This is a genomic window from Streptomyces sp. XH2 (assembly GCF_049725035.1).
In the GTDB taxonomy this organism is placed as follows: domain Bacteria; phylum Actinomycetota; class Actinomycetes; order Streptomycetales; family Streptomycetaceae; genus Streptomyces; species Streptomyces roseoverticillatus.
This window is the reverse complement of the sequence record NZ_JBMMMZ010000010.1, coordinates 1-102,444: the sequence shown is the minus strand read 5'-3', so window position 1 is coordinate 102,444 and position 102,444 is coordinate 1. Positions and strand designations below refer to the sequence as shown.

76 protein-coding genes and 3 pseudogenes are annotated in these 102,444 nt (G+C 72.9%); 31 read left to right on the top strand and 48 right to left on the bottom strand.

The genetic code is table 11. The features are described from left to right. Positions 1-221: 221 nt before the first annotated feature. Positions 222-1,724 carry an amino acid permease gene (locus tag ACOTKD_RS21275; RefSeq protein WP_424890575.1) on the top strand — a complete coding sequence of 501 codons (1,503 nt, stop codon included), beginning with the start codon at positions 222-224 and terminating at the stop codon, positions 1,722-1,724. A gap of 93 nt (positions 1,725-1,817) precedes the next feature. On the opposite strand, the gene ACOTKD_RS21270 is transcribed toward ACOTKD_RS21275, so the two are convergent. Next, on the bottom strand, positions 1,818-2,192 hold the full coding sequence (locus ACOTKD_RS21270) for an NTP pyrophosphohydrolase (protein ID WP_424890574.1): 375 nt from the start codon (positions 2,190-2,192) through the stop codon (positions 1,818-1,820). Between the two features lie 142 nt (positions 2,193-2,334). Between ACOTKD_RS21270 and ACOTKD_RS21265 the strand changes: the two genes are divergently transcribed. Then, complete coding sequence (locus ACOTKD_RS21265; RefSeq protein ID WP_424890573.1) at positions 2,335-3,420, top strand: hypothetical protein; 1,086 nt, start codon at positions 2,335-2,337, stop codon at positions 3,418-3,420. 392 nt (positions 3,421-3,812) lie between these two features. Here the strand turns inward: ACOTKD_RS21265 and ACOTKD_RS21260 are convergent, their stop codons facing one another. Then, positions 3,813-4,145, bottom strand: coding sequence for a hypothetical protein (locus ACOTKD_RS21260; RefSeq protein ID WP_424890572.1), 333 nt, complete (start codon positions 4,143-4,145; stop codon positions 3,813-3,815). Between the two features lie 98 nt (positions 4,146-4,243). Further along, entirely contained in the window at positions 4,244-14,011 is a 9,768-nt protein-coding gene (locus ACOTKD_RS21255; protein WP_424890571.1) for a DNRLRE domain-containing protein, read from the bottom strand. Positions 14,012-14,498: 487 nt separating this feature from the next. On the opposite strand from ACOTKD_RS21255, the gene ACOTKD_RS21250 reads away from it, so the two are divergent. Continuing rightward, complete coding sequence (locus ACOTKD_RS21250; protein ID WP_424890570.1) at positions 14,499-16,568, top strand: tachylectin-related carbohydrate-binding protein; 2,070 nt, start codon at positions 14,499-14,501, stop codon at positions 16,566-16,568. 49 nt (positions 16,569-16,617) lie between these two features. On the opposite strand, the gene ACOTKD_RS21245 is transcribed toward ACOTKD_RS21250, so the two are convergent. The 5 genes from ACOTKD_RS21245 to ACOTKD_RS21225 all read right to left on the bottom strand — a co-directional run bounded on the left by ACOTKD_RS21245 (position 16,618) and on the right by ACOTKD_RS21225 (position 22,412). Continuing rightward, positions 16,618-17,148: a hypothetical protein gene (locus tag ACOTKD_RS21245; protein ID WP_424890569.1), complete on the bottom strand. Its 531-nt coding sequence runs from the start codon at positions 17,146-17,148 to the stop codon at positions 16,618-16,620. 97 nt (positions 17,149-17,245) lie between these two features. Then, positions 17,246-18,322 carry a C40 family peptidase gene (locus tag ACOTKD_RS21240; protein WP_424890568.1) on the bottom strand — a complete coding sequence of 359 codons (1,077 nt, stop codon included), beginning with the start codon at positions 18,320-18,322 and terminating at the stop codon, positions 17,246-17,248. 20 nt (positions 18,323-18,342) lie between these two features. Beyond that, on the bottom strand, positions 18,343-18,825 hold the full coding sequence (locus ACOTKD_RS21235) for a poly-gamma-glutamate biosynthesis protein PgsC/CapC (protein WP_030365939.1): 483 nt from the start codon (positions 18,823-18,825) through the stop codon (positions 18,343-18,345). After that, complete coding sequence (gene pgsB / locus ACOTKD_RS21230) at positions 18,822-20,171, bottom strand: poly-gamma-glutamate synthase PgsB (RefSeq protein ID WP_424890567.1); 1,350 nt, start codon at positions 20,169-20,171, stop codon at positions 18,822-18,824. The genes ACOTKD_RS21235 and pgsB overlap by 4 nt, the downstream gene beginning before the upstream one ends. 3 nt (positions 20,172-20,174) lie before the next feature. Then, the gene (locus ACOTKD_RS21225; protein WP_424890566.1) at positions 20,175-22,412 is read right to left on the bottom strand and encodes a HAMP domain-containing protein; all 2,238 of its coding nucleotides are present in this window, start codon (positions 22,410-22,412) and stop codon (positions 20,175-20,177) included. Between the two features lie 231 nt (positions 22,413-22,643). Between ACOTKD_RS21225 and ACOTKD_RS21220 the strand changes: the two genes are divergently transcribed. Beyond that, positions 22,644-23,669, top strand: a complete 1,026-nt coding sequence (locus tag ACOTKD_RS21220) for a hypothetical protein (protein ID WP_424890565.1) — start codon at positions 22,644-22,646, stop codon at positions 23,667-23,669. Between the two features lie 351 nt (positions 23,670-24,020). After that, positions 24,021-26,891 carry an NACHT domain-containing protein gene (locus ACOTKD_RS21215; protein ID WP_424890564.1) on the top strand — a complete coding sequence of 957 codons (2,871 nt, stop codon included), beginning with the start codon at positions 24,021-24,023 and terminating at the stop codon, positions 26,889-26,891. A gap of 22 nt (positions 26,892-26,913) precedes the next feature. Here ACOTKD_RS21215 and ACOTKD_RS21210 read toward each other — a convergent pair whose 3' ends face one another. Both ACOTKD_RS21210 and ACOTKD_RS21205 read right to left on the bottom strand, forming a co-directional pair. Further along, positions 26,914-27,519: a disulfide bond formation protein DsbA gene (locus ACOTKD_RS21210; protein ID WP_424890563.1), complete on the bottom strand. Its 606-nt coding sequence runs from the start codon at positions 27,517-27,519 to the stop codon at positions 26,914-26,916. A 131-nt stretch (positions 27,520-27,650) separates the two neighbouring features. Next, positions 27,651-27,833, bottom strand: a complete 183-nt coding sequence (locus ACOTKD_RS21205; protein ID WP_424890562.1) for a hypothetical protein — start codon at positions 27,831-27,833, stop codon at positions 27,651-27,653. Between the two features lie 136 nt (positions 27,834-27,969). On the opposite strand from ACOTKD_RS21205, the pseudogene ACOTKD_RS21200 reads away from it, so the two are divergent. Beyond that, a pseudogene (locus tag ACOTKD_RS21200) lies at positions 27,970-28,798 on the top strand (Scr1 family TA system antitoxin-like transcriptional regulator). Beyond that, positions 28,788-28,997, top strand: coding sequence for a DUF397 domain-containing protein (locus tag ACOTKD_RS21195; RefSeq protein ID WP_424890561.1), 210 nt, complete (start codon positions 28,788-28,790; stop codon positions 28,995-28,997). Before ACOTKD_RS21200 ends, ACOTKD_RS21195 begins: the two are co-directional and overlap by 11 nt. A gap of 58 nt (positions 28,998-29,055) precedes the next feature. On the opposite strand, the gene ACOTKD_RS21190 is transcribed toward ACOTKD_RS21195, so the two are convergent. The 5 genes from ACOTKD_RS21190 to ACOTKD_RS21170 all read right to left on the bottom strand — a co-directional run bounded on the left by ACOTKD_RS21190 (position 29,056) and on the right by ACOTKD_RS21170 (position 36,369). Continuing rightward, positions 29,056-31,185 carry a 3-hydroxyacyl-CoA dehydrogenase NAD-binding domain-containing protein gene (locus ACOTKD_RS21190; RefSeq protein ID WP_424890560.1) on the bottom strand — a complete coding sequence of 710 codons (2,130 nt, stop codon included), beginning with the start codon at positions 31,183-31,185 and terminating at the stop codon, positions 29,056-29,058. Beyond that, on the bottom strand, positions 31,182-32,402 hold the full coding sequence (locus ACOTKD_RS21185; RefSeq protein ID WP_424890559.1) for a thiolase family protein: 1,221 nt from the start codon (positions 32,400-32,402) through the stop codon (positions 31,182-31,184). Before ACOTKD_RS21185 ends, ACOTKD_RS21190 begins: the two co-directional genes overlap by 4 nt. Before the next feature lie 400 nt (positions 32,403-32,802). Then, the gene (locus ACOTKD_RS21180; RefSeq protein WP_424890558.1) at positions 32,803-34,080 is read right to left on the bottom strand and encodes an HRDC domain-containing protein; all 1,278 of its coding nucleotides are present in this window, start codon (positions 34,078-34,080) and stop codon (positions 32,803-32,805) included. Positions 34,081-34,240: 160 nt separating this feature from the next. Further along, the gene (locus ACOTKD_RS21175) at positions 34,241-34,903 is read right to left on the bottom strand and encodes a response regulator transcription factor (protein ID WP_030369345.1); all 663 of its coding nucleotides are present in this window, start codon (positions 34,901-34,903) and stop codon (positions 34,241-34,243) included. A gap of 752 nt (positions 34,904-35,655) precedes the next feature. Further along, a complete protein-coding gene (locus ACOTKD_RS21170; protein ID WP_424890557.1) occupies positions 35,656-36,369 on the bottom strand; it encodes a DUF3000 domain-containing protein in 714 nt (237 codons plus the stop codon). Between the two features lie 90 nt (positions 36,370-36,459). Here ACOTKD_RS21170 and hemE point away from each other — a divergent pair, with 90 nt between their 5' ends. Then, a complete protein-coding gene (gene hemE / locus ACOTKD_RS21165) occupies positions 36,460-37,524 on the top strand; it encodes a uroporphyrinogen decarboxylase (RefSeq protein ID WP_424890556.1) in 1,065 nt (354 codons plus the stop codon). Positions 37,525-37,533: 9 nt separating this feature from the next. Here the strand turns inward: hemE and ACOTKD_RS21160 are convergent, their stop codons facing one another. The 3 genes and pseudogenes from ACOTKD_RS21160 to ACOTKD_RS21150 form a co-directional block, all read right to left on the bottom strand. Next, entirely contained in the window at positions 37,534-38,142 is a 609-nt protein-coding gene (locus ACOTKD_RS21160) for a nucleoside deaminase (RefSeq protein WP_424890555.1), read from the bottom strand. 79 nt (positions 38,143-38,221) lie between these two features. Further along, positions 38,222-38,560 (bottom strand): annotated as a pseudogene (locus tag ACOTKD_RS21155) (alkene reductase); the annotation flags it as partial. 165 nt (positions 38,561-38,725) lie between these two features. Further along, positions 38,726-39,616: a nitroreductase/quinone reductase family protein gene (locus ACOTKD_RS21150; RefSeq protein ID WP_424890554.1), complete on the bottom strand. Its 891-nt coding sequence runs from the start codon at positions 39,614-39,616 to the stop codon at positions 38,726-38,728. A 385-nt stretch (positions 39,617-40,001) separates the two neighbouring features. On the opposite strand from ACOTKD_RS21150, the gene ACOTKD_RS21145 reads away from it, so the two are divergent. Further along, entirely contained in the window at positions 40,002-40,361 is a 360-nt protein-coding gene (locus ACOTKD_RS21145) for a hypothetical protein (RefSeq protein ID WP_424890553.1), read from the top strand. A 130-nt stretch (positions 40,362-40,491) separates the two neighbouring features. Here the strand turns inward: ACOTKD_RS21145 and ACOTKD_RS21140 are convergent, their stop codons facing one another. From ACOTKD_RS21140 to ACOTKD_RS21120, 5 genes are all read right to left on the bottom strand, one after another. Further along, complete coding sequence (locus tag ACOTKD_RS21140) at positions 40,492-41,883, bottom strand: FAD-dependent oxidoreductase (RefSeq protein WP_424890552.1); 1,392 nt, start codon at positions 41,881-41,883, stop codon at positions 40,492-40,494. Between the two features lie 46 nt (positions 41,884-41,929). After that, the gene (gene pcaG, locus ACOTKD_RS21135) at positions 41,930-42,469 is read right to left on the bottom strand and encodes a protocatechuate 3,4-dioxygenase subunit alpha (RefSeq protein ID WP_424890551.1); all 540 of its coding nucleotides are present in this window, start codon (positions 42,467-42,469) and stop codon (positions 41,930-41,932) included. Continuing rightward, positions 42,469-43,209 carry a protocatechuate 3,4-dioxygenase subunit beta gene (gene pcaH, locus ACOTKD_RS21130; RefSeq protein WP_424890550.1) on the bottom strand — a complete coding sequence of 247 codons (741 nt, stop codon included), beginning with the start codon at positions 43,207-43,209 and terminating at the stop codon, positions 42,469-42,471. Before pcaH ends, pcaG begins: the two co-directional genes overlap by 1 nt. 54 nt (positions 43,210-43,263) lie before the next feature. Further along, positions 43,264-44,454 (bottom strand): 4-hydroxybenzoate 3-monooxygenase, encoded by a 1,191-nt coding sequence (locus tag ACOTKD_RS21125; protein WP_424890549.1) that lies wholly within the window; start codon positions 44,452-44,454, stop codon positions 43,264-43,266. A gap of 73 nt (positions 44,455-44,527) precedes the next feature. Next, positions 44,528-45,721, bottom strand: a complete 1,194-nt coding sequence (locus ACOTKD_RS21120) for a thiolase family protein (RefSeq protein WP_424890548.1) — start codon at positions 45,719-45,721, stop codon at positions 44,528-44,530. 196 nt (positions 45,722-45,917) lie between these two features. Here ACOTKD_RS21120 and hemG point away from each other — a divergent pair, with 196 nt between their 5' ends. Both hemG and hemQ read left to right on the top strand, forming a co-directional pair. Beyond that, entirely contained in the window at positions 45,918-47,366 is a 1,449-nt protein-coding gene (gene hemG / locus ACOTKD_RS21115; RefSeq protein WP_424890547.1) for a protoporphyrinogen oxidase, read from the top strand. A 5-nt stretch (positions 47,367-47,371) separates the two neighbouring features. Continuing rightward, on the top strand, positions 47,372-48,085 hold the full coding sequence (gene hemQ, locus ACOTKD_RS21110) for a hydrogen peroxide-dependent heme synthase (protein ID WP_058042342.1): 714 nt from the start codon (positions 47,372-47,374) through the stop codon (positions 48,083-48,085). Positions 48,086-48,444: 359 nt separating this feature from the next. Here hemQ and ACOTKD_RS21105 read toward each other — a convergent pair whose 3' ends face one another. After that, positions 48,445-50,034 carry an alpha/beta hydrolase gene (locus tag ACOTKD_RS21105; RefSeq protein WP_424890546.1) on the bottom strand — a complete coding sequence of 530 codons (1,590 nt, stop codon included), beginning with the start codon at positions 50,032-50,034 and terminating at the stop codon, positions 48,445-48,447. 254 nt (positions 50,035-50,288) lie between these two features. Here ACOTKD_RS21105 and ACOTKD_RS21100 point away from each other — a divergent pair, with 254 nt between their 5' ends. The 4 genes from ACOTKD_RS21100 (at position 50,289) to ACOTKD_RS21085 (ending at position 55,989) form a co-directional block, all read left to right on the top strand. Continuing rightward, positions 50,289-50,990 (top strand): nuclease-related domain-containing protein, encoded by a 702-nt coding sequence (locus tag ACOTKD_RS21100; protein WP_424890545.1) that lies wholly within the window; start codon positions 50,289-50,291, stop codon positions 50,988-50,990. 715 nt (positions 50,991-51,705) lie between these two features. Next, positions 51,706-52,905 carry an EfeM/EfeO family lipoprotein gene (locus ACOTKD_RS21095; protein WP_424890544.1) on the top strand — a complete coding sequence of 400 codons (1,200 nt, stop codon included), beginning with the start codon at positions 51,706-51,708 and terminating at the stop codon, positions 52,903-52,905. Further along, positions 52,902-54,122 (top strand): iron uptake transporter deferrochelatase/peroxidase subunit, encoded by a 1,221-nt coding sequence (gene efeB / locus ACOTKD_RS21090; protein WP_424890543.1) that lies wholly within the window; start codon positions 52,902-52,904, stop codon positions 54,120-54,122. Before ACOTKD_RS21095 ends, efeB begins: the two co-directional genes overlap by 4 nt. A gap of 19 nt (positions 54,123-54,141) precedes the next feature. Continuing rightward, entirely contained in the window at positions 54,142-55,989 is a 1,848-nt protein-coding gene (locus ACOTKD_RS21085) for a phospholipase C (protein ID WP_424890542.1), read from the top strand. Between the two features lie 186 nt (positions 55,990-56,175). Here ACOTKD_RS21085 and ACOTKD_RS21080 read toward each other — a convergent pair whose 3' ends face one another. Next, positions 56,176-56,586, bottom strand: a complete 411-nt coding sequence (locus ACOTKD_RS21080; protein WP_424890541.1) for a BlaI/MecI/CopY family transcriptional regulator — start codon at positions 56,584-56,586, stop codon at positions 56,176-56,178. A 109-nt stretch (positions 56,587-56,695) separates the two neighbouring features. On the opposite strand from ACOTKD_RS21080, the gene ACOTKD_RS21075 reads away from it, so the two are divergent. Continuing rightward, positions 56,696-58,801 carry a transglycosylase domain-containing protein gene (locus ACOTKD_RS21075; protein ID WP_424890540.1) on the top strand — a complete coding sequence of 702 codons (2,106 nt, stop codon included), beginning with the start codon at positions 56,696-56,698 and terminating at the stop codon, positions 58,799-58,801. A gap of 34 nt (positions 58,802-58,835) precedes the next feature. Here ACOTKD_RS21075 and ACOTKD_RS21070 read toward each other — a convergent pair whose 3' ends face one another. From ACOTKD_RS21070 to ACOTKD_RS21050, 5 genes and pseudogenes are all read right to left on the bottom strand, one after another. After that, positions 58,836-60,107: a hypothetical protein gene (locus ACOTKD_RS21070; protein ID WP_424890539.1), complete on the bottom strand. Its 1,272-nt coding sequence runs from the start codon at positions 60,105-60,107 to the stop codon at positions 58,836-58,838. Positions 60,108-60,191: 84 nt separating this feature from the next. Beyond that, positions 60,192-61,040: an ArsR/SmtB family transcription factor gene (locus ACOTKD_RS21065; protein WP_424890538.1), complete on the bottom strand. Its 849-nt coding sequence runs from the start codon at positions 61,038-61,040 to the stop codon at positions 60,192-60,194. A gap of 50 nt (positions 61,041-61,090) precedes the next feature. Then, positions 61,091-61,318 (bottom strand): annotated as a pseudogene (gene ilvN, locus ACOTKD_RS21060) (acetolactate synthase small subunit); the annotation flags it as partial. Between the two features lie 9 nt (positions 61,319-61,327). Continuing rightward, positions 61,328-63,145 carry an acetolactate synthase large subunit gene (locus tag ACOTKD_RS21055; protein ID WP_424890537.1) on the bottom strand — a complete coding sequence of 606 codons (1,818 nt, stop codon included), beginning with the start codon at positions 63,143-63,145 and terminating at the stop codon, positions 61,328-61,330. 347 nt (positions 63,146-63,492) lie between these two features. Further along, a complete protein-coding gene (locus tag ACOTKD_RS21050; RefSeq protein ID WP_424890536.1) occupies positions 63,493-64,524 on the bottom strand; it encodes a hypothetical protein in 1,032 nt (343 codons plus the stop codon). A 322-nt stretch (positions 64,525-64,846) separates the two neighbouring features. Between ACOTKD_RS21050 and ACOTKD_RS21045 the strand changes: the two genes are divergently transcribed. Together ACOTKD_RS21045 and ACOTKD_RS21040 are read left to right on the top strand one after the other, a co-directional pair. Next, a complete protein-coding gene (locus ACOTKD_RS21045; protein WP_424890535.1) occupies positions 64,847-66,442 on the top strand; it encodes an MFS transporter in 1,596 nt (531 codons plus the stop codon). Beyond that, on the top strand, positions 66,442-69,036 hold the full coding sequence (locus tag ACOTKD_RS21040) for an AMP-binding protein (RefSeq protein WP_424890534.1): 2,595 nt from the start codon (positions 66,442-66,444) through the stop codon (positions 69,034-69,036). Before ACOTKD_RS21045 ends, ACOTKD_RS21040 begins: the two co-directional genes overlap by 1 nt. A 112-nt stretch (positions 69,037-69,148) precedes the next feature. Here the strand turns inward: ACOTKD_RS21040 and ACOTKD_RS21035 are convergent, their stop codons facing one another. Further along, a complete protein-coding gene (locus ACOTKD_RS21035) occupies positions 69,149-69,859 on the bottom strand; it encodes a peptidyl-tRNA hydrolase (protein WP_424890533.1) in 711 nt (236 codons plus the stop codon). Between the two features lie 47 nt (positions 69,860-69,906). Between ACOTKD_RS21035 and ACOTKD_RS21030 the strand changes: the two genes are divergently transcribed. From ACOTKD_RS21030 to ACOTKD_RS21020, 3 genes are read left to right on the top strand one after another with little or no spacing between them, the layout of a single operon-like run. Continuing rightward, positions 69,907-70,851, top strand: a complete 945-nt coding sequence (locus ACOTKD_RS21030; protein ID WP_424890532.1) for an ABC transporter ATP-binding protein — start codon at positions 69,907-69,909, stop codon at positions 70,849-70,851. Further along, positions 70,848-71,516 carry an ABC transporter gene (locus tag ACOTKD_RS21025; RefSeq protein WP_424890531.1) on the top strand — a complete coding sequence of 223 codons (669 nt, stop codon included), beginning with the start codon at positions 70,848-70,850 and terminating at the stop codon, positions 71,514-71,516. Before ACOTKD_RS21030 ends, ACOTKD_RS21025 begins: the two co-directional genes overlap by 4 nt. 14 nt (positions 71,517-71,530) lie before the next feature. Further along, positions 71,531-71,671 (top strand): hypothetical protein, encoded by a 141-nt coding sequence (locus ACOTKD_RS21020; protein WP_189383256.1) that lies wholly within the window; start codon positions 71,531-71,533, stop codon positions 71,669-71,671. Between the two features lie 22 nt (positions 71,672-71,693). Here ACOTKD_RS21020 and ACOTKD_RS21015 read toward each other — a convergent pair whose 3' ends face one another. From ACOTKD_RS21015 to zapE, 3 genes are all read right to left on the bottom strand, one after another. Then, positions 71,694-72,524 carry a polysaccharide deacetylase family protein gene (locus tag ACOTKD_RS21015; protein ID WP_424890766.1) on the bottom strand — a complete coding sequence of 277 codons (831 nt, stop codon included), beginning with the start codon at positions 72,522-72,524 and terminating at the stop codon, positions 71,694-71,696. A gap of 116 nt (positions 72,525-72,640) precedes the next feature. Next, on the bottom strand, positions 72,641-72,937 hold the full coding sequence (locus ACOTKD_RS21010; RefSeq protein WP_424890530.1) for a hypothetical protein: 297 nt from the start codon (positions 72,935-72,937) through the stop codon (positions 72,641-72,643). A 291-nt stretch (positions 72,938-73,228) separates the two neighbouring features. Then, positions 73,229-74,299 (bottom strand): cell division protein ZapE, encoded by a 1,071-nt coding sequence (gene zapE, locus ACOTKD_RS21005; RefSeq protein WP_424890765.1) that lies wholly within the window; start codon positions 74,297-74,299, stop codon positions 73,229-73,231. Between the two features lie 149 nt (positions 74,300-74,448). On the opposite strand from zapE, the gene ACOTKD_RS21000 reads away from it, so the two are divergent. Together ACOTKD_RS21000 and ACOTKD_RS20995 are read left to right on the top strand one after the other, a co-directional pair. Beyond that, entirely contained in the window at positions 74,449-75,267 is an 819-nt protein-coding gene (locus ACOTKD_RS21000; RefSeq protein WP_424890529.1) for a pyrimidine reductase family protein, read from the top strand. Positions 75,268-75,431: 164 nt separating this feature from the next. Next, complete coding sequence (locus tag ACOTKD_RS20995; RefSeq protein WP_424890528.1) at positions 75,432-75,932, top strand: indole-3-glycerol phosphate synthase; 501 nt, start codon at positions 75,432-75,434, stop codon at positions 75,930-75,932. Between the two features lie 24 nt (positions 75,933-75,956). Here ACOTKD_RS20995 and ACOTKD_RS20990 read toward each other — a convergent pair whose 3' ends face one another. Next, complete coding sequence (locus tag ACOTKD_RS20990; protein WP_424890527.1) at positions 75,957-76,637, bottom strand: ABC transporter ATP-binding protein; 681 nt, start codon at positions 76,635-76,637, stop codon at positions 75,957-75,959. Further along, positions 76,634-77,698, bottom strand: a complete 1,065-nt coding sequence (locus ACOTKD_RS20985; protein ID WP_424890526.1) for an ABC transporter permease — start codon at positions 77,696-77,698, stop codon at positions 76,634-76,636. The genes ACOTKD_RS20990 and ACOTKD_RS20985 overlap by 4 nt, the downstream gene beginning before the upstream one ends. A gap of 272 nt (positions 77,699-77,970) precedes the next feature. Here ACOTKD_RS20985 and ACOTKD_RS20980 point away from each other — a divergent pair, with 272 nt between their 5' ends. The 4 genes from ACOTKD_RS20980 to msrB all read left to right on the top strand — a co-directional run bounded on the left by ACOTKD_RS20980 (position 77,971) and on the right by msrB (position 81,820). After that, positions 77,971-79,236, top strand: coding sequence for a sensor histidine kinase (locus ACOTKD_RS20980; RefSeq protein ID WP_424890764.1), 1,266 nt, complete (start codon positions 77,971-77,973; stop codon positions 79,234-79,236). After that, on the top strand, positions 79,233-79,904 hold the full coding sequence (locus ACOTKD_RS20975; RefSeq protein ID WP_424890525.1) for a response regulator: 672 nt from the start codon (positions 79,233-79,235) through the stop codon (positions 79,902-79,904). The genes ACOTKD_RS20980 and ACOTKD_RS20975 overlap by 4 nt, the downstream gene beginning before the upstream one ends. Before the next feature lie 80 nt (positions 79,905-79,984). After that, complete coding sequence (gene murC / locus ACOTKD_RS20970; protein ID WP_424890524.1) at positions 79,985-81,379, top strand: UDP-N-acetylmuramate--L-alanine ligase; 1,395 nt, start codon at positions 79,985-79,987, stop codon at positions 81,377-81,379. A gap of 33 nt (positions 81,380-81,412) precedes the next feature. Continuing rightward, positions 81,413-81,820, top strand: a complete 408-nt coding sequence (gene msrB / locus ACOTKD_RS20965) for a peptide-methionine (R)-S-oxide reductase MsrB (RefSeq protein WP_424890523.1) — start codon at positions 81,413-81,415, stop codon at positions 81,818-81,820. Between the two features lie 24 nt (positions 81,821-81,844). On the opposite strand, the gene ACOTKD_RS20960 is transcribed toward msrB, so the two are convergent. The 4 genes from ACOTKD_RS20960 to lpdA all read right to left on the bottom strand — a co-directional run bounded on the left by ACOTKD_RS20960 (position 81,845) and on the right by lpdA (position 86,465). Next, entirely contained in the window at positions 81,845-82,138 is a 294-nt protein-coding gene (locus tag ACOTKD_RS20960) for a hypothetical protein (protein WP_424890522.1), read from the bottom strand. Between the two features lie 79 nt (positions 82,139-82,217). Further along, positions 82,218-83,978 carry a malto-oligosyltrehalose trehalohydrolase gene (treZ, locus tag ACOTKD_RS20955; RefSeq protein ID WP_424890521.1) on the bottom strand — a complete coding sequence of 587 codons (1,761 nt, stop codon included), beginning with the start codon at positions 83,976-83,978 and terminating at the stop codon, positions 82,218-82,220. 53 nt (positions 83,979-84,031) lie between these two features. Next, the gene (locus tag ACOTKD_RS20950; protein ID WP_424890520.1) at positions 84,032-84,964 is read right to left on the bottom strand and encodes a GNAT family N-acetyltransferase; all 933 of its coding nucleotides are present in this window, start codon (positions 84,962-84,964) and stop codon (positions 84,032-84,034) included. A gap of 70 nt (positions 84,965-85,034) precedes the next feature. Then, positions 85,035-86,465 (bottom strand): dihydrolipoyl dehydrogenase, encoded by a 1,431-nt coding sequence (lpdA, locus tag ACOTKD_RS20945; RefSeq protein ID WP_424890519.1) that lies wholly within the window; start codon positions 86,463-86,465, stop codon positions 85,035-85,037. Positions 86,466-86,559: 94 nt separating this feature from the next. Here lpdA and ACOTKD_RS20940 point away from each other — a divergent pair, with 94 nt between their 5' ends. Beyond that, complete coding sequence (locus ACOTKD_RS20940; RefSeq protein ID WP_424890518.1) at positions 86,560-87,447, top strand: LysR family transcriptional regulator; 888 nt, start codon at positions 86,560-86,562, stop codon at positions 87,445-87,447. Positions 87,448-87,549: 102 nt separating this feature from the next. Here ACOTKD_RS20940 and treY read toward each other — a convergent pair whose 3' ends face one another. Both treY and glgX read right to left on the bottom strand, forming a co-directional pair. Next, a complete protein-coding gene (gene treY / locus ACOTKD_RS20935) occupies positions 87,550-89,997 on the bottom strand; it encodes a malto-oligosyltrehalose synthase (RefSeq protein WP_424890517.1) in 2,448 nt (815 codons plus the stop codon). Positions 89,998-90,254: 257 nt separating this feature from the next. Then, positions 90,255-92,381, bottom strand: a complete 2,127-nt coding sequence (gene glgX, locus ACOTKD_RS20930; RefSeq protein WP_424890516.1) for a glycogen debranching protein GlgX — start codon at positions 92,379-92,381, stop codon at positions 90,255-90,257. A gap of 438 nt (positions 92,382-92,819) precedes the next feature. On the opposite strand from glgX, the gene ACOTKD_RS20925 reads away from it, so the two are divergent. Together ACOTKD_RS20925 and ACOTKD_RS20920 are read left to right on the top strand one after the other, a co-directional pair. Continuing rightward, positions 92,820-94,058, top strand: a complete 1,239-nt coding sequence (locus tag ACOTKD_RS20925; RefSeq protein WP_424890515.1) for an SAV2148 family HEPN domain-containing protein — start codon at positions 92,820-92,822, stop codon at positions 94,056-94,058. 103 nt (positions 94,059-94,161) lie between these two features. Continuing rightward, the gene (locus ACOTKD_RS20920) at positions 94,162-94,893 is read left to right on the top strand and encodes a 3'-5' exonuclease (protein ID WP_424890514.1); all 732 of its coding nucleotides are present in this window, start codon (positions 94,162-94,164) and stop codon (positions 94,891-94,893) included. A gap of 311 nt (positions 94,894-95,204) precedes the next feature. Here ACOTKD_RS20920 and ACOTKD_RS20915 read toward each other — a convergent pair whose 3' ends face one another. Further along, the gene (locus ACOTKD_RS20915) at positions 95,205-96,014 is read right to left on the bottom strand and encodes a phosphotransferase (protein WP_424890763.1); all 810 of its coding nucleotides are present in this window, start codon (positions 96,012-96,014) and stop codon (positions 95,205-95,207) included. Between the two features lie 449 nt (positions 96,015-96,463). On the opposite strand from ACOTKD_RS20915, the gene ACOTKD_RS20910 reads away from it, so the two are divergent. After that, positions 96,464-97,693 carry a S8 family serine peptidase gene (locus ACOTKD_RS20910; RefSeq protein ID WP_424890513.1) on the top strand — a complete coding sequence of 410 codons (1,230 nt, stop codon included), beginning with the start codon at positions 96,464-96,466 and terminating at the stop codon, positions 97,691-97,693. Positions 97,694-97,805: 112 nt separating this feature from the next. On the opposite strand, the gene ACOTKD_RS20905 is transcribed toward ACOTKD_RS20910, so the two are convergent. The 5 genes from ACOTKD_RS20905 to ACOTKD_RS20885 form a co-directional block, all read right to left on the bottom strand. Next, positions 97,806-98,591 (bottom strand): sirohydrochlorin chelatase, encoded by a 786-nt coding sequence (locus tag ACOTKD_RS20905; protein ID WP_424890512.1) that lies wholly within the window; start codon positions 98,589-98,591, stop codon positions 97,806-97,808. Then, the gene (locus tag ACOTKD_RS20900) at positions 98,588-99,490 is read right to left on the bottom strand and encodes an ABC transporter permease (protein ID WP_424890511.1); all 903 of its coding nucleotides are present in this window, start codon (positions 99,488-99,490) and stop codon (positions 98,588-98,590) included. Before ACOTKD_RS20900 ends, ACOTKD_RS20905 begins: the two co-directional genes overlap by 4 nt. Beyond that, on the bottom strand, positions 99,477-100,280 hold the full coding sequence (locus ACOTKD_RS20895) for an ABC transporter ATP-binding protein (RefSeq protein ID WP_424890510.1): 804 nt from the start codon (positions 100,278-100,280) through the stop codon (positions 99,477-99,479). Before ACOTKD_RS20895 ends, ACOTKD_RS20900 begins: the two co-directional genes overlap by 14 nt. A 43-nt stretch (positions 100,281-100,323) precedes the next feature. Beyond that, positions 100,324-101,439: an aliphatic sulfonate ABC transporter substrate-binding protein gene (locus tag ACOTKD_RS20890; protein ID WP_424890509.1), complete on the bottom strand. Its 1,116-nt coding sequence runs from the start codon at positions 101,437-101,439 to the stop codon at positions 100,324-100,326. 175 nt (positions 101,440-101,614) lie between these two features. Continuing rightward, positions 101,615-102,444, bottom strand: an 830-nt coding sequence (locus ACOTKD_RS20885; RefSeq protein WP_424890508.1) for an elongation factor 1-alpha C-terminal domain-related protein, incomplete at its 5' end; no start/stop codon positions are given.

Sequence of the window (102,444 nt, the reverse complement as noted above, 5' to 3'; positions counted from 1 at the left end):
TTCGGGGGGGCGGACTGCGCCCCCCCCCCGGCCGGGGGGCCCCACCTAGCGGGGGGGGCCCGCCGGTCCGTCTGCATATGGACCGGCGCGTCCCATCGGGTGAATCCTGTTGGGGGTGGCCGGTCAGGCCCCTGTCCGGCCCGGATCATCGCGGACACTCGCTCAGTTCATGGTGAGCACGCGAGCAGTGTCGAGCAGGTCGAGCAGGTGGAGGTGGGCCGATGAGCACGAGCGACAAGCAACCTCTCGAAGAGCGCCGCGGCAGGCGCGGGATCTTCCGTACCAAATCGGTGGAGCAGTCCATCCGGGACACCGAGGAGCCCGAGCACGCGCTCAAGAAGTCCCTCACCGCCTTCGACCTCACCGTCTTCGGCGTCGGCGTCGTCATCGGCACCGGCATCTTCGTCCTCACCGGCAAGGTCGCCAAGGAGAACGCCGGCCCGGCGGTCTCGCTGGCCTTCGTCCTCGCCGGCGTCGTCTGCGGGCTCGCCGCGCTGTGCTACGCCGAGTTCGCCTCCACCGTGCCGGTGGCCGGCTCCGCGTACACCTTCTCGTACGCCTCCCTCGGCGAGCTGCCCGCCTGGATCATCGGCTGGGACCTGATCCTGGAGCTGGCGCTCGGCTGCGCCGTCGTCGCCGTCGGCTGGTCCGGCTACATCCAGTCGCTGCTGGACAACGCGGGCTGGCACCTGCCCGTCGCCCTGCAGGGCACGCACGAGGGCCGCTTCGGCTTCGACCTCCTCGCCTGCATCCTCGTCCTGGTGCTGACGGCGATCCTCGTCCTCGGCATGAAGCTGTCCTCGCGCGTGACGGCCGTCGTGGTCGCCGTCAAGGTCACCGTCGTCCTCATCGTCATCATCGTCGGGGCGTTCTTCATCACCAGCTCCAACTACGAGCCGTTCATCCCGAAGTCCCAGGGCACCACGGCCGGCAGCGACATCAAGGCACCGCTCATCCAGCTGATGTTCGGCTTCTCCCCGTCGAACTTCGGCGTCATGGGCATCTTCTCGGCCGCGGCCGTGGTCTTCTTCGCCTTCATCGGCTTCGACATCGTCGCCACCGCCGCCGAGGAGACCCGCAACCCGCAGCGCGACGTGCCGCGCGGCATCCTCGGCTCCCTCGCCATCTGCACCCTGCTCTACGTGGCCGTGTCCGTCGTCGTCACCGGCATGCAGAAGTACAGCGAGCTGTCCACGGACGCCCCGCTCGCCGACGCCTTCAAGGCCACCGGGCACCCGTTCTGGGCCGGGCTCATCAGCTTCGGCGCCGCCGTCGGCCTCACGACCGTCTGCATGATCCTGCTGCTCGGCCAGAGCCGGGTGTTCTTCGCGATGAGCCGCGACGGGCTGCTGCCCCGGATCTTCTCCCGGGTGCACCCGAAGTTCGGCACGCCCTATCGCTCCACGATCCTGCTGGGCGTGGTCGTCGCCGTCCTCGCGGGCTTCACCTCGATCGACGTCCTCGCCGAACTCGTCAACATTGGCACGCTCTTCGCGTTCGTCGTCGTGGCCCTGGGCGTCATCATCCTCCGCCGCACCCGGCCCGACCTGCCGCGCGCCTTCCGCACCCCGCTGGTGCCGCTGGTGCCCGTCCTGTCGGTGATCGCCTCGCTGTGGCTGATGCTCAACCTGACCGCGGAGACGTGGCTGCGGTTCGCGGCGTGGATGGTCCTCGGCTTCGTCCTGTACTTCGTGTACGGGAAGCAGCACAGCCGGGTCCCGTAGGCCCGCCGGGTCCCGTAGCCCCACCGGTCCCGTAGTCCCGCCGGTCCGGTCCCGTAGTCCCGCCGGGGCCCGTGAGCGGACGGCGGCGAGCTCTCAGGCCTGCACCGCGCTCGGCCCGGTCACCTCCGCGCCGAGCGCGGTCACGCGCGCCCGCAGCTCACGGTCGGCCGTGACGACCACGCAGCGCCGGCCCGGCGCCCGGCCCGCCACCACCGCGACGATCGCGTCGTCACCGCTGCCGGACGCCTCCTCGACCCGTACGCCCGGCACCGGCGCGACCCCGCGCGCCGCGCCCTCGACCACCAGGACGACCTCCGGCGCGTCCGCGAACAGGGCGGGAGCGCCGGCCGCCGCGTACGCCGCGAGGCGGTCCCGCAGCCGCTCGGCCGCGCCGAACCGGTCCCGCCACCAGCCGTCCGGCACCGAGCCGACCACGTTCGCGGAGTCCACGACGAGAAGATCACTCATGCGCACAGCCTCGCACGCCCACCGTGGCCGGAGGCCCTGACCGGCCACGATGTTATTGTCGAGGGTCGACAAACGGGCTCCGAGCGCAGTGCGACCGAGGCCGAGTGCGAGAGCCGCATGCGAGAAAGGCTGGCAGCGAGTCATGGCAGTGCGTACGGCCACCCCGGTCACCGGCTGGCTACTGAGGGGGAGCGACGGCCGTCTGACGGCCTACGCACCGGCCGAGGGCGGTGTCGTGCGCTGGACCGAGACCCGGCCCGGCGGCCCCGAATGGACGGGCCCGGAGCTGCTGGCGGTGCCCGGCCTCGAGGCCTGTCTGTCCATAGCGCAGAGCCCGCAGGGCTACGTGTACCTCGTCGGGGTGCGGCAGCGCGAGACCGAGGCGGGCGAGGTCGACACCGACATCGTGTACGCCACGCAGTTCCAGCCCGGCCGCCCGCCGACGAACTGGCGCTCGATCGGCTCGCCCCACGGTCCGGACCGGCAGCGCTCCGCCCAGCTCGGCGTCCCCACGGCCGCCGTCGACTCCGTCGGCCTGCAGGTCTTCGTCCGCAACTCCGGCGGTGGTGTCTGCGGCCGCCGGCAGGACGCCCGCGGCATCTGGGGCCCCTGGACCGACATGAAGGGCAGCCACGTCCTCGACGGCCTGACGGCCGCGGCGACCCCGTCCGGCCGCATCGAACTGCTCGGCCCCGCGAGCGAGTTCGTGCTGCGGTGGCGGCAGGAGCAGCCGGGCGGGCCCCTGCGGCGCGTCCGCAACATCCCCGCCAAGCCGGGCGCGTGCTCGGCAACCGCCGGCGTCACCGGGGACGACCGCGTCACCCACTTCTGGCGGGACGCGGCCGACGGCGAGCTGCAGGCGCTGGCGCCGGAGGCGGCGGGCGCCGAGGCCGACGCCGAGACCGAGCCCTCGATCGCCCCGGTCGGCGGCACGGGCAGCGGCCCCGCCGCCGTCCTCCACGCCGTCCTGGACGGCCACGAGTGCACGGTCCTCGCCCAGCGCGCCGCGTCCGGCCTGCCGGCCGTCGCGGTCTGCCCCAGCGGCGACGAGACGCTGTCGGCGCAGTGGTCGGAGACGGGCGAGGAGTTCGCGGGAGCCCCGGCACTGGCGGTGGACGGAAACGGCCGCGTGACGGTCGCGGTGCTCGGCACGGACGGTCACCTGCGGGTGGCGCGGCAGCAGACCGACAAGCCGGGGCTGGCGCTCGGCGCCTGGCAGCGGGTGTAGCAGCGTCCGGCCACCGCGCGGACGTCATTGCGTTTCAACGCCGAAGGGCCGCTGGGTGGACAGGTAATGTCTGTCCACCCAGCGACCTTTTTGGGGAAGTGAGACAGGCTCGGCATGCTCGGCCCGCCTCATGCCGCCAAGGGCGGAGGATCGCACCAACGCAATGCCCTCGATCCCCTCGGCCGCATGCTGCATACCCTCATCGGAGGTCACCTCTGAGCCGGACGAGGGTGATCCGCTGCTTTGTGCACCCCCGTCCGCTGACGGTGCCATCAAGTACTGCCGTCAGGCTATTGCGATGGGCGTCTATTCGTGGCGTTCCCTGCGGGTGTCGGATTTGTGTTACCTGGAGTCTGGAAACCGATCCAGTCAAACCTGTCGATGCAGGGATTTTATTGTGTCAATGTTGGGGGAGTCCATTCGATTCCGTCGCGCGCCAGTCGATCAATGATCCATTCTCGGCCCATTGGATCGGCCACCCTCCATGCGTGCAGAAAGGGGCGTTCTTGGTACTTGCTGCGTCGGATCATCCTGCGAAACTTGTAACGCCGAAGTGAGGCATCGGGCATATTATGACAAAGGTCTGCAAGCCATGCGATGCAGGCCGTATAGTCATTGTTCGGCCAAAACTCTACGGGCTTCCGCCGCCGTGCCATCGCCCTGATTTCAATCATGGCGATGTTCTTCAAGAACGAACCGGCATCCCAGTCATCCGCGCGCCTCACCAGTTACTCCATCCTTCGCAGGTCCCAGCCGCATGATACGAGTGAAAGGGGTGCGGGTCGCACCCCTTTCACTCACTTCACCGTGTCCGGCTCGCCAATCACTTGCCTGGCCACAGGTGAATGTAAATGCGCGTATTTAGATCGATTTCAGGGTGATCCGGACTCGCTGCGCGTCTGAGCAGCTCGGCCATTCTGTGATTTCCCTCAATCATGTAATTATCTTCTTCGTGGTATCGCAGGAGGTGGAATTCGCCCTCGGTTGGCTGGGTCGTGCTCTTTAGTAGCTGATCGTCTGACATTGAACGCGCCATCCCGGATTTGAGGGGGTCTGACTGCCATTTCCCGGCGGCATCGACGCTGTCATGTCCAATTCCGCGAAGATCGCCGATTGTTGCATTTGGTTCGTAGACGGTATCGGCAGTCTTCGACCCTCTTCCGAAGAGCCTGGAGAAGAATCCCCCTCCGCCACAGGCGTTATGCGCCAGGACCGTAGTGGCTGCGGCCTGGACATAGTACGTATGGATCCCGCTTACCGACAGGTTGAACACCTGCTGGACGGCGGTCCACGCCCGTGTCGCCGTGACCTTGACCCACGTGCCGGCCGACGTGCGGAGCAGCGCTCCCGGCTTGATCTCGCCGGCCTTGGCCCAGGTCTTCTGGTCCTCCAGCCAGAGCGGGTGGCCTTCGGTCGCGGTGATGGTGCCGGTTGCGTCGCCCTTGTCGCCGTCGGTGTCGATCGTCAAGTTGACGAGGTGCTTCTCGCCATTGCCGACGATGACGTCGTCAACTGTCCGAGCTTCCGTCTTTCCCGTAGTCGGATTGGTCGCCAGGACCTTGTCGCCGACCTTGACGTCCTTGATGGGTTTGCTCGTGCCGTCCGCCATCAGGACCGGCGTTTCCGGAGTGAAGCTGTTCGGGACCTTGCAGGTGGCCCCGCCCAGGTCCTCGGCCTTCTCCGCGAGCTTCGCGCCCTTCCCCGCGGTGGTCGCGCCCTTCTCGGAAACGAACGCGGTCTTCGCTACGTGCTCCATCTTCATGCCGGCCCGCGCGGCCTTGGCGCCGCGGACTCCCGCCGTGGCGCCCGGCACGAACATGCTGCCGACCGTCGCGATGGTCCACAGGCACGCCTCCACGTCGCCCTTCGTGGCGCACGCGATCGCGTCGTTGACGCCCGTGACCTCGGCTGCGAATTCCAGCGCCGCCTTCAGGTACGGCGCCGCCGTCTGGGCGAACTCCGAGACCGCGGTGATCGCGGTGTCGACGGCCGAGACCATCTTGGCGCTCACGTCGGCGACGATCTTCGTGACCTCGGTCGCGACCTTGGCCACGTCCTGGACGACCTGCTTGGTCTCCTGGACGATCAGCGCCGGTGCGTGGGCCGCTGCCGCGACGACCATCTTCATGCCCGCGTAGACGGGGCGAAGTGCCTTGGCCAGGACCGGAATGGGGTTGTGCGTGGCGGCGTACTTCTTCGCCGCCCGTGCCGTGTCGCTGATGTAGCGCTTGCTCTCGCGGTAGATCTGGGCCGCGGATTTGTAGATCCGTGCGCCTTGGTTGCGTATGTACCGCGCCCCGGACGAGATCTTGTTACCCAGCCACCGGGCGCCGGACGAGACCTTCCTGGAGACGTAGTTGACGAGTGAGGAGACCTTCTGCTCCACGTAGTGGTAGATCTGCGAGGCCTTCTGCTCTACGTAGTGGTAGATCTGCGAGGCCTTCTGCTCTACGTAGTGGTAGATCTGCGTGGCCGTCTGCGCGACGGCACGGCCGGCGGACGCGATCTTTCGCCCGACCTTCTTCAGGGCGCCCCGGATGCTCCAGTGCCCCGTCGGGTCCGTGTTGTCCACCGGGTCGCCGTCGCCGTAGGTGTAGCCGTTGGCGCGGATGGACGCGGGGGTCGGGTCGAGGTTGTAGCTGTCGCGGGAGGTGAAGGAACCGCCGTCGGCGTCGTACCAGCGGGCGGCCATGCTGACCTGCTGGGTGGACGGGTCGGTCCAGTCGCCCTGGTAACCGAGGGAGACCTGGTCGCCCTGGGTGGCCGTGGTGCGGCCGAAGGGGTCGTAGCCCGTCGACGACGTGAGCTTCTTCGGGTCGGTGTCCTTGGTGTTCAGCGTGCCTACGATGTCGCCGTGGCGGTCGCTCATCGCCAGGCGTGTGGCACCGTCCTGGGTGATGGAGACTAGCTCGCCGTTGAGCCCGCGGCTGTAGACGCCGCGGCCGTCGGTGACGACCTCGTCGTCGAGACCGTCGTAGGTGTGCTGGGTGCCGTCCCGGTCGACCAGGCGGCCGAGAGCGTCGTACTGGTAGGAGATCTCGCCCTGCTTGGCCAGCTGGCCGAAGGCGTCGAAGCGGCTCTCCTCGGTCAGGCCGGATGTCGTGGAGGACTTCCGGGTGCCGCGCGGGGTGTAGGCGTAGGTGGCCTCACCGTTGGTCAGCATCCGGTTGCGCGCGTCGTACGTCGCCTTCCGCTCGCCTGCCTGGATGCGGTTTCCGGCGTCGTCCCACGTATAACCCGTGGTCTTGCCGTCCTTGTCGGTCCAGGAGGTCAGGCGGCCGGCGTCGTCGTAGGCGTACTTCTGCTCACCCGCGTCGGCCGTGCCTGTGGTCTTCTTCGAGATCACCCGGTCGTTGTCGTCGAAGGTGTACTCGAAGGAGGTGAGTGCCGTCCCCCCGGTGGACTTGGTGACGTCGGAGACCTGGCGGCCCAGCGCGTCATAGCCGAAAGTGCGGTTCAGGCCAGGAGAGTCGACGCCTTCCAACGCCCCGGACTTGTCGTACCGGTAGCTGAAGAGCCGCTGCGACTGCGCGTCCTTGACGGACTTCAGCCGGCCGTTCTCGTAGCCGAACACGGCCGTGCCGGCCGCGTCGACCCGGGTGAGCAGACGGCCGTTCTCGTCGTAGCCGAACGCGGCGTCGCCGGAGCCGCCCTTCGCGGAGGTCAGCAGACCACGGTCGTTGTACTCGAAGACGTTCGCCCCCTTGGGGGCACTTGCGGAGGTCATCCGGCCGACCGCGTCGTACTCGTAGACGCGGGAGGGGGTCGAGGTCTCGGCCCCGGATCCGGTTTCCTGCAGCAGCAGACCGCTGGGGTCGAAGGTGCGCTGACGCTCCACCTTGCCGGGCTCGGTGAGCCGGACCGGGTTGCCTTCGGCGTCGTAGGAGGTGGTCCAGGTGCGGTCGGCCGGGGCCGGGTGGTCCTTGGTCTCCGGCTCGATCACCGATTCGGGCAGGCCGAGGGTGTTGAAGGTGTAGCGCGTGGTGTTGCCGCGGCCGTCGGTGAAACGGGTGCGGTTGCCGTTGGCGTCGTAGCCGAAGCTGGTGGTGATCGTCTTGCCGGTGCTCACCGGCTCGACCTGCTGCACCAGCTGGTTCTGCGGGTCGAAGGTGAACCGGGTGCTCTTGCCCTTGGCGTCGGTGGACGTCGAGAGGTTGCCCGCCTGGTCGTAGCGGAAGCTGCGGTTGCGCAGCGGTCGGTCGTCCTTGTCCAGCCAGAGCTGACCGGTCATCCGGCCGGCCTGGTCGTAGTCCTGCCGCACGGTGCGGCCCAGGGCGTCGCTGTTGCGGATGACGCGGCCGGCCATGTCGTAGCCGGTCTGCGTCTTCACACCGGCGGCGTCCTCGGTGCCTGTGAGCTGGCCGAGCGCGTCGTACGTGAAGCGTGAGGTGTCGCCGCTGGGCGCGGTCTGTTCCACGAGCCGGTCGGCGTCGTCGTAGGCGAAGGTGGTGGAGAAGTAGCGGGTCTGGTCGGACTTGCGTTCCACCGCCGTCGCCGTGCGCTTACGACCGAGGCCGTCGTAGGTGTTCTCAGTGCGGGCTCCGGTCGGGTCCGTCACCGAGAGGACCTCGCCCGTGCGGGAGTAGGTGTACGACCACACGGCACCGGCACCTGCCGGAACGTTTTTGCCGGGCTCTGTCACCAGGCCGAGCAGCTTCGAGGCGCGCGGCTCCTCTCTCTGAACCATCCGGCCGAGCTGGTCGTATCGGAAGCGCTGGACGTTGCCGAGGGCGTCCGTGGTTGCGGTGATCCGGCCCACCGCGTCGTACTCGTTGCGGCTCACCGGGGTGATCGGCTCGGACGCGCCGGGCGGGGTGTAGGACGGGGAAGTGCTGACCGTCGGGCGGCCCGCCTTGTCGAAGGTGACGGAGGAGACCCGGCCCTGCGGGTCCTTGCTCTGGGTCGCCTCGTCGAAGGCGTTGTAGCCGGTGGTGGTGGCCGGACGGGCCTTGACGGCCGGAGCGTCGCCCTCGCCGTTCTCCACGTCGGCGGCCGGTTCGGTGACGGTCACCTGACGGCCGAGCTCGTCATAGGTGTAGGTGGTGGTGAACGCCTCCGCGTCCGCGCCCTCGGCGTTGCCCCGGGGCTCGGTCTCCGCGAGCAGCAGACCGCGCTGGTCGCGCTTGAAGGTCGTGGTCAGACGCTCCTTGCCATTGAGAGTGGACTCGCTGAGCTCCCGGCCGGCGGCGTCGTAGGTGTAGTCGACGACCTCGGAGCTGCTGCTGGAGAATCCGACGTTGGAGCTCTTGCCGGTGTGCACGACGCGCGTCACGTTGTCGGCGTCGTCGTATGTGTAGCTGACCTTGCGGTCGAGCCGGCCCGGGTCCGTGGTGATGGTTTGGGTGCGGCCCGAGACGTCGTAGGCGTAGGCGGTGACGGTGGTGCCGTTGCCGGTGGTCTTGCGCGTCAGGTTGCCGAGGGCGTCGTAGACGTTCCGTTCGAGCTCGATGTCGCGGGTGGACCCGTCCGGCTGGCGTACCTCGAGAGCGCGCACGGCTTTGCTGAGACCGTCGTCGTAGTAGCTGAAGGCGCGGATCCGGCCCATGGCGTCGGCATGCCGGGTCAGGCGGCCGGCCATGTCGTAGGCGTAGGAGTCGGTCACCAGGACCTTCTCGTCGGTGTCCTTGGGCGCCTCCTCCGGGTCGCCGCGCCAGTCGCGCACCCGCACCTCGGCCACCTTGTTGCGCGGGGTGTAGGTGTACTCGGTCCGGGTGCCGCTCGGGTCGACCTGCCAGGCGCGGTTGCCCAGCACGTCGTAGCCGAAGCTGGTCTCGGCGCCTTCGGCGTCCGTCACCCGTACCGGGCGGCCGGAGTCGTCGTACTCGGTGCGAGTCTCGCGGGTGGGGTCGCCGCCCGTGGTGTCGGCTACCTCGGAGCGCAGCACCAGGCCGTCCTGGTCGAACTCGACGGTCGTGCGCGCGGTGTGCGTGGCGCCGGTGACCTGGTTTTTGACTCCGGGCTTGGTCGTGCCGACCGTCCGGCCCAGGCCGTCGTAGGTGTAGCTGACGGTCACGCCCTTGGGCTGGGAGTCGCTGATGTCGGTCTCGGTGAGCTTGCGGCCCAGGCGGTCGTAGGTGTACCGGGTGATCAGGCCCGCCGGGTCGGTGGTCTCGGCGAGATCGCCGTTGGCGAAGTAGGTGTACTTGGTCGTCTTGCCCTTGGCGTCGGTCATGGACGCCAGCAGGCCGGCCGGAGCGGTGCCCTCGTTGTTGAAGGCGGGGTCCGATCCGGTGGTGAAGACGCGGGTGGCCTTGCGGCCGTCGGGTGCGGTCTGCTCGGTCAGCTCGCCGCGGACGTCATAGGAGTACGTCGTCCGGTAGGTGTTGTCCTGAGCGCCCGTGGAGCGTGCGTCGCGGGACTCGGTGAGCTTGCCGTTGCGCGGGTCGACCGGGTTCTTCTCGTCGAAGTAGTACGTGTAGTACGTGGTCTGGCAGTCACCGAGGTCGCGGCAGGTCTTGCGGGTCGCGACGTTGCCCTGGTCGTCGTAGGTCATGTCGATCGCATGACCGTTCTCATCCATGACCCGGTTCTGGAAGCCCTTGTCGTCGTAGCCGAAGCTGCGGACGCCCATGGCGTTGACGGCGCCGCCGACGAACTCGGGGTCGGGGTAGTCCAGCGGTGGGTTGCCGTCGCCGACCACACCGCCCTCGAACATGCCGCCTTCGGTGCCGGGGGTCGGGGAGGTCGTGGGCTTGGGCTTCTGGGGCTCCACCGGCTTGTCGCGCAGCGGCGAGACGTAGCGGATGACGCGCCCGGCCAGCGGGTCGTAGTCGTAGAAGTGCCGGCGGTTCTTGGGGTCGGTCACCTGGACGGTGCGGATGAGCTCCTTGCCGTACAGACCGGTGACGGGGACGCCCAGCTGCCACTGGCCGCCGTTGTTGTCCGTCAGCTTGTCGACACGGTCGACGGAGGTGTCGTACGAGACCTCCACGGCCGTGCGGCCGCCGGGTGTCGTCACCTTGGTGAGCTGGTCGGCCTGCTCGCGGGCAGAGTAGAGGGACTGCGCGGCGGCGGTGCCGATCGGCTTGTGGTAGACGGCGACCTCGTCGATGTCGCCCTTGAAGTAGACCGCGCCCTTGGCGGGCGGGGAGGGCCAGTCGTAGGCGTAGCCGGAGCCGATCTCGGCGAACCGCTGGTTGCCGTGGTTGACCGGCGCGTCCAGGGTGCCGTGGCGCTTGCCGTCCAGGAACAGGGTCTGCCGGGCGCCGTCCGAGGACAGCACCACGTGGTGCCACTGGCCGTCGTTGACGGCGGTGCCCGTGGTGATGGGGGAGATGCGGCCGATGCGGAACTGTCCGCGCAGCTTTCCGTCCGCACCGATGTAGAGCACGGGCGCGCTGGTGCCGTCGTTGCTGTCGTTGTGCTTGTCGGAGCGGTAGTTCAGCAGCACGCCGTTGCCGGAGGTGCGGAACCACATGCTGACCGCGAGGTTGCGCTGCAGGTTCAGCAGGTTCTCGGGCAGGTCGACGCGCGAGGAGGTGCCGTTGAAGCCGGCCGTGCTGTCCGAGGTGCCGCTCAGCGGGCCGGAGGCGTCGTGAGTGACGTCGACGTACCGGGCCCGGTCCTTGCCCTGGTTGACGGTGACCTGGCTGACGGCGTCGTCGCCGCCGTCCTCACCGAAGCGCCAGTAGGCGTAGGGGCCGGAGTCCAGAGCCACGCTGCGGTAGTGCGAGCCCTTTCCGTACTCGTACTGGGTACAGGTCTTCTCGGGGGAGCAGACCTTGGCGAGCTTGTCCCCGTCGTACTCGTACGTCCAGGTCAGAGGACTGATGCGCAGCGGATCGGTGCCGACTGCCGTGATGTGCTCACCCGTCCACTGGAAGAACAGGCTTCGCTTGCTGGCCTCGTTGCGGAGCTGGACGAGCTTGCCGTCCGTGTAGGTGAAGGTCTGGGCCAGCCCGCTCGCGTCGGTGACCGTGCCGAGCAGTCCGTCGGCGCGGAAGGTGTAGCGGACGCCGTTCTTGTCGGTGAGCTGCCAGCCACCGTCCTTGACGGTGGTGAAGACGGCGTCACGGCCCATGGGGGCGGCAAAGGAGCCGTCGGGGTTGCGGCCGAAGCGGACCTGCTGGCCGTCGGGGTAAGTGACGACGACGTTGCCGGTTCCGTCGTCGTCCGGCGTGACCTTCATGTCGAGGCGCGAGGCCCAGCCCGCGCCGAAGACGTGGTTCCTGGACGGGTCGAGGCTGTTGTAGGTCCGGGCGATGGTGAGCTCGGGGCCGACGGTGGCCACCGAAGCATCGACTGCCGCGCTGGCAAAGTTGCCGACCTGTGGATCGAAGGGCTTGTCCGAGGATCCGTAGGGCGAGCCCGCCAGGTGCGAGGTGACGACCGGCTGGGGCACCGCGGTCAGCAGGGTGGCGTACGGCAGCTCGGGGCTGACGGCCGCGTTGTCCCTGCTCCAGGGGCGCCACAGATAGGTCTTGGACCAGCGCAGTTTGCCGGCCGGGACGACCCAGCTGCGGTCGGGTGACCAGTCGGAGAAGAAGCAGTCCTTCGGCTTGCCCTCCTTGCCGGCTTCACACACCTCGTATCGGTACTGCAGCGTCTGCCCGGTCTTGTCCATGTCCCGGGCATTGGCCCACAGCTCCGGCGTGAGCGTCTGGGACTGGTAGCCGTTGGCCGGGTGGAAGGCGTCGACGACCGGTGGGATGGCCAGCACGTTGAGGCCGAGGCGAACCGGCGCGATGTTGTAGTCGGTGAAGAATCCCAGACCCTTGCGGATCATCGAGAAGTCGATGAGGTACTCGCCCGGGTCGCCCTTCTGGATCGTCGCGTCGAGGGTGACGCCGGTACCGCGGGGCACGTCCTTGGGGAGCTGGGCCGCGGACACCTCCTTGACCAGCTTGCCGCCCTTGTAGGCGCGGTAACCCAGCTCGTAGGTGCTGGGGGTCCAGGTCTCGGCGCCCAGGTTGGTCACCTTGATCTTGACCTTGCCGTCCTGGCTCCGGCTGACCGGCGGCTCAGGGTTCGCGCGTTCGACGGAGTACTTGGCGTCGTACGGCGAGTGCGTGACGTAGAGGGACGGCGGGTTGGCGCTGTTGGTGCTGGAGAACTTCTTCCAGCTCGCCGTGTCGGACTCCGAGCCGCGCAGGGTCAGGCCGTAGTTGGGGCGGGTGCCGTTGGCCCATTCCTCGACCAGGTCGCGGCCCTTGGAGCCCAGGTCCATGACCTCCCACGCGGCGGGGCAGGCCGAGCTGGACTGGCCCTCGCCGATGAAGCCGTGGGCGAATGAGGAGCCGGCTATCTTCCCGCCGAAGGAGGGGCCGGGGTAGGTGTGGCCCTTGCCGGCCGTCCACGCCTCGGTGACCGGGTGGACGCTCACCTCACGCGGGCGGCAGGAGGCCGACCAGTAGTTGAGGATGTTGAGCGAGGCGCCGAAGATCTTGTGGTTGCGCAGCTTGGAGGCCACGTTCGGGAAGGCGAGGTAGCTCGCGGCCCGGCTGGTGCCGCCGTCGCTGACGGCGCCCACCTTGAGGGTGTCCTCGGAACCCGAGCTCCAGTTGTTGCTGCCGGACTTCTCGACGTACATGCTCGACGAAGCGCCGAGGGGCTCCACCATGGGCGGGTCGACCCGGACGGGGAACGTACGCTCCGGTGCGGAGAGCCAGTCGCCGTCGAGGTCCACGCGCAGGGCCTGCCCGCCGCCGTACCCGACGAGCCGGTAGCCGACCTTGGTGGATATTGCACCGTCGCCGGACTCCGGGTGGACCTTGGAGTCCTCCATGTAGCCGTGCGGGATCCGCACGCGCTGCTTGCCCCCGGCATCCTTGAGGACGACGTCACCGTTGTCCAGCGAGGCCGTGAGGCCCTTGGTCCGCAGCGGGAAGAGCCAGGTGCGCGGTGCGTCCTTGGACCGCAGGACCATGACCTCCTTGAGGCCGCCCGGCCTGGAGATCAGCTCAAGGTCGGCGTCCTTGAGGACGTCGGGGTAGGTGATCGCCGACTTGTTCTTGTCGTCGGTCCGGCCGGCCGAGCGCTGTGCTCCGTCGAGGCCGAAGGCGACTTCGTGGTCGCCGTCCACGACGAGCCGGGCCAGGTCCTCGGCGTCGGCCTGAGCCGCGAGCCGGATGTCGAGGCTGTCGGCGGCGTTGTGCCAGCCTCCCGCCTCACCGTCGCCCGTGCGGACGAGCGTGGAGTCGATGGGCTTCCAGCTGCCGTCGGAAGCACGGTAGTTCAGCCGTTCCTTGGAGAACTGAGTCGTCTGCGAGCCGTCCCGGTTGCTGAAGGTGCGCTCGAACTCCGACCGTTTGCCGGTGATCTCGCTGCTGCTCTTCGGGTCGTAGCCCCTGACCTCCTTGCCCGGGGCGGCCTCGACCTTGGCCTCGTTCCGAGCGGTGACCTCGGGGGCCTTCGGGTGCTCCACGGCGTACTTGCCGTGCAGGGTCTGCGGGCCGCGGGCCTTGACCGGGGTGGATGTGCCGTCGAGGTGGTCGAGGCCCGCCGCGCTACCCCAGCGCTGCCCGTCGGGCCTCTTGGTGTGGCCCTTGACGCCCGGCAGCGAGGGCCCGGACTCCGGCTTGGTCACGGCCTCGGAGGGCGCCGCGGCGGTGAACACCAGCATGGCGGCCGTAACCGCAACGGTTCTGCTCACTCCCGGTCTGGTGGCGAAGAAGCCGCGGTGCCTGAAGGCGCCGCGGCGGCGACGCGCACCGGAGGACCCGGAGCGCCGACTGCCAAGGAACACGGAGAACACACCCCACCCATCGACCTGGAGGTGGCGAGCCTGCATATGGACATGCGTCGCCATATGGGCATAGGTCGCCACAGGGAGCCACAACCATGAGATGGCGGGCATTGAGACGATGTTTTATCTGAGTAAAGATCAGGTATGCAAGAGGTTGGGGCAGTTGGATCGGTGGTGACTACACTCTGAAATCAAGAACAGGTCTTATAGGGCGATTTGCCGCCATCGATGCTCATCGAGCGTAACTATCCCAAAGGTAGGTACATGGGGTGTGATTACATGCATCCCGCCCGGCCGTCCTCCGGCCGGGACCTCGGCCCCGCCCGGGTCTTGTCGCCCCGTCAGAAAGCGTCCCTCGATGCCTTTGAGTCGCCCCCGCCCGTCTGCCGCCCGCATGGCGGCACTGACCCTCGCAGCCGTCACGGCCCTGCCGCTGGGGCTGGTGTGCGCGCCCGCCGCCGTGGCGGACGCGGTGCCGCCCACGCCCGCCGCCGTCTCCCAGGTGACCTGCCGGCCCCAAGCCCAGCTCTACGGTGCGGCCACCGACGGGAAGCTGGAGCTCTTCACCCACGGTGACGCCGCGCAGGGGTCCTTCAACTGGCCCGTGATCGGCAAGCGGATAGGCGACGGCGGGTGGGGCTCACCCCGCATTACCCTCGGTGGCCCCGGCAACTGGATCTACAGCATCAACTCCGACGGCGACTTGTACCGCCACCGCTACGATCCGGCCACCAACAGCTGGGACAAGCCCCGCGGCGAGAAGATTGACAGTGGCTGGGGGAACTTCCTCAATGGTGCCGGCCGCCGCAACCGCGTCACCGTCGACGAACGCGGCAACATCTTCGCCGTCCATGACGACGGCACTCTGCGGATATACCGCTACGACGAGAAGACCGGGGCCCCGGTGCCCGGCAACGGCCGTGTGATCGACACCGGCAACTGGGGCGGGTACAACCTCGTCGTCGCTGCCGGCGACGGGTTGATTTTCGCCCGTCAGGGCAAGGACATGTACCGCTACCGCTACGACGTCGAGCGCCAGCAGTGGCTCGAGCTCAAGGCGCCGGCGTGGATGGGCGGCTGGGAGAATTTCCGGGAGATCCGATCAGGAGGCGGAGGCACCCTCTACGGCCTGTACGCCGACGGCTCGCTCTACTGGTTCCGTTACGACATCAACGCCGGTGCCTGGGTCGACACCAAGGGTCGCAAGGCCGGCTGGAACTTCGAGACGTTCCACGGGATATCCATGTCCACGGACGCCTGCAAGACTCCGGCGCAGCCCCCGAAGCCCTCCATCGCCCCGCGGCCCAACATGCCCGCCGCGATACGGCAGGGCAGTGACAAGCTCATCCAGCAGTTCTACGTCGATGAGCGCGGCTGGCTGATAAACGGCGTCCAGCGCGATCCCAGGGACCTGAGCACCGTGGCCTACAGCACCGTGCCCGGCGCGCGGGACTTCGTCGACCAGCCGGTCGTCATGGAGCAGGCGGACGGTACCCCGATGGCCTTCGCCCTCGGCAAGGACGGCCACGTCTGGATGACGAAACGTCAAGCGGGAGGAATCTGGACCGCTTTGACGGACCTAGGCGGTGACTTCGTCGGCGCGCCCACCGTCACCAGGAACACCCAGGGCATCGTCGCGGCCCACGCCTTCGACCGCGACGGCAAGATGTGGTACCTGAACCAGCAGAGTCCGAACAGCGACAACTTCATCCCGTGGCGCACCCGGGACGCCTACTCCTCCATGCCCGCCGGGTACGAGGAGTCGTCCTTCGCCGGTACGGGCCAGGTCGCCTCGGTGGACGCCACCGCCGACCGACCGTTCGTCCTCGGGCTGGACAAGCAGGGCCGCCTCGGGATGAACCGCGCGGATGCCAAGCGCGAGGGCTGGTGGGTCTGGGGCGCCTCCGACGTGAGCGGCCTCGGTGGCACGCCGGCCGCGGCGCGCGGGGCCGACGGCAAGGTCTTGGCTTTCGCCCGCACCAAGGACGGCGAGATCTGGGCGGCCAAGGAGTCCACTCGTACCGATGCGGACACCAAGCTCCCGCTCAACGGCTTCTTCGGTGACGGAACCGCGCTGTCCGGTGTGAAGACGACGGGTTCACCTGCGGTCGCCATCAATCAGGACAAGTCGCTCGGGGTGGTTGTGCGGGACGAGAAGGGTTACGTCCACTACGCCCGCCAGCTGGGCCCGGACGGCGACTTCAGCCGTTGGAGCCTCGTGGCCTCCAAGCAGGCGGCGACCGACCCCGCGGTGGTGCAGCTCGCCGACGGGCAGTGGGCCGTGTTCTACGTCGACACCGACGGCCTGGAGCGGATGTACTGGCTCTCCGATGCGGACGGCAGCAGTGCCCAGCCCCGCTCCCTGGCCAGAGCGAAACGCAGCACCCCGGCCGACCCGGTGTTCACCGGCGGGGTCGTCGCCAAGTCCCGCGACGGCAAGCCGGTGGTGAAGGAAAGGCGATAGCGGCGGTGGGCGGGAGGCGTGCTTCCCGCCCACGGCTCGCATGGCTTGCTCAATCCTCCAGGATGCGCCAGTGCCCATCGGTGCGCTCCACCGTCACGGTGCTCTTCCTGGCTTCCTTCGGCCCGGAGCTGACCTCGACGCGGGCGACCTTGCCCCCGCCCTCGACCCGGGCCTCGTGGACGTCGATGTCGCCGATCCTGGCCCGTTCCCTGCCGCCGAGCCGGTCACCGACCTGGGCGCGCATGGCCCCGGGGCAGCCGCCGTCGGCCTGAGCCATGGAGGAGACCACCTTGGGGTGCATCAGGTGGCACGCTTCACGCATGTCGTCGTCGGCCAGAGCGTCGATGTACGCCATGACGAGCTTGCGAGCGCCCTTGGCCCCGGGCTCCGCTCCGGGGTCGCTGTCCCAGAAGACCAGGACGCCGACAACGGCGGCGGCCACCAGGGCGGCCGAGGTGCCGATCGTCGTCAGGCGGCGCCTGCGGGTCGACCACAGCCGCGTGCGGGCGCCGCGAGCCGCGCGGCCGATCCGTTCTCCTGCGCTCCGTTCTCCGGACGAGGACTTCACCTGCTGGGGCACGGTCTCACACTTCTCTCGCGAACCACCTGTGAACCGGGCAAGTCTGACACGGAGTTCCGGCAAACGGAATATTTGGGCAGGTATTGCTGATGGGCAGTCAGAGGCGCTTCGCGCTCCGCAGGCCCGCCGCGTAGAAGCCGTTGCCGTCCAGGCGGGCCGTGCCGCCCTTGTCGCCGAAGGTGGGGCCGTTGGCTTCTTCCCGGCTGGAGATGAAGCGGGGCTTGCCGTCGGTGTCGAGGCCCATGTAGATGCCGACGTGGTCGAGCCGTTCGCCGGTGCGCTTGTCGATCTCGAAGAAGACCAGGTCGCCCGGCTGCAGCCGGTCCGTGGCCTCGGGGCGCTTGCCGGTCAGCTCCAGGACGGGCACGCCGGGGGAGAGGCGGGCCATGCCGTCGGCGGTGCGGGGGAGGCCGTCGCCCTTGACGTCCTTGGCCATGAGGGGGTAGCGCGCCCGGTAGCCGAAGACCGTGCGGACGAAGCCCGAGCAGTCCATCGCGCGGAACCGTGCCGCCTCGGGCTGTTCGACGGTGCCGTCGCGGAAGCGGTACGGGATGCCCAGGTAGTCGTAGAAGTCGGACTGTTCGAGGCGCAGGTCGCCGGCGACGGTGCCGTTGGGGTTGAGCGGGCCGAACTGGGCGTCGCCGGAGTACGGGACGCCCTTGGCGTCCTTCTTCTGCGGGGCGCCCTCGATGTACTCCATGGCGAAGGCGAAGATGTCGGGGTCCTTGCTGCCCAGGGAGGTGCTGAACCACTCCTTGAACCAGGCCGCGTTCTCGGCGCCCTCCTTCCACGCCTCGGGCAGCAGGCGCACCCAGCTGTCCGTGGTGACCTTCGCGTCCGTGTACTTCGGCTCGGTGAAGGTACGGCTCGCGCCGGTGAGGACCGCGGTGCGGGCGCCGTCGGTGAAGGTGGCGAGGACGCCGCCGTCCGCCGCGCGCACGACCGTGCGGGCCGGGCTGGCCAGCCGCTCGAAGCGGCGCTCCCCGGAGGCCGGCTTGCTGCCGGACGCGGCCCCGGCGCCGGAGACGGACTGGACCGGCGGCGCGGTCCCGTCCTGCTTCTCGCGCAGCTCCACGGTGAGGTACGCGCTGGTGCCGAGCAGGCCGAGCACGACCAGGGTGTGGAGGGCGTGGCGGCCGGTGACGCGCTTCTTGCGCTTGCGGTCCTTCTTCATGGGGCTGTGCTCCGTAGGGCTCAGGCGGTGGGCATGAAGCCCAGCAGGATGCCGGCGGTCAGGACGACGTAGTTGGCGAGCGAGACCGTGCCGGTGGCCAGCAGGGTCGCGCCGCGCGGCTGGCGCACCAGCTGGTAGGCGATCAGGCCGGGGACGATGAAGCCGAGCGTCTGGTTCGCGTACATCAGCGGGAACTGCTGCTGCAGGATCACGTAGAGCGTCGCCTGCAGCACGACGCCGGTCAGCACGACCGCCGCGAACAGCCGCTTGCCGTAGAGGATCACGTACCGCTGCAGCAGCAGGGTGGCCAGGTACGTCAGGACGGTGATGCCGACGACCATGGCGGCGCGCTGGAGGCTCTCGACGAGGGTGAGGGCCAGCCAGCCGGGGGTGATCATGCCGCCGGGGGAGAGGTTGGTCGTGAGGTAGCAGACCAGGGAGAACAGCAGGCCCAGGGCGATCCCGATGGCGGCGATCTCCGGGGTGAGGACGGCGGGGATCAACGGAAGTCTCCTGTGCGATCCATGTGATCTATATGGCCTATATGGTCTATACGGCTTATATGGCCTGTGTGGCCTATGGGGTCTGTGTGGTCTGTGTGGTCCATGTAGGTCGGGACGTATACCGGGGGCTCCTCCGGATGCCGCGTCCGCGACGGCTCCGGCTCCTCGTCCGCCGGCAGTTCCGCCAGCCGCTCCAGCAGCAGCTCGCCCTGTCCGTGGATGTTGCCGATGGCGATGAGCGAGGCACCGGGGCCCAGCCGGCCGAGGATCTCCCGTTCCAGTTCGGCCGGGTCGCGGCGGTCGCCGCCGAGGTCGACGATGCGCGAGCGCCACTCGGCGGGGATCGCGTCGGCGGCGCTCTTCGTCGGGTGGCCGATGAGGAAGACCGACTCCGGGGCGAGCCGGGGTATGAGCTCGCCCATCTGGCCGTTGCGCTCGACGCGGTCCGGGCGGCAGTTGATGAGGACGTGCAGGGGGCGCTCGATCGCGCCGAGGGTCAGCAGCTGCTCGACGTTCATGAGCGTCGACTCGGGGTCGTTGGCCGCGAAGATGTTGGCGAACCGGAAGGGCATGCCCTCGGGGGTGCGGTAGCGCTCGACGGACAGCACGCCGGGGTCCGGCGGCGCGTCGTACATGCCCTGCAGGGCGGTGGCCCGGTCGATGCCGAGGAGCTCGGCGACGGCGAGCGCGATGGCGACGTTCTCCTTGAACGTGAACCAGCTGAAGCCGCGCAGCTCCGCGTCGGTCACCGTCTCCGGGTCCACGGCGATCAGCCGGCAGTCGCGCTTGGCGGCCTCCTCGCGCAGGATGTGCAGCCGGTCGCGCTCGGCGGTGACGCAGATCCCGCCGTGCGGCATGGAGCGGCTCAGCGAGCGGGCCACGTCGTCCAGGGTGGGGCCCATCTCCGCCAGGTGGTCCTCGCGGACGTTGCACAGCACGCCGATGGTGGAGCGGATCAGCTTGGTCTGGTTGACCTCCTGCAGGGCCGGCATGACGGCCATGCACTCGATGACCAGCGCGTGCGGCCGGTACGCGGCGGCGCGCCGCACGATGCCGATCTGCTCGACGACGTTGGCGATGCCGAACTTGCGGTAGACGGGCTCCTCGGTGGCGTCCGGGTGGATGAAGCGGGCCGCGGTGCCGGTGGTCTTGGCGACCGTGACCAGCCCGCCGCCGCGCAGCGCGCCCGCGCACAGCCGGGTGATGGAGCTCTTGCCGCGGATGCCGTTGATCAGCACCCGGGTGGGGATCATGTCGAGGTTGGTGAAGTGCCGGCGCTGCTCGATCACGCCCGCGACCAGGACGATCGCACAGCAGATCACCAGGACCGTGTAGAGGAAGAGCACGCGTCAGTTCCTTCCGGCCGGCGGTCGCTCGGCGGTACGCAGTTGCTGCCGGATCAGTTCGAGGTTGCGGACGACGGCGCCGGCCTCGTCGTGGTGCTGCGGGAACAGCACGGTCCTGCGGTCGCCGCCGGCCAGCGCCTCGGCCTGGTCCGCGAGCGTGCGCAGCGGGCGGATGACGATGATGTGCAGCCAGCCCAGGCAGGCCACGGCGGCGGTCACGCCGAGCAGGCCGGCGAGCATGGTGTGCCGCTGCGCGGTGTACTCGGGCAGCTCCAGCCAGGACGCGGGCTGCTCGCTCACGACCTGCCAGTTCAGGTCGCGGACGGCGCCGCCGCCGGTGAAGGACGCCGCGGCCGCGAGGGAGGAGCCGCCGTCGGCGCGGTGCAGCAGGGAGGTGCCGTTGGTGTCCTTGCGCGCTTTGGTGACGAGGTCGTCGAGGTGGCTGCCGGGCAGCTTGGAGAAGGCGCGGAAGCCGTGCTGGCGGTCGGCGGCGATGACGCGGTGCTTGTCGTCCACGAGCCAGACCTGGCCGAGGCCGGGCCGGGTGACCATGGAGATCAGGAACTGCGGGTCGTACTCGCCGACGACGGTGCGGCCCTTGCCGCCGGGCACGGCCGCGTACGCGGCGACGGCCGGCTCCTTGCCGGAGGTGTTGAGCTGGACGACGGAGTCCGCGTACGGCTTGCGGCCGGCCGGGTGGCGCGGGGAGGCCCCGGCGCGGGTGAGGACCTTGCCGTCGGCGCCCAGGACGTAGACGGAGCGGTAGCGGGGGTGCTCGCGCAGGGTGGTCTGCAGGACGGCCTTGGTGGCGCTGCCCGCGCCGGCGTCCTCCTGGTCCTCCTTGTCGCTGCCCGCGCCGACGATCTGCGCGACGGAGGCGACGTCGGCCCAGCCCTCGTTGAGGGCCTTGCGGACGCGGTCGGCGGCCGTGTCCGTACGCCGCCGCTGGTCCTCGACCAGCTGCTTGGGCACGGTCACGCCGCTGCCGGCGCGGTTGAGCAGCAGGAGGAGGGGGGCGGCCCAGGCGAGGAGGACCACGCCGCAGACGATGACGGTGGTGCGGGTGCCGATGCCGCCGCGGGCCCGGCCGGTGCGGGTGGGGCGCCCGCCGAGGAGCTGGCCGCGCAGGCTCTCCAGGGCCGCGCCGACGCGGGCCGGCTCGCGGCCGCGGAAGGCGCGGACGGGCCGGTCGAGCTCGCCGCGGCCGAGCCGGCGGCTCTCCAGGTACAGCCCGATCAGCGGGCGCTGGACCGTACGGATCAGGATCCAGGTCACGAGGACGGCGAGGACCAGCAGCACGGCGGCGGCGACGAGGCCGAAGGCCTGGGTGCGCACGGCCTTGGCATCCTCGGTGACCTTGACGGAGGTGACCACGGACAGGCCGAGGCCGCCCGCGGGGCTGGTCTCGCCGGGCGCGCGGCCGGCGGCGGCGTAGCCCACGGCCGTGCGGTGCTTGTCCGTACCGCCCATGAGATTGCCGCTCGCGCCGGGGTGGCCGCCGGGCTCGGGGGTCTTGGTGAAGGCCGCGGCCGCCGTCTTCGCGGCGCGCTTGGCCCACGCGGTGCGGGCGATCGAAGGCCCGTCCTTCGCGAGGACCGTGCCGGCGGAGTCGACGACGAGCAGGGAGCGGTTCTCGCCGGTGGAGATGCCCGGCACGTTGAGGGTGCCGGAGGCGACGAGGAGGCGCGGCTTGTCACCGCCGCGCAGGGCGGCGGTGACGAGCATGCGGGTGTCGCCGGAGGGGAGCTTGACGAGGCGGGGGGCGGGGGTGCCGTCCTGTTTACCGGAATTGCCTGCTTTATCGCTCTTGTTGGTCAGGGTGTCGGCCAGCGGGATCGTTTCGCCGCGGGCGGCGAGGAGGGTGCCGCCCGTGGGGTCGATGACGGCGAGGCCGCGCCACTTGTTGTAGACCTTGCCGAGCTTGTCCAGGACGGTGTCGGCGGGCACGGCCTCGGGGCCGGCGAAGAGCGCGGCGGCGCGCTGGAGGTCGGTGACGCTCTCGTCGAGCGAGGCCCGCAGGGCGAGCGCGCCGTCTTCCGCGACCCGCTGCTGTGAGGAGAGGACGGCCTTGTCGACGGCCGTCCGGTCGTGGTCGCCCAGCACGAGGGCGGTCGCGCCCGCGACCAGCAGCAGGAGTGCGAGGAGCGCGGCGATCGGCGGGCGGGCGCCGCCGAGGAGAGGCATGTCGGCGCGTCGGCGCAGCTTGCGCCGGCGCGCGCCGCGCGGGGCGGACAGCGGCATTCCTGGGTATTCCTTTCGGCCGCGGCTCGGCATTGCTGACTGCACCAGGTCGGCGGAATGCCTTGTTCCGCTTGCCGCACATCAGGATGAACTATCGGGAACCGCTGAATTCTAAGTGGAAGTTAAAGTATCGACAAAATCTTGGCGGCGCGTGTGTCATATGCGTGCGCTGCGGACGCAGTTGGAGTACGGGCGGGGGAGCGGGGTCGCTCCCGGGGTACTTTGGCCCGCATGACGACCCAGCCGGCCTCCCGCAGCGCCGCCGCCCGCACCGCACGCACCGTGCTGTCCTGCGTGCTGCTCGGCGCACTGGCCCTGGCCGGGGCCACCGGTTGCGGGGGCCCGTCGTCCGCGGATGCGCCCGAGGAGGCCCCCACGGCGCGCAAGGCCGCCCCGGCGGATCCCACCAGCAGCGTCGACCTCGGCCGCCACATCACCGACTACACCGCCGGCATCACCGCCGACGGCAGCTACCGCGTCCCCACCGAGCGCGAGCGCCGGGCCGTCGCCGACGGCGTCCGCGCCCTCCTCGACGGCGACCGCGCCGCGGCCGCCCGCCACCTCGCGGGCGTGGGGTACGCCGTCCGCACCCTCGTCGACGGCGGCGCCGGCAGCGGCGGCGCCCGGTACGCGGAGATCGCCGACGCCACGCGCGAGGGCGAGGTCCGGCGCGGCTGGGGCCGCATCTACGCCGACCTGCGCGGCCCGGCCCGCTGGCAGGTCCAGGTCCCGCACCCCTCCGCCGACCAGCGCACCGAACAGCTCGGCATCGGCCTCCTGCGCGGCGCGCCCGGCGGCGTGCTCGTCCTCGCCGGCGCCCACCGCGCGGCGGACTCCGGTGCCGGCCCCGACGCCGCGGACGTCGCCCACCGCCGCGACTCCGTCTTCGCCGCCGTCGCGGACACCCTCGCCGACCGGCGCCTCCCCGCCGTCCAGGTCCACGGCTTCGCCGACAGCAGCCTGCCCGACCACGACGTCGTCGTCTCCCCCGGCAGCGGCGAAGCGGGCCTGCCTTCCGCCCGCCGCCTCGCCGTCGCCTACCGCGCGCAGGGCATGCGCGTCTGCGAGGTCTGGGAGCGCTACTGCGGCCGCCTCGAAGGCCGTACGAACGTGGAGGGCGAGTACGCGGGGGAGGCCGGCGTGCCCTTCGTCCACGTCGAGCACAACCGGCGGGTGCGGGACGACGACGGGCTGGTGGCGAAGGCGGTGCGGGCGCTGGTGGAGGTGGCCGGACGGTGGGGGACGGGACGGGGCTGACGGCTCGCCAGGCCGGTGGTCCGCTCGGGCGGTGACCCGGCCCCGGCGGTTCGCGCAACGGGCGGCTGTGGCCGGGCGGCGGCCGAGGCGTCGAGCGCGGCACCCCGTAGGCCGCACCCGCTTCGCCCGCCATTCGCTTCGCCCGCGATGCGCTTCGCCGGGCGGCCCCGCGGTCGCTCTGCCGGGTGGCCTTCCGGTGAATTCCGCCCGGGGGCCGGGAAGGAAGGGTTACCTGATTCCCATGCCGGCGGCCCGCTCCGGGCCGTCGGTGCCGCCCGCCCGGGGCGGGACGGAATCGGATGCGGGGTGGGGAAGCCTATGGCGCCGGGGTCGCCACTGCGCCGGACGCACGTGCAACGGCGCGTCGGGCTGGGGCTGGCCTGCGCGGCCCTGGTCACGCTGGCCGTCGTGCTGTGGCGGGGCGACGTCGAAAGCACCGGCACGGCGACGTGGATCTCCGTGGTCTCGGCCGTGGTCTCGGCGTTCGCCTTCGTCGCCGACCTCCTCAACGGCCTCGGGGACGGTGATCCGCCGGACCCGGCCGACCGCCGCCGGCACGCGGCCGACGCCCTCGCCGAAGCGGTGCGCAGCCAGTGGGCGGCGGAGGCGCAGCTGCGCCGGCTCCAGGACCCGGAACCGCTGAGCGTCCGCTGGTCCCGCGTCGGCCCGCCCCTCGCCGACCACCAGGGCAACATCCACCGCAGGCTGCCGCCCCCGCCGCGCGACGGCGATCAGCAACTCGGCCGCGTCGTCCAGGCGTTCGCGGCAGTGCCGTCGCGCCGGCTGGTGGTCCTGGGCGGGCCGGGGGCAGGGAAGAGCATCCTCGCCGTGCAGTTCGTCCTCGGGATGCTCACCACCCGGCAGCCGGGCGGCCCGGTGCCGGTGCTCTTCCCGCTGGCCGGGTGGAATCCGCAGGCACTCACCCTGCGCGCGTGGCTGGCCGAGCGGCTGGCCGCGGAGTACCGGACGCTGGCCGCCCGGTCCGGCGACGGCACCCTGGCCCGAGACCTGCTGGACGCCGGCCTCGTCCTGCCCGTGCTCGACGGCTTCGACGAGCTTCCCCGGCCCGCGCACGGAGAGGCGATGCGGCGGCTCAACGCGGAGCTGGACGAACGGCTGCCCGTCCTGCTGACCTGCCGCACCACCGCCTGGACCCGCGCCGTGCAGGCCGGCGACGTCCTCACCGCCGCGGAAGTCGTCGAGCTGCGCCGGCTCGACTTCGGCACGGCCCGCACGTACCTGGAACGCACGGCGCGGCCGGACGGCCGGGGCTCGACCTCGTGGACCCCGGTGCTGCAGGCGTCCCCGGGGCCGCTGACCGAGGTGCTGGGCACGCCGCTGATGGTGGCCATGGCCCGCACCGTCTACGGGGACACCTCCCGCGACCCGGCCGAACTCCTGGACGCGGCGCGCTTCCCCACCGCGGAGAGTATTGAGGAACACCTGCTGGACGCCTTCGTCCCGGCGGCCTTCGGTGACGCGCCCGGAAGCACCTGGCGGCCGGACGCGGCCCACCGCTGGCTCCGCCGCCTGGCCCGCGACCTCGACGGCCCCGCCCCGGACCGGCACGCCCCGGACGGCCGCCCTCGCCGGCGCGGCACGTGGCGGCTCGCCTGGTGGGAGCTGCCGGACGCGATGCCGAGGGCTCTGCGCGTGACCGGCCCCGCCCTGACGGCTCTCCTCGCGACGGCCGCGCTGCTCGTGCCGCTGGCCTGGTACGGCAAGGGGATCGTCGGCAACTGGGACAGCCCCCTGTCGATGGTCCTCCACTTCACGGGGATCTTCGCAGGCCTGTGCTGCGGATTCGCCTGCCTGCTGCCCGCGCGGGCGGACACGCCGCAAGGGCCGCGCCGGCTGGCCCGCATGGCGGTGACGCTGATCGCCGTCGCCGCACCCCTCGCCGTCGTGGCCGGACTCCTGGCGCCACCGCTCTTCGGCTTGAGGCTGGGGGACGCGATCACGCCCCGGCCCGTCTGGTTCTTCAACGGGTGCGCCTTCGGGCTGATCCTGTCGATGCTCTTCGCCGTCGCCGGTCTGCCCCGGCACCCGCCCCCGCTGGGCCTGCCGTGGGCCGGCAGCGCGAGCGGCCTCGGGACCGTCCGGGCGCTGGCGATCGGCCTCGCCGTCGCCGGGCCGGTCCTCCTGACCGTCCGGCTGGTCGTACCGGCCGTGACCTGTCTCGCGGCCGGGCTGCTCCTGTTCCTGGCCGGACTGCGCCACGCCGAGCGGGCCACAACCCAGTTCACGGGCCCCGCCGCCGTTCTCCGCGGCTTCGGGACCGGTCTCCTGCGCGGGTTCCTCGTCTGCTCACTCATCGGAGTGGCTGCTTCCGCGGTCGTCGGAGGCATCGTGGGGGTGTGCGCGGCGTACGAGGTCCGCTCCGCTCCCGCACTCGGGAACGGCCAGCGGATCGACGGCTGGTACGTCCGGGTGGCGGCCGGCGGCATCCGCACCGTCGAGTCCCGGAAGCCGTACGCGGGCGAGCTGCTGCCCCGCGGTCCCCGCATCATGCCGCTCGCCGTACCGCGTCACGGCGGCATCGCGTACAACGGGCGCACGCCCGAACCCTTCCACCAGCCGGTCCGCATCCGCATGGAGCACAGCGGGCCGGTGCTCATCACGGCCGGCCGTCCCCGTGCCGACGCCTGGAACGTGGTGTCCGAACTGCCGCCCGGTGTCCGGCTGTGGCTCGCGTACCGCAGCACGCCGGCCGTCATCGCCGACGTCGTCGTCCCGCTCGCCGAATTCGGCGTGCTGATCGGCGCCATCGGAGGCTGCGCCTCGGGCGTCTACCGCGCCCTGAGCACCCCCTCCGACACCCTGCGGGCCGCCGGCCCCCAGAGCACCCTGCGCACCGACCGCGCCGCCACCAAGGCACGCAGCGCCATCGCCGCCGTCCTCGCGGGCGGGGTCTGCCTCGCGCTGATCCCGGTGGTCGGCAACGGCGGCGCGCTGGGCACCATGCACACCGAACTGTGGGTGCCGCTCGGCACCTCCTCGCTCGCGCTGAGCGCCTGGGGCCGCCTCGGGACCGCCCGCATCTGGCTGGCCGTCACCGGCCGTGCGCCGTGGCGGCTCATGGCCTTCCTCGAAGAGGCCCACCGGCGCGGGGTGCTGCGCCAGTCGGGCGCGCACTACGAGTTCCGCCACCTGCGGCTGCAGCAGCGCCTCGCGGGGGCGGCCGAAGACGAGCGCCGGGCGGCCCCGGCGCCGGTGCCGTGAGCGGCCTCCGGCCGGAGCCCGGTCAGCTGAAGTCCAGGCCGCCCGTGCGGGTGCGCTTGAGCTCGAAGAAGTTCGGGTAACCGGCCAGCAGCCGCACGCCGTCGAAGATCCGGGCGGCCTCCTCACCCCGCGGGATCGCGGTCAGGACGGGCCCGAAGAAGGCGACCCCGTCGATGTGGATGGTCGGCGTGCCGACCTCTTCGCCGACCGGGTCCATGCCCTCGTGGTGGCTCTTGCGCAGCGCCTCGTCGAAGTCGGCCGAACGGGCCGCGTCCGCCAGCGACTCCGGGAGGCCGGCGTCGGCCAACGCCTTCCTGATGAGCTCGTCGGAGACCTCGCCACCGTGGTTGTGGATGCGCGTGCCGAGGGCGGTGTACAGGTCGCGGAGTACCTCCTCCCCGTGCTCCTGAGCCGCGGCCGTGCACACGCGCACCGGGCCCCAGCCCACGTCGAACAGTCTGCGGTAGCGCTCGGGCAGATCGGCACGGCCTTCGTTGAGCACGGAGAGGCTCATGACGCGGAACCGCAGGTCGAGGTCGCGGTGGCGCTCGACCTCCAGGATCCAGCGGGAGGTGATCCAGGCGAAGGGGCAGATGGGGTCGAAGTAGAAGTCGACTTTGTGTGTCATGACGTTGAGGCTACGGGGGAGGTGGACCGGTGGGCAGGGCCACTTCCCTCCGCGGATCGTGGGCCAAACCGCGCTCGACGCGCACGGCCGCGGCGACGGCGACGGCGTACCCCGTGTGCACGGGGTGAGCCTCAGTGGTGCTCCTGCCGGAGGTGCTCCCTGCGCCGGTTCTCGATCTCCTCGACCGCGGCGGGGCCCTGCCGGTAGGCGCTGGCGCGCTTCATGACGAGGACGGCGCAGGTCAGGCAGGAGGCCTTGCCGGCCGGGCGGGTGTTCTCGTCGTCGCACGGGTGCGTATTCGTACGGGCGTTCATTGCGTCCGGCCTCCGTTGTGTCTTGCTCGTTGCCAGCGGGCAACTCCCCTTCAGGTAACTAGGGTTGCCGGGCGTAGTCCTTGGCCACCAGGACTTGATGTCCCTCGCGTGAGCAGGGGAGATGGGAGGTGGGTGTATGCCCGCACGGCCACGCACGCTGACGCCCGACCGGTCGGCCCGGCACCTTTTCGGTGCGAAGATGCGCGCGTATCGCGGCAGTATGACCCTGGAACGGCTCGCCGAGATCGTGAACTTCAGCAAGAGTCACTTGGCGAGGGTGGAGACGGCGGAGTCCATGCCGCCGCCGGAGCTTCCGGCGTTGCTGGACGCCCAGTTCGGTACGGATGGCATTTTCGTTGAGCTGTACCAGCTCGCTCGGAAGGAGATCCATCCGGACAAGTACCGGCGCCGGATGGAGCTGGAGGCGCAGACACGTCTGATCCGGCAGTACACCGGGCAGATCGTTCCGGGGCTGGCACAGACAGAGGAATACGCGCGGGCTCTGTTCGAGGCGTACAACCCTCGGGCGACGCAGAACGAGATCGAGGATCTGGTGACGGTACGGCTGTCACGGCAGGCCCAATTGCGGGAGGATCCTGAGCCGGACATCCTTCATCCTCGACGAAGGTGTGATCCGGCGCTCCTTCGGCGGTCCGAAAGTCATGCATGCTCAACTCGACCGACTGGCCGGGCTGACCCTCACCTCGACCACCACCCTGCAGATCCTGCCGTTCTCTCACGGTGGCCACGGTCTGGTGGGCGGCACACTGACGCTGATGACTCTGCGCGATGGGACACAAGTCGCCTACGAAGAGTCGATCTCCACCGGGACCCTGCTCGAAGACGTAGCCGACTTCGTCACGCGTAACCGTGCTTACGATCTCCTCAGTGCGAGCGCCCTGTCGCCGACAGAGTCTTCGGCATTCATCCGGTCTGTCATGGAGGAACTACCTGATGAGCACTGACCCCGACATATCCCGTGCGGAGTGGGCCAAGTCCAGCTACAGCGGTGATGGTGGTGACAACTGCCTTGAATGGGCCCCGTCCGCATCCCCGGATACCATCCCCGTCCGCGACAGCAAAACCCCCGGCGGCCCCGTCCTCGCCATCTCCCCGGCGGCCTGGGCCGCCTTCGTCACCGCCGTCCGCGACGGCGACGCCTGACGAAATGCAAAGAGGGCCGTACGGGGAAACCCCGTACGGCCCTCAGGCTTACCTCCCGCTACGCGGGAACGGAAGCAACGCCCCGCGGCAGGAACCGCTTGCCGTTGACCTTCTCGGCGATGCCGACCCGGTCCAGGTACGGCGTGATGCCGCCCAGGTGGAAGGGCCAGCCCGCGCCGGTGATCAGGCACAGGTCGATGTCCTGGGCCTCGGCGACGACGCCCTCGTCGAGCATGAGGCCGATCTCCTGGGCCACGGCCTCCAGGACGCGGGCCCGGACCTGCTCCTCCGTCAGGACGGAGTCGCCCTGGACGAGAAGCGCGGCGACCTCGGGGTCGAGCTCCGGCTTGCCGGAGTCGTAGACGTAGAAGCCGCGCTTCCCGGCCTTCACCACGGCCGCGAGGTTCGGGGAGACCTTGAAGCGGTCGGGGAACGCGCCGGCCAGCGTCTCGGAGACGTGGAGGCCGATCGCGGGGCCGACGAGCTCAAGGAGGACCAGAGGCGACATCGGCAGACCGAGCGGCTCGACGGCCTTCTCGGCGACAGCGACCGGCGTGCCCTCGTCGATGACGTTCTGGATCTCGCCCATGAAGCGGGTGAGGATGCGGTTGACGACGAACGCCGGGGCGTCCTTCACCAGGACCGCGCTCTTCTTCAGCTTCTTGGCGACGGCGAAGGCCGTGGCCAGGGAGGCGTCGTCCGTCTTCTCGCCGCGGACGATCTCCAGCAGCGGGAGGATGGCGACCGGGTTGAAGAAGTGGAAGCCGACGACCCGCTCGGGGTGCTTGAGCTTGGAGGCCATCTCGCTGACGGACAGCGAGGAGGTGTTCGTGGCCAGGATGGTGTGCGCGGGCACGACCGCCTCGACCTCGGCGAACACCTGCTGCTTGACGCCCATCTCCTCGAAGACGGCCTCGATGACGAAGTCCGCGTCGCCGAAGGCGGCGGCCTTGTCGAGGGAGCCGGTGACGGCGGCCTTGAGGCGGTTGGCCTTGTCGTTGCCGATGCGGCCCTTGGCGAGGAGCTTGTCGATCTCGCCGTGGACGTAGCCGACGCCCTTGTCGATGCGCTCCTGGTCGATGTCGGTGAGGACGACCTGGACCTCCAGGCGGCGCGCGAAGAGCAGCGCGAGCTGGGAGGCCATCAGGCCGGCGCCGACGACGCCCACCTTGGTGACGGGGCGGGCCAGCGAGCGGTCGGGGGCACCGGCCGGGCGCTTGGCGCGCTTCTGCACCAGGTTGAAGGAGTAGATGCCGCTGCGCAGCTCGTCGCCCATGATCAGGTCCGCGAGGGCCTGGTCCTCGGCGTCGAAGCCCTGGCGCAGGTCGCCGTTCTTCGCCGCGGAGATGATGTCCAGGGCGCGGTAGGCGGCCGGGGCGGCGCCGTGCACCTTGGAGTCGGCGATGAAGCGGCCGCGCTCGACGGCCTGGTCCCAGGCCTCGCCGCGGTCGATCTCGGCGCGGTCGACCTGGACGTCGCCCTTGAGGACGCGGGCCGTCCAGAGCAGGGACTGCTCCAGGAAGTCGGCGCCGTCGAAGAGCGCGTCGGCGATGCCGAGCTCGAAGACCTGCTTGCCCTTGAGCTGACGGTTCTGGTTGAGCGAGTTCTCGATGATGACCGAGACCGCGCGGTCGGCGCCGATGAGGTTCGGCAGCAGGGTGCAGCCGCCCCAGCCGGGGACCAGGCCGAGGAAGACCTCGGGCAGGGAGAAGGCCGGGATGGCGCGCGAGACGGTGCGGTAGGTGCAGTGCAGGCCGACCTCGACGCCGCCGCCCATGGCCGCGCCGTTGTAGTACGCGAACGTCGGGACGGCGAGGGAGGCCAGGCGCTTGAAGACGTCGTGGCCGCCCTTGCCGATGGCGAGCGCGTCCTCGTGCTTCTTCAGCAGCTCGACGCCCTTGAGGTCGGCGCCGACGGCGAAGATGAACGGCTTGCCGGTGATGCCGATGCCGGCGATGGAGCCCTCGGCGGCCTCCTTCTCGACCTGGTCGATCGCGGCGCTGAGGTTCGCGAGCGACTGCGGGCCGAAGGTGGTCGGCTTGGTGTGGTCCAGGCCGTTGTCCAGCGTGATGAGCGCGAAGCGCCCGGCGCCGAAGGGGAGGTCGAAGTGGCGGACGTGCGCCTGGGTCACGACCTCGTCGGGGAACAGCTCCGCCGCACCCTTGAGAAGTTCAGCGGTGGTGCTCACTTGGTGCCTCCGTCGAAGTGGGGGTTCTCCCAGATGACCGTGCCGCCCATGCCGAGGCCGACACACATCGAGGTGAGGCCGTAGCGGACGTGCGGCTGCTCCTCGAACTGGCGGGCCAGCTGGGTCATCAGACGGACGCCGGACGAGGCCAGCGGGTGGCCGAACGCGATGGCGCCGCCGTACTGGTTGACGCGCGGGTCGTCGTCGGCGATGCCGTAGTGGTCCAGGAGCGCGAGCACCTGCACCGCGTAGGCCTCGTTGAGCTCGAACAGGCCGATGTCGTCGATCGTCAGGCCCGCCTTGGCGAGGGCCTTCTCGGTCGCCGGGATCGGGCCGTAGCCCATGACCTCGGGCTCGACGCCGACGAAGGCGTACGAGACGAGGCGCATGCGGACCGGCAGGCCCAGCTCGCGCGCGACGTCCTCGGCGGCGATCAGCGAGGCGGTGGCGCCGTCGTTGAGGCCCGAGGCGTTGCCCGGGGTGACCCGGCCGTGCGGGCGGAACGGCGTCTTGAGGTTCGCCAGGCCCTCCATCGTGGTGCCCGGGCGCATCGGCTCGTCGGCCGTGACCAGGCCCCAGCCCAGCTCCCCGCCCTCGGGCGTGGTGCGGCGCACGGAGATCGGCACGAGGTCGGCCTGGATCTTGCCGTCGGCGTAGGCCTTGGCGGCCTTCTCCTGGCTGCGGACCGCGTAGGCGTCCGCGCGCTCCTTGGTGAGCTGCGGGTAGCGGTCGTGCAGGTTCTCCGCCGTCATGCCCATGACGAGGGCGGACTCGTCGACCAGCTTCTCCGAGAGGAAGCGCGGGTTGGGGTCGACGCCCTCGCCCATCGGGTGGCGGCCCATGTGCTCGACGCCGCCCGCGAGGGCGATGTCGTACGCGCCGAAGGCGACGCCGCCGGCGACGGTCGTCACGGCGGTCATGGCACCGGCGCACATGCGGTCGATGGACATGCCGGGCACGGTCTGGGGCAGGCCCGCGAGCATGCCGGCCGTACGGCCGAGGGTCAGGCCCTGGTCGCCGATCTGCGTGGTCGCGGCGATGGCGACCTCGTCGATCTTGGCGGGGTCCAGGTTCGGGTTCCGGCGCAGCAGCTCACGGATGCACTTGATGACGAGGTCGTCGGCGCGGGTCTCGTGGTAGATGCCCTTCGGGCCCGCCTTGCCGAACGGGGTGCGGACGCCGTCGACGAATACGACGTCCCTAGCGGTACGAGGCACTTGGCTCTCCTCCTGTGCGGGATCGCTGCTCGCGGGCATGCCTGGACGGCTCCGCCGCGGTGCGGGCTGACACCGGTCATGCTACTTACGGGTAACTAAGTTGCCCAGCCCCCTCGGCGGGAGCGGCGAAGGTCACATTCCGTGTAGGGAGGGGGCTACTGCGGGTTCGGCACGGCCGGTGGCGTTTGCGGTGGTCGCTCCCCCAGCTACCGCTGGGAGGTACCCCCAGCCGTCGCGGCCGAGGGTGATCCCCTGACCCGCCCTTTCCCGGAACCCGGGGGCAGGACGGCGGAGCGGCGCCGGAAAGGGGTGTGCCCCGGCCCCCGCGGGGGGCCGGGGCCCCCCCCGGGAAACGGTCAAACAGCCAAAGGGCGGCGCCGGGGCCGCCCCGTACCTGCGATCAGGCCGTGGCCTCCGCCAGCGCCTGCACCAGCACCGGCGTCACCTGCTCCACCTGCCACGGACGGGCGCCGTGCGCGGAGAGGACCTCCGCCACCGCCTCCGGCGTGGGACGCGCCGGAGGCTCCCAGCACAGGCGCCGCACCGTGTCCGGCGTGATCAGGTTCTCCTGCGGCATCGTGAGGCGCTCGGCGAGCGCGGACACGGCCGCACGGGCCGCCGTGAGCCGGGCCGCGGCCACCGGGTCCTTGTCGGCCCAGGCGCGCGGCGGCGGCGGGCCGGTCAGCGGCTGGCCGGGCTGCGGCAGCTCGGCGTCCGGTATGGCGCGGGCACGGTCGATCGCCGCCTGCCACTGCTCCAGCTGCTTGCGGCTCATGCGGTGCCCGAAGCCGGGCAGGGCCGCCAGGGCGTGGGCGTTCGGCGGCATGTTCAGGGCGGCCTCGACGATCGCGGCGTCGCCCAGCACCTTGCCGGGGGAGACGTCGCGCCGCTGCGCCACCTGGTCACGGGCGGTCCACAGCTCGCGCACCACCGCCATCTGACGGCGCCTGCGCACCTTGTGCATCCCGGACGTGCGGCGCCAGGGGTCCTTGCGGGGCGGGGCGGGCGGGGCGGAGGCGATGGCGTCGAACTCCTGCCGGGCCCACTCCAGCTTGCCCTGGCGCTCCAGCTCCGCCTCCAGGGCGTCGCGCAGGTCGACGAGGAGCTCCACGTCGAGGGCGGCGTAGCGCAGCCAGGGGTCGGGCAGGGGGCGGGTCGACCAGTCGACGGCGGAGTGGCCCTTCTCCAGGGCGTACCCCAGGACGTTCTCCACCATGGCTCCGAGACCCACCCGCGCGAACCCGGCGAGCCGTCCGGCCAGCTCCGTGTCGAACAGCCGCGTCGGCGTCATCCCTATCTCGCGCAGGCACGGCAGGTCCTGGGTGGCTGCGTGCAGCACCCATTCGGCGTCGGCGATGGCCTCGCCGAGCGCGGACAGGTCGGGGCAGCCGACCGGGTCGATGAGCGCGCTGCCGGCGCCCTCGCGGCGCAGCTGTACGAGGTAGGCGCGCTGGCCGTAGCGGTATCCGGAGGCGCGCTCGGCGTCGACGGCGACGGGGCCGGTGCCGGCGGCGAACGCGGCGACGACCTCCGCCAGGGCATCGTTGTCAGCGACGACCGGCGGGATGCCCTCGCGTGGCTCCAGTAGGGGGATCGGCGCCGAAACGACGTCGTCCGGGGGGCCGCCCCCGGTGGTTCGCAGTGGTGTGTCTGCTGCGGTTTCTTGGGCGTCGGTCACCGGTCAAGGGTATCTGTGTATGGCAAGCGCCCGCCGACGGAACGTCCCGTCGACGGGCGCGGCGTGTGGAGCCGGCGGGGGAGAGGGGGCGGGAGGGGAGGGGGAGAGGGGCGTGTGAGGGGGAGAGGGGGTGGTGTGGTGCGGCCCGGGGGCGCGGGCGTCAGTGGATGATGCCGGTGCGCAGCGCGACGGCGACCATGCCGGCGCGGTCGCCGGTGCCGAGCTTGCGGGCGATCCGGGCGAGGTGGCTCTTGACGGTGAGCGCCGACAGCCCCATGGACACGCCGATGGCCTTGTTGGACTGGCCCTCCGCGACCAGCCGCAGCACCTCGACCTCGCGGCCGGACAGCTCGCGGTAGCCGCCGGGGTGGCCGGGGGCGCCGGGCGGACGGCGGTGCAGCCGGGCAGCGGCCGCTGAGCCGATCGGGGCGGCGCCGGGGCGGCCGGGGACGCCGAGGTTGGTGCGGGTGCCGGTGACGACGTAGCCCTTCACGCCGCCCGCGAGGGCGTTGCGCACGGCGCCGATGTCGTCGGCGGCGGACAGGGCCAGGCCGTTCGGCCAGCCCGCGGCACGCGTCTCGGACAGGAGGGTGAGCCCGGAGCCGTCGGGGAGGTGGACGTCGGCCACGCAGATGTCGCGCGGGTTGCCGACGCGGGGGCGCGCCTCCGCGATGGACGACGCCTCGATCACGTCTCTGACGCCCAGCGCCCACAGGTGCCGGGTGACGGTGGAGCGGACACGGGGGTCGGCGACGACGACCATCGCCGTCGGTTTGTTGGGGCGATAGGCGAGGCTCGCAGGTTGCTCGAGGAGAACGGACACCAAGCCTCCAGGGGGGAGTGGCGGGGGGACGGGTCCGGCTTTGGGGGTAAGCCGGGGTAATCCGTATGGGAAGGGTCACAAGCCTCTTCGGCACCGAAGCGTCCCGGCTTTAGGGAATGATCACGAATTGGTGAGTAACAATTCGGGCAATTCGGATGTGAACGGTCGGCAACCGATCAAGTTGCCGACCGAAATGGTGCGGGTGGGCGGGCGGAATCGGTCATGGATACGGCAACCGGGTGACCGTCCGCTGCGCGGGGCGGTGCCTTACGTACGGGCTCGGGCGGGTCCGGCACCGCCGGGGTGCGCCGTCGTGGCTGGTCGCCGTCGCGGCGGTTTCAAGGATGCGGGCGTCCTTGGCCTGCGGGGGCCTGTGGGGGCCTGCGGTCGGCGGTGAAGGGGCCCGCCCCTTCGATTCCGCCGCGGCGGTGATCAGCCATAGCGGACCTTTTCGGCGGTGCCGGGCGTGCCTGAGCCCGTACGGCACCGCCGGTCCGCGCCGTTTCGGCTGGTCGCCGTTGCGGCGGTTTCAAGGATGCTGCGCATCCTTGGCTGGCTGGCTGGCTGGCTGGCTGGCTGGCGGGCTGGCGGGCTGGCGGGCTGGCAGGCCCGCAGGCCGGCGCGTCGAGCGCACTGGTGAAGGGGCCTCGCCCCTTCAGGCCGCCGCGGCGGTGATCGGCCACGACGGACCGGTCCGGCGGTGCCGGAGCCGCCCTCAGCCCCCGTACGCACGGGGAAGGGCCCGCCGCGGGCTACCGGCGGCTCTGAGGGTCCCGCCTCTGGGGGAGTGTCACCACCCCGGCATCCGGCGCGCCGCCCGGCGGCAGGCCCGCGATCTGGCACAGCAGGTCGCACCACGCCGCGAGGTGCGCCGCCGTGTCCGGCACCCCGGCCTCCTCCGGCGGTTCCGTGGCCGGGCCGCCGCCCTTTCCGCCGCGGACCGCCCGGACGGGCTTCGCGGCCGCCGGGGGGACCGGCGACCAGGAGGCCCGGATCTCGATGCGCGTCGACGGCTCCCGTTCGGCGAGGCCGCCGAAGTAGTGCGACCCGGCCCGCGTGACCGTGCCGCTCGGCGCCGCGTACGGCACGCGCCGCGCCTCGAGCGCGCCCGTGAGCCAGGACCAGCAGACCTCGGGGAGCAGCGGGTCCGCCGCCATCTCCGGCTCCAGGTCCGCGTGCACGAGCGTCACGAGCCGGAACGTGCCGCCCCAGGCCTCGTGCCCGGCGGGGTCGTGGAGCAGGATCAGCCGGCCGTCGGCCAGTTCCTGGTCGTCGACGACGACCGCGGCCTCCAGCGCGTACGAGAAGGGGGCGAGCCGCTGGGGCGGCGGCGTCGCGTCGAGCTCGATCTCCGGCCGCAGGCGCACCCCTTGCAGCCCGGCGACCGCCTGCCGGAAGACGGACGGGGAGCCCTCCCCATCCGCGTCGTCCGGACCGTCCGAGAGGTGTCCCTGCGCCGCAGCCATGCCCGGAAGACTAGGCGGAACGACGCGCGGTTCCGGGTAGGACACCCACACGGGCGGGTCACTCGTTCGGCCCGTGCGAAGATTTGGGGCATGAGTGAGCGCAGCCAGCAGCAGACAGGCCGTACCGCCGCACACGACTCGGCGTTCCTGAGGGCGTGCCGGCGCGAGCCGGTGCCCCACACTCCGGTCTGGTTCATGCGGCAGGCGGGCCGCTCGCTCCCCGAGTACCGCAAGGTGCGCGAGGGCATCCCGATGCTCGACTCCTGCATGCGGCCCGACCTGGTCACCGAGATCACCCTGCAGCCGGTCCGGCGGCACAACGTCGACGCCGCGATCTTCTTCAGCGACATCGTGGTGCCGCTGAAGGCCGTCGGCATCGACCTGGACATCAAGCCGGGCGTCGGCCCGGTCGTCGCGGAGCCGGTCCGTACCCGCGCGGACCTGGACCGCCTCCGCCCGCTCGACGCCTCCGACGTCCCCTACGTCACGGAGGCCGTCGGCCAGCTCACCGGCGAGCTCGGCGCGACCCCGCTGATCGGCTTCGCCGGCGCGCCGTTCACGCTGGCGAGCTACCTCATCGAGGGCGGCCCCTCGCGCACGTACGAGAACACCAAGGCCATGATGTACGGCGACCCGGAGCTCTGGGCCGACCTCGTCGACCGGCTCGCGGGCATCACGGCCGCCTTCCTCGACGTCCAGATCCGGGCCGGCGCCTCCGCCGTCCAGCTCTTCGACTCGTGGGCGGGCGCCCTCGCCCCGGCCGAGTACCGCAACTTCGTCATGCCGGCCTCCGCCAAGGTCTTCGACGCGGTCGCCCACCACGGCGTGCCCCGCATCCACTTCGGCGTCGGCACGGGCGAGCTCCTCGGCCTCATGGGCGAGGCCGGCGCGGACGTCGTCGGCGTCGACTGGCGCGTCCCGCTGGACGAGGCCGCCCGCCGCGTCGGCCCGGGCAAGGCCCTCCAGGGCAACCTCGACCCGGCCGTGCTCTTCGCCGGGCGCGCCGCGGTCGAGACGAAGGCCCAGGAGGTGCTGGACGCGGCGGCCGGCCTGGAGGGCCACGTCTTCAACCTGGGCCACGGCGTCATGCCGAACACGGACCCGGAGGCCCTGACGCGCCTGGTGGAGTACGTGCACGAGCGCTCGGCCCGCTGACCGAGCCCGTCAGCCACCGGCCCCCGGCCGTCGCGTCAGATCGCGGTAGAGGGGGTCGGTGAGGTCGCAGCGGACGCCCCCGGCCAGCGCCGGTGACCGCGACAGGAGCGACCTGCCGGCGATCTCGGCGAAGGAGATGTCGATCTGCGGGACCCCGTACGAGACGAGCTTCTCCACGGAGGTCCCGTAGGCGACGGCCCGCACCCCGCTCCACAGGAGCGCGCCCGCGCACATCGCGCAGGGTTCGGCCGTGGTGACCACGGCGTGGTCCGGGAGGTGCAGGCCCGCGGCGGCGGCCTTGCGTAGCAGGGCGACCTCGGCGTGCGCCGTGGGGTCGTGCTCCGAGTCGTTGCGCGCGGCCGCCACGACGCTTCCGCCGGCGACGTCGACGAGCACCGCGCCGTAGGGATAGCGCGCGGTGCGGGCCTGGTCGACGGCGGCGGGCATGGCGCGGCGGACCGCGGCCTCCAGGCCCGGCGGCCAGGTGCCGGTCCGGGCGGGCGTACGGGTGGGGGTCCGGGCTCCGGCCCGGGCTTCGGGTGCCGCGGCGAACAGGGCGCCGCCGGCTGCGGCCGCGCCCGAAAGGAAGCGGCGGCGCGACGAGTCGGAAGAAGTCACCCGGAGTTTCTAGCAGGCGTGCGACGGCCCGGCAGCCGGTTCTCGTTCGCCGGCTGCCGGACCGTCAGTTGACGGCCTGTCAGCCTGTCAGCGCCGGGTAGTCCGTGTACCCCTTCGCGTCGCCGCCGTAGAACGTGGCGCGGTCGGCCGTGTTGAACGGGCCAAAGCTCGGCGCCGGGAGGTCGCACCACGCCGCGAGGTGCGCCGCCTCCCGGATGTCCGAGGCCTCCATGACGTGCAGGTAGGCCAGGCCCAGCGGCTCGATCGCGTCGACCAGCGCGGCGTACGTGGCGGCGGGGTCGGTCTCCTCGATGTCGCCCAGGGTGTTCGCCGGGGAGATGCGCAGGCCGGTCCGGGCGGCGCCGATCCCAGCGACGACGGCCTCGGTGAGATCCGACCCGCCCACGGAGGAAGCCCGCTCATGACCGACACCCCGGACGGCGCACCCGCCCCCGACCCTTGTACCGCCGAAGCGGCAGAGGCCCCCGGCGCCGCCGAGGCCCCCGCCGCCCGGCTGTGCGCCGGGGGCGAGGGGCAGGCCGGTCCAACCTCGCCGGGTGCTGACCGCGCTCCCGGCGCGCCGCTACGCCTTCGGGGCCTGCGGCGGGAAGGGGATCCCGGCGAGCGGCGGGAGCAGGACCTCCTCCTCGTAGGCGAGGTGCGCCGTCAGCTCCTCCGACATCCGCTCCAGCTCGGCCCGGAACCGTACGGGGTCGGCGCCCGCGATGTCCGCCAGCAGGGTGCCCAGCTCCTGCTGCAGCCGCGCCACGGTCCGGTGCTCGGCCCGGAGCCGGTCGAAGGCGCCGCCGAGCTCCGGGTGATGGGTCTCCATCGCGGGGAACAGGTGCCGGTCCTCGCTGACGTGGTGGAACTCCAGCGACTGGCAGAACGCCAGGCAGTGCTGGCGGATCTGCAACCCCAGCCCCGGCGCCGGTCGCTCGCCGCCCTCCGCCACGGCGGCGAAGTGGGCATCGACCTCGGCGCGCACGTGCTGCAACTGCGCGCGCAGCCAGGTGTGGACCTCCATGACCTTGTCGGCGAGCGTCCTGACCGGGGCCGGGGCGTCCTCCCCGGTCCGTTCCAGGATCACGACCGGCAGGACGCGCGGGGTGTTCGCCTGGTAGTCGCCGTACCCCGGCGCCGCGCGCACCGCGTGGGCGAACAGCCGGTCGCGCCGCTCCCCTTCGGCGGGCACCGCCACCGCGCCGTACCGCTCGGCCCCGATCTCGACCTGGACGAGCGGGTGGGCCAGCAGGTTGTGGTACCAGTCCGGGTGCCGGGGCGCGCCCATGTTGGACCCGACGACCAGCAGCAGCTCGCCGTGGCGCACGTAGCCGAGCGGTGTGGTGTGCTGCGTGCCGGACTTCGCGCCCGTGGTGGTCAGCAGCAGCAGATCGCCGCCCTCGAACGGGCCGCCGACCTTGCCGCCGTTGGCACGGAACTCATCGATGACGGATTGATTGAAGGAAGACATGGGTGTGGGCTCTCCGGAAAGTGCAGGACCGCGTCAACGTGCGCGGGAATGCCTGAGGATGGTGATCCGCGCGAGGCGGAGGGAACGAGGAGAAAGGGCGCGCGGAGCGCCGGAGCGTACGCGTACGAGCGCGCCGCCCGCGTCAGGCTCAGCCTGCGGAACGTGAGTTCATGGGAAGTACCCCTGCACAACGGGTGGTCGCCCGGCTGCCGGCCGGCCCACTTCTCTTTGGCCGGCGCCACGCGCCACGCCGCCCATTACATCCGCCGGGCCCGGCCCGCGTCAACGCCGGAGATCATCCGGGCGTCACCGCTCGCTTTGCATGTCATGCTCATGCCTGGATAGCGTGGTGATCACCGTTACCGACCACGACGGGGAAAACATCATGCGCATAAGGAAGTTGGCGGCCGCTGCCGTCACTGCCGCCGTTCTCGCCGGCACCACAGCCCTGACCGGCGGCGTCGCCGCCGCGGCCGACGTGCGGACCGCCGACGCCTCGTACTGCACCTACGGCAAGCTCACCGCGCTGGAGAGCGTGAAGATCCGCACGGACAGGAAGCTGAACGCCACCGCCGTCGGCCTGCTCCCCAAGGGCAGGTCGGGCCGCGGCTGCGACTCGACCGGCACCGGTCTGAGCGGCCAGTCCTACAACCTCTGCGGGAAGAAGGACAACAGCTGGGTCCTCCTGGCCTACGCGGGGCACGAGGGCTGGGTCCCCTCGGCCTGCATCAAGCAGTGGCGCTGACGCGGTGACCGGTGCGCCCCGGGCGGGATCCCCGCCCGGGGCGCACCGCTGTGGGCCGTCCCCCGTGTGAGGGACGGGCCGGGCGGCGAGGGGGCGCGCAGGAGCCCGTCGCTCGCCGCCCTCACGCCCGTCAACTCGATTGCCCCCCAACGTCCTTGACGGCCGCCGCAGCCCTGCGGGCCGCCACCAGCACCGGGTCCCACACCGGTGAGAACGGCGGGGCGTAGCCCAGGTCCAGGGACGTCATCTGATCTACCGTCATACGGGCCGTGAGGGCCACCGCCGCGACGTCCACCCGCTTCGCCGCCCCCTCACGGCCCACGATCTGCACGCCCAGCAGCCGCCCCGTGCCGCGCTCGGCGAGCATCTTCACCGTCATCGGGCGCGCCCCGGGGTAGTAGCCGGCACGGCTCGTCGACTCGATCGTGGCGGTCACGTAGCGCAGGCCCTCCGCCCGCGCCTGGGCCTCCAGCAGGCCGGTCCGGGCGATCTCCAGGTCGCAGACCTTGCTGACGGCCGTGCCCACCACGCCGGGGAACGTCGCGTAGCCGCCGCCCACGTTGGTGCCGATGACCTGCCCGTGCTTGTTGGCGTGGGTGCCGAGGGCGATGTGGCGGGTGCGGCCGGAGACGAGGTCGAGGACCTCCACGCAGTCGCCGCCGGCCCAGACGTTCTCGTGGCCGCGCACCCGCATGGCCAGGTCGGTGAGCAGCCCGCCCGACGTGCCCAGCGGCAGGCCCGCTTCCCGGGCCAGGGCCGCCTCGGGGCGTACGCCCAGGCCGAGGACGACCACGTCGGCGGGGTGTTCGCGGGCGGCGGTGACGACGGCGCGGACCCGGCCGTCCGGGCCGGTCCGCACGGCCGTGACCTCGGTGTCCGTCACGACCTCGATGCCCATGCCGGTCATGGCGTCGCGCACGAGCGCGCCCATGTCGGGGTCGAGGGTCGCCATCGGCTGCGCGGAACGCTCGATCACCGTCACCGCCCAGCCGCGCCGCACGAGCGCCTCCGCCGCCTCCACGCCGATGTACCCCGCGCCGACCACCACCGCCCTGCGGTCCGCCGCGCCGCCGTCGAGCGCGGCGACGAGCGCCCGGCCGTCGTCCAGGGTCTGCACCCCGTGCACGCCCACGGCGTCGATGCCCTCCAGGGGCGGCCGGACCGGGCGGGCACCGGTCGCGAGGACGAGGTGGTCGAAGCCGTGCCAGCGCTCCGTACCGGACTCCAGGTCACGTGCGAGGACGCGCTGCCCGTCGAGATCGAGCCCGGTCACCTCCGTGCGCATCCGCACATCGATGCCGCGGGCGCGGTGCTCCTCCGGCGTCCGGGCGACGAGCGCGTCCGGGCCGTCCACCACGCCGCCCGCCCAGTACGGGATGCCGCACGCCGAGTAGGACGTGAAGCGGCCGCGCTCGAACGCGACGATCTCCAGCTCGTCCGGCGCCTTGAGCCGGCGCGCCCGGGACGCGGCGGACATGCCCGCCGCGTCGCCTCCCACGACCACCAGTCGCTGTGCGGCCACGTCCGCTCCTCCCGTTCCCCGGTCGCTCCGTCGCCCCGGTCTCGTGTCAGTCTCCGGCACTCCAGTCCAGGAAGACCGTCTCGTCGTCCCCCTGCAGCTTCACGTCGAAGCGGTACGCGTTCCGCCTCCCGGCTTCGGGCCTCGCCAGCAGCGTGGCCCGCCGGTCCGCCGGCAGCGCCGCCAGCAGGGCGTCGCCGGGCGGCTCGGTGACGTACACCCGGGTGAACAGGTGCCGGTTCAGCCCCCGGGCGTGGACGCACACGGCCAGGTACGGCGCGCCGCCCGGCAGCAGCGTGCGCAGCACGTAGTGCCCGTCCCGGTCGGTGGGCACACGGGCCCAGCCGGTGAACGTCTCCCCGTCGCGGCGCAGACTGCCCGGCGCGCCGGTGAGCGAGCCGTCGGGGGCGGCCTGCCAGAACTCCAGGAGCGCGTCGGGCACGGGCGCGCCCTCCCCGTCGCGGACGTGGCCGTGCACGGTCACGGCGGCCGGGTGACCGGCCGGAGCCGCGTCACCGCCGCCCGGGAAGGGCAGGGCGGTGCCGTAGTAGGGGCCGATGGTCTGGGAAGGCGTCGGGGGCGGCAGCATCAGCGGGCCCCTTCGGTCCAGGTGGCGGACGGGCCGTCCAGGACGATGTCCCAGCGGTAGCCGAGGGAGCGGCCGGGCTCGCCCAGCGCGCGGTCCAGGGCGCTGACCAGCCGGGCGCGGGCCGCCGCGTCGCCGGCGGTGTGCCGGATGATGTCGTCGGGCAGGAGCGGGTCGCCGGGGAAGTACATCTGGGTCACGAGCCGCTGGGTGAACGCCGTACCGAAGAGCGAGAAGTGCAGGTGGGCGGCGCGCCAGGCGTCGTTCGAACCGCCCAGCGGGTAGGCGCCGGGCCGGATGGTGACGAAGCGGTAGCGGCCTTCGTCGTCGGTGAGGCAGCGGCCCGCGCCGGTGAAGTGGGGGTCGAGCGGGGCGGGGTGGCGGTCGAGGGGGTGGGCGTAGCGGCCCGCGGCGTTGGCCTGCCACAGCTCCACGAGCTGGCCGCGCACGGGGCGGCCCCGGCGGTCCGTCACCCGCCCGGCGACGACGATGCGCTCGCCGACCGGCTCGCCGCGGTGCTGCCGGGTGAGGTCGTGGTCCAGGGGCCCGACGTCGGCCGTCCCGAAGACGGGGCCGGTCAGCTCGGCGGTTCCGGGGGCGACGGGCATGGGCACGGACACGGCCGGCCTGAGGGGCGCGCGGAGGGCGACGGCCCGCGCGGCGGCGGCGAAGGCGCTGTCCCCGGGGTCCGTGGGGCGTATCTGTTCCTGCGCGGGATGAGGTGCGGGTTCAGAAAGAGCCATGGCCCTGACCTACCCCGGGTCGCCCCCGGTGATCCCGCCCGGCCTGCCGTCAGGTCAGACCAGTGGTGCTCCCGCATAGTTCTCGGCCAGCTCGGCCGCGGCCGCCGTGGGGCCCGTGACCCGGCGCAGCCACGTCAGCTGCATGGCGCGGTCGTACGCGTCCGCGCCCGGCGCCGCGTGCAGCATCGTCGTCAGCTCGTGCGAGAAGAACTGCGCCTGCCACACGCGGCGCAGGCAGTTGTCCGAATACCGGTCGAGGAGCGCGGCCGAGCCGGTGCGGTGCCAGTGCGTGAACGCCCGGGCCATGGTGACGACGTCCCCGAAGGCCAGGTTGAGGCCCTTGGCGGCGCTCGGCGGCACGATGTGCGCCGCGTCCCCCGCGAGCAGCAGCCGCCCGTACCGCATCGGCTCGATCACCTGGCTGCGCAGGCCGCTCACCGACTTGGCGAGGACGGGCCCGCGCCGCAGCCGCCAGTTCCCGGCGGCCAGCCGGACGTCCAGCTCGTCCCAGACGCGGTCGTCCGGCCAGTCGCGGGGATCGGTGCCGTTGGGCACCTGCAGGTAGAGCCGGGAGACGGCGGGGGAGCGCATGCTGTGCAGCGCGAAGCCCCGCTCGTGGCCGGCGAGCAGCAGCTCGTCGCTGGAGGGCGGCACGTCCGCGAGGATGCCGAGCCACGAGTACGGGTACGTGCGCGCGTGCATCGTCACCGCGCCCGCGGGCAGGGCGCGCCGGGAGGCGCCGTACGAGCCGTCGCACCCCGCCACGAACTCGCACTCCAGCGTGGCCTCCTGGCCGCCCCGCCCCTCCCGGCCGCCCCGGACGAAGCGGATGAGCGGCTGCTCGCCGTCCGCCTTCTCGACGGCGACCACCCGCGTGTCGAACAGCAGCGGCGGCCCGCCCGCCAGCTGAAGGGCGATCAGGTCCTTGACCACCTCGGTCTGCGGATAGATCGTCACGGTCCGGCCGCCGGTCCGGGACGGCAGGTCCACCCGGTGCGCCTCGCCCTCGAAGCGCAGCTCGAAGCCGCGGTGGATCAGGCCTTCGCGGTCCAGCCGGTCCCCCGCGCCGCACTCCCGCAGGATGTCCACCGAGCCCTGCTCCAGGATCCCGGCGCGCTGCCGCCGCTCGACGTACGCCCGGTCGCGGGACTCCAGGACGACGCAGTCCACGCCCGCCCGGTGCAGCAGCCGGGCGAGCAGCAGGCCGGCCGGGCCGGCCCCGATGATGCCGACGGTGGTACGCATGTGCGGGCAACCTCCCCGGAGAGCGAGCGCCGTACGCGTCCTCGGCGTGCGCGCGTCCCGGGCGGGCGGGCCCTCAGCGTTCGAGGACCAGTGCCTGCCCCTGCCCCACGCCGATGCACAGTGCGGCCAGCCCCGTGCCCGAGCCCGCCGCGGCGAGCTGATGGGCGACCGACCCCGCGAGGCGCGCGCCGGAGCAGCCCAGCGGGTGACCGATGGCGATCGCGCCGCCACGGGGGTTGACGATCCCGGTGTCGAGCTCCGGCCACTCCTCGAAGCATCCCAGGACCTGCGCCGCGTAGGCCTCGTTGAGCTCGAAATATGTCACGTCCGCAAAGGAGCGCCCGGCCTTGGCGAGGACGCGCCGCACGGCCTCCACCGGCCCGAGCCCGTAGAGGTCCGGCTCGATGCCCGTGACCGCGGACGCCCGGATCCGCGCGAGCGGCTCGCGGCCCGTCTCGCGCAGACCTTCCTCATCGCACAGCAGCAGCGCCGCCGCGCCGTCGTTGAGCGGCGAGGCGTTGCCGGCCGTGACCGTGCCCCCGTCCTTGCGGAAGGCCGGTTTGAGGCGGGCGAGGGCCTCCATGGAGGTGTTGTCGCGGATCGTCTCGTCCCGCGGCAGCGCGACCTCCGGCAGCGGGACGACCTCGGCGTCGAACGCGCCCTCCGCCCACGCCCGCGCCGCCTTCCGGTGGCTGGCCAGCGCGTAGGCGTCCTGCTGCTCCCGCGTGATGCCGTACTTGTCCGCGATCAGCTCGGCGCCCTCTCCCAGCGACGTCGTCCACCGCTCGGGCATCGCCGGGTTGGTCATCCGCCAGCCGAGCGTGGTCGAGTACAGCTGCTGGTGGGCCGTGGGGAAGGCCCGCTCCGGCTTCGGCATGACGTAGGGCGCGCGGGTCATGGACTCCACGCCGCCCGCCACGACCACCGAAGCGTCGCCGAGGGCGATCGTCCGGTACGCGTGGACGACGGCCTCCAGGCCCGAGGCGCACAGCCGGTTGACCGTCATGCCCGGCACGGTCACCGGCAGCCCGGACAGCAGCACGGCCATCCGGCCCACGTTGCGGTTCTCCTCGCCGGCGCCGTTGGCGTTGCCGAAGACGACGTCGTCGATCCGGGCCGGGTCGAGCGAGGGGCTGCGGCCGACGACCGAGCGGACGACGTGCGCGGCGAGGTCGTCGGGGCGCACGGAGGCGAGGGCCCCGCCGTACTTGCCGACCGGGGTGCGCACGGCGTCGACGACGTAGACGTCCCGGATGCGGTCGTTCATGGCACTCCTCCCGCGGGGCCCCGCCACCGGGGCCGCCGTGTGAACTGCTCTTCCACCCTGCTGTTCCTGGCCGGCCGCTGCCGAGTCTTCGGGCTGTCTCCGGGCGCTGTCAATGGGCAACCGCCCGATCGGTCGGTCGGGAGGTGGGGCGGAGGGCGGCGGAAGGCCGTTTGGGGCCGTTTGAGAGAGTGGTCCCATGAGCGCAGCAGACCGTTCGGCGGTCTCTTCCAGGCATCATGTCGTCGTTGTCGGCGGCGGGATCTCGGGCCTCGCCGCGGCCCTCCGGCTCGCCCGCGCGGGCGTCCGCGTCACGCTCCTGGAGGGCAGCGACCGCGTCGGCGGCAAGCTGCACGCCGGCGAGATCGCGGGCATGCCCGTGGACCTCGGAGCCGAGTCGGTGCTGGCCCGGCGCCCCGAGGCCGTGGAGCTCGCCCGCGCCGCCGGGCTCGGCGACCAGCTGCAGCCGCCCGCCGCCACCGCCATGCTCTGGACCCGCGGCGAGCTGCGCCCCCTGCCCACCGGCCACACCATGGGCGTCCCCGGCGACCTCGCCCCGCTCGCCGCCGCCGGCATCCTCTCCGCCGCCGGCCTCGCGCGCGTCGCCCAGGACGCCGAGCTGCCGCACACCGACCCCGGCGAGGACGTCGCCATCGGCGCGTACATCGCCGAGCGCATGGGCCGCGAGGTCGTCGACCGGCTCGTCGAGCCGCTGCTCGGCGGCGTCTACGCGGGCGACGCCTACCGCATCTCCCTGCGCGCCGCCGTCCCGCCGCTCTTCGAGGCCGCCCGCACCCACCGCTCCCTCGGCGAGGGCGTGCGCGACCTGCAGGCCCGCGCCGCCGCCCGGCAGCAGACCGGGCCCGTCTTCATGGGTATCGAAGGCGGCATCGGACGGCTGCCGCTCGCCGTCGCGGACGCGGTACGGGCCGCCGGCGGCGAGATCCTCACCCGCACCCGCGCGGACGAGCTCCGCCGGGACGGCGCGGGATGGAGCGTCCGCGCGGGCGAGCGGACCCTCACCGCCGACGCCGTCGTCCTCGCCGCGCCCGCCGGGGAGGCCGGACGGCTCCTGCGCGACGCCGCCCCCGCCGCCGCCGACGGCCTCGCCGCCGTCGAGTACGCCTCGATGGCCCTGGTCACCATGGCCTTCCGGCGCTCCGACGTGGAGGGACTGCTGCACGGCAGCGGCTTCCTCGTACCGCCCGTCGACGGCCGCACGATCAAGGCCTCCACCTTCAGCAGCAACAAGTGGCGCTGGAACGCCGACGCCGGCCCGGACCTGTTCGTCCTGCGGACGTCCATCGGGCGGTACGGCGACGAGGCCGACCTGCGGCGCGACGACGCCGAGCTGGTGTCCGTCTCGCTCAAGGACCTCGGCGACGCGGTCGGCCTCGCGGCGGCCCCGGTCGAGACGCGCGTCACCCGCTGGGACGGTGGCCTGCCGCAGTACCCCGTGGGGCACCTCGACCGCGTCGCCCGCATCCGCGAGGCCGTCGGCCGCGTGCCCGGCCTGGCCGTCTGCGGCGCGGTCTACGACGGCGTGGGCATCCCGGCCTGCGTCGCCAGCGCCCACCGGGCCGCCGACGGGGTGCTCGAAAGGCTCACGACCCTGGCCGAGGGCGCCGGGGACGGCAGGGGAGAATAGGAACCATGACAGACGCGCAGAAGATCCCGAACGCCGGCAAGAAGGCCAAGGACCTCAACGAGGTCATCCGCTACACCCTCTGGTCGGTGTTCAAGCTCCGCGACGTCCTCCCGCAGGACCGCGCCGGCTGGGCCGACGAGGTCGAGGAGCTGTTCGCGCAGCTCGCGGAGAAGGACGTCACCGTGCGCGGCACGTACGACCTCTCCGGCCTGCGCGCCGACGCCGACGTCATGATCTGGTGGCACTCCGAGACCTCGGACGCCCTCCAGGACGCGTACAACCTCTTCCGCCGCACCAGGCTCGGCCGCGCGCTGGAGCCGGTGTGGTCCAACATGGCGCTGCACCGCCCCGCCGAGTTCAACAAGTCGCACATCCCGGCGTTCCTCGCCGACGAGACCCCGCGCGACTACGTCAGTGTCTACCCCTTCGTCCGCTCCTACGACTGGTACCTGCTGCCCGACGAGGACCGCCGCCGCATGCTCGCCGACCACGGCAAGATGGCCCGCGGCTACCCGGACGTCCGGGCGAACACGGTCGCGTCGTTCTCGCTGGGCGACTACGAGTGGATCCTCGCCTTCGAGGCGAACGACCTGTACCGGATCGTGGACCTCATGCGCCACCTGCGCGCGTCCGAGGCACGGATGCACGTCCGCGAGGAGGTCCCGTTCTACACCGGCCGCCGCAAGGCGGTCGCGGAGCTGGTGGCGGGGCTGGCCTGAGCCGACGGGGCTCGTGCCCGGCCGGGTCCGGGGGTTGTCCCCGGGGGATGCGGTACGGGCCGCCGCAAGGCGGTTGCGGAGCTGGTGGCGGGGCCGGCGCAGCGCCTCCGGCGCGGAGGCGCTACGCGCTGCTCGGCGGTCGTGCATTCCGCCGGACCCTCGTGGCGGGGATGCTCGCCGTGGCGGCGGCCATCTTCTGCCGCCGCGGCGGCGGGAAACCACGATGTGCTGCTCCGGCGGTGCCGGGCCGGGCCGCAGCCCGGTGGGCCGGCGCCGCCGGAGGAATGTCCGTCGCCACGTCGGACCGGCCGTGTCCCGGAGGCGCGGCCCGGTGCGGCCCAGGGCGGCACCGCCGGGAGTCAGCCCGCGGCCGGCTGGGCCTGCTTGCCCCTCGTCGCTGCCGGCTCCCGGCGCGGAGCGCACGTCGCGTCCCGTGCCGAGCCCGTCAGCAGGTACGCGTCCAGGTGGCGGTTGACGCAGGCGTTCGGGCCGCCGCCGATGCCGTGCGTGCCCGCGCCCCGCTCGGTCACCAGTGCCGATCCCGGCAGCCGGCGCCGCAGTTCCAGCGCGCCCGGGTACGGCGTCGCCGCGTCCCGTTCCGCCGCGAGCAGCAGGGTGGGCGGGAGCGCGCCGCGCGAGGCGCGGACGTCGAGCGGCCGCTGCGACGGCGCCTTCCAGAACGCGCACGGCAGGTTCATCCACGCGTTCTGCCACGTCTCGAAGGGCGCCCGCCGCGCGAGCCGCGTGTTGTCGCGGTCCCACTTCTTCCACGAGCGCGGCCAGCGCGCGTCGTTGCACTCGACGGCCGTGTAGACGGCGTTGGAGTTCTCACTGGCCACCGCGCCGCCCGCGTCCGGCTCGGCGATGGCGCGCAGGGACTTGGCGTCCCCGCGCAGGTACGAGGAGAGGGCGTTCGCGCTGCGCGCCCAGTAGCTGTCGGTGTAGCCGACCTGGAGGAACGCGGCCTGGAGCTCCCCGGGCCCGACCTTGCCGGCCGGCTTGCGCGCCAGCCGGCGGCTCGCCCGCTCGTAGGAGGCGTGCACCTGCTGCGCGGTGCGGCCCAGGTGGTAGACGTCGTCGTGCTTGGCGACCCAGTGCCGCCAGTCGCTCCAGCGGGTCTCGAAGGCCGCGGACTGGTTGAGGTTGCTGCGGTACCAGATCTTCTTCGGGTCGGGGTCGACCACGCTGTCGAAGACCATGCGCCGCACGTGCCCCGGGAACAGGGTGGCGTACAGCGCGCCGAAGTAGGTGCCGTAGGACGCGCCCATGTAGGTGAGCCGCCGCTCGCCGAGCGCGGCGCGCAGGACGTCCAGGTCGCGGGCGTTGTTGAGGCTGGTGAAGTGCTGCAGGTCCGCGCCTGCGCGGCGCGCGCAGCTCTGCGCGTAGGCGCGCGCCTCGGCGACCTTCTTGCGCTTGTACGCGGCGGAGGGGTGCTCCGGCGCCTCGGTGGGGGCCTTCACGAAGCTCTCGGGGGAGACGCACGACAGGGGCGCGGAGCGGCCGACGCCGCGGGGGGCGTAGCCGATGAAGTCGTACGCCTTCGCCAGGTTCTGCCACTGCGGGATGGCCGCGAGCAGCGGGAAGAACATGCCGGAGCCGCCCGGGCCGCCGGGGTTGAAGACGAGCGCGCCCTGCCGGCCGGAGTCCGGGCCGGTGGCGCGGCCGCGGCTGACGGTGAGGCTGATGTGCTTGCCGTGGGGGTGGGCGTAGTCCAGCGGCACGGAGACGGTGCCGCACTCGAAGGGGGCGGGCAGGCCCTCGGCCTCGGGGCAGGTGCCGAAGCGGATGCCCTCCGAAGCGGCCTCCCGGGCGGCTTCTTCCGCGCCGAGCATTTCGGCGTAGCCGCCGGGCGCGTGGGTGCGGTGCGGGACGAGGGCGTCGGCCGGGGCGGCGGTGAGCGTGGTGAGGACCAGCGATCCCAGGGCTCCGTACAAGGCGAGTGCTCTCACTGACCATCCCTTCCGGCATTTAATGTGACAAAAGGGATAATTGGTGGAGGGTTTGGCGATGTAAAGCACCGGGGGCGGGTGTCGCCGCGATGGGGCCGGACGAGACCGGATGCGGCCGAAGGGGCGTGCCGGGCCGGGAATGGACGAGACCCCGCGATCGGGGGGATGTCGCGGGGCCTCTGTCAGGGGAACGACCCGCCGGACGGGTTGGTTCCCGCGCTTCTGCGGCAGTATGGCGGAGGGGGGTGGTCTGCGTGCGGGAGCGGCCGGACGGCAAGAGGAACGCGAACGGCAAGGCGTTCGATCCCGAGCGGCTGTTCCTGCCGCCCGACGACGATCTCGCACCCAACCGGCCCGGCGAGACGCTCCGCGCCCGGCTCGACGGCTCCGGCGCGGCCGGGTCGTCCGGCCGCGCCCGCCTCGTGCTCGCCCGGCTGCTCGGACGGCGGCCCGTCGAGGACGCCTGGCGCCGGGCGCTGGCCGCCGAGCAGTGCGTCGGCGCGGCGCTCGAAGGACTCGCCGGCGGCGGCTGGGACGTCGTGCACTCCATCGTCCTTCCGGGGGACGCGATCATCTCCCACCTGCTGATCGGGCCCGGCGGCGTCTTCGGCGTCGCCTCCCGGCCCGGGCGGAGGGCGCGGGTGCGGGTCGGCGTGTCGGAGGTGCGGACGGACCGCGAGCGGCATCCGCAGCCGTACGTCCGCGAGGCCCGGCACGACGCGGCCCGCGCGTCGCTCGTCCTCACGCGCGGCTGCGGGTTCCTGGTGCAGGTGCGGCCGGTGCTGGTGTTCGTCGGCGCGCGGAGCGTGGACGTCTCGCCGGAGCTGGACGACGTCCGGGTGCTGGGGGAGCGGGACGTGCCGGGGCTGGGCGCGCCGGGCGGGGTGCTGCACCCGGACCGCTCCCGGCGCGTCCACACGGTCGCGCGGAACCGGCGGGTGTGGCTCTGGGCGTGACGGCGTGACGGCGTGACAGGGCGTCAAATGGGTGACCTGCGGGCGTATTTCCCGACCGGAGCGGGGGCCGGCCCCTAGCCTTGATCATGCGGTCGAGGACTACGGGGAGGCTGCGGTGCGGTGCGCTGTGTCCGGCGGACGCTCGGGGATGAGGGTTCCCTCCGGGGCACCCCTGCCGCCGGACCACGGGCACGCACGGCTGCCGCCCTGTAACTCGACCGCGTTTGACTTTTGCGGCCACGTGACGGCTCGGCCGGTTCGGCACCGCCGGGGATCGTTGTTGGTGGTTGCGCGCCGTGGCGGCGGAGGTGGGCAGGCGGACGCCTGAGGTTCGCTTGCTCGCCGCCGCGGCAACGGATCGTCCGCCGCGGCGGTGAGTGACCACGGCGGTGGTGTCCGGCGGTGCCCTACGGGCTCGGCTGGTTCGGCACCGCCGGGATGGTTGTGGGTGGTTGCGCGCCGTGGCGGCGGAGGAGAGGTGCAGGTGCTCTCCGATGTTCCTCGGCAACGGTCGTCGGCCGCGGCGGACGAGTGCAGGCGGGTGCCTGCGGTTCTTTTGCCCGCCGCCGCCGCGGCGGCGAGCGACCGCGGCGGTGGTGCCCTACGGGCTCGTGGGTGCGCTCGGGGCCGCGGCGGCCGTCTTCCGCCGCGGCGGCGAGAAGCCACCCACAACCAGCCCGGCGGCGCCGGACGGACGTGACGGAGGAGGCGGTCGATGAGGCGTAGCCGGGACGCTCGTCCGCCGCGCCGGCGCGCGGCCGTCGCCGCCGCGGCCGTCGGCGGCGCCCTGCTCGGCCTCGCCGGCTGCACCGCCCCCGCACCCCGTACGCCCGCCGCGGGCGACAGCGTCGACGCGTCACCCCACCGCTGCGGCCACGGCTGGCGTCACCCCCGCCCCGGCACGCACACCTTCACCTTGCACAACACTTCCGCCACCGCGGCCGAGATCCAGCTCACCGACCCCCGTACCGGCGCCGTGCTCGGCGAGGCCGAGGGCATCGCGCCCGGGGCCGTCCGGACGATGCGGGCGCGGCTCGGCGCCGGCACGTACGCGTTCGTGTGCTTCGGCGACGACGCCGACCCCGTCACCGGCCCCGCCGTCCGCATCCGCGGCCGCACGACCGCCGGAGGCACCGGCCCCGCCGCCGTCCCCCTGACCGCGCACGACCTCATCCCGCCCACCCTGGACTACCAGCGGTGGGTCACCACCCGCATGACCCGCCTCGTCTCGGCGACCGGCGCCCTGCGCGCAGCCGTCCGCACCGGCGACGTCCCCGCCGCCCGCAGCCGCTGGCTCACCGCCCACCTCGCCTACGCCCGCCTTGGCGCCGCCTACGACGCCTTCGGCGACGCGGGCGACGCCGTCGACCGCACCACCGCCGGCCTGCCCCGCGGCCTGCGCGACCCGGGCTTCACCGGCTTCCACCGCGTCGAGCACGGCCTCTGGCACCACGAGCCCTCCGCCACCCTCCTCCCGGCCACCGACCGCCTCGCCCGGGACGTGCGCGCCCTGCGCACCGCCTGGGCCGGCACCCGGATGGACCCCGCCGACCTCGGCCGCCGCGCGCACGAGATCCTGGAGGACACCCTGCGGGCCGAACTGACCGGCCGCACCGACTACGGCTCCGGCTCCGGCCTCGCCACCGCCCGCGCCCACGTCGACGCCACCCGCGCCGTCCTGGACCGCCTCCGCCCGTACCTGCGCACCCGCTACCCGGGCCTGCCGGCCCTCGACCGCCGCCTGGGCCGCCTCGCCCGCACCCTCGACGCCCACGCCCGCGCCCACCACGGCGGCCGGACGCCGCCGGCCCGCCTCGGCCGTACGGAGCGGGCCCGCATCAACGCCGCCGTCGGCGACCTCACCGAGCGCCTCGCGTCCGTCGCCGCGCTCTGCGACGTGCGGAGGACGCCGTGAGGCCCGTCCCCCGCCGCGGCCTCCTCCGCGGCGCCCTGGCCGCGGGCGCCGCCGGCGCCCTCGCGGGCCCGGCCGCCGCCACCGGCCCCGACACCCCGAGCCCCCACCGCCCGGCGGCCCCCCGCTTCCACGGCCCCCACCAGGCGGCCGTCCTCACCCCGCCCGCCCGCGCCACCGCCTTCACCTCCTTCGACGTCACCGCCGCCGACCGCCGCGAACTCGCCGACCTCCTGCGCACCCTCACCGACCGCGCCCGCTTCCTGACCACCGGCGGCACCCCCGCCCCCACCGGCATCACCGGCCCGCCCCCCGACTCCGGCCTCCTCGGCCCGGACGTCCCCGCCGACGGCGGGCTCGCCGTCACCCTCTCCGCCGGCGCCTCGCTCTTCGACGGCCGCTACGGGCTCGCCGGCCGCGCCCCCCGCCTGCTGCGCACCATGCCCGTCTTCCCCGACGACGACCCCGACCCGGCCTGGTGCCACGGCGACCTCGCCGTCCAGCTGTGCGCCGACAGCCCCGACACCGTGCTGCACGCCCTGCGCGACCTCACCCGCCACACCCGCGGCGCCCTGCAGATCCGCTGGCGGATCAACGGCCACAACCCACCGCCCCGCCCCTCGGGCGCCCCCCGCAACCTCTTCGGCTTCAAGGACGGCACCTCCGGCCCCGACCCCCGCGACGCCCGCCTCATGGACCGCCTCGTGTGGACCGGCCCGGACTCCGGCGAGCCGCCGTGGGCCACGGGCGGCAGCTACCAGGTCGTCCGGCTCATCCGCATGCTGACCGAGTTCTGGGACCGCATCCCGCTCTCCGAGCAGGAGCGCGTCATCGGCCGCAGCCGCGACACCGGCGCGCCCCTCGACGGCGCCCGCGAGACCGACGCGCCCCGCTACGCCCACGACCCCACGGGCGAGGTGACCCCCCTCGACAGCCACATCCGCCTGGCCCACCCCCGCACCCCCGGCAGCGAGGCGCACCGGCTGCTGCGCCGCTCGTACACCTACGACCGCGGCACCGACAGCAACGGCACCCTCGACCAGGGCCTGCTCTTCTGCTGCTACCAGCGCGACCCGGTGCGCCAGTTCACGGCCGTGCAGAAACGACTCGCCGGGGAGCCGCTCACCGACTACGTCACGCCGTTCGGCGGCGGGTACTTCTTCGCCCTGCCCGGCGTGCGGGACCGCGCCGACTGGTACGGCCGCGCCCTGCTGGCCTGAACCGAAGGAACGAGACGACATGACCCGTATCCGTACTCGTGCCCGGACCCGTACTCGTGCCCGTACTCACACACGTACCCGTACGAGACGCGGCGCCGCCCTCGCCGCGGCCTTCGCCGTCACCTTCCTCGGCACGTCCCCCGCCGGCGCCACGTCCCCGCTCCCCGGCGACTGGACCGCGACCGAGTCCCCGGTCGAGCACCTCGTCGTCGTCTTCGACGAGAACGTCTCCTTCGACCACTACTTCGCCACCTACCCGCACGCCGCCAACACCGACGGCACGCGCTTCACCGCCGCCCGCGACACCCCCGCCAAGGTCGACAACCTGCGCACGGCCGGCCTCCTGCGGCGCAACCCCAACCAGTACCCCCCGCGCCGGCTGTCCGCCCGGCAGGCCCTCACCTGCGACCAGAACCACTCCTACGGCCCGGAGCAGTACGCCGCCAACGGCGGGAAGGCCGACAAGTACGTGCAGAACACCGACTCCGGCAAGTGCTCCGGCCGGCTGTTCGGCGAGCCCGGCCTCGTCATGGACTACTACGACGGCAACACCGTCACCGCCCTCTGGAACTACGCCCAGCACTACGCCCTGAACGACCGCTCCTTCAGCACCACGTACGGGCCGTCCACGCCCGGAGCGATCAACCTCGTCTCCGGGCAGACCCACGGCGTCGTCTCGACCGACCCCGCCTCCGGCACGGAGCGCCCCGAGCGGACCGCCGAGCCCGACCGCCGCGTCGTCACCGCGCCGGACGCCGACGGCGTCGGCACGGTCGTCACCGACCCCGAGCCCGCCTACGACGACTGCTCCAACAAGGACCGCACCGGGCACAGCCCCCTCGCCGAGATGACCGGCCGCACCATCGGGGACGTGCTCAACGACGAAGACGTCTCCTGGGGCTGGTTCCAGGGCGGCTTCCGCCCGAGCACCCCCTGGGACGGCAGGCCCGGCCACCACGCGCGCTGCTCCGGCCGCACGCACACCAACACCGGCGGCGCGCGCGTCGTCGACTACCTCCCGCACCACGAGCCGTTCCAGTACTACCGGTCGACGGCCAATCCCCACCACCTCCCGCCGCGCTCCGTCGCCGAGATCGGCCACGCCGGGCGGGCCAACCACCAGTACGACCTGACCGACTTCGACGCCGCCCTGCGCGCGGGGCGGCTGCCCGCCGTCAGCTTCCTCAAGGCACCCGCCGCGCGGGACGGCCACGCGGGCTACTCCGGGCCCCTCGACGAACAGCGGTTCCTCGTGGAGTGGATCAACAAGATCCAGAACGCGCCGCAGTGGAAGGACACCGCGGTCGTCGTCGCCTACGACGACTCCGACGGCTGGTACGACCACGCCTACGCGGCGCCGCGTAACGGCTCCCGGCTCGCCGGCAAGGGCCCCCACGGCAAGCCCCTGGACGGGCCCGCCTGCCGGGCCGCGCCCGCGGCCGCCGGCGGGCACGAGGGGCGGTGCGGGCCGGGGCCGCGGCAGCCGCTGCTCGTGATCTCCCCCTACAGCAAGGTCAACGCGGTCGACCACACGCCGACCGAGCAGACGTCCGTCCTCAAGTTCATCGAGTGGAACTGGGACACCGAATCCGTCGGCGGCTCCTCCTTCGACACCCGCGCGGGCTCGCTGCTGGGCATGTTCGACTTCGCGCACCCGAACGGGAAGCGGGTGCTGCTGAACGCGGACGGCTCCGTGCGGTCGGTGGGGAACATCCGCACGGTCGACCCCGTCGCCACGGAGATCGTCGACGGCGACGCGCCCGCCGAGGAACCGGCCGGGCCGGTCGCCTTGGCGGCGGGCGGGGCGGCGATGTGCGGGGCGGCGGCGCTCCTGCTGCGCCGCCGTGTCCGGCGCACGGGGCGGTAGCGCCGCCCCGGCAGTACTCCTCCGCCGCGGCGGCGATCAACCGTCGCGGCGGTGTCCGGCGGTGCCGTGCAGGCCTGAGGTGGCTCCGGCACCGCCGGGACGCGTCACTGTGGCTTCTCGCCGTTGCGGCGGAGGATTCTTGCCCGGCGGCAAGACAGCCAGGCCCCCGGGCCCCCGGGCGCGGCCCTACCTCTGGGCCGGGATGCCCCCCAGGCCGTCCGACAGGACCGCCCTCAGAAGCAGGGCGTCCCCCGGAGGGAGCTCCGCGGCGAAGCGGGCCAGGACGACCTCCCGGTCCGGGACGCCGTCGAGGATGCGGCACATGCGCCGCGCGGCCAGGCCCGCCTCGTCCGTGACCGGGGCGTACGCGTACGCGCGCCCGCGCGGGGTCCGGGTGAGGACCTCCTTGCTGAGGAGCCTGGAGAGGATCGTCACCACCGTGCTGTACGTGAGCTCGCCGGACAGCTGCGCCTGCACCTCGCGCGGGGTCAGCGGCCCCTCGGCCCGCTGCAGGGCGGCGAGGACCTCGCCCTCCAGCGCCCCGTTGGCGCGGCGTCGGGGGAGGCGCACCACGACGGGCGGTGTGGCTGTTTCCATGGCGTTCCGGCGGTCCTTCGCTTGTTTCGCGGGGTATGACCCAAGATTTAATGCTTTTACAAGGAAGTAAGACATTACGCTATAGGGACGCACCCCATAGGGTCGAGCGGTGTTCGAACGACGACATGGGCGACGAAGAGGGGCGCGTGCCACGCATGCCCGGAAACCATCCGCTCCGGCCGGCGGCCGCTCCTCCGGCCCTGCCCGCCGTAGACGCGCCGCCCCTCGCAAGCGCGGGCTCGCCGGCCTCGGCCGGCTGACCTGGCCGCGCCGGCTGCGCCCCGTCTACCCGCGCCCGGGCCGCCGCGGCTGGCGGCGCTGGATACCGTCGTGGCGCCAGGTGCTCGGCCTCTGCTCCTCCGTCGTGGGCGCCGTCGCCGTCCTCGTGGCGGTCATGTACGCGCGCACGGACATACCCGCCGACCTCAACGCCTTCGCGACCCAGCAGGACAACGTCTACTACTGGGCCGACGGCACGGAGATGGCCCGCACCGGTGAGGTCAACCGGCAGGACACCGACCTGGACAAGGTCCCCGAGAAGGTGCGCTGGGCCGCCCTCGCCGCCGAGAACGAGACCTTCTACTCCGACAGCGGCGTCTCGCCGAGCGGCATGGTCCGCGCCGTCTCCAAGATGGTCACCGGCGGCAGCACCCAGGGCGGCTCCACGATCACCCAGCAGTACGTGAAGAACGCCTACCTCAACCAGGAGCAGACCTTCACGCGCAAGCTCACCGAGATGTTCATCGCGATCAAGCTGGACAACCGGATGAGCAAGGACGACATCCTGGAGGGCTACCTCAACACCAGCTGGTTCGGCCGCGGCACGTACGGCATCCAGCGCGCTGCCCACGCCTACTACGGCAAGGACGTCTCGCAGCTCAACGCGAGCGAGGGCGCCTTCCTGGCCTCGCTGCTCAAGGGCGCGGGCCTCTACGACCCGTCGCTGGGCCGGAAGAACCACGAGCGCGCGGTGGAGCGCTGGAACTGGATCCTCGACCGGATGGTCACCATCGGCAAGCTGTCGAAGGAGGAGCGGGCCCGTTACACCACCTTCCCGGAGCCGAAGGCGCCGCCCAAGCCGGCCGGCCTGACCGGGCAGACGGGCTACCTCGTGGAGACGGCGCGGCAGTACGTGAGCGCGCACACGCCCGTCACCGAGAAGGACTTCGACCTGGGCGGCTACCAGATCCGGACGACCTTCGAGAAGCCGTCGATGGCGGCACTGGCGAAGGCCGCCGAAGAGGTGAAGGGCCGGCTCGACCCCGAGAAGCGGGCCGCCGACAAGGACGTGCGCATCGGGGCGGCCTCGGTCACCACCGACGGCCGCATCGTCGCCCTCTACGGCGGCCCCGGCTACCTCCAGCAGGGGTTCAACGACGCGAACTCGTCGGTCGTCCCGGCGGGCACCGCCTTCACGCCGTTCGTCTACGCGGCCGCCCTGCGCGACGGCGTGCAGCTGGAGCGCGGCAAGCCCCGTACGCCCGTCTCCCCGGCCACCGTCTACAACGGCGACAACAAGGTGAGCCTGCGCACCCCCGAGGGCCCGTACTGGGACCGCTCCGGGAAGATCGTCAAGGCGGTGAACGACGGCGGCAAGTCCTGGGGGAAGGTGACCCTCAAGGAGGCCGTCGCGCAGTCCGTGAACACCCCGATGATGCAGCTCGGCATGGACGTGGGCCTGGACCGGGCGGGCAAGGCCGCCGTCGACGCGGGCCTGCTGGAGAGCAGCCTCGGCACGAAGCTGCCCGCCTTCTCCCTGGGCACCGCGACCCCCAGCGCCATCCGCATGGCCGGCGCCTACGGCACCTTCGCCGCCCAGGGCCTGCACAGCGAGCCGTACTCCGTCGACCGGCTGAGCCGCAACGGCAACGAGGTGCCCGTCGAGAAGCCCAAGGCCGAGCGGACCCTGCCGCAGCCCGTCGCGGCCGCCGTGGACGACGCCCTGCGGGAGGCGGTCCGGCGCGGCACGGCGACCACCGCCAAGGCGGCCGGTGACGTGGCCGGCAAGACCGGCACGGGCCAGGGCAACAAGTCCGCGTGGTTCGCCGGCTACCGCGGCAAGGTCTCGACCGCGGTCTCGCTCTCCCGCATCGACCCCAAGACGCAGGAGCTGCTCCCGCTGGACGGCCTGGGCGGCGCCCCGAAGGGCGCGACGGGCAGCACGTACCCGATCGACATCTGGACGAAGTACATGACGGCCGTGAAGCAGAAGTGACGGAGGGGGCCGGGGCGAGCCCCCGGCCCGCGGTCTACTTGACGAGCGTGGCCCAGTCCGGCGACTGCGCCGGGTCCAGGCCGCGGAACTTCGCCAGGACCTTCGGGTCCTGGGCGTCCAGCCAGTCGGCGAGCTGCTTGAAGGACACGCAGCGCACTCCGTCGCGCTTGCAGACCGCCTTCACGACGTCCTCGACGGCCTTCATGTAGATGCCGCCGTTCCAGTCCTCGAAGTGGTTGCCGACGAACATCGGCGCCCGGCTGCCGTTGTAGACGCGCTCGAAGCCGTTGAGGTAGCCGTCCCGGGTCAGCTTGCGCCACTCCGCGTACTTGGCCGGGTCGCCCTTGGTGTTGTCGCCGGACTGGTTGTAGAGGAAGTTGAAGTCCATCGACAGGACCTGCTTCTCGCTCTTGGGGTACGGCAGCAGCTGCAGCGGGAAGTTCCACATGTTGTTGATCTTCGACGGCCAGATCTGGAAGTCACCGGGCGAGCTCGCGTCGTAGCGCCAGCCGAAGGACTGGGCCGCCGCCAGCATGTTCTTCTGCCCCTCCAGGCACGGGGCGCGGCCGCCCACCAGCTCCTTCTTGAAGTCGAAGGGCAGCGGCGGAAGGCTCTTCAGGCCGGTGTTCGTCTTCCAGTTCTCGACGAAGGAGTACGACTGCTCGATCTCGCTCTTCCACTCGGCGACGCTCCAGTCGCCGCCGCCCTTCCCGCCGCAGAAGTGGCCGTTGAAGTGGGTGCCGATCTCGTTGCCGTCCAGCCACGCGCCCCGCAGCTGGACCAGGGTGTCCTTGATGTGCGGGTCGGTCGCGAAGGATATCGCCGCGTCGCCCGGCTTGTGCTGCGGCGGCTTGTACAACGACGCCTTCGACTTCGGCAGCAGGTACATGCTGGTGAGGAAGAACGTCATCTTCGCGTTGTTCTCCGCGGCCACCTGGCGGAAGTGCGAGAACTGGTGGTCGTCGCCCTCCAGCGCGCCGTCCCAGGAGAAGACGACGAACTGCGGCGGCTTCTCGCCCGGCTTCAGCTTCTTTGGCTTGGGCTGGTTCGGCTGCGGGCCCGTGTAGGACGTCGAACCGTCCCCGAGCACCTTGACCTTGCCGTCCCACTTCTCCTCGGGCTTCTTGCCGTCCTCGTCCTCACCGCCGCCGGGGCTCTGCGCGGAGCCCGGGGAGGCCGCCGACGCGGAGCTCTTGCCGCCGTCCTTCTTCTCGTCGGCGTCGCAGGCGGTCAGGCCCATCGCGAGCGCGGCGACGGCGCCCGCGGTGACGAGAGCCGTCGCGCCGCGCACGGTCCTTTTCGACAACTTCTTACCCCCTGGCGCCAAAACAGATGTTCTCCGCCAGTATCACAGGTCTCCCTGTGAGTCCCGTCAGCCCCTTCAGCCCCTTCAGCCCCTCTGGGCCATGATGAGCGCCGATCCTATGGGGGTCAGGACATGTCTGACCGCTTTGCCCACCCGGTGGGTGGCGACCAGGCCTCCGTTGCGCAGGGCGGCCACGTGCACCGACGCGGTCCCCGCGCTGACGCCGAGCCGGTCCGCCAGGTCGCCGGTGCCGCAGCCGTCGCCGATGTTCAGGAGCGCCGCCGCGCGGCCCCGGCCGAGCAGGGCGCCGAGCCGGCCGGGGGCGGCCGCCTCGTTCTCCTCCCACAGCGTGCGGTGCCCGGACGCCGGGTAGGTGATCAGTGTTCCGGCCTCGTTCGCCAGCAGCACACCCGTCCTCCGGAAGACCGAAGGCACCATGACGAGCGCACGCTCCCCGGTTCCCGTCTCGCCCCAGGCGTCGTGGACCGTGAGACCGGGCAGGCGGTCCACGACATGGCGCACCCCGAAGGCGGCCAGGTTGTGCGCGCGGAGCGCGACGTCCGACTCCAGGGCGGTTCTGATCCGGGGCCAGTCGCCGGTGAGGCAGTCCTGGAAGAAGTCGCGCACCGCCTCCTGGAGCGGCCCGAGGGCCGAGAAGTCGAGTTCGTCGCGGCTCGTCACCCCGCCCCGGCAGCGGAGCAGCTGCTCGGCCACCGAGCGAGTCCGCTGCCGTACCAGGGCCGGAGGAAGGCCGAGCGCGTGACGCCGCGCGGAGACCGGGCTGTGCCGGCGCCGGCCCGGCGGGGCCGGGTACTGCGCCCGGAGGGCTTCGGCCGCCGCCAGCACCTCCAGCAGCGGCGAGACGAGGAAGCGGCAACCGGACAGAGCGCGCGCCGACACGCTCAAGGGGCCGGTGTTGGTGACGGTGGGCATCCGGTGGTCTGTCCCCCTATCGCTTCGGCGAGCGAGGACTACGCGCTTCGCTCGTGGACGGAAATGACGTTCACCAGCTTTTCGAGCTGCTGAATGATCTGCTCCAGGGGACGTTCCGCCACATCGACGACGATCGTCATGCGGGAGGTGGCGGGCTCGTCGGCGGGCTCCACCGACAGCGAATCAATGTTGAATCCCCGGCGGGAGAAGAGTCCCGCCACCCGCGTGAGGGCGCCGGCCTTGTTCTCGACGCGGACGGAGAGGGTGTGCTTCGGCATGAATTGTTCCTAATCTTCGTCGTCACCGAAGTCGGGACGCAGATCGCGGGCCGCCATGATGTCGTCGTTGGAGGTGCCTGCGGCGACCATCGGCCAGACCATGGCGTCCTGATGGACGATGAAGTCGATGACGACGGGCGCGTCGTCGAGCGCCATCGCCTTCTCGATCGTCGCGTCGAGCTCATCGGGAGATTCGCACCGCAGGCCGTGACAGCCCATGGCCTCGGCGAGTTTGACGAAGTCCGGGATGCGGGTGCCCGCTCCGGCCCCGCTCCCTGCCGCCTCACCGGAGTGCAGCACGGTGTTGGAGTACCGCTGTCCGTAGAACAGCGTCTGCCACTGGCGCACCATGCCCAGGACGCCGTTGTTGATGATCGCGACCTTGACCGGGATGTTGTTGAGCGCGCAGGTGACGAGTTCCTGGTTGGTCATCTGGAAGCAGCCGTCGCCGTCGATCGCCCAGACCGCCGCTTCCGGCCGCCCGGCCTTGGCGCCCATCGCGGCCGGGACGGCGTATCCCATCGTGCCCAGGCCACCGGAGTTGAGCCAGCTGCGGGGGCGGTCGTACGCGATGAACTGCGCGGCCCACATCTGGTGCTGGCCCACGCCCGCGGCGACGATCGTGTCGTCGCCGGTCAGCCGGCCGATGCGCTGGATCACCTGCTGCGGGGAGAGCGTGCCGGCCGGTGCCGGCTCGTATCCCAGCGGGTACGTCCTGCGCCAGGTGTCCACCTGCTGCCACCAGTTCGCGTAGTCGCAGGCGGACCGGTCCTGTTCGAGTTCGTCACGGACGGCGGTGACGAGGCCGGCCAGCACGTCACGGGCGTCGCCGACGACGGGAACGTCCGCGAAGCGGTTCTTGCCGATCTCCGCCGGGTCGATGTCGGCATGCACGACGGTGGCGAGGGGGGCGAAGCCGTCCAGCTTGCCGGTGACCCGGTCGTCGAACCGCGCGCCCAGGGCGACGATCAGATCCGCTTTCTGGAGGGCCGTCACAGCGGCGACCGTTCCGTGCATCCCCGGCATGCCCAGGTGCTGCGGATGGCTGCCGGGAAAGGCGCCGATCCCCATGAGGGTCGTGGTGACGGGAGCCCCGGTGAGTTCCGCCAGTTCCTTCAACTCGCCGGTGGCGCCGGCTTTGAGCACACCGCCGCCGACGTAGAGCACCGGACGCTCGGCGCGGGCGAGCAGCCTGGCGGCCTCGTGGATCTGTTTGCGGTGCGGCTTGACCGCGGGCCGGTAGCCCGGGAGCCGGTACTCGGCCGGGCGGCGGAAGACGGTGTCCCGCTGCAGCGCGTCCTTGGTGATGTCGACCAGGACCGGCCCGGGGCGTCCGGTGGAGGCGATGTGGAACGCTTCGAATATCGCACGGGGGATCTCGTCCGGATCCGTGATCAGGAAGCTGTGCTTGGTCACCGGCATCGTGATGCCGCAGATGTCGGCTTCCTGAAAGGCGTCCGTGCCGATCGCCGAGCTGATCACCTGGCCGGTGATCGCCACGAGCGGAACGGAGTCCATATAGGCGTCGGCGATCGGGGTGACCAGATTCGTCGCTCCCGGCCCACTGGTGGCCATGCAGACGCCGACCTTTCCGGTGGCCTGGGCGTACCCCGTCGCGGCGTGACCGGCACCTTGCTCGTGCCTCACCAGAATGTGCCGGATTTTGGCCGAGTCCATCAGGGCGTCGTACGCGGGCGTGATCGCTCCGCCGGGGATGCCGAACGCGGTGTCGACGCCCACTTCTTCAAGGGACCGGACGAGGGACTGGGCGCCCGTGATGGTTTCGGACGGGCGCGGGGATGCGGTTGTTCGCGTGCTCTGGGTCATCGGTTATGGGTTCTCTCGTGGTGTCACCGCGGGCTGGCGGACTTGTCCGGCGGCGGCGGAGGAAGAGGGTGGCCAACACGCCGCCCAGACGCGGGCACGTGATCTGCGTGCACATCTCGGCGAAGTGCACGCGGGAGAGCCCGTCGGTGCACCTGATGCATTTCCGCTGGTGAGCGGTTTCCGATCTTAAACACAGCTGTCCGATTACCGAAGAACTCGTCTCAGATAATGAGAGCGCTCGCAAGGTTCGCGGGGCGGGCCGGCATGACGGCACGAGGCCCCCGCGCCGCCGGTGGGTCCGGAGTCTCACCACGGCGGCACGGGGGCCTCGTTGACGGAACGGCGGGTCAGCCGTTGATCAGGTGGTCGGTGCCGGGCACCAGGTGCTCCTGGTGGGGCGTCATGTCGTCCACGTTCACCGTCTTGATGATCCAGCGGGTCTGCAGCGCCTCGGGGTCGCCCACGTTCACGACTTCCTTGGCGTGGATCGTGTGGTTGTTGTACGTGATCACGAAGTCACCGGGCTCGATGAAGACCCGCTGCTTCAGCCGGTGCAGGGTGTCGGCGACCTTGGGGACGACGGCCTTGGCGGCGTCGGTGACCCCCACCGTCCGGTTCTCGAAGAACCGCAGGTCCTCCGGGCCGCGACCGCCGATGACCGGGTGCAGGTCGGCTTCGCCGAGCTCCACCCGCCCGCCGCCCATGGTGCTCAGGTCGTCGAAGGGGGTGTAGAACTCGGGCGAGCGCAGCAGCGCCATCTCCTCGTCGGTGAAGCAGCGGATGACGTCGATGTTCCGCACGAACGAGGTGTAGACCTCGTTCACGGGGTGGCTCCGCATCCCGACCATGTACACCTGGTCGGGGCGCACGAAGTGATTGGCGAGGTCCTTGTGGAAGTGGATCTGCCGGAGCGCCTTCTGCGACTGGCTGCTCTGCAGACGCCGCTGGGGGTAGATGTCCTGGAAGACATCGCCGTCGTTGACGTTGACGTACCCGATCGCCGGCGTGTTCGCCAGCTGGGCGAACAGCGCGAGGAACCCTTCGGCGACGAACGTCTTCTTCAGCTCGTACTTGGAGCGCACGGGCTGGTCGAAGTCGAACACCGGGACGTCGCGGTCGTGCGGGACGTTCTTCATGACGACCACGGGCTCGGCGGCGCGGTCGCGGGTCGCCAGCGAGCCGACGTAGGAGCGGAAGCGCTCGGGCACCGCGCCGCCCGTGATGAGCTGCCCCACCTGGAAGCGGTGGGCCTCGTAAAGCCGGTACGGGTTCGCGGTGACGCCGCCGAGCGCGGCCTCCAGGGCCTCGCGCTCCGCATCGGTGAATACGAACTCCGGAATGATGGTCCAGTCGGTCCCGACGGTGACTTCGGCAGTCATGTGCGCCCCCTTGGCGGAATTCCCCACCGCAGTGGGGCCGTTGCTCGATCCGGTGCGCGACGCGATCAGCGCAGCGCACCTCGGCGGGGAGCCAAGTCCACCCCCGTCCCGCTGTCCATGTATTTGAGGCAGAGTCAAAAGCTCGCCGGGCGAGATGTGATCCGAGCCACCCGCCCTTGATCTTCTTTGCGCTTGACTGCTAGCGTCTGAATCCAGCAAGCCCAAAATAGCTTGCGTTTTGGGGCGCACGAGGCCACGACCCGGAAATACGCTCTGATTTCCCTCCCGCTGCGGCACGGAAAAGCGGATCTTTTTGTGCCGGATGCCCGGCGGCGGAGCGTCGCGCCCCCGAAAGAAAACCGAGAAGCACATGTCGCCAACGGCGAGTCGACCGAAACTGTTGTCGCGCACCTGCGGTGTCGTGGCCACCGCCTATCTGAGCCTTTTCATGGTCTCCGCGGACAATTCCATCATCAACACCGCGGTGCCCAGCATATCGGCGTCATTGGGCGCGGGAACCCCGGACGTGCAAATGGCGATCGACGCCTACATGCTGGTGTTCGCCTCGTCATTGATCATCGCGGGCAGCTTCGTCGACCGGCTGGGCACGCGCCGTTGCTATGCCGTGGGGATCGGCGTGTTCACCGCCGCCTCGCTGCTGGGAGCGTGCGCTCCCTCGGTGCTCGCGCTGATCCTGTCCCGCGCGGGGATGGGAGTCGGGGCGGCGTTCATCGTGCCGAGCATCTTCGGGCTGTTCGCCAAGGAGCTGACCGACAGCGGCAGGCGGCGCGTGCTGGCGCTGTGGCCGGCGGTCGTCGGTCTCGGCGTGGCCGTCGGGCCGGTGCTGGGCGGCCTGCTGCTGACCCGCTTCTGGTACGGATCGATCTTCCTGCTCAACGTCCCGGTCGGAGTGCTCGCCCTGATCGGTACCGCCACCCTGATCCGGCGCGGCGACCCGGCGCCCGCCGCGAGGCGTCCGGCCCCCGCCGGAGCGGTCCTCCTGCTGGCCGGTGTCGCGATGCTCGCCTCGGCGGTCATCTTCGCCGTCGACGACCGGATCCCCGGACCGCTGCGCTTCGGTCTCGGCGCCGCCGGCCTGCTGGCGCTGGCCGGGTACACGGCCCACGAACGGCGCACGGACCGGCCGCTGTTCGACCTCGGCTACTTTCGCGAGCGGAAGTTCACCGGAGCCGTCGTGGCCATGTCCGGACTCTTCTTCGCGCTCTTCGGAACGGTCTTCCTGGCCGGGCAGTTCACCCAGTACGGCTTGGGCTGGGGTCCTCTGCCGGCCGGCGCCGGGCTGCTCCCGCTCGCGGTGGGACTGACGGCCGCCTCGCTGTCCTGCATCCGGGTCACCGCACGGATCGGGGTCAAGGCGACCGTGACCGGCGGGCTCGGCCTCGGCGCGCTGGGATGCCTGCTCTGCGCGACGGCCGCCGCGGACCTGTGGTACCCCCTGCTCGCCGCGGGGCTGCTGAGCTGCGGACTCGGCATGGGGTGGTCCGTCGGCCCCGCGCTGACGCTGATCGTCACCAGTCTCCGGCCGGCCGACACCGGTGTGGGTTCCTCCGTGAACGCCATGTTCCAGCAGATCTTCGGTGCCGGGGGCGTCGCGGTGATGGGCCTGGTGTTCTCGGCCCGCTACGGGGCCGAGGTCGCCTCGGCCCCCGGCCTTCCGGAGGCGGCCCGATCGGTCGCCGAGGGCCACGCCCTGCTCGCCCACGGGCCGGAGCGGTTTCCGGCCTGGTTCGCCGACGGGCTGAGTTCCGGCCTCCTCGCGGCCTGGCTCACCGGCGCGGTGGTGGCATCGGCCGCCGCGGTCACCGCTCTGGTGGTCCTGCCCGCCTCCGCTCCCGCTCCCGCTCCCGCCACGACCACCGCTCCCGCCACTCCCGGCTCGCGAAAGGCGAACGCCTGATGACTTCGGACAAGGGTGCCCTGCTGTACTCGGCGATCGCCGCGCACGCGAGCGAACGCCCCCACAAGACCGCACTGTCCCGCGGAGAGCACCGGCTCACCTTCGGTGAACTCGCGGCTGCCGCAGATGACGTGGCCCTCCGTCTGGCCGAACTCGGTGTCGCTCCCGAGACCGTGGTGGTCATCGATCTGCCCGTCGGCTTCGACACCGTGGTCGCGATGGCCGCGGTCAGCGGACTCGGCGCGGCCTTCACCCTGCTGGAGCCGGACCTGCCGGCCTCCCGCAAGCAGCTGATCATCGATGACTGCCGCCCGGTCGCGCTGGTCACGGAGTCCGGGGTGACACGGGGTCCGCGACCGGGGGCCCGGCTGGACGAGCGGCTGGTGCGGCGGACCTCGCCCGCCGCGTACGTCGGCTACACCTCGGGATCGACCGGGGTCCCCAAGGGCGCCGTCATCGAGCATGCCGCACTGGAGAACCACGTGCGCCGCACCGTCGAGTGGTACGGCCTGACCTCGTCCGACACCCGGTTGTTCTTCTCCTCGATCGCCTTCGACCTGGCGCTCGAACAGATCTGCACGTCGATGCTCGCCGGCTGCGAACTGGCCTTCCGGGACGAGGCGTTCGTGTACGGCGGAGCCGAGGACTTCCTCTATCACTGCCGTCGGCTCGGCGTCACCGTGCTGAGCCTGCCGACGGGCGTGTTCAACGGATTCGGCGCCGAGCTGGCCGAGGCGGCCGGCCACCGCGCTCCGGACCTCCGGCTGGTGATGGCCGGCGGGGAAGCGCCGACCCGGGCCGCGGTGGCGGCGTGGGCGACGGTCGCCCCCGGAGGCACCCGCGTGGTGAACGGGTACGGGCCGACCGAGACGGCCGTCGTCGTCTGCTACCGGGACCTGAAGCCCGGCGACGCCATCGCGATAGGCGGCCCGATCGACGGCGTCCGCTTCCGCCTGGAGCCGCTGAGCGACGCGGGTGACTCGGGCGATGCGGGTGACGCGACCGAGCTGGTCATCCAGGGCGTCGCGGTCGGCCGCGGCTACCTGGGCCACGCGGCGTCGTCCTCGGCGTTCTGCACGCTCGACGGGGTCTGGTCGTACCGCACCGGCGACGCGGCCACGGCGCGCAGCGACGGCGGCTACGACCTGCACGGGCGCTTCGACGCGCAGGTCAAGGTGCACGGCGGGTTCCGGGTGGAGCTCGGTGAGATCGTCTCCCGGCTCCTGGCCGTCGACTTCGTCCTCGACGCGGTGGTCGTCCCGTTCGACGGCGCCGGCAGCCGGCTGCTCGCCGCGTTCGTCCGGCTCGACCGGAACCTCGCGCCGCGGGCGGACGCCGAGGCGGAGATCGTGCGGCGGCTGTCGTCCGCTCTCCCCGAGTACATGGTGCCCTCGCGGGTCAGCGTGCTGGACGAGTTCCCGCTCACGGCACGCGGCAAGGTCGATCGCGCCGCGCTGCTGGACCGGGCCGAGGCGCTCCCGGGCGCGGACGGCGAGCAGGACGCCGATCCGGCCGACGTGGGCGCACAGCTCCGGCTGGCCTGGCGACGGGTGCTGGGCAGCCCGCCCCCGGACGAGTCGGCGAGCTTCTTCGCGGTCGGCGGCAACTCGGTCAGGGCCATCGAGCTCATCACGCAGGTGCGCGGCCGGCTGGGGGTGCAGCTGCGCGCGGCCGAGCTGTACCGGACTCCCCGTTTCGACGCGCTGGCACGTCTCCTGACCGATCGCCGTGCGGGCATACCCACCGCGCACCACACCACCGGCACCACCCTCGTGACGATGCGTCCGGGGGGCAAGGACAGGCTGTGGGTCTTCCTTCCGCCCCTGTCCGGAGCGGTCACCCGCTACGCGGCGCTGTCCAGGATGCTGCCCGCCGAGGACACCGTGTGGGCCATGGAGACCCCTCCCGAGCTGTCCGGCAAGGGCATGGCCGCACTCGCCGACGGACTGACCGAGGTCCTGCTCGCCCAGGGCGCCGGTCAGTACGGGACCGTCTGCGTGTCCGGGTTCTCGCTGGGCGGCGTGTTCGGCTACGAAGTGGCCCGCCGGCTCCACGACAAGTGCGGCGACGCGGTGCGTGCCCTGCTCATCGACCCGCCGGACCCCGGTGCGCACCGCGTGAGCGTGCACGACGCCTTCGACATCTTCGTCCGTGTCGGGTGGTCGATCACCACTCCCGCGCGGCAGTTCGCCGACGGCCACGGCGGCTTCGACCTCGCCGCCGTCACCGTGGCGGCGAAGAACGCGGGGACGCTGGCCCGGGACGCCGACCAGCAGGAGATCGAGGACGCCTGGGCGGTGTACGAGTCGAACGCGCGGATCCTCGACGGCCTGCTGCTGAGCCGTCCCCAGGGGCTGCGGGTGCGTCTGCTGCAGGGCGACACCGGTGGCGAGATCGACTACGGCCGCCGGGGGCCGGCCACCGTCACCCTCGACGGCGGCGCACCGTGGTCGGGCGGACGCGCCGTGGGCCAGTGGCGGGACATCCTGCCGGACGACGCCGTGGACCGGCTGCCGGTCGATCACTTCGCCCTGCTCGAATCCCCCAACGACGAACTGGTCCGGGACTGGCTCGTCACCCACGCGCAGCGCTGACCCGGACCGGCCGCAGGAACCGCCGGGGCGCAACCACGCCGCACGTTCGTGCAGACGGGGCGCCCCGGCCGGGTGGCGCGGGACGCGGGCCGCAGTCGGAGGAGCCGCCCGGCTACACGCGCCGCAGGCGCGGGAGCGGGCAGTAGCGCTCGCCTCCTTCGGCCACGACGGTCGGCCCGGGGGCGATCTCGGTGAAGCCCGCGTCCCGCACCACCGGCAGGCCGCTCGCCAGGAGTTCCGGCCAGCGGGCCGGGTCCGCCGTCCGCACCGCCAGCGCGAAGCCGGCCGCGCGCCAGGCCGCGCGGGCGGCGTCGTCCAGCCCCCACCACGCCAGCTGCGCGCCGTGCCCGGCCTGCGCCATCGCCTTGCCCGCCGACATCTCCAGCTTCGGGTTCATCCACAGCACCGGCAGCGCGGGGTCCGGCTCGGCAGGGGGTTCCGGTTCGTCCAGGTCCGTGCCCGACACCTGCAGCTTCACGAGCTCCTTGGGCCAGCCGTCCAGGGGCACCGGCGGGAAGACGCGCACCTCCGCCCGCTCACCGGTCACCGCGATGCCCGGCAGCGCCGACGCCTTGCGCCACTCCGCGCCGCGCGCCCTGCGGACCACCTTGCGGATCCGCGAGTCCTCCCAGTCCCGTACCGCCCGCGCCCACTCGCCGTCCTCGCCGCCGGGCCCGGTCCCGGCACCGGCCCGCTCGTCCGACAGCAGCGTCAGCACGGCGCGCGCCGCGGTCTCCAGGGCGTCGGTCCGGGCGGGCGGGGCGTCCTTCTCGATCCGCACGACGAGGGGCAGGACGAACTGGGGTGCGTCAGGGCTGGTCACGGCCCCCAGTCTGCCAGCCGCCCGGCAGCGCCCCGTAAGCTGCCCGGATGAGACTCACGGGGGTGGGCCGCCGCTACGGGTTCGGCGGGCCGTGGATACTGCGCGACCTCGACCTCGACATCCCCGCGGGCAGTCTGCTGCGGGTCGAGGGCAGCAACGGCAGCGGCAAGTCCACGCTGCTGCGGCTGCTCGCGGGCATCGACGCCCCGAGCGCCGGCCGGATCACCGGCCGGCCCCGCACCGCCTACGTCCCCGAACGCTTCCCCGCCGCGCTGCCGATGACGGCGGGCGCCTACCTCACGTCCCTCGGCCGCATCCACGGCCTCGGCCGCGCCGCCGCGTCCCGCGGGGCGCGGGAGTGGCTGGAGCGGTTCGGCGCCGGCGCGTACGCCGGCACGCCGCTGTCCGAACTGTCCAAGGGCACCAGCCAGAAGGTCGCCGTCGCCCAAGGGCTGATGGGCACGCCCGGCCTCCTCGTCCTGGACGAGGCGTGGACGGGCCTGGACCGCACGTCGCGGGGCATCCTCGACCAGGCGGTACGGGAACGGGTGGCGGCCGGGGCGCGGGTGGTCTTCGTGGACCACGATCCGAGGCGGCTGGCGGGGGAGGCGCATGCGGTACTGAGACTCGGCGGCCGCACTGACCCGGCCGGTTCCGGCAACGCCCCGGTTGGTGCCGGCAGCCGCTCGGGCGGTTCCGGCGACCTGCCGGGCGGTCCGGAAAACTACCCGGCCGGTCCCCGCAACACCTCAGCCCGTCCGGCGTTCGAGGACACCGCGCGTCCGGCGCGGAACGCCACGGTGCACATCGTCGCCGAAGGCCCGGCCGGAGCCGAGCTCCCCCACGGCCTCCCCGGCGCGGCCGAGCCGCTCGGCGGAGGCGCCGTCAGACTGACCGTGGCCGGCCCGCAAACGGACGACACCCTCCGCACCCTCCTCACCGCCCGGCCCCCGTGGCACATCCGCTCCGTGACGGAGGCACCGCACCCGTGACCGCCCTGCTCCGCTACCAGGCCGCCCTCTTCCTGCGCTCGCACCGCTGGCTGCCGCCGCTGCTGTTCTACGGCGGCTCCATGGCCGTCGGCGTGCAGAGCGGCCAGCCGGTCCTGGACTGCGCCGGGTGGGCGGCGGCCACGCTGCTGCCCGTCACCGCGTGGCTGGTCCGGGTCTGCGTGACCAACGAGCCGCCCGCCGCGCGGGACTGCACCGCCGCCGCTGCCGGCCCGTGGCGCGTGCACCTGGCCGCGGTCGCCGTCGCCCTGGGCGCGGCGCTGCTGCTGGCCGCGGCCGGGAGCGGGATCGTCGCGGCGGTCGGCGACCCGCACACCGCCGACCGGCGGGCGGTGGTGCCCATGGGGTCCGCCACCGCCGCGGGGCTGGTGTGCGCGGTGGCCTGCGCGCTGCTCGGGACGGCTGTGGGGGCGCTGTGCAACCGGCCGCTGCTGCGCAGCACCGCGTGGGCGGTGCCGTCGACGCTGCTCGCCACGGTCGTCGTGCTGTTCGCCGGGGCGTCGCCCGCGAACGCCGCGGTGACCGGCCTGGTCACGGGGTCCCGTACGGGCGTCGTGCACGTCCCGCTGCTGCCGCTCGCCGCCGCGGGCGCCCTGGCGGCCGCAGCCGTCGCGACCGCCTGCGCGCTCGCCGCCCGGCGGACATAGGCGAGGATGGGGGCATGAGCGACCGCAACGACGAGGCGTTCGCGGACTGCGTGCAGTGCGCGAAGCCCACCGAGTACCCCGCCGACCGCCCCGGCATCACGCTGTGCCCCGTATGCGAATGGCAGGAGGCGCAGCGCACCGCGTGCTCCGGCTGACCCCCGGGCGCGGGCCCGCCCGTCAGCGGGCGGCGATCAGGTCCGAGACCCGGACCAATGCGTAGCCGCGGGCCCGCAGTTCCGGCACGATGCGCCGGATCGCCTCCTCCGTGGCCGGTGCCGCGCTGTGCGTGCAGTGCATGACCACGACCGAGCCGGGCTTGACCTGCGCCAGGACCTGGTCGGCCACCGGCCCGGACCTCTTGGCGAAGGCGTCGCCGCTGATCACGTCCCACTGCACGGCCGTGACCTTCGCCGGGGCTATCTCGCGCAGCACCGCGTCGTCGTAACAGCCGCCGGGGAAGCGGAAGTACGGCACGGTGCGCTCCACGCCGGCCTTCACGAACGCGGCGGAGGCCCGCTCCACGTCCTGCCGGGCGGTGCCGGGCGCCACGGCCGGGAGGCCGTAGCAGGGCGTGGAGAACGCGTGGTGGCTGTAGGAGTGGTCGGCGACCTCGAAAAGGGGGTCGGCGCCGATGGACTTCGCCTGGTCCGGGTACTGCTCGGCCCACTTGCCCGTCATGAAGACGGTGGCGGGCACCTTCAGCCGCCGCAGCGTCGCGATGAGCTCCGGGTTGTCGAACCGCTCCCCGCGCGCGGCACGCTTGTCCTGATCCGCCGTCATGTCGGCGTCGAAGGTGAGGGCGACGCGCTTGGCGCCGTCGCGCCGGCCGTGCGAGAAGACGGGGGCGGCCCCGCCCGGGCCCGGGGGCAGCGTGGGCGCGGCCAGGGGCCGGACGGAGGGCGCCGGCGGCGTCCCGGCCGGCGAAGCGGCCCCGGACGGAGGGGTTTCGGGGCGCTCGGCCGCGCCGGAGCTGCCGCCGCCGCACGCGGCGAGGGGCAGGCAGAGCAGCGCGGCGAGGGCGGGCGCGAGGGCGTGACGGGCCTGTCGGCGACGGAGGACGGGGGTGGGGGTCACCACGGCACTGTACGCCCTGCCCCGCCGCGCCCTCGGGCCCGCCGGTGCCGTCAGGCGACGACGACGTTGTGCGCCGGGGTGATGCTGGGCTGCAGGTCGGCGAAGCCGAGGTCGGCGAGGACGGGGCCGAGGGTCTTGGCCCAGTTCTCCAGCGCCTCGGCGGACTCCCACACGTCCGTCACCCGCCAGCCGCCGCCCTCCAGGGGGCCGGCGAGGTGGGCGACGAGCCCGGCTGCGGGGATGTCGGCGAGGCGGGTGAAGCCCTGCCCGTCGGTGACGCGGGCGACGACGGCCTCGTAGAGGTCCTGTCCCCCTTCGGGGACGTCGAAGGTGACGATGACGGCCATGGTGTGCTCCTGGCGGTGGCGGAGAGCCCGGTGCCGGGCCCGTACACACCCTCCCCCGCCGGGCCGCCGCGGGGCAGCCCCGGCGCGGCGGCTCGCGGGCGCGTTGGGCGGGGGACCGTAGGCGCTGGCGCGAGGGCGCGCGGGGAGCGGGTGGCTTCGCTTCGAAACGTTCCGGCCGGGACGGCTACGCCGCCCGGCGCCGGACCTGCTCCGCGGCACGTTCTTCCGCCGCAACGGCGCGCCACCACGACGGGGCGGTCCGGCGGTGCCGAACCGCCCGCAGCCCGTGGGCTACGCCTCGACCAGTCGCTTCGCGTCGCGCGCGAGCGCGGTGAGCCGGGAAATCGCCCGGAAGTACTTCTTGCGGTAGCCGCCGGCCAGCATCTCCGCGCTGAACAGCTCGTCGAACGGCCGCCCCGACGCCAGGACCGGTATCTCGCGGTCGTACAGCCGGTCGGCCAGGACGACCAGCCGCAGCGCCGTGGACTGGTCCGGCACCGGCTCGACGCCGGTCAGGCACACGGCCCGCACGGAGTCGCACATCGCGCCGTAACGGCTGGGGTGGACCTTGGAGAGGTGCTCCAGCAGCGCGGGGAAGGCGTCGAGCGAGGCGCCCTCGGTGTTTTCAGCCGTACGGGTGACGGTCGCGTCGTCGTACGGGGCGGGCGCCTCCGGCAGGCCGCGGTGGCGGTAGTCCTCGCCGTCGATGCGCAGGGGGCGGAAGTGGGCCGACAGCCCCTGTATCTCGCGCAGGAAGTCCGCCGCGGCGAACCGGCCCTCGCCGAGCTTGCCCGGCAGCGTGTTGGAGGTCGCGGCGAGCGCGACGCCCGCCTCCACCAGCTTGCCCAGCAGGGTGGAGACGAGGACGGTGTCGCCCGGGTCGTCGAGCTCGAACTCGTCGATGCACAGGAGGCGGTGGCCGCTGAGGGTCTTGACGGTCTGCTGGAAGCCCAGGGCGCCGACGAGGTTGGTCAGCTCCACGAAGGTGCCGAACGCCTTCAGCTCCGGGGCGGCCGGGGTGGCGTGCCACAGGGAGGCCAGCAGGTGGGTCTTGCCGACGCCGTACCCGCCGTCGAGGTAGACGCCGCGCGGGCCGGCGGCCGCGGCCGGCTTCGCCTCGCGCCGGAACCAGCGCCTGCGGCCCCCGCCGGTGGCGCTCGCACCGCCGAGGCCGCCCGCGAAGCCGCTGAGGACCTTGACGGCCTCGGTCTGGCTGGGCTGGTCGGCCGCCGGTATGTAGTTGTCGAAGCGGACCGTGCCGAAACGGGGCGGCGGCACCATCTCGGCGACCAGGCGGTCGGCCGGGACGTGCGGGGCGCGCGAGGTCAGCGCGATCGGGGAGCCGGTACCGGCGCCGGCTATCGGGCCCGAGGCGTCGGAAGGGGCCGACGGGGCCGGTGAGGCGGCTGCGCCGGAAGCGGAGGCGGTGGTGGGTGACACAGCTCTCCAGCCTAGCCGCTGAACACCGGCTGCCGGCCGCCGGAAGAGCGAGGCATGTCACACTGCGGCCTATGCGACGCCTGTTCCCCGTGCCCCTGCCGTCTTCCTCCGCCCCGGCTTCCCCCTCGTCCCCTTCGTCCTCCTCCACCCTCACGGAGGACCGCACCTGGGAGCTGGAGGAGCTCGCCGAGGCCTACGCCTACCCGGAGGCGGCGGGGAGCGGCGGCCGCGCGTGGCTGCGCGCCAACATGGTCTCCTCGCTGGACGGCGCGGCCCACCACGAGGGGCGCTCGCAGCCGCTGTCCTCCGCCGCCGACATGCGCGTCTTCGGCACGCTGCGCGGCCTCGCGGACGCGGTCGTCGTCGGTGCGGAGACCGTGCGCCAGGAGGGATACCGGCCCGCCCGCGCCCGCGAGGCGTTCGCGGCGCGCCGGGCGGCGCTCGGCCAGGGGCCCGCGCCGGTGATCGCGATCGTCAGCGCGGGGCTCGACCTGGACTTCACCCTGCCCTTGTTCAGGGAGCCGCTGGTGCCGACCATCGTGCTGACGGGTGCGGACGCTCCCGCGGACCGGGTCGCCGCGGCCGGCGCGGCCGGGGCCGAGGTGCTCGTGGCCGGCGAGGGGCGCCGGGTGGACCCCGCGCGGGTGCCGGAGGTGCTGGCCGCGCGCGGTCTGACCAGGCTGCTCACCGAGGGCGGCCCCAGGCTGCTCGGGCAGTTCGCGGCGGCGGGCGTGCTCGACGAGCTGTGCCTGACGCTCGCGCCGCTGGTCGCGGGCGGTACGGCGGACCGGATCGTGAACGGTCCCGGCATCCCCGTGCCGGAACGATTCGTCCTCGCCTCGCTCCTCGAAGAGGGGGGTTTTCTGTTCAGCCGGTACCACAGAATCTGACAATCGGCGGAATATTCCGTTCCGGTTACCCGTCCGTGGGCAGAATTGAGTCGGACGCGCCCGAAGGGGCACGTGACCAGAACAGGCGGGCCCAGGGGGGCGCGCGCAGGATGGTTTCTGTTGGCCGTTGGGCCGGTGGCCCACGAAGGAGAAGGGCTCCCACCGTGTTCACGAGCGTATTGATGATCGAGCAGCCGCTGTCCGCCACCGACGTCGACTTCGTCACCACCCTCCACGACGACGAGCTGTCCTTCGTGGTCCTCATGCAGCCCAGAGGCGCCGAGGACCGGCTCCTCCGCGCCATCGACGACGTCGCCCTCGGCGAGCTGGAACGGGCCGTGCACGAGGCCGACGAGCCGGAGGGCGAGCAGGCCCTCCGCCCGGCCGCCCTCGCCCTGGAGCACTCGCTCCGCAGCCTCCGGGAGGCGGGCTGCGAGGCCGTGGGCCAGCTCGTCGAGGGCCACCCGCTGGACCTGCTGCGGTCCGTGGTCGAGCAGACCCACGCCGACGAGGTGATCGTGCTGACCGCACCGCACCTGGTGGAGGAGTTCTTCCACCGCGACTGGGCCTCCCGGGCCCGGCACAAGGTCGGCGTGCCCGTCCTCAAGCTCTACGCCCACAACGACGAGGAGGACTACGCCCTGGGGGACGTGGGAGAGGGGTGAGCCGGGGCGGGGGAGCCCGCGCGGTCAGCGCAGCCGTCCGTCGGCCATCGTCAGGACCCGGTCCGCCCGGCCGAGCAGCTCCCGGTCGTGCGTGACCAGCACCGTCGCCGTCCGGTGCGCCCGCGTCACCTCGGCGAGCAGCTCCACGACCTGCCCGCCGCGCTCGTGATCCAGTGCCGACGTCGGCTCGTCCACCAGCAGGACGGACGGGCCGCCGGACAGCGCGCGGGCGATGTTCACCCGCTGGCGCTCGCCGCCCGACAGCTGGTGCGGGCGGCGGCGCCGCTTCGCCGTGTCCAGGCCCACCGACTCCAGCAGCTCCGCGGCCCGCGCCCGGGCGGCCCGCACGCTCGCGCCCCGCACGTGCGCAACGGCCAGCAGCTGCTCCTCCGCGGTCAGCGACGGCAGCAGGTTCGCCTGCTGGAAGACGATGCCGATCCGCTCCCGGCGCAGCGCCGTACGGGCCCGGGCGCTCATCGGCCCGGTGTCCCGCCCGGCCACGGTCACGCGCCCCTCGTCGGGGTGCAGCAGCGTCGCCGCCACCGCGAGCAGGCTCGACTTCCCCGAGCCGGAGGGGCCGGCGACGGCGACGAGCTCGCCGGGCGCCACGTCCATGGAGACGGCGTCGAGGGCGGTCAGCCGGCGGTCGCCGTCCGGGTAGGTGAGGGTGACGGCGTCGAGCGACAGGGCGGGGGTGGTGGTCATCGGGAGGCTCCCAGGGCGGTCAGCGGGTCGACGGACGTGATGCGGCGTACGGCGAGGGCGGAGCCGGCCAGGCCCAGCAGCACCATGGCCGCGACGGGCACGGCCACGGTCGCCGCGCCCAGCTCGAACGGCACCGATGCCGACGCGAGCGCCCCGCCGGCCGCGCCCGCCGCCGCGCCGAGCGCGGATCCGGCGGCCAGGACGACCGCGGCCTGCCCGAGCGCGTCCCGCACGAGGTAGGCGCTGCTCGCACCCACGGCCTTGAGCACCGCGACGTCGGGCCTGCGCTGCACCGTCCACACCGTGAAGAAGGCGCCCACGACCAGGGCGCTCACCACGAACAGGAAGCCCTGGATCATCCGCAGGGTGCCGTGCTCGGCCGCGTAGCCGTCGATGCCGTCCAGGGCCTCGCCGACGGAGACCGCCTTCGTGGACCGCGCGGCGTCCCCGGCCGGGCGCCCGCCCCCGTCCACGGCGAGCGCGGTCGGCTGGGCCTGGTGGCTCACCCGCTGCCACGTCGCGAGGGTCGTCCACACGCTCGGGGCGTGGCCGTGGCTGCGGTCCCCGGTGATGCCCGAGACGGTCAGCTCCTCGGTGCCGAGGGTGACCCGGTCGCCGGTGCGCAGCCCGGCGTCGCGCGCCACGCGCTCGCTCACGGCCACCTGGCCGCTGCCCGGCGCCGCGCCGGTGACGAGCGCGGGCCGCAGCCGGTCCGGCGTCCCGAAGACGCTCACCGACGACGCCCGGCCGCCCGCCGTCAGCCGCGTCATCGCCACGCCGAACGGCTCGGCGGACCGCACGCCCGCCGCCTCCCGCCAGGCCCGCTGCTGCCCGGCGTCCACCGAGCTGTTCGAGAACGACACCTCCGGTCCGGCCCCGGCGGGCGCACCGAAGACGATCCGCCCGGCCGGCAGGCCCGCCACGGCGGACGACGCCTCCCGCGCCAGACCGTCGGTCAGGCCGTAGAGAAAGACCACGAGGGTCGTGATGAGCGTGACCACGGCACCCATCAGGGCGAACCGCCCCCGGGCGAAACGGATGTCACGGAGCGCGACGAACAAGGCCTTCTACCTCTGCTTCCGGGCTCTGAACAGGACCCCTCCACACTCCCGCGCGAACGCCCCGCCGCCATCAGGGCAAGGACTGGCCCGCGGCCCGTCCGTACGGTGCACCCGAAAATCAATCGAACGGTTGAGGGCGGGAACGGGCAAGCCGCCGGGCACGGGCCCGTACGCTCGATGGGGTGAGCCGAACGACCCCTTCCGCCCTTCGCGCCCGGCGCGCGGCGCGGCCCGCGCCGGACGCCGTCGCCGTGCCCCCGCCCGGCTCCGACATGCCCTCCCTGCGCCTCGTCCGCCTCGCGCTGCACGGCTCCTTCTACGTGCTCCTCGCCGTCGCCGCCGCCCCGGCCGCCGCCGGCGGTAAATCCCCGGCGACCCTGCTGCCCGCCGCCGTGCTCGCGGCCGTCTACGGTCTCGGCATCGTCCGGATCGCCGCCCGCCGCGGGCTCTGGCTCACCGCCGTCACCGCCCTGTGGCTGCTGCTGCTCGCCATGGACCACGGCTACAGCTACGTCGCCTTCCCGCTGTTCTTCCTCTTCCTGGGCGCCCTCCCCGTCCGCTGGGCGCACCCCGCCATCGCCGCGGCCACCGCCGCCGTCGTGGCCGCCCAGGCCGCCGCGCCCGGCGGGCTCACCGCCGCCAAGGTGATCGGCCCCGTCGCCGGCGCCGCCGTCGCCATCCTCACCGGCTACGGCTACGCCGCGCTCTACCGCGAGAGCCGCAAGCGCCAGCAGCTCATCGACGACCTGCTGCGGACCCGCGACGAGCTCGCCGCCGCCCAGCGCGAGGCAGGCCGGCTCGCCGAGCGCCAGCGGCTCGCTCGCGAGATCCACGACACCCTCGCCCAGGGCCTGTCCAGCATCGTCCTGCTCGCCCGCGCCGCCGAGACCGCGGCCCCCGGCACCGCCCGCGAGCGCGTCCGCGAGATCGGGCTGACCGCCTCCGACAACCTCGCCGAGGCCCGCCGCTTCGTCCAGGCCCTCACCCCGCCCGCCCTGGAGGACGCGCCCCTGCCCGAGGCGCTGCGCAGGGTCACCGCGCGCACGGTCCCCGGGGCCGTCTTCCGCCTCGACGGCGACCCCTGCACGCTCCCCATGGAGACCGAGGTCGCCCTGCTGCGCCTCACGCAGGAGGCCCTCGCCAACGTCGCCCGCCACGCGCACGCCGACCGCACCGCCGTCACCCTCGCCTTCCTCGACGGCCAGGTCACCCTCGACATCTACGACGACGGCGTCGGCTTCACCCCCGGCGACGGCCGTGCCGACGGCCGCCGGACCTTCGGCCTGCACGGCATGCGCGAACGCATCGCCGCCCTCGGCGGCACCCTCACCGTCGAGTCGGCCCCGGGGGAGGGCACGGCGATCGCGGCGGTGGTGCCGGTGGCTGCCGGGGCCCGGCCCCGGTCCCGGGACGAGGGACGCGAGGGGGTTCCGTCCGAGGGCGGACCCGGGGCATCCTCCGCGCCGCGGCGACCGGCCACGACGGCGGTGTCCGGCGGTGCCGGACCGGCCGCCACCCCGAAGGGGGCCGCGGTATGAGCGAGCCGGCACGCTCCGAAGGCGCCGGCCGCGAGGCCGTGCGCGTGCTGATCGTCGACGACCACCCCATCGTCCGCCGCGGCCTGCGCGCCATGGTCGACGACCTCCCGGACGTGGAGGCCGTCGGCGAGGCCGCCGACGGCGCCGCGGCCCTGCGGCTGCTCGACGCCGGAACCCGCCCGGACGTCGTCCTCATGGACCTCCAGATGGGCGACGGCATGCACGGCGTCGAGGCCACCCGCCGCATCACGGCGCTGCCCTCCCCGCCCGCCGTCCTCATCCTCACCACCTACAGCACCGACGCCGACATCCTCGCCGCCGTCGAGGCCGGCGCCACCGGCTACCTCCTCAAGGACGCCCCGCCCGAGGAGGTCGCCGCCGCCGTCCACGCCGCCGCCCGCGGCGAGACCGTCCTCGCCCCGCCCGTCGCCGCCCGCCTGCTCGGCCGCGTGCGCGCCGGGGGCAGGCCCGCCCTCACCCAGCGCGAGACCGAGATCCTCGGACTGGTGGCCGAGGGCCTGGCCAACAAACAGATCTCTCGCCGCCTCTTCATCAGCGAGGCGACGGTCAAGACCCACCTCGTGCACATCTACGGAAAGCTCGGCGTCGACAGCCGTACGGCGGCGATCGCGGCGGGCCTGGCGGCGGGGCTGATCCGGGCGGTGTGACGGGGGAGGACGGGGCTGTCACCGCGGGGTGCAAGAATCGGTCCCTGACACCCAGCACGCTGCGACAGGGAGCACCGCACATGGCACCGGCCGTCCCCACGACGATGGACCGACCGCACTTCATCGGCATCGGCGGCGCCGGCATGTCGGGCATCGCGAAGATCCTGGCCCAGCGCGGCGCGCAGGTCGCGGGCAGCGACGCGAAGGAGTCCGCGACGGCGGCGGCCCTGCGCGAGCTGGGCGCCACGGTCCACATCGGCCACGCCGCGGAGCACCTGGCGGCCGACGCGACCTGCGTCGTCGTCTCCAGCGCCATCCGCGCGGACAACCCCGAGCTGGCCGCGGCCGCCGAGCGCGGCATCCCCGTCGTGCACCGCTCGGACGCCCTCGCCCGCCTGATGGACGGCCTGCGCCCGATCGCGGTCGCCGGCACGCACGGCAAGACGACCACGACGTCGATGCTCGCGGTCGCCCTGGACGCGCTGGGCCTCGACCCGTCGTACGCCATCGGCGGCGACCTGGACGCCCCGGGCTCCAACGCCCGGCACGGCGCCGGCGAGATCTTCGTGGCGGAGGCGGACGAGAGCGACCGCAGCTTCCACAAGTACGCGCCCGAGGTCGCGATCATCCTCAACGTGGAGCTGGACCACCACGCGAACTACGCATCGATGGACGAGATCTACGAGTCGTTCGAGACGTTCGTGGGCCGGATCCGGCCGGGCGGCACGCTGGTCGTCGCCGCGGACCAGCCGGGCGCCCGCGAGCTGACCGAGCGCATTTCGGGCCGTCATGACATCGAGGTCGTCACGTACGGCGAGGCGGAGGACGCCGACGTGCGCGTCCTGAAGGTCACCCCGCGCGGTCTGACCAGCGAGGTCACCGTCCTCCTGGGCGGCAAGATGCTGACCTTCACGGTCTCCGTCCCCGGCCGCCACTACGCGCACAACGCCGTGGCCGCCCTCGCCGCGGGCATCGCCCTCGGCATCCCCGCGCACAACCTGGCCTCCGCGATCGGCAAGTACACCGGCGTCAAGCGCCGCCTGCAGCTCAAGGGCGAGGCGGCCGGCGTGCAGGTCATCGACTCGTACGCCCACCACCCCACCGAGATGACCGCCGACCTGGAGGCCATCCGCGGCGCCGCGGCCGGCTCCCGCGTCCTGGTCGTCTTCCAGCCGCACCTGTTCTCCCGCACCCAGGAGCTCGGCACCGAGATGGGCCAGGCCCTCGCGCTCGCCGACGCGTCCGTGGTCCTGGACATCTACCCGGCCCGCGAGGACCCGGTCCCCGGCGTCACCAGCGCCCTGATCATCGACGCGGCGGTGGCCGCGGGCGCCGACGTCCGCGCCGAGCACGACATGGCCGCGATCCCGGACGTCGTCGCGGGAATGGCCCGCCCCGGTGACCTCGTTCTGACCATGGGGGCGGGAGACGTCACGGACCTCGGTCCGAAGATCCTGGCCCGCCTGGAGAGCTGAACCGGAAAGCCGTATCCCCGAAAGGCGAGCGACATGGCGTACGAGGTCGAGAAGACGGACGAGCAGTGGCGCGCGGAGCTCTCCCCGGCGGAGTACCAGGTGCTCCGCCGGGCCGGCACCGAGCCCGCCTTCCGGGGCGAGTACACCGACACCAAGACCGCCGGCGTCTACTCCTGCCGCGCGTGCGGCGCGGAGCTCTTCCGCTCCACGGAGAAGTTCGAGAGCCACTGCGGCTGGCCGAGCTTCTACGACCCGAGGGACTCCGCCGCCGTCGAGCTGATCGAGGACCGCTCCCACGGCATGGTCCGCACCGAGGTCCGCTGCGCCCGCTGCGGCTCCCACCTGGGCCACGTCTTCGAGGGCGAGGGCTACCCCACCCCCACGGACCAGCGGTACTGCATCAACTCCATCGCCCTGCGCCTGGAGCCGGCCGAGGGCTGAGGGGCCGGGGCGGCTGAGGCGGGCTCACTTCTGCGTGGCGGCGAGGCCCTTCTTCAGGTCGTCGTAGTTCATGACGGGGATCAGCTCGACGTCGGCCTCCATCTCCAGCAGGAGCGACTCCAGCGTGGCGGGTATCTGCGACGAGTCCGCCAGGTCGAAGACGAGCGTGCAGGTGCGGCCGCCGTCCATGGGGCCGAAGTAGGCCGCTTCGGGCTTGGTCCGGTCCATCAGCTCCTGCACGAACTTCGGCAGCTCGCCGCGCCTGTAGACCTCGTTCGAGGCGTGGGTGTCCAGCCGGGCCCTGAGCATCACGCGCATGGCTCATCGTCCCCTCGGGGCGACCCACCGCACCCGGCGCTCCGGCTCCGCGCTCACTGAGGCGCGGATGCGCCCGTCTTCAGCGTCTCTCCGGGGCGGGGCCGTCGCAACGCAGCACGGCCGCCGAGGCGGGCGGCAGGTGGAGGAGGCCGTCCGGGCCGGGGAGGTGGACCGGGTGCCAGGCGGCCAGGATCCCGGTCGGGCCGGGGGCGCCCAGGGGCAGGGCGGCCGGTGCGGCCGTGGGGTTGACGGCCGTGCACAGGGTGCCGCGGCGCAGGACGGCCGTGCCGCCGGGGCCCACGACGGCGGTCGTGGAGGAGAGCGGGCCCGGGTCCGGTTCGGCGCGGCGGAGGGCGATCAGGCGGCGGTGCCAGTCCAGCAGGGCGCGGTGCGGCTCGCGCTCCGGCTCGCTCCAGTCCAGGCAGGAGCGGGCGCGGGTGGCCGGGTCCTGCGGGTCGGGGATCTCCTCCGCGGACCAGCCGTGCGCGGCGAACTCGCGCCGGCGGCCGGTGCGGACCGCCTCGGCCAGCTGCGGGTCCGTGTGGGCGGTGAAGAACTGCCAGGGGGTGCGGGCGCCCCACTCCTCGCCCATGAACAGCATGGGCGTGAAGGGCCCGCCCAGGACGAGCGCGGCGGCGCAGGCGAGCAGGCCGGGGGAGAGGCCGGCCGTGAGCCGGTCGCCCTGGGCGCGGTTGCCGATCTGGTCGTGGTTCTGGGCGTAGCCGACGAGGCGGTGCGCGGGACCGGCCGCCGGGTCGAGGGGGCGGCCCCACGGGCGGCCGCGGAACGAGGAGTGCGTGCCGTCGTGGAAGAAGCCGCCGCGCAGCGTCTTGGCGAGCGCCGCGGCCGGGTCGGCGGCGAAGTCGGCGTAGTAGCCCTGGGACTCGCCGGTCAGGACGGTGTGCAGGGCGTGGTGGAAGTCGTCGTTCCACTGGGCGTGCAGGCCCAGGCCGCCGGCCGGGCGCGGCGTCACCGTGGCCGGGTCGTTCAGGTCGGACTCGGCGACGAGGAACAGCGGCCTGCCCAGCCGCGCGGCCAGTGCGTCGACGGCGCCGGACAGCTCGGCGAGGAAGTGCTTGGGCCGGTTGTCGGCGAGGGCGTGGACGGCGTCCAGCCGCAGCCCGTCCAGCCGGTAGTCGCGCAGCCAGGCCAGCGCACTGCCCGTCAGGTACGCGCGCACCTCGTCGGAGCCGGGGGCGTCGAGGTTGACGGCCGCGCCCCACGGCGTGTGGTGGGTGTCGGTGAAGTACGGCCCGAAGGCGGGCAGGTGGTTGCCGGAGGGGCCGAGGTGGTTGTGCACCACGTCCAGGACGACGCCGAGGCCGAGCGCGTGGGCCGCGTCCACGAAACGGGCGAGGCCCGCGGGTCCGCCGTAGGGCTCGTGCACGGCCCACAGCGAGACGCCCTCGTACCCCCAGCCGTGCGTGCCCGGGAACGGGCACACGGGCATCAGCTCCACATGGGTGACGCCCAGTCCGGCGAGGTGCGGCAGGCGCGCGGCCGCGGCGTCGAAGGTGCCCTCGCGGGTGAACGTGCCCACGTGCAGCTCGTAGAGGACGGCCCCGGGCAGCCCCCGGCCCGCCCACGCGTGCCGCCACGGGAAGCCCCCGGGGTCGGTGACGGCGCTCAGCCCGTCGGGCCCGTCGGGCTGGCGGCGCGAACGCGGATCGGGCCGTACGGGGCCGCCGTCGAGGGCGAAGCCGTAGCGGGTGCCGTCCCCGCCCGGTGCCTCCCGCCGCCACCAGCCCTCCCGCGCCGGATCCCGCTCCATCGCGTACGCCCGGCCGCCGGCCTGCAGCGTCACCCGCCCGGCCCGCGGCGCCCACACCTCGAACAGCACTGGCGGCTCCTTCCGGCCGTGGCGAGCGCAGTGCTGTCCATGGTGCCCCGCGGTCAGCCCTCCCGGGGCGGAAGCAGGTCGATGCGCTCCTGGCTGACGGGGTAGCCGGCCTTCGCGAAGTGCGCCGCCATGGGGAAGTTGCCCCGGTCGGTGGCGGCCGCGATGCGGGTGGCGCCCTCGTCCACCAGGTCGTGCGTGCACTCCACGAGCAGGTCGTAGGCGTAGCCGCGGCCGCGCTGCCCGGGAACGACGCCGATGTAGCCCACGCACGGCCCGGCCGGGTTGTGCGCGGGGATGTGGATGCCGACGAGCTCGCCGCCGGGGGTGTGGGCGAGCTTCCACCACGCGCGGGGCGACGGCAGCCAGTCGAGGAACTCCATGGAGTCGTCGACGGCCGCCTCCAGGCCGCGTTCGGCGACGTTCCTGGAGTCGTGGGCGTCGAGCGTGCCGTGCATGGTGCGGCCGAGCACGTCGCGGATGACCGCGTCGTGGGGCTCGGGGCGGCACACCAGCCGGCCCGTGCGCTCCGGAAGCGGGCAATCGGTCGTCCACTCGTAGCGGAAGCGCTCGACGAGGACCCGCATCCCGGCGGCCTCGGCGGCCGCGACGCGGGCCTCGACGGCGGCGCGCACGTCGGGCAGGTCGCGCCAGCCGGGCGGGGCGATGAGGCAGTACTCGGACTTCAGGGGCGCGGTGCGCAGCACCCGGGCTGCCGCGTCCGCCTCGCCGTCGGCGAAGTCGAACCAGTCGAGGGCCTTGGGCGTCTCGTCGCCCGGTCCTCCCCACCAGGCGGCGCGGGCCACGACCTTGCCGTCGCGCAGCGCGACCCAGGTCCAGTCGGGCCGGTACTCCCCGCCCTCGTGGACGGGCACGTAGGCGTGGCCGAAGGCGCCCTTGCCGACGAGGGCGGGGGCGGAGGGGGCGTCGAAGGAGGTGAACAGGTGGGTGTCGTGTTCGGTGAGGGCGCGGACGACCAGCTCGGTCATGTGTTCCTTCCGGAAGGGAAACGTTGCGCCGAGAGTGCGCGGGCAGGGCCCCGCCCGTCCACCGAATTCTTCACACCTGGTGCAGCCCCCGCCCCGCCAGCGACAGCATCACCTCGCCCACCGCCTCCGACAGCGTCGGGTGCGGGTGGACGTGCTGGGCGACGTCCGCGGCCTCCGCGTCCCAGCCGACGGCCAGCTGGCTCTCCGCGATCATCTCCGAGACGTGCGGGCCCACCAGGTGGACGCCGAGCAGCCGGCCGCCGCCTTTCTCGGCGACGGCCTTCACCACGCCGCCCTGCCCGTGCACCATGCCCTTGGCGATGGCCGTCAGCGGCATGGAGTTGACCTCGACGTCGAAGCCGCGCTCGCGCGCACCCGCCTCCGTCAGGCCGACCGAGGCCGTCTGCGGGCTGGAGTACGTGACGCGCGGCACGGCGGCGTAGTCGACCGGCCGCGGAGCCCGCCCGGCGAGGGTCTCGGCGACCAGCAGCCCCTCCGCGAAGGAGGCGTGGGCCAGACCGGGGGAGGGCGGCGGCAGCAGGTCACCCACGACGTGGATGCCCGGCACCGCCGTCTCCAGGCGCGACCAGTCGGCCGGCCGCACGAAGCCGCGGGCGTCGACGGCGAGACCGGCCGCCGCGAGGCCGAGGCCTTCGGTGACCGGGACCCGGCCCACGGCCACCAGCAGCCTCTCCGCCGTGACGGTGCGCACGTCCCCCTTGGCGGTGCGCAGCGTGGCCCGCACCCCGCCCTCGTGGACGGCGGCCTCCTCCAGCCGCGCCCCCGCCTGCACGTCGATGCCGCGCTTCTTCAGACCCCGCGTCAGATACCGGCTCACGTCGGCGTCCTCCAGCGGCAGCAGCCGGTCCGCCGCCTCCACGAGCGTCACCTCGGCGCCCATGGAGCGGTGCAGGGACGCGTACTCGACGCCGATGGCACCCCCGCCCAGCACCAGCACCGAGCCGGGCAGCCCGGGCGCGAACAGCGCGTCGTCGCTGGTCACCACGCGCGCGCCGGCAGGCTCCAGGCCGGGCAGCGTGCGCGGCCGGGAGCCGGTCGCGAGGACGACGCCCCGGCGGGCCGTCCACTGCGCGCCCGCGTCCGCGCCCGAGTCGATCCGTATGCTCCGTGCGCCTGTCAGCGATGCGGAACCGCGCACCACGCGTACGCCGGCCTGCGCCAGATGGCCCTCCACGCCACGGTGGTTGCGGGAGACGATGTCATCGCGGGTCGCGGTCAGCGCGGACCAGTCGACCGACTCCAGCGTCGCCTTCACCCCCCACCGCTCGCGCGCCTCCGCGATGCCGTCCACGAGCTCCGCCGCGTGCAGCATCGCCTTGCTGGGTATGCAGCCGCGGTGCAGACAGGTCCCGCCCACCAGGTCGCGCTCCGCGAGGACGACGCCGAGGCCGAGCGCCGCGGCCCGCAGGGCGGTGCTGTAGCCGCCCGTGCCGCCGCCGATCACGATCACGTCTGTTTCCTGCAAGCCTGTTTCGCGCATGACGTCACCCTGCGCCGTCAGGGATCATGAGTCCAACGCAATGTTTCGATGGAGCCCATGACCTGGGTTCATGAGCGCTCAAGGGGGGCCGGGCATGAGCCTGCGGCAGATGGAGTACCTCGTCGCCGTCGTCGAGGAGGAGTCCTTCACCCGCGCCGCCGAGCTCCTCAACGTCACCCAGTCCGCGCTCTCCCACCAGATCAAGGCCCTGGAACGGGACGTCGGCGGCCCGCTGCTCGAACGCCGGCCGCGCGGCATCGGCCTGACCCCCATGGGCCGCGCGTTCCTCCCCCACGCCGAACTCGCCGTCCGCAGCGCCGGACAGGCCCGCCGGGCGGCCAAGGCCGCGGCCGGCGCTGCCGGCGGCGAACTCCACATCGCCTCGCTGCACGCCCTCGCGGTCGGCGTGCTGCCACCCGTCTTCGCACGCTGGCGCCGCGCCTTCCCCGCCGTCCGCCTCCACCTCCACGAGTACGCGACCACGGAGGAGCTGCGCGACCACATGGAACGCGGGGTCGCCGACATCGCCGTCGGCCCCCGCCCGGAGGGCTGGCACGGCCCCGTCGTCTCCCTCGGCGACGAGGAGATCATGCTGATCACCTCGGCCGCCGACCCGCTCGCCGCCCGTACGGACCCGGTCACGCTCCCCGAGCTGGCCGACCGCGACTGGGTGCGCTGCGCCCTCGAACCGCTCGTGCAGGGCAAGCGCTGGCTGGACTGGGTCTGCGAACAGGGCGGCTTCAGCCCCCGCACGGCCGTCTGGACGGAACACTCCTCGACCGCCGTCCGGATGGCGGTCGCCGGGCTGGGCCTGGTCGCCGCCCCCGTGCACATGGCGCGCGACGTGCCCGGCGCCGTGGCCGTCCCCGTCGACCGGCCGTGGCGCCGCGAGCAGACCGCGTTCGCGCGCGTGGAGCTCACCGGCGCCACCGCCGCCTTCGCCGAGCTCTGCCGCGAACTGACGTTTCCGGACACCGACTGAAGTCCGCGGCGGGATCGCGCCCTGCAAGGGGCGCGAACTGCGCGACCAGCCACGCACGGCCCGCAGCCGACCGGCCGCACACCCGTACCGCCGGCGGAGCGCTCACTCCCGTACGAGCAGCGCGACCGGACTGCGCTCCAGCAGCTCCGCCAGGGCCACGGGCGTCTCGTACGAGACGCCCGTCAGCACCTCGCGCCACCGCCCGCCCCCCGGCAGCCCCAGCACCGTCTCCCGCAGACCCCCGCTCCGGGCGAGCCGGCGCTGCAGCCGTGAGACGACGGTGACCACCTCGCCGGAGCGGGCGAACGCCACGCAGTGCCCGGCGGCCGGGCCGTCGGCGGTCAGCGGCTCGTACGAGGCGCCCGCGCCGAACCACTCGGGGCGCTCGCGGCGCAGCCGCAGCACGGTCCGCGTCAGGTGCAGCTTCTCGGCGGACAGGCTGTCCGCGGCACCGTCCCCGTCCCCGGCTTCCGCTCCGGTTTCGGAGAAGACCGGCGGCCGCCGGTTGTCGGGGTCGACCAGGGCGGCGTACGCGCGCTCCGTGCCCATGTAGAGGTCCGGGACGCCCGGCATGGTCAGGTGCAGCAGGGCCGCGCCGAGCGTGTTGGCCCGTACGGACGGCCGCAGCGCGTCCTCCAGGGGCGCGAGCGCGGCGCGGGCCGCACCGCACGGGCCTCCCGTGACGAAGGCCTCCACCGCCGCCTCGTACAGCGCGTCCGGCTCGGTCCACGTCGTGCGCAGCCCCGCCTCGCGCACGCTCTTCAGCACGGCGGCGACGAGCCGGGACGCGTCGGCGGTCCGGTCGGCGGGCCCGTCGGTGGTCCGGTCGGCCGGGCCGAGCCCGAAGGCGGTCTGCCAGGCCAGCCACGCCGCGTGCGGGTCGGGCGCGGCGGGCTCCGCGGCCGCCAGCCGCTCCATCAGGTCGCCCCACTCCTGGGGGCATTCGCTGAGCGCGGCGATGCGGGCGCGCACGTCGGCGCTGCGCTTGGTGTCGTGCGTGGAGAGCACCGTGCCGGTCGCGGGCCAGTCGCGCTGGAGGCGGGCGCAGTAGGCGTGGAAGTCCTCGGGGGAGACCGCGGGCCGGCCGGGGTCGCCGCCGACCTCCGTGGCGGACAGCAGGGGCGCGTGCCGGTAGAAGGCGGTGTCCTCGACGGACTTGGCGCGCAGCGCGGAGGCGGTCTGTGCGAACCGCGCGCAGAAGTCCCGGTGGTCGGGGCCCTGCCCCAGACGGCCGAGCGCCGCGTCGCGGATCACCTCCGCCGCGGCCGCCTCCTCGGGGACGGCGAAGGCGCCGCGCGCGTCCTGGGCGGCCTGGTCGAGGAGGGCGGCGTCGACGGGGGCGACGGGCCGGCCGGGCACGGCGTAGGGGCGGTAGACGGGCAGCCGGACGAGGATCTCGTGCAGGGCCGTGCGCAGGGCCCAGGGCGCGGTGTCGCGCAGCCGGTGGGAGCCCTCGCAGATCCGGCCGGCGGTCCGGACGAGCCGTTCGGACTCGGCGGCGAGCTCGTGGCTGATCACCTTGTACGCGGCGCGCCGCACCGTCGCGGGCCAGTCTCCGCCGCGGTCGGGCGGCAGGCCGGTGAAGTCGCGGTAGCGGGCGCCGAGCGCGCCCGCGCCCTCGGGGTCGAGGAAGAGGCCGTCGAGGCGGCGCAGGGCGTCGTAGCCGGTGGTGCCGGCGACGGGCCAGTCGGCGGGCAGCCGCTCGTCGGCGCTGAGGATCTTCTCGACGACCGTCCACCGGCCCTCGGTGGCCTCGGCGAGCCGGTGCAGGTAGCCCGCGGGGTCGGCGAGGCCGTCGGGGTGGTCGACGCGCAGCCCGTCGATCACGCCCTCGCGCAGCAGCTGGACGACCTTGCCGTGGGTGGCGGCGAAGACCTCGGGGTCCTCGACGCGGACGGCGATCAGCTCGGAGACGGTGAAGAAGCGCCGGTAGTTGAGCTCGGTGCGGGCCAGGCGCCACCAGGCGGGCCGGTACCACTGGGCGTCGAGCAGCTCGGGCAGCGGCAGCCGCTCGGTGCCGGGCCGCAGCGGGAACGCGTGGTCGCCGTAGCGCAGGACGGGCCCGGAGCCCTCCGCGCGGCCCGCGACCGTGAAGTGCCGCAGCTCCGCGCCGAGCGGGCCGGCCAGGACGGGGAGCAGCACCTTCCCGCCGTGCTCGGCCCAGTCGATGTCGAACCAGCGGGCGTAGCGCGAGGCCGGGCCGTCCCGCAGGACCTCCCACAGCGGGCCGTTGAGCGTCGCGGGCGCGGGCACGGCCATGTGGTTGGGGACGATGTCCAGGACGAGGCCGAGCCCGTGCTCCCGGGCGGTGCGCGCGAGCGACCGCAGGCCCTCCTCGCCGCCGAGCTCCGCCCGTACGGCCGAGTGGTCGGTCACGTCGTAGCCGTGGGTGGAGCCGGGGACGGCCTCCAGGACGGGCGACAGGTGCAGGTGGGACACGCCGAGCGAGGCCAGGTACGGCACGGCCTCCTCGGCCGCCCGGAACGGGAAGGCGGGCTGGATCTGGAGCCGGTAGGTGGCGGTCGGCGCGCTGCGGTGCGGGGGCCTCATGGGAACGTACGTACCCACTTGGCGCGGCTTTGCCGCGGGCTTCCCCGCGGGGCCACCAGTACGGTGGGTTCGGCACGGCTCGGCACCGCCGGTCTGCGCCGCCGTGGTTCCGCGCCGTTGCGGCGGGAGAACGATGCCGCGGCCGCTTCGGTCTCGCTCGGCGAGTGGCCGCTGGATTCAGTCCGCCGCAGCGGCGCGGCACCACCACGGCGAGGGTCCGGTGGAATGGGCGGCGTCCGTACCCGTACGCACCGGCACTACGCCGGCCGCTGCAGCACCGTCAGGCTGCGCTCGGCCAGCGTCAGACGCTCCCCCGCTCGGACCTTCGGTCCGTCCGTCTCGACGCCCTCCGCGCTCGCGGTGTCGACCACGATCTGCCACTGCCTGCCGTGATCGGCGGGGACGACGAAGTCGAGCGGCTTGTCGTGCGCGTTGAACATCAGCAGGAAGGAGTCGTCGACGACCGGCTCGCCGCGCGGGCCGGGCTCGGAGATCGCCCCTCCGTTGAGGAAGACGGTCAGGGACTTGGCCTGGGCGGCCTGCCAGTCGCTGTCCCGCATCTCTTCACCCTCGTGGGTGAACCAGGCGATGTCGGACAGCTCGTCGTGCGTGCCCTGCACGGGGCGGCCGTGGAAGAAGCGGCGGCGCCGGAAGACCGGGTGGTCGCGGCGCAGCCACACCATCGCGCGGGTGAAGGCGAGCATCCGGCGGGCGCGCGTGGAGGACGCGTCGCCGGGGTGCGGCCAGTGCACCCAGGAGACGTCGTTGTCCTGGCAGTAGGCGTTGTTGTTGCCGCGCTGGCTGCGCGCGAACTCGTCGCCGTGGCTGAGCATGGGCACGCCCTGGGACACCAGCAGGGTGGCGATGAAGTTGCGCATCTGGCGCTCGCGCAGGGCGAGCACCCCGGGGTCCCCGGTGTCCCCCTCGGTCCCGCAGTTCCAGGACCGGTTGTGGTTCTCGCCGTCGCGGTTGTCCTCGCCGTTGGCCTCGTTGTGCTTGCCGTTGTACGCGACGAGGTCGTGCAGGGTGAAGCCGTCGTGGCAGGTGACGAAGTTGATGGAGGCCAGCGGGCGGCGGCCGTCGCCCTGGTAGAGGTCGGAGGAGCCGGTCAGGCGCGAGCCGAACTCGGCGAGGGTGGCCGGCTCGCCGCGCCACAGGTCCCGCGCCGTATCGCGGAATTTTCCGTTCCACTCGGCCCAGAGCGGGGGGAAGTTCCCGACCTGGTAGCCCCCCTCGCCGACGTCCCACGGCTCGGCGATCAGCTTGACCCGGCTGACCACGGGGTCCTGCTGCACCAGGTCGAAGAAGGACGACAGCCGGTCCACCTCGTGGAACTGGCGCGCGAGCGTCGCCGCCAGATCGAAGCGGAAGCCGTCCACCCGCATCTCGGTCACCCAGTACCGCAGCGAGTCCATGATGAGCTGCAGGACGTGCGGGCTGCGCATCAGCAGGGAATTGCCGGTGCCGGTGGTGTCCATGTAGTACTGCGGGTCGTCCGCGAGCCGGTAGTACGAGGCGTTGTCCAGGCCGCGGAAGGACAGCGTCGGCCCCAGGTGGCTGCCCTCGGCCGTGTGGTTGTAGACCACATCCAGAATGACCTCGATGCCCGCCGCGTGCAGTGCCCGCACCGCCGACTTGAACTCCAGCACCTGCTGGCCCCGGTCGCCCCAGGAGGCGTAGGCGTTGTGCGGGGCGAAGAAGCCGATGGTGTTGTAGCCCCAGTAGTTGGCCAGCCCCGCGTCCACCAGCCGGTGGTCGTTGACGAACTGATGGACCGGCATCAGCTCGATGGCCGTCACCCCCAGCTCCGTCAGGTGCTCCAGCACCGCGGGGTGGGCCAGCGCCGCGTACGTGCCCCGGATCTCCTCCGGCAGCGCGGGGTGGCGCATCGTCAGGCCCTTCACATGGGCCTCATAGATGACCGTGCGGTGATAGTCGGTGCGCGGCGGGCGGTCGTCCCCCCAGTCGAAGTACGGGTTGACGACGACCGACGTCATCATGTGCGGCGCCGAGTCCATGTCGTTGCGCTTCTCCGGCCGCCCGAAGTGGTAGCCGTACACCGCCTCGCTCCAGTCGACGGCCCCGCTCACCGCGCGGGCGTAGGGGTCCAGCAGCAGCTTGGCGGAGTTGCAGCGGTGGCCGCGCTCCGGCTCGTACGGGCCGTGCACCCGGAAGCCGTACCGCTGACCCGGCATCACCCCCGGCAGATAGGCGTGCCGCACGAAGGCGTCGCTCTCGCGCAGCTCGACCGCCGTCTCCGAGCCGTCGTCGTGCAGCAGGCACAGCTCGACCCGCTCGGCGACCTCCGAGAAGACCGCGAAGTTGGTGCCGGCGCCGTCGTACGTCGCGCCGAGGGGATACGCCTGTCCCGGCCAGACCTGCATCGACTCTTCCGTTCTTCCGTCGTCCCCGGTCCTGTCGTACCGGTGGTCACGCGCGCGTACGGGCCGAAGCGGCATCCTCGCCCAATCGGAGCCGACGGGCCGCCCTTTCGCCAGATCTTCCCCAAAAGGAGCGCCGCCACCGCCTTCTTCGGCTAGTCCGACCGGGTGACCCGGCGCGAGCCGGGCGGACGCGGACCCCGCCCGAACGGGCCGCGGGACACCGCCGGCACCGCGCCCGTACACGCGCCCGCACGGCCCTCACCGCGCCTTTTGCGCCCCCGTCGCTATGAAACCGCTCACTCCCCGCACCTGGACCCCGGACAACAGCCACACGAAAGCCGAGAGTTGACGGAGGACCGGACGCGTCCGGGTGCAGGGCCTCCCGCCCGCACAGTAGTCTGCCTTGATCGTTGGACGGGGGCGGAAGGGCGGTGCACTGTGAGCTCGGGCGGGCTGGAGCTGCCCCCTGGAGACGGAGGTCCCGGGGGTGACGGTTCGGCCGACACACCTCCCGGAGCCGTGTCCTTGGCGCGCCCCGTGGAGATCGGCGCCGCGCTGGACTGGGACGCCGACGCGTGGAGCGAGGTGCGCACCCGCGCCCGGCGCGCCGGGCGGGCCTACATCTGGCTCAACCTCGTGGAGCAGCGGCTGCGCGCCGTCGTGGCCGCCGTGCTGCGGCCGGTCTACGAGCCCGTGCACGGCGAGGACGAATGGGTCGTCGCCGCGGCCGGCCCCGCCGGGCAGGAGTGGGTGCAGCGGGCCGTGGCGGTGCGCGAGGTCAGCCGCCGCAAGGGCTACCTGCTGGACCCCGCCGACGACAACGTCCTCAGCTTCCTCACCCTGCCCCAGCTGCGCGAGCTCCTCGTCCAGCACTGGCCCTGCTTCGAGCCCTACCTCGACGACCGGCGCGAGCTGGAACTGGCGCTGGACGAGCTGGAGGTCACGCGCAACGTCGTCTCCCGCAACCGGGCCCTGTCCGAGACCGTCCTCGCCCAGGCCGAGCGGGCCGCCGGCCGCCTCCTCGCCATCCTCGGCGGCAGCGGCTCCGGCGCCGCGTCCGCCGACCGGCTGCCCGTCGACGCCGTCGAGGACATCGTGGGCGACCGCTACGCCGACGTCGTCGGCGTCCACCCCGACCGGGTCCGGCTGCAGCGCCAGCTGCCCGTCGAGGACCTCTTCGGCAGCGCCCGGCGCCTCGACGCCGTCGGCATAGGCCTGAACCTGCTCGTCCAGAACTACTCGGGGCGCCGGCTCGTCCGGCTCGCCGAGGCGGGCTGCCGGGCCCGCCTGCTCTTCCTCAACCCCGCCAGCAGCGCCGTGCGGCGCCGGGAGCGGGAGCTGGGGATCAAGAAGGGCGAGATGAGCCGGTCCGTCGAGATGAACATCATGCACATGCGGCGCGTGCGCGACCGGCTGCGGGACACCGCCGCCTTCGAGATCCGCGTCTTCGACGAGACGCCCCGCTTCACCGCCTACCTCGTCAACGGCGACGGCTCGGACGGCCTCGCCGTCGTCCAGTCCTACCTGCGCAAGGCCCGCGGCATGGAGGCGCCCGTGCTGGTGCTGCGCGGCGGCGGCTCCGTCGTCCGCGACGGGCGCGAGCCCGAGCACGGGCTCTTCGAGACCTACCGCGAGGAGTTCGAGAGCGTGTGGGCGGACTCGCGACCGGTCTCGTGACGGCCGCCCCGGCGGCGTTCCCGCAGGCCGGGACGGGGCGATGTCAGTGGGGCGTGCGACGCTGGGGAACCAGTCGGGGGAAGCACCACGAAGGGGGACCGCGATGGGATGGCATCAGGAGCTGCTGATCGGCTTCGACCTGGAGACGACGGGCACGGACCCGGCGGAGGCGAGGATCGTCACGGCCGCCGTCGTCGAGACCAAGGGCGGTGAGCCGATCGGGCGCCGGGAGTGGCTGGCCGACCCCGGCGTCCCCATCCCGGACGAGGCCGCGGCCATCCACGGCATCACCAGCGAGCGCGCGGCGCTCGGGCGGCCCGCCCGCGAGGTGGCCGACGAGATAGCCGGCATCCTCGTCGCCCACTGGTCGGCGGGCGCCCCCGTCGTCGCCTACAACGCCGCCTACGACCTGACGATCCTCGCGGCGGAGCTTCAGCGGCACGGGCTGCCGTCGCTCGGCGAGCGGCTCGCCGCGGAGTCCGCGGGGGCCTCCGCGGCCGGCGCGGCGGCGGGGACGGGGCCGGTCGTGGACCCGCTCACCATGGACCGCGCGCTCGACCGCTACCGCCGCGGCAAGCGCAATCTGGAGACCGTCTGCCACGTCTACGGCGTCACCCTGGACGACGCCCACGAGGCGGGCGCGGACGCCCTCGCCGCGGTCCGGGTCGCCTGCGCCCTCGCCGAGCGCTACCCGGAGGTGGCCGCGGCCGCCCCGTGGGACCTCCACCGGGACCAGGTCCGCTGGTACGCGGACTGGGCACGGGGGTACGAGGCGTGGCTGCGGCGCGGGGGGAATCCGACAGCAACGGTCGACCCCCGGTGGCCCTTGCGCTGACCGCGCGGTGGTCGACAGCGTCGTACGCGGTGCTCCCGCCGCCGAGCATTCCGCCGGACCCTCGCCGCGACGGCTTCTCGCCGTTGCGGCGGAAAGTTTGCCAGGGGCGGGACTGTGATGTGCGCGTCGGCGTCCGGGCAGACGTCTTCCGCGCGCGCAGGGGATCGCGCCCCGTAAGGGGCGCGGGGAACTGCGCGATCAGCCACGCACGGCCCGCAGCCGGCCGGCTGCATGTCCGGCAGGCGCGATCCCGCCACCGGGCCGTGCCCTGGAAGGGCCCCGCAGGGACCCCCCGGGACGGGGTCGGGCCCTCAGAACGGATACCACCGCACCGCCGCGTCCCCCTCCCGCAGGGACGCCACCCGGCGGGTGAACTCAGCGCGGGCCGCCGCACTGGCCGGCGCGTGCTGGGCCACCCACGCGCAGCTCGCCGTCTCGCGGGCGCCGCGCAGGACCCCGCAGCCCGCCCACTCCCGCACGTCCCAGCCGTACGTGCGCACGAAGGTGTCGTAGACGGCGTCGGGCAGGCCGTAGCGGTCCTTGCTGAGGGCGAGGACGACGAGGTCGTGCTCGCGCAGGTCGCCGGAGAAGGTCTCCAGGTCGACCAGGACGGGCCCGTCGGGGCCCATGTGCACGTTGCGGGGGAGGGCGTCCCCGTGGATCGGGCCGCGCGGCAGGTGCGGGGTGAGCGCGGCGGCCTCCGCCGCGAACGCGTCGCGCCGCTGCCGCAGATACGCGGCGTCGGCCGGGTCGATCGCGTCGCCCGCCAGCCGCAGCCACCGCTCCACGCCGCCGAGCAGCTCCCGCGGCGGCAGGGCGAAGTCCGGCTCGGGCAGGGCGTGGATGACGTGCAGCAGCGAGGCGAGGTCGGCGGGCCCCGCGGGGCGCACTGCGTCGGGGAGCCGGTGCCAGAGGGTCACGGGCCTGCCCTCGGCCACGCGCGGCGCGGGCTCGGCGGCGCGCACCGCCGGGACGCCGTGCCCGGCCAGCCAGGCGGCGACCCGCAGCTCGTGCCGTGCCCGGTCCAGCAGCGCGGCGTCGCGGCCGACCTTGGCGACGAGCCCGCCTCCGGCGAAGACCGCGTTCTCGCCGAAGGAGAGCAGGGCCGCGTCCGCCGGCATCTCCGGCACGGCCGCCGCGAGCAGGGCGCGCGCCCGCTGTTCCGTGAATGCCGTGCTGCCGTCCACCGCGTCCGTCACCGTGTCCCCGCTTCCTGTGTTCACCCTGCTGACCTGCCACGCTACCGGCTCGGCCGGTGATGGCCGAAAGTAATCGTCGGCCGATACGTCTCGTCTCGGCAGGCCCGGAACGGGGCCGTTCGCCCGTTGTTCTCATCAGGGCTGCCCCCGCGCTCAGTTGATGCGCCGTCAGTGCCCAAATTGCCTTCCTTCAAAGGCTTTTGGCATTACGCAATGACGTTGCCTATGTCACAAAACCCGGAGGGGGTTGAACTGCCCGCGTCAAATCCGACAGGGTTTCGAAGCACCCGGAGCGACCCCTTCCGTCACTCCGGGTGTGCACTGACTCATGCTCAATTCCCCCCACAACAGCACGAGGAGGAAACCTCGTCATGGCAGCACACAAGCGCGCCGGCCGGCGACGGCTGATCCTTGCGATATCCGCCGCGACCGCCGTCACCGCCGGAGCCACGCTCATGGCTCTGCCGGCCGGCGCCGCCCCCGCCCCCGAAGGCACCGTCTACGGCACCGAGTCCAAGGACGCCGTCGACGGCAGCTACATCGTCATGCTGAAGGACGGCAAGGAGGGCGTGGGCGCGAAGTCCGTGTCCGCGCAGGGCGGCGACCTCGCCCAGCGGTACGGCGGCAAGCTCGGCCGCACCTACGACTCGGCCATCCACGGCTTCTCGGCCAGCGGCCTCGACAAGACCGAGGCCAAGCGGCTCGCGGCCGACCCGGCCGTCGCCAAGGTCGTGCAGAACCACCGCTTCAAGGCCACGGCCACCCAGGAGGCCCCACCCTCCTGGGGGCTGGACCGCATCGACCAGACCGAGACCAAGGGCGACGGCAAGTACGCCTACCCCGACGGTGCCGGTGACGGCGTGACCGCGTACGTCATCGACACCGGGGTCCACATCAGCCACAAGGACTTCGGCGGCCGCGCCTCCTTCGGCTTCAACGCCGTCGACAAGAGCGACAAGGCCGAGGACGACAACGGCCACGGCACCCACGTCGCGGGCACCATCGCCGGCACGGCGCACGGCGTCGCCAAGAAGGCCAAGATCGTGGCCGTCAAGGTGCTGGACGGCCAGGGCTCCGGCTCCACCGAGCAGGTCGTCGCCGGCATCGACTGGGTCACCAAGAACCACAAGGGCCCCTCGGTCGCCAACATGAGCCTCGGCGGCGGTGCGGACGAGGCGCTCGACGCGGCCGTGCAGAAGGCGATCGCCTCCGGCGTCACCTTCGCCGTCGCGGCGGGCAACGAGTCCACGGACGCGGGCAACAGCTCCCCGGCCCGGGTGAAGGAGGCCATCACGGTCGCCTCCTCCACCAAGGACGACCAGCAGTCCGACTTCTCCAACTTCGGCAGCGTGGTCGACCTCTACGCCCCCGGCTCGGACATCACCTCCGACTGGAACGACAGCGACTCCGGCACCAAGACCATCTCCGGCACGTCGATGGCCACCCCGCACGTGGTGGGCGCCGCCGCGGTCTACCTGTCGGCCCACAAGGACGCCACGCCGGACCAGGTCGCGGCCGCGCTGGTCAAGGGCGCCACGCCGGACAAGATCTCCAACCCGAGCGCGGGCACGCCCAACAAGCTGCTGAAGGTCACCGAGTAGTACCGGTAGTACCGGACAGCAGGACAGCCCATCGGCCGGGGGCCGCGCCCCCCCCCCACGGGGCGCGGCGGCCGTGCCCTTTCACGCCCCCGGCAGGTCGCCGGGGGCGGGATCAGGCCGAGCGGCCGAGAGCCGCCCGCGGCTGCGGGGAGGCGGCCGCCCCCGCCGCGGCCGCCTCCGCTTGCAGATAGCGCCGCACTACGAGCGCCACCACCTCGGGCGCCGCACCCAGCACGCCGGCGAGGACGTCCGCGCCGCCCTCCGCGGCGCCCCGCGCGATGCGGTCCGGCAGCCGGCCGGGCGCGAGGACGTACGGGGCGACCGCCACCCGGCGGGCCCCCTCCGCGCGCAGCGCCCGCACGGCGTCCGCCACGCGCGGCAGGGAAGCGGAGGCGAACGCGGGCCGCACGGCGCACCAGCCGGTACGCCGCCACTCCCGCGCGATTGCTGCGATCACCGCGCTCGCCTCCGGGTCGGAGGAGCCCGCCGCGGCCAGGACGACCCCGGTCGGGCTCCGGTCGCCGGGCGCCAGCCCGGCCTCGTGCAGCCGCCGCTCCAGGGCGGCGGTCAGCAGGGGCGACGGCCCCAGCACCCGCGCCTGCCGCACCCGCAGGTGCGGCAGCCCCGCCGTCGCCGCCCGCAGCACGGCCGGGATGTCCGCCTTGGCGTGGAAGGCGCGGGTCAGCAGCAGCGGCAGGGCCACCACGTCCCGTACGCCCTCCGCCGCGAGCCGCTCCAGCACCCGTGGCACGCCCGGCACGCAGAAGTCGAGGAACCCGGCCTCGACCCGTACGCCGGGCAGCGCCGCCGCCACCTCCTCGCGCAGGGCGAGGACGGTGGCCGCGTGGCGCGGGTCGCGGCTGCCGTGGGCGACGAGGAGCAGGGGAACGGGGGTCACCGGGCCGCCGCGGCCAGTCCGCGCGTCCGCAGCACCCGGCGCTCCAGCGGGCTGAAGACGGCCAGGTCGATGGCGATGCCGACGAACAGGATGAGGATGATCCCGAGGAGGACGCCCGGCATGTCGGAGTCGGTGCGCGCGTTCTCCAGGTACTGGCCGAGCCCCAGCCCCAGGTCGGGGGAGGAGGCGATCAGCTCGGCGGCCATGAGGGACCGCCAGGAGAACGCCCAGCCCTGCTTCAGCCCGGCGATGTAGCCGGGGAGCGCGGCGGGCAGCAGGACGTGCCGGGCGCCGCGCAGGCCCGTGGCGCCCAGGGTGCGGCCCGCCCGCAGGTACAGCGGCGGCACCTGGTCGATGCCGGACACCAGGCCGTTGGCGATGGACGGCACCGCGCCGAGCAGGATCACCGCGTACATCGCCCCGTCGGTGATGCCCAGCCAGATCACCGCCGCGGGCACCCAGGCGACCGACGGCAGCGACTGCAGCCCGGACAGGACGGGGCCGAGCGCGGCCCGTACGAACTTCACGCGCGCGACGAGCAGGCCGAGCGGCGTGCCCAGGGCGAGGGCGGCGGCGAAGCCCAGCAGGCCGCGCGAGACGGACGTCCAGACGATGTCCAGGAGCGTGCCCCGCAGCCACAGCTCCTCCAGGCTGTGCCAGACCGCGGACGGGTCGGGCAGCTTGTAGTCGTCGGTGACCTCCGCGACGACCAGCACCTTCCACACCACGAGGACCAGGACGACGGCCGTGACCGGCGGCAGGACCTTGTGGAGCAGCACCTTCCGCAAGGGCGTGCGCTCGACCCGCACCGCGTCCAGGGCGTCGAGCCCGGCCTCCAGGCCGGCGAGGTCGTGGCTCGCGCCGGAGGAGCTCCGGGCTCCGGTCTCAGTGCTGGCCATGGCGGCGGATCTCCCCACGCAGTTCTTCGGTGATCTCGACGGACAGGTCCGCCACGGCCGCGTCCTCGATGCGGCGGGGCTGGGGTATGTCCACGGCCCACTGCCGCGCCACCCGCCCCGGCCGCGAGGACAGCAGCACGACGCGCTCCGCGAGCCGCACCGCCTCGCGGACGTTGTGGGTCACGAACAGCACCGACAGCGACGTCTCGGACCAGATGCGGGTCAGCTCGTGGTGCAGTACGTCCCGGGTGATGGCGTCCAGGGCCGCGAAGGGCTCGTCCATCAGCAGGACCTGGCTGTCCTGCGCCAGCGCGCGGGCGAGCGCGACGCGCTGCCGCATGCCGCCCGACAGCTCGTGCACCCGCTTGCCGTACGCACCGGAGAGCCGTACGAGCTCCAGGAGCCGCTCCGCCTCCGGCCGCCGCTCCGCGCGCGGCACGCCGCGCAGCCGCAGCGCCAGCTCGATGTTGCGGCCCGCGGTGAGCCACGGGAACAGCGCGTGCTCCTGGAACATCAGGGCCGGGCGCCCGCCGGGCACCTCGATGCTGCCCGCGGTCGGCCGGTCCAGGCCGGCCACCAGGTTGAGCAGGGTGGACTTCCCGCAGCCCGAGGCCCCCAGGAGGCACACGAACTCGCCGGGGCGCACCTCCAGCGAGACGTCGTCCAGCACCGGCTGGGCCGCGCCGGGCCGGCCGAAGGACTTGTGGACGTGCGCGATCCTGACCGCCGCGGACGCGCGGTCCGCGAGCGCGGTCGCGCCGGTCTTGTCGGTCGTCAGTGCCGGGGCCATCCGGTCACCTCCTGGTGATGGGGCGGATACGACGGGCGGGCGGCTACTGCTTGCCGAGCTTCGCGGCGGTCACCGCGGGCCTGCCCTCGGCCTTGAGAACCTTGTTGAGCAGCGTCAGGTCGTAGATCCCCGCAAGGTCCGGCTTCTCCAGCAGCCCGGCCTCGACGGCGTGGTCGGCCTCGGCGCCCAGCGACGCCGCCAGCGGGTCGTCGAGGACCTCGATGGACTTCCAGGCCGGGTCGAGGACCTCCGCGGGCAGCTCCTTGCCGGAGAGCTTCTTCAGCGCCGCGTTCGCCGAGGCCTCGGCCTTGTCCGGTTCGGCCTTGATCCACGCGTTGGTCCTCACCGAGCCGCGCAGCACGGCCTCGACCACGTCGGGGTGCTCGTCCAGGAACTTCTGCGACACGATCACATTGGTGATGACGAACTTCCCGTCCGGCCACAGCCCGGACTCGTCCAGGAGCACCTTGCCGCCCTCGGCGACCAGCTTCGACGCGGTCGGCTCGGGCACCCACGCGCCGTCCACCGAACCGGACTTGAAGGCGTCGGGGGTGACCTTGTTGTCCGTGCGGACGACCGAGACGTCGCCCTTGCCGCTCTGCGGGTCGACCTTCCAGCCCTTGCCCGCGATCCAGTTGAGGAACGCGACGTCCTGGGTGTTGCCCTTCTGCGGGGTGGCGATCCGCTTGCCCTTGACGTCGTCCAGGGAGGAGATCTTCTTGGGGTCGACGACCAGCTTCACGCCGCCCGAGGCCGAGCCCGAGACGATGCGCAGGCTCTTCCCCTTGGACTTCACGTAGCCGTTGATCGCGGGCGACGGGCCGATCCAGCCGATGTCGATCGAGCCCGCGTTGAGCGCCTCGATCTCGGAGGGGCCGGCGTTGAACGTGGTCGAGCGGAGCTTCGTGCCGCCCAGCTCCTTCTGGATCAGCCCCTCCTGCTCGCCGACCAGGGGCGTGGCGTGGGTGATGTTCGGGAAGTAGCCGATCCGGACGGTGTCCGCCGACAGCTTCTTCGCGTCTCCCGTCCCGCCCGCGGGCCGGGCCGCGGAGTCCTTCTGCGAGCCGTAGCCGCACGCGCCGAGGGCGAGGGCCAGCAGGGGGAGGGCGGCGAGGGCGGCGAGGACACGGCGGCGGGGCGGGCGGGCGGCGCTGGACACAGGGGGGTCCTCTCGACGGGCCGGGGTATGCCTAGGGGACGCCCGGCGCTTCAGTGGGGCGTAAGGGGAGTGACTGGTACGGGAAGAGGCGGGGCGCTGACGCCGTGGGTACGGGCGTCAGCACGCACATCGGCCGATGCCGCCCGCCGAGCCGGTCGTGGTCGCGGTCGTCATCTCAGAAGTCCCAGCCCTCGTCGCCGGCCGCCGCGGCGATGCCGTCCGCGAACGCCTCACCCGCCATGCCCGCCGTCAGCGTCGTCCCGTCGGCCGGGTCGATCAGCAGGAACGAGCCGGTGAGCCGGGAGTCGGCGTACCGGTCGAGCGCCAGCGGCTCGGCCGTGCGCAGCACCACCCGGCCGATGTCGTTGGCGGCCAGCTCACCGGGGTCCGGGTGGGGGGAGAGGTCGTCGAGCTCCAGCCGCGACGGCACCGCCTTCACCAGCGCCTTGACCGTACGGGTCGTGTGCTTGAGCAGCACCCGGTCGCCCACGCGCAGCGGCCGGTCCGCCACGTGGCAGACGGTCGCCTCGACGTCCCGGGTCGTGGCGGGCGCGTCCGCGGCCGGGACGATGAGGTCGCCGCGCGAGACGTCCACGTCGTCGGCGAGGCGCACCGTCACCGACTGCGGCGCCCACGCCACGTCCACCGACGAGCCCAGGGCGTCGATGGCGGCGATCGTGCTCGTGCGCCCGGACGGCAGGACCGTCACCCGCTCGCCGACGCGCAGCACGCCGGAGGTGATCTGTCCGGCGTAGCCGCGGTAGTCGGGGTGGGCGGTGGTTTGGGGGCGGATGACGTATTGGACGGGGAAGCGGGCGGGCTCGTTCGCCGGGTCGGTGACGACGGGCACGGTTTCGAGGTATTCGAGGACGGTGGGGCCGCCGTACCAGTCCATGTGGGGGGAGGGGGTGACGACGTTGTCCCCGGCGAGCGCCGAGACCGGGATCGTGGTGATTTCCGGTATTCCCAGGGAGCTTGCGTAGGCGGCGAATTCCTCGGCGATCG

Bases quoted from the DNA above. Each gene is read 5' to 3' on its own strand.
- ACOTKD_RS21240 (WP_424890568.1), bottom strand. From the start codon at position 18,322: ATGAAGAAGGACCGCAAGCGCAAGAAGCGCGTCACCGGCCGCCACGCC.
- ACOTKD_RS20940 (WP_424890518.1), top strand. From the start codon at position 86,560: ATGAGCCTGCGGCAGATGGAGTACCTCGTCGCCGTCGTCGAGGAGGAG.
- ACOTKD_RS21095 (WP_424890544.1), top strand. From the start codon at position 51,706: ATGAGGCGTAGCCGGGACGCTCGTCCGCCGCGCCGGCGCGCGGCCGTC.
- ACOTKD_RS21045 (WP_424890535.1), top strand. From the start codon at position 64,847: ATGCCCGGCGGCGGAGCGTCGCGCCCCCGAAAGAAAACCGAGAAGCAC.
- ACOTKD_RS21000 (WP_424890529.1), top strand. From the start codon at position 74,449: ATGCGACGCCTGTTCCCCGTGCCCCTGCCGTCTTCCTCCGCCCCGGCT.
- ACOTKD_RS21275 (WP_424890575.1), top strand. From the start codon at position 222: ATGAGCACGAGCGACAAGCAACCTCTCGAAGAGCGCCGCGGCAGGCGC.
- ACOTKD_RS21085 (WP_424890542.1), top strand. From the start codon at position 54,142: ATGACCCGTATCCGTACTCGTGCCCGGACCCGTACTCGTGCCCGTACT.
- ACOTKD_RS21150 (WP_424890554.1), bottom strand. From the start codon at position 39,616: ATGTCTTCCTTCAATCAATCCGTCATCGATGAGTTCCGTGCCAACGGC.
- ACOTKD_RS21220 (WP_424890565.1), top strand. From the start codon at position 22,644: ATGACGACCCAGCCGGCCTCCCGCAGCGCCGCCGCCCGCACCGCACGC.
- ACOTKD_RS21040 (WP_424890534.1), top strand. From the start codon at position 66,442: ATGACTTCGGACAAGGGTGCCCTGCTGTACTCGGCGATCGCCGCGCAC.
- ACOTKD_RS20900 (WP_424890511.1), bottom strand. From the start codon at position 99,490: ATGGCCAGCACTGAGACCGGAGCCCGGAGCTCCTCCGGCGCGAGCCAC.
- ACOTKD_RS21225 (WP_424890566.1), bottom strand. From the start codon at position 22,412: ATGCCGCTGTCCGCCCCGCGCGGCGCGCGCCGGCGCAAGCTGCGCCGA.
- ACOTKD_RS21120 (WP_424890548.1), bottom strand. From the start codon at position 45,721: ATGAACGACCGCATCCGGGACGTCTACGTCGTCGACGCCGTGCGCACC.
- ACOTKD_RS21080 (WP_424890541.1), bottom strand. From the start codon at position 56,586: ATGGAAACAGCCACACCGCCCGTCGTGGTGCGCCTCCCCCGACGCCGC.
- ACOTKD_RS20910 (WP_424890513.1), top strand. From the start codon at position 96,464: ATGGCAGCACACAAGCGCGCCGGCCGGCGACGGCTGATCCTTGCGATA.
- ACOTKD_RS20920 (WP_424890514.1), top strand. From the start codon at position 94,162: ATGGGATGGCATCAGGAGCTGCTGATCGGCTTCGACCTGGAGACGACG.
- ACOTKD_RS21265 (WP_424890573.1), top strand. From the start codon at position 2,335: ATGGCAGTGCGTACGGCCACCCCGGTCACCGGCTGGCTACTGAGGGGG.
- ACOTKD_RS21205 (WP_424890562.1), bottom strand. From the start codon at position 27,833: ATGAACGCCCGTACGAATACGCACCCGTGCGACGACGAGAACACCCGC.
- ACOTKD_RS21050 (WP_424890536.1), bottom strand. From the start codon at position 64,524: ATGACTGCCGAAGTCACCGTCGGGACCGACTGGACCATCATTCCGGAG.
- ACOTKD_RS21250 (WP_424890570.1), top strand. From the start codon at position 14,499: ATGGCGGCACTGACCCTCGCAGCCGTCACGGCCCTGCCGCTGGGGCTG.
- ACOTKD_RS21210 (WP_424890563.1), bottom strand. From the start codon at position 27,519: ATGACACACAAAGTCGACTTCTACTTCGACCCCATCTGCCCCTTCGCC.
- msrB (WP_424890523.1), top strand. From the start codon at position 81,413: ATGGCGTACGAGGTCGAGAAGACGGACGAGCAGTGGCGCGCGGAGCTC.
- ACOTKD_RS21195 (WP_424890561.1), top strand. From the start codon at position 28,788: ATGAGCACTGACCCCGACATATCCCGTGCGGAGTGGGCCAAGTCCAGC.
- pcaH (WP_424890550.1), bottom strand. From the start codon at position 43,209: ATGGCTCTTTCTGAACCCGCACCTCATCCCGCGCAGGAACAGATACGC.
- ACOTKD_RS20915 (WP_424890763.1), bottom strand. From the start codon at position 96,014: ATGCCGGCGGACGCGGCCCTGCTCTCCTTCGGCGAGAACGCGGTCTTC.
- ACOTKD_RS21170 (WP_424890557.1), bottom strand. From the start codon at position 36,369: ATGGCTGCGGCGCAGGGACACCTCTCGGACGGTCCGGACGACGCGGAT.
- ACOTKD_RS21065 (WP_424890538.1), bottom strand. From the start codon at position 61,040: ATGCCCACCGTCACCAACACCGGCCCCTTGAGCGTGTCGGCGCGCGCT.
- hemQ (WP_058042342.1), top strand. From the start codon at position 47,372: ATGACAGACGCGCAGAAGATCCCGAACGCCGGCAAGAAGGCCAAGGAC.
- treY (WP_424890517.1), bottom strand. From the start codon at position 89,997: ATGAGGCCCCCGCACCGCAGCGCGCCGACCGCCACCTACCGGCTCCAG.
- hemE (WP_424890556.1), top strand. From the start codon at position 36,460: ATGAGTGAGCGCAGCCAGCAGCAGACAGGCCGTACCGCCGCACACGAC.
- lpdA (WP_424890519.1), bottom strand. From the start codon at position 86,465: ATGCGCGAAACAGGCTTGCAGGAAACAGACGTGATCGTGATCGGCGGC.
- glgX (WP_424890516.1), bottom strand. From the start codon at position 92,381: ATGCAGGTCTGGCCGGGACAGGCGTATCCCCTCGGCGCGACGTACGAC.
- ACOTKD_RS21125 (WP_424890549.1), bottom strand. From the start codon at position 44,454: ATGCGTACCACCGTCGGCATCATCGGGGCCGGCCCGGCCGGCCTGCTG.
- ACOTKD_RS21270 (WP_424890574.1), bottom strand. From the start codon at position 2,192: ATGAGTGATCTTCTCGTCGTGGACTCCGCGAACGTGGTCGGCTCGGTG.
- ACOTKD_RS21020 (WP_189383256.1), top strand. From the start codon at position 71,531: ATGAGCGACCGCAACGACGAGGCGTTCGCGGACTGCGTGCAGTGCGCG.
- ACOTKD_RS20960 (WP_424890522.1), bottom strand. From the start codon at position 82,138: ATGCGCGTGATGCTCAGGGCCCGGCTGGACACCCACGCCTCGAACGAG.
- ACOTKD_RS21010 (WP_424890530.1), bottom strand. From the start codon at position 72,937: ATGGCCGTCATCGTCACCTTCGACGTCCCCGAAGGGGGACAGGACCTC.
- ACOTKD_RS20950 (WP_424890520.1), bottom strand. From the start codon at position 84,964: ATGACCGAGCTGGTCGTCCGCGCCCTCACCGAACACGACACCCACCTG.
- hemG (WP_424890547.1), top strand. From the start codon at position 45,918: ATGAGCGCAGCAGACCGTTCGGCGGTCTCTTCCAGGCATCATGTCGTC.
- ACOTKD_RS20990 (WP_424890527.1), bottom strand. From the start codon at position 76,637: ATGACCACCACCCCCGCCCTGTCGCTCGACGCCGTCACCCTCACCTAC.
- ACOTKD_RS20895 (WP_424890510.1), bottom strand. From the start codon at position 100,280: ATGGCCCCGGCACTGACGACCGACAAGACCGGCGCGACCGCGCTCGCG.
- murC (WP_424890524.1), top strand. From the start codon at position 79,985: ATGGCACCGGCCGTCCCCACGACGATGGACCGACCGCACTTCATCGGC.
- ACOTKD_RS21030 (WP_424890532.1), top strand. From the start codon at position 69,907: ATGAGACTCACGGGGGTGGGCCGCCGCTACGGGTTCGGCGGGCCGTGG.
- ACOTKD_RS21145 (WP_424890553.1), top strand. From the start codon at position 40,002: ATGCGCATAAGGAAGTTGGCGGCCGCTGCCGTCACTGCCGCCGTTCTC.
- ACOTKD_RS20975 (WP_424890525.1), top strand. From the start codon at position 79,233: ATGAGCGAGCCGGCACGCTCCGAAGGCGCCGGCCGCGAGGCCGTGCGC.
- ACOTKD_RS20980 (WP_424890764.1), top strand. From the start codon at position 77,971: ATGCCCTCCCTGCGCCTCGTCCGCCTCGCGCTGCACGGCTCCTTCTAC.
- pcaG (WP_424890551.1), bottom strand. From the start codon at position 42,469: ATGCTGCCGCCCCCGACGCCTTCCCAGACCATCGGCCCCTACTACGGC.
- ACOTKD_RS21055 (WP_424890537.1), bottom strand. From the start codon at position 63,145: ATGACCCAGAGCACGCGAACAACCGCATCCCCGCGCCCGTCCGAAACC.